Genomic DNA, 81,330 nt, shown 5'->3' with positions numbered 1-81,330 from the left:
GAAGCTCGCCAAGCAGATCGGGCTCAAGACCCGCGCGGGTCACCCCTACGCCCGAAGTTCCATCTCCAGAATGCTGGAGAACCCCGTCTATATGGGTATCGTCAGGTGGGCAGGCGAAGACTATCCGGGCGTCCATGAGCCGATTGTCTCGTCCGAGCTTTTCTTTGAGGTTCAGCGCGTGATGCATGGCAGAACGACCCGATCAGGGTTCACCGAAGCACACGAGTTTGCCTACCGCGGCTTGATGACCTGTGCTTGCTGCGGATGCTCCATCACTGCTGAAATCAAGAAGGGCAAGTACATCTATTACCGATGCACGGGCATGCGAGACAGGAAATGCCCTGGCATGCAGACGGTACGGGAAGAGGTGCTGACCAGCCAGTTCGCCTCGCTCTTGGAAGGGTTGGTTCTGTCGCCCGAGAACTTGGAGGCTCTCAAGATTGCGCTCAAAGAGAGTTTGGCGGATGAAGCCGAAATGCGCCGGGCGAACATGGAGCGGATCGCCTCGGAGTCGGCAGTGATCCGTGCGAAGCTGGAGCGTATGTACCTTGACCGCATGGACGACCGGGTGAGCGAGGAGGTCTACCAGTCACTCCGGTCAAAGCTCCAGTCAAAGTTGGCTGGCTACACCGTGCAAATGGAAGCCCTCGACAAGACTGAGGGGTCGTACTACGATCTCGGCTTGCGGCTATTAGAACTAGCCCAAACCGCCCCGCTCAGGTTCATTCATGCTGATGGCCCCACCCGTCACTCGATCCTATTAGAACTCCTGGAGAAGGCAGAGCTGAAGGAGCGAAAAGTACAGGTTTGGCTTAAAGAACCGTTCGATACCTTACTTCAACGCAACGCTGAGAGGCTCGAAAATGGGGGCGAAAACGCCAAAAATGAGGATTGGTACTCCGGACGGGATTCGAACCCGCGACCTTCGCCGTGAAAGGGCGACGTCCTAACCGCTAGACGACCGGAGCACGTGCTGTGAGGCCCCTATTGTGGGCCGAAACTGGGGCGCGGGTGCTAGTCGGGCCCAGGAAGATCAGCCGATGATGTCGACTCCGATGCCGTTCTGCTGCTTGGCCTTCTCGTCTTCCGCGGCCTGGCGGCGGATCTTTTGGGCGCCGTCCTCCACCGGGGTGGACGTCAGGGCGCTGGTCGCCGCGGCCTTCCCGACCTTGCTGATCCGGCGGGCCCAGGCGTAGGCGCGGGTGTAATACGCCTCTTCCAGGCTGCTGATCTTGACCGAGCCGCTGCTGCTCGCGTGGATGAAGTTGTTGTTGCCGATGTAGATGCCGACATGGCTGACCCGGCTGCCTCCTCTGGTGTGGAAGAACACGAGGTCACCGGGCTCCAGGTCGCTCTTGCTGACGGCCTGGCCGACGCCGCTCTGCTCGATCGAGGTGCGGGGCAGGCGGACACCGTGCTGGGCATAGACCCAACCGACGAAGCCGGAGCAGTCGAAGGAACCGCGTGAGCCGGTCGCGCCCCAGACGTAGGGTGAGCCCAGCTTTGACTTCGCGGTGGCGATGAGGTCGCGGGCCTCGACCGAGGCGGACTCGGTCTTGACCGCCGGCGCGGGCGCCGGGGCCAGTTTGGCGACGAGCTCGGGCCTCTCGGCGTCCGGTTCCTCGTCCCCGTCAATCTCGATGGTGACCTTCTTGGTCTTGACTTCGTCCTTCTCGCTCGGCCCCTTCGGAGTGAGGGGGATCACGTTACGGGCGAGGACGTTGACGCCCTTCGGCGCGGAAAGCATGTCGCCGCGCACCCAGCCGGTGGTGCCGCCGTCAAAGCGGAGCTTGTACCACCCGTCTTTGCGGGCGAGGACTTCGGCAGTGCGGCCGATATCGACGGTGGCCACCTTGTCCGAGTCGGTGTCGGGCTCTTCCCGCACGATCACGTGGTCTTTGGCCACGCGGCAACGGTTGCCGCCGAACTCGGGGAACTTGGTGTCGGGGGCAGGGACAGGGGTCGGACTCGGCAGGATTCCACACCTGGTCAGGGCTTGGGCGTCGCTAGGGAGCACCAAGGCGCTGGTGCGGGCGGCGGCGTAGGTGACGCAGGCGAGGGCGAGTCCGAGTGTCGGCAAATCTATTCCTCCTCCAACTGGGGACACATGGCGAACGCGCCCTCAGCCAACGGATGATACCAGGCTGACGGGTCAAGGTATCACCCAACCCCCAAAAAAATACAGTCGGTTCAACCCACGGTGAACCAAGAGGGCGAACGATATCGTTAGGGCAGATAGACCTACCAGGTAGCATCGGCCAGCCGTGCTCAGTGTCCTTGTCGTCAATTGGAACACCCGCGACAAGCTCCAAGAGTGCTTGGCCTCCCTGTCCCGTCACGGGCCCTCGTTCCCCTACGAGGTCATCGTCGTCGACAACGCCAGCACCGACGGCAGCGCGGCGATGGTGCGCAATTTCTTCCCCGACGTGCGCCTGGTCGAGCCGGGCGGTAACACCGGCTATGCCCGGGGCAACAACATCGCCTTCGGCCTCGCCCGGTACGACTGGCTGCTGACCCTGAACCCTGACACCGTCTTTCGCGGCGGCGAACTCGAAGCGGCGGTGCGGACCTTGGCGGCAGAGCCCACCTACGGCGCGCTGGCCCTCCAGTTACGGTTCCCCTCCGGCGAGGTGCAGCGGTCGGTACGCGGCTTTCCCACCCCTCTCGGCGTGCTCGGGGCCGCCTTAGGAATCGACCGGCTCGCCCCCGCGTCGCCCCTGGCCGCGTACACGCTGCCCCTCTTCGACTACGCGGTCGAGCAGCCCGGGCCCCAGCCCATGGGCACTTTCCTCCTCTTCCGCAAGGCCGCCTTGGCCGCGGTGGGTGACCCCGCCCGCCCCTTTGACGAGGACTTCCCGATCTTCTTCAACGAGGTCGATTTGCTCAAGCGGATGGCCGACGCGGGCTGGCCCTGCCTCTACTCGCCCCGGGCCTGGGTCGGCCACCACCACGGGTCGAGCACGTCCCAGGCGAGGAAAAGTATGATTTGGGAATCGCACACCAGCCTGACGCGTTACTTTCATAAGCATCTGGCCGGGGCGGACCGCCTGTGGTTGCCGGCCGTGGTCGTCGCCAACTGGGTGGGGGCGTTTGTGCGGGCCAAAGGCTTCTACCGTGGATTTCGACCTGAGCGTGACCATCTGCAGTTGGAACACGATCGATGACCTTCGCGCCTGTCTGGCCAGCCTCCGGGCGGTCCGGGACGAGGCCGACTTCGAGGTCGTCGTGGTCGACAACGCCAGCGAAGACGGCTCCCCCGACATGGTGGCGGCCGAGTTCCCCGAGTTCCGCTTGCTCCGACAGACCAAGAACCTGGGGTTCACCGGCGGACACAACCTGGCCATCGCCGAAAGGCGGGGGCGCGACGTCGCCCTGCTGAACTCCGACACGGTCGTCCATCCGGGGGCGTTGCGGACCCTTACCGCCTATTTCCGCGAACACCCCGAGGCCGGGATCATCGGGCCCAAGCTGCTCAATCCCGACGGATCGCTCCAATTCAGTTGCCGACGGTTCCCTAACCCGGTCGCGGCCGCGTTCCGCAACACCCTTTTGGGCCGTGTATTCCCCGACAACAAGTACGTGCGCGAGTACCTGATGCAGGACTGGCAGCACGACCAGCCCCGCGAGGTCGACTGGTTGAGCGGGGCCGCCCTCTTCGCACGCGGTGAGGTCGTCGACAAGGTCGGCGTCCTTGACGACACCCTGTTCATGTTCTGCGAGGACGTGGACTGGTGCAAGCGCACGTGGCAAGCAGGCTGGAAAGTCGTCTACGTCCCCCAGGCCGTGGTGACCCACGCCATCGGCCGGAGCACCGACCGGGTCGCGAACAAGATGATCGTCCGCTTCCACCGGTCCATGTTCCGCTACTACCTGAAGCACGACGTCCGCGAAGCGTTTGTGTTGTGGCGGCCCTTCATGGTGGCGGCCGCGTCGGCCGCCCTCAGCCTTCGCGCCTTCGTGTTTCTCAGCAAGAACTGGCGTGACGAACTGGTGCGGAGGTGGCGTCGGTGAAGGGGCTGCGTCCCGAAGCGGTGGCCCTCGCCTTGGCCGCCTTTCTCGCTCCGGTCATCGGCGGCCAGGTCAGCCAAGAGCCCACGCCCCTCTCCCAGAACTTGCTGGCAGAGGTGCTTGGTGGCCCCGCCCTGCCTCTGATGGCGCGGGCGCTCCTCGGCGTGTTGGTCTTGGGGGCCCTCGCCTACACCTTGGTCAAGCGTCAGGTGCTCCCTGTCCCGCCCGTGTCGATGGTGCTCGCCCTGTTCGCCCTTGTCGGCCTGCTCGGCTTGTCCTCCGCGATGTCCAGCTTCGCCGCCGTCGGGCTCTCGACGTGGTGGTCGTGGATGCTTTATGCCGGGGCGTTCGGCCTCACCGTCACGTGTGTGGGCCGGGAGCGAGGGACCACCCTCGTCCTCGGCGCGGTCGTGGCCGGTTGCGCCGTGGTCGGATACAAGGGTGTCGTCGAATACCTGGCCGAAGCGGCGACAAACCCGACTTGGCGCGTCTTTGCCGGTTGGAACAACCCGAACGGAGTCGCCAGCCTGGTGGTCGGCGGCGCCCTCCTGGCGATCGGGCTCGGTTCGTCCTTGAAAGGCCCGCTTCGCTGGGCGTCATGGATCGGCGGCGCGTTGGCCGTCGCCACGCTCTGGTTCACCCAGTCCAAGGGAGGACTCGGCGCCCTGGCCGTCGGTCTCCTCGGCCTGGTCGCGATGGCGTTCGTGGTCAAGCGACCCAAGCCCTTGGCCCTGGGGACCGCGGTCACCTTGGCGTTGGCCGCCGTCATCGCCGTCGGGGGCCCGGCGCTGGCCCGGTCGGCCCGCCCTAACCTTGCCGTCGGCGCCCAAGCGGCGCCCCGGGTATTCCAGGCGTCGGCGACCCAAGTCCAGAGCGAGGACTTCCGCAAGAACCTCTGGAAGTCGGCGGTCCAGATCGCGGTGACTCACCCGACCGGTGTCGGGGCGGGCAACTTCCGCTTCTATTCGGCCCAACCGGGCCTGAGCGACCAGACCGTCTTTGCCCACCAGACATTCCTCCAAATCGCCGCCGAGGGCACGTGGCTTGCCCTCGCCGCCTTCGTCCTTTTCCTCGTCCAATGGTTCGCCAAGGCGTTGCCCACCCACGGCACCGAGCCGGACTCAAGGCGGGTGCTAAAAGCCGCCGTCGTCGCCGCGGTCCTGGCCTGGTGCGCGCACGGGTTCTTCGAGAGCAACGTCTACTACCTGGGCTTGGGCTTGACCTTCTTCATCGTCTTGGGAGTCGGCGTCCAGCTCGCCGACGACCTTTCGTCGCCCGAGTGGTCACCGTCATGGGTGCGGGTGGCGGTCGCGGTGGCCTGTTGCCTGGTGCCGATGGTCGCGATGGTTTTGGCCGGTCAGCAGGAAGTGGCCAAGGCATCGTTTGTGTCGGCCCTGGGGACTCCAGAACTGGCCGACGCGGCCGAACGGCTGAAGTCGGTCAACGACCCCGAAGCGACCTACCTCCTCGGTATCTATGGCAGCCGCACCGCCGAGGAACGCCTGGAACGTCTGACCGAGGCGGCCAAGAAATACCCCCGTACCAAGGTGCTCAGGGCCCTCGCCAGGACCCAGGCGCAGGCCGGTAAGCCGGCCGCGGCCGTCTCCTCCCTACGGCTCGCCTTGACCTACGACCCGAACGGCCTGCCCACCCTAGCCGAACTCATGCGCACCTATGACCAAATGGGAGACAAGGAGTCTGCGGCGGCCACGGCACGACAACTCATCGAAGTCGAGCAGAAACCGAGCTACTTGGTCCGCGCGATCCCCGAGATCGTCCCCACGGAGACGTTCGAGGCCCGGGTCTACCTGGCGGGACACACCCAAGACAAAGCGGAGAAGGCCCGGCTCTTGGGTGAGGCGACCGAGGGGTACAAGCGCTTTGTCGCGACCACGGTGCCGGGTGTCATTGCCACCGGAAACCTGGGCGGCATCGACATCGACCGGGCCGTCGAAATCGTCCAGAGCGGCCAAGCGGCCAACGCGCAGTACGCCCAGGCGCTCAAGGACGCCGGCCAAACAGAGAAGGCCGCTCAAGCGGACCAAGACGGTCAGGGCTTTGTCGAGGCGCTCGCGTCCTTGTCCAAACCCAGGTAGCGGGCGACGACCTGGCGGGCGATGGGGGCCGAGACGTCACCGCCATGCCCACCGTTTTCAATCAGGACACAGACCGCGATCTTGGGGTTGTCAAGGGGAGCAAACCCGATGAACCAGGCGTGGGTGGCCTTGCGAGGGTCGTTCTCGGCCGATCCGGTCTTGCCCGCCCAGGAGAGGCCGGGTATCTGGGCTGACCGGGCCGTGCCCCCCTCGATGACGTTGTTCATCGCCCCCGTCAGAGCAGACCAGAACCATCCCGGGGCGTCGACCTTGCCCAAGACTTGTTTGGCCACGTCGGTGCTCTCCTTGGTCTGGGGGTCGACGATCGCCTTGACAACATGCGGGCGGTAAGAAACGCCGCGGTTGGCGACCAGGCTGGCGACCTCCGCCATTTGGAGCGGGGTCACGGCCAGTTCACCCTGGCCGATGCCCATGTTCACCGTGTCACCTTCGTACCAACCGTGTTTGGCCCCCTTGGCGACCATGCGTTCCAGCCACTCCGGCGAGGAGACAAAGCCGCTGCCTTCACCAGGCACGTCCAGGCCGGTCCGCTCGCCCAGGCCCAAATCTGCGCACGCCTTCCGCATCTGCTCGATGCCGGCCTTGCGGGCCAAATCGCCAAAGTAGGTGTTGCACGACTTGGTCAGGGCGAGCCGGTAGTCGAGCACCGCGCCAGGGCCGTGGTTCTCGCACTTCATACGGCGACGACCGACCGCGAGGTAACCGGGGCACACGATGGCGTGGCTGGGGTCCAGCACCCCGGCCCGGAGCGCGGCAATGGAGGTGACGACCTTGAACGTCGACCCCGGTGCATAGCTCGCCTGGAACCCGCGGTCATAGAGGGGCTTGCCAGGGTCGTCGAGCAGACGCTGGTAGTCGTCGTGGCTGATGCCGCCCTGCCACACCTTTGCGTCGTAGTTCGGCGAGCTCGCCAGGGCCAGCACCCCCCCAGTCTGGGGGTCAAGGGCGACGACCGCACCACGGTGCCCGTCCAGCAACCGGTTGGCCAGGCGCTGGAGTTCCAGGTCGATGCTCAGCACCAGCTTCTTTCCCGGCACCGGCTCGTCACTGCCTAGGTAGCGGATCGGGCGTCTCTTCGCGTCTATACCGAACTTTTCGCTCCCCGGCTTACCCATAAGGGCCAGTTCGTACTGTTGCTCCAGTCCGGCCCGTCCGACGTATTCGGCCGGGGTCACCCCCTGGGCGCGGAGGGACTCGTCCACCTTGTCGTTCGGCGTCCAGACGTAGCCCAGGATGTGGGCCAGGCTCGTCGTGTCCCAATAGCTCCGCATGGGCGTCGACCGGATGTCAAAGCCGGGGAAGCGGTCGGGGTTCTCGACGAATTTGCTCGCGACCTCGGTCGAGACCCCCACGCTCACCGGAGTCCACAGGTCACGGCGGGTCTGGTCGCGTTCCAGCTTCTTGAGGATGGCCTCTTTGGTGAGCCCGAGCAACGAGGCCGCCTCGTCGATAGCCGCCGGGTCATCCTTGAGCAACTTGCTGATAACACTCAGCTTGGCGACGACGACCAGTTCCTGCCTCACGTCGGCCACAGGCCGGTCGGCCCGATCCACGATCCGGCCCCGCGGGGCCAGGCTCGTGTCCGACATCACGGCGGTCTTCCCCGCCCGGTCGATCACGTCCGCTGACTGGACCACTTGGAGGTTCCACAGCTTGACGATGAAACCGGCAAAGGCGACGACCAAGACGGCGGGCACGGCGAGCAGCCGGGCGTCGAGGGGGGTCTGCTCGGGCGCGTGGATCACCGACACGTCAGGCCGCCCCCAGCTTCTTCCAAACTTTGCCGATGAAGCGTCGTGCCCGCTGTGGAAGCGGCGGCTCCTTGGTCGGCGCGACATGACCCTCCTGTCGCTGGATGGCGGAGCGGTGTCCGGAGGGCGACTTCTCGTGGGCCAGGGTCAGGGGCCTCGTGTCGCCTAACAACTGGATCCTGCCCAACTGGACGACAAACAGGGCGAAGAACGCCGCGACGACGACGAGGACCAGCTTCTGACGCTGCTCAACCGCCATGGACCGTGCACCTCGATTTGGGCTCGGTCCCCTTCACAAAGGCACGCTTGACCCTTTCTGGACAGTACAGCGTGGCCCTGAGCCCGGTGTCGGCGCAAACCTCGACGTACACGACGCCGCGTGACTTGGTGTCGGGGGGCTCGGCCCGGGGACCGGCCGGGCGGGTCGCCTCAGGGACAGTGCCGCCGTCGTCGGTCGGCGTCGGAGGCTCGGTTGTCTTGCCCTTGGGTTCCTCAGTCTCCTCGACGGGCGCACCGGCTTCGGGAGTGTCCATCTCGGGGGTGTCGCCGGCCGGCGCCTCGGGCACGTCTTCCTGGGGCGGCTCTTCGGACGGCTCGGGCTGCGAGCGGCGTGGGTGCCGCGGGCCGGACTCGCCAAGTTCGTCTTGGACGACGGTCATCAGCTTGGCCCAGAGCGGGCAACTGTACTGGCCGCCATACACCCCGTCCATAGCGAGCCGCTTCTTGCTGCCGTCGGCCCGGGTGACCTGGCTGGCGAGCCACACGATGCCCACAAAGCGGTTGGTGTAGCCGCAGAACCACGCGTCCTTGTAGTCGCTTGTCGTCCCCGTCTTGCCGTGGGCGTTGGGGACGCCGCTGGCGTCGCGGCCGCTCCCGCTTGTCACGACGGCCCGCATCAGGTAATCGATGCCCGCAGCCGTGTCGGCGCTGACGACACGCCCGATCTTGGTGCCCGAGAACTCATGGATCACGGTGCCGTCGGGCCCGATGATCCGCTTGATCGCGAAGGGGCGGACCCGATAGCCGTCCTGCTGGAAGACGCTGTACGCCGACGCCATTTCCATGATCGTCACCGTGTTGGCGCCGATCGCCGTCGTCTTGACCCCGTCCTTCAGGTACTTGAAACCGAAGGCTTCACGGGACTTTTGCATGACGTTGCTGAGCCCCGCAGCTTCCTGGGCCCACATCGCCGCGCTGTTGTACGACTGGGAGAAGGCGCTACGGACGCTGACCATCCCCTTGGGGCCGCCCGACTTGATCGGACGGGAATGGCGCCCGTCCCGGATCATGAACGTGTTGTTGTTGACGTCGCCGTAGGGGCTCAACACCCCGTTCTCGAACGCGGTGGAATAGACGAACGGCTTGAACGCGGAACCGGGCTGAAGCTTGGCCCGGGTGACCAAATTGTACTGGTCCTTCTTGTAATCCTGGCCGCTGATCATGGCGAGGATCTTGCCGTCCGTGTCGATGCACAGGAACGCCCCCATGTTGACCTTTGCGCCACGGTAAGAGCGCAAGGTTTTGTTGAAGACTTCCTGGACTTTGGCTTGAAGCCCGGTGTTGACGGTCGTCTCGATCCGGTATCCGCCCGACGCGAAATCGACTTCGGGAGCGACCTCTTTCAGCTCTTGAAGGAGCACATAGTCGACAAAGTAGGGCATCCGCTTGCGGGAGCGGGACTCCCCCTTCTCACGCTTGTATACGTTGAGCTTCTCTTCCCTAGCCTTCTCATAGACGTCCGAAGAGATGAAGCCCTCTTCCTCCATGATCTTGAGGACCACGTTCCGGTTTTCAAGGGCGGCCTCAGGGTCGTCGATCGGGTTCTCGCGGCTCGGCGCCCGGACGCAACGGGCCAGCGTCGCCGCCTCGGCGACGGTCAGTTCGTCCAGCGACTTGTTGAAGTAGACCCGGGCCGCGGCCGCGATGCCGTAGGCACCGTGCCCAAAGAACATCTCATTGAGATACAGCTCGAGGATCTGGTCCTTCGTCCGCATCCGCTCGATCATCGTGGCGAGGGCCATGTTGTTGATCTTGCGGTCCAGGGAGTACTCGTCACCGGTGAAGACCTTCTTGGCGATCTGCATCGTCAGGGTCGAGGCGCCACCGGGGGTCTTCGCTCCCTTGGCGGCGTTGCCGAGGATCCGCCCGATCGCGTAGACGTCGACGCCGGTGTGCTGGTAGAAGCGTTTGTCCTCGGCGGCCAAGATCGCGTAGATGACGGAGTTGGGGATCTTGTCCCTCGTGACGTACTCCCGGTTCTGGGGCGACTCCTGAAAGAGGACTTGGCCGTCTTCGCTGAGCAAGACACTGGGTTTGGTGTCGATCTCGTGGATGTAGTCCGAGAGGTGCGGGACCATCAACGCCGCTTTCTCCAACCGGTTCTGCCACAAGGCCGAACCGACGACGAAGAGCACCGACCCAAGGATCACGACGACGACGCCGGCGATCTTGAGCCCTCGCACCCAGCGCTTCCCCGGCTTCGGAGTCGCCGCACGGTCTATCGAGGACACCGCCACTTCACTGGATTATGACGAGCAGGTGACTACTCACGTTGCTCCGTGACCTGGCCCTGGAGCCTGGCTAACTCCGAGTCCTTGGCGTCACCAACAAGGACAAGGGTCAGTTCACCGATATGCCAAACCCTTGAACGCAGGCGGTCGCCGCCGTAGCGGGTCAGCTTCTCCGGGTTCACCGAACCCTTGCACAGGAACAAGGAGACCTTCAGGCGCCGCCCTGCGTAGGTCTGCCGCATGACCTGACGCCCGTCGGCTTCGAACAGCCTTGCGTTCTCCAACCGAAGGCCACAGTCCCGGTCCAGGACATAGGGCTTGATGCCCATCTTTGCCGCCAGTTTGACGATCTCGTCACGGACAGTGACCGTCTTCGCCCCGGGGAACTTGAGCTGAAACGCACGCTCGGGAATGTCCACGTCGTACTTGACCTGGCTGTACTCGAACGACATGATGAGGCGGCCGCCGGGCCCGAAGACCTCGGACTTGAGAATGGCGCCCTTCCAGGTGTCGATATGGCTCTTGAAGAAGACTTCGCCGTGCCGGCCGCTGACGACGACGAGCCTGGTCGGGCGGCCCGCCACCTCGCCTCCGTCGGACTCTTTGAACCTGGCCCCCGCCATCGGGCCGCCGGACATGGGCAAGAACCCGTAGTTCATCAGTCCGTAGGGGTCGTGCGTCTTGTAAATCTCGTTCTTGGTCGGGTCATACACCGACCTCTCCGACCCAGTGATCAGGGTGACCGTGCCGTTTGAAGACTCGATCCTCAGCCGGCTTCCGGACTGCAGGATGCGCTCGGTCAGCCTTTCTTTGCTTCGCCCGAAGACCACCGTGCGCTTTCCGGCCAGGCGCAGACGGGGGCCGGCGGAAAACGCCTTGCGCATCGCGGGGGTCGCCCCCTCGGGAGGGCCGGGCGGGCCGCCTTGGGCCAGGGCCGCCGAGGCGATCAAGACCCAACCGAAAGTCAGGACTTGTCGAGCTTGGACCAATCGAACACCTGGTCGTATGCAGACTGGACGGGCACCGTGCTGACGCTAGACTGGTTCGCGCCTTGCAGGTGCGATGACACCAGGGTCTCTTCGAATGAACTGGGCGTCACGCTCTTGGCCAAGGGGCCGTGGTCGGGGGCTGGCGTCGGCTTGGCGGAGTTTTGGGTCATGACCATCGCCAAGGCAGAGGCGGCGACGGCGGTCAGGCCACCGGCCCAACCGATGAAAAGCTTCAGACGCGGGGCGTGATGCCGCTTGGTCGAGACAAGCCGCTGGTTCAGGCTGCTGCGCCATGCGTAGCTCGGCGCGGCGTCGTCCAGACCGTCCAAGAGTTGATGGGCCCGGGACGCGCCGGCCTCCAGCGACTCGTCCAGGCGCAACGTCTCGGCGGCAGTCAAAGGCTGCTCTTCCCTGAGTTTGCGCAAAATTTCCTTGTCCAGCATCACGTTATCTCTTCGCTAAATATTGGCCCACATGCTCTTGCAAGTGAGCCCTTGCCAAGAAGAGTCGACTCTTGACCGTGCCGACCGGCACGTCCACCGTCTTCGATATCTCTTCATATCCCATGTCTTCCTTGTCGTGCAAGAGGAGGACGGTCCGCAACTTCTCGCTCATCGTGGCGAGCGCAGCGTCCACCACGTCCCGAAGTTCGTCTTGCAAGACCGCGTGTTCGGGGTTCCACCGCTCGTCGGCGACTTCACGCGGCCCGTCGTCGCTTTCGGTCGGTTCTAGGCTGACGAACGACGGGGCCCGCTCGTTGCGGCGGGCGCGGTCGACACAGAGGTTGTGGGCGATGCGGAACAGCCAGGTGCGGAGCCCGGAGCGCCCGTCAAACCGGTCGACGGCCTGAAACGCACGGATGAAGACCTCCTGGGAGATGTCGAGGGCCTCCTCGTCGGAGCGCACCATGCGCTTGACGAACCCATAAATGCGGGCTTGGTAGGCATCGACGATTTTCGAGAAGGCGTCCAGGTCTTGCCCGCGCACCTGCTCTAAAAGGGCCTGTTCGCTCGCTGCGTCGATTTTCTTACCAGGCGCCAAACTTGCCACTCCAAGGGAACGACTCATCCGTATGAGACCGGACGAACGCCGTCTGGAATTGTTCAGTTGACAGTGGGACCTCGCCGTGCCGCCGGGCCGGTCCGGCCCCGGCGGCACGCGAAACGAATGTCAGAACCGGACGCCGGCGACGATCGCGAAGCCGGAGAGCTCGCGTCGGCTGCCGCCGAAGTACTTGGCCTCGATGAAGGCCGGCGTCTTGCCATAGTTGAGGTCACGGCCGATCTTCAACCCAAAGCCAAAGTCGGTGTTCGAACCAGCGGTGACGCCGTCATTGTAGTGGTTGAACGCAGGGCCGACACCGGCGCCGACGTACACCTCGGGGAAGTGCACCGTGTAGGTCAGGAACAGAGGCACGCTCGAGAAGCTGCCCTTGCCGATGTAGTCGAAGCCAATGCCGTAGGTGGCTTGGCTGCCGCCGTAGGTCATGTCACCCAACTTGTAGTCGCCGCCGATGATGAACCACGTCCGGCCCTCGACGCTGTTGGCCGTGTCCGAACTGGTGAAGAACAACCCGGCATGGACGGAAAGACCAACCGGTTTGTTGTATTGGGCCATAGCGGCGGCCGAGAGGCCGGCACCCAGGGCCAGGCCGACGAAGACTTTTGCGATCGCTTTCATCCGTGATCCTCTGTCGACCCCGCGCAAGCAAGAGCGACGTGACCAAAGATAGCACGGCTTGCCTCCCGGCGTCTACGCGTCCGACCTAGCCTTTCGCCGCTTCGACGACCAACTCGTAGGCAAGACGCGCCGTGTCGACAAGGTCCTGGACTCGAATGTACTCTTCATGGGTGTGGATCTTGTCCATGCCGGTGCCCAAGACGATGCATGGCACCCCTTTGGCGTTGTAGGCGTTGGCGTCACTGCCGCCCAGGGTGGTGCGTAAGGCCGGGTCGAAGCCCAAATTGCGGCTTGCCCTTTGGGCCACCTGGACGACCGTGCTGTCCTCGGGGACGAGGTAGGCGTCGTAGTGCCGGTCGTGGACCACCTTGAGTTCGGCCCCCCATTTCCGCGCCGCGGCCTCCAGGCATTGGAGCATGTGGTCGATTTGTCGGTCCAGTTCGGCGACGTCGGTGCTGCGGGCCTCGCCGCGCAGCCGGACGGAGGGGCAGACCACGTTGACCGCCGTGCCGCCCTCGACAATGCCGAAGTTCGCCGTGGTCTCGGGCCCGATACGGCCCAAGCGCATCGGCGCGACCGCGTCGGCGAGGACCTGGATGGCGTTGATTCCTTTTTCGGGGTCCTTGCCGCTGTGGGCAGGCTTGCCCAAGATCGTGACGTCCAGCTTGTCATGGGTGGCCGTGCGGGTGACGAACGTGCCGACCGGCGGGCCGGTGTCAAGGACATAGCCGAAGTCGAGGCCGAGGTCTTGGATTTTCAGGTGGGCCGCCCCACGGAGCCCGACCTCTTCTGCCACGCTAAAGAGCAGGACGACGTCACCGTGCTCGACTCCAGACTCTTGGAGCATTCGCACCGCCTCGATGGCCGGGGCCATACCGCCTTTGTCGTCGGCGCCAAGGATCGTCGTGCCGTCACTGCTGATCACCCCGTCCTTCTCGACCAGCACCAGACCTTTCGTCGGCTCGACGGTGTCGAAGTGGGCGCTGAGGAACACCCGTGGCGCCCCCGGCTTGTTCCCCTTCAGCACCGCGACCACATTGCCCGCGTCTCCGCCGATGGCCGCTCCCGCGTCGTCTTCCACGGGGTCCAATCCCATCTCGGCGAGGATCTCTTTGACCCGGTCGACGCTGGCCCGTTCGTGGAGCGACGGGGCGTCGAGCAGCACGAGCTCACGGAACAGGGCGAGGAGCCGTTCTTGGTTGACCACGCCAGGATTCTAGACCACCGGCCTGGTACGCTCCCAGGTTGTATGGCGACCCACCCCGTCACGGTTGAAGGCTTTGGGACATTTGATATTGAAGAGGGCACGAAGCTCGTTTTGGCAATCGAACAGAGCGGGGTGGACATCAGCCACCGGTGCGGGGGCAACGCCCGGTGCACGACTTGCCGCGTCCAGTTTTTGAGCGAAGAGCCGCCGATGCGCGAGAAGGAGCACGACTGCCTGGAGGAGGACGGCGTCCTTGGTGAGTTCCGGCTGAGCTGCCAGAGCCGCGTCGACCGGCCGATGCACGTCAAAGTCCTGATGCGGGCCAGCGAGCAAGGTTGGGACCCAGGGGTCGACGTCGAACCCTGACGCGGGTATCGTCCCCCCGTGCCCAGCATCCTTGCCGAGTCGCTGATCCGTGACGTCCCTGACTTCCCCAAGCCCGGGATCCTGTTCAAGGACGTGACACCGGTCCTTCAGAGCCCCGCGGCGTTCCAGGAGGCGGTGAGTCTGCTGGCCGCTGACGCCAAGGCCCACGGGGCCGAATGCATCGTCGGCATCGAGTCGCGCGGGTTCATCTTTGGGACGCCGATCGCCCTGGAGCTGGGTCTGCCGTTCTCGATGGCGCGGAAGTTCGGCAAGTTGCCTTATGAGCGGATCAGCGAGGAGTACGCGCTGGAGTACGGCACCAACATTGTCGAGATGCACATGGACGCGGTGAACCCCGGCCAAAGGGTGTATGTGGTCGACGACCTGCTCGCCACCGGAGGCACGGCAGCGGCCTGCGCGCGGTTGGTCGAACGCCTCGGCGGCAACGTCTGCGGCATGGGGTTCTTGGTGGAGTTGTCGTTCCTCGAAGGCCACAAGAACCTCCTCGGCTACCCCGTCACTTCTCTGATCCGCTACTGACGTCCGTTCAAAACAGGGTCGTCTGGGACGGCGGGTCGGGGACGAGCAGTTCCGGCCCGTCCAGCCGGGGGTTGCCGACTCCCTTGTTCACGGGAGTCAGGTCAAGCTCGCCCGCGAACGGCTTGACCAGGCCCTGTACGGCCGGGCCGGGAACATGGCCGGAGGCGAGCCATGCCTCCCAGTCTTCCTCTTCAAGGATCACCGGCATGCGGTCGTGGAAAAACGTCATCTGTCCGTTGGCCTCTGTGGTGACGATCGTGAACGTGGGCACCTCGCCGTCGGGGCCTGTCCACACCTCGTAAAGGCCGGCCATGGCGAGCCGCCGCCCGTCCTTCCGGCGGACCAGGTAGGGCGTCTTGGCCCTGCCTTCGGTATGCCACTCATAGAAGCCGTCCGCCGGCACGATGCACCGTCGGTGGGCGAAAGCGCCGCGGAAGGCGGGCTTTTCCGCCAAGGTCTCCCCTCGAGCGTTGATCGCGCTCGTGGCAAACGACAAGTCCTTGGCCCATGGGGGCACCAGCCCCCAGCGGTGGAGCCGGGCGACCCGTCTGTCCCCGTCGGCGAGGACGACCGGCATCCACTGGGTCGGCGCGGCGTTGTAGGTCGGAGCAAACTCGGGGAGTTCCACGACCCCGAAGTCGTCTCGGATCAGGCGTCCGTTGATGTAGAGGTATCGGGCACACATGGGCTAGGGCGGCGGCGCCTCGCCTTGCTGTCCCATCCTGCTGAACCCCAGGCTCAGGAGCTTCATCATCGGGCTCTTCCTGATCATGTCCTTCTTGCTCTCCATCGTCGCCTTCAAGTCGGGCGGCATGTTCGCCGCGGTGAATTCAGTGTCCGAGGGCTTTTCGGGGTCCATGAGCATGCCCTGGAACCCCCGGTTGGGGACGACCTCGGCACGGAGCCTCATCGTCGTCCGCCTGCCCGACCTCAACTTGGCCGACGCCAGGGACTCCGCTTCCTGGGGCACGCCCGGCATGTGGGTCAGGAGGTCGAAGAAGGCGTATTCCTCAAGCCCGAGGGCCGCCGTCTCCATGAACCCCAGTTCCGCGCCAGAAAGCATCAGATAGTCCTCCTGGTACGACTGTGAGGCGAGGCTGCCCCTCATGTCCAGACCATTGGGCAGGGCTTCGGTCGGCTCGTCGGCCAGGCTGCCGCCGTTTTCCATTCCCATCGCCATCCCCAACATCATGGAGTTCATGATCTGGAGGTCGCTGGAGCCCTTGGGCTTGGGGAACGGCGCCAGGAAGGCCCGCGGGCCAAAGACACGCTTGGCGATCTCTTTGCGCGCCGCCTCGGGCACGGCGGCGAACGACACCGAGCCGCCCCGGCGCAGCGACAGCCGTGTCCCCGGGTCCAGCAGACCCCAAAGGCGCATCCAGTCGTTTTCCATCCCCGCTCCGCCAAAGACGCTGCCGAAGCTCTTCATGTCGACGAGCGGCCAGGTCCAATCGGTGACGGTGCCGGCAGCCTCCTCGGGCACGCTCGCGACGAACTCGGCCATGGTGTCGAGGTTTGTCCATGCGGAGGCCCGGATCTTCTTGACCGCGGCAGAGACGGCGACACGGTCCACGCGGTCGCGGCGGGTCCGCCCCTGGTCCGCGGGGGTGGCGGTCAGCCAGGAGTCTGACTTGGCCATCACCATAGGGCTGTCCTGAAACGATGCCTTGGGATCGCCAAAGATCCGACGGCCGACGTACTCCAAGGTCAATCGGTCGCCCGGCAACATGAACGAGCCCCGCTGGATGATGTCGTCGGGAAGGACGGCGACCACGTTCACGTGGTCGTGGTCGGCCAGGGCAAAGAAGAAGTCGGTCGGCGCACCCGCCAGCGGCTCGTTGGCGACGAAGTCGCCGACGCGGGCCAACTCTTCTGCGGTCGGCTTCTCGGTCGCCTCCTTCGCCAACGGGTTAAAGTTGCGGCGGTGGACCTTCGCCCACAGCTTCCCCGCATCTCCAAGGACCAGGGGAGTCGCCTTCTCGGGTTTCTTCTCGGGGGGATTGGCACCGCCTTCCGGCACGGGGATTCCCGTCTCGGCCTCGATCGCGTCACCCATGGCCGAATAGTCGATCTCACTGAGGGAATGCTGCTCTTGCAGGACAGACTTGCCCGTCCGGTCGAAGGCACGCAAGTCGACCGAGCACATCGACATACCGGCGTACATCTTCTGGCTGGTCACGACCAAGAGGAGCTTGGCCGGCATGGCTTCGATGGCCTTCGGCTTTTCGGCGAAGTCGCGTTGCAGGCCAAGCTCTTCCATGATCTTTTGCATCTCGTCCATGTACGAGTCGTCGACCTCACCATCTTCTGAGGCGCCTTGGGCCATGACCTTGACCATGTCGTTGTGCTCCTGCACCCACTTTGCCAGGTATGGGACAGAGTTGACATTGGGCAAGCCCCGCTGCATCCGGGTCGGGGATGACGAGAAGACCACGCGGGATTCGGGTTCAAGGCGGGCAAAGAACGCCGGGCCGATCGCCGTGATGTAGGCGGCAAGAAGACGGCGGCCCGTCCCCGCGGGCCCAAACGGAGTCTCAATGTCGTCTTCACCACCACCGGGCCGGGCGGGCTGGTCACTGCCTTCGCCGGACGGACTCTTGGGCGGCTTGGGATCCAGCGACGCGACCAGGTTCTTGATCGACTTGGCGTATGCGGCCGTGCGCCTCGTCACAGCGGCAGACACGGCGCGCTCGCGGAGGTTGTAGTCCGGCAAAAGGGTCTTGACGCCTTCGACTATGACCCAGCGGGCCTGGCACGCCTCCGCGACCTTGTCTAGGAGAGTCTGAGAATCGACGTCCTTGACCGAGAGGCAGAGGTAGTCCCGCCACATGTTGCGGTCGGCCCCTAGCTTCAGGCCCGTCTGCTTGGCGATCTGCTCGACCACAAGGGGAGCGGCGGCCCCGCGCACTTGGACAGAGACTTTTGTCTGGGACGCTGGAGCGGCTTGGCTGGCCAGCAACACTGACGCAAGGACAAAGGCAGACATACGCCATTATCCTACGGGGTACTGGCCGCCGTGGTTACTCTGGCGGCACCGATGTCCCTTAGCGCGGAGCGTGGCGCAAGTGATGGGCAAGGCTGAAGACCTCGGCGAGTTCTTTCTCGTCCAAGACCGCACTCACCTCCGGGTCGGTGGTGACGCTTGTCTTGAAGTCGGCCCCGTCCCACGTGGCGGCGGCGTGCCGCTGGGCGATCTTATAGGCCTCGCGTCGACCTAGGCCCTTGAGGATCAACGCCGACATCAGGTGCTCGCTGAAGACGAGGTCGCCCATCAAACGCAGGTTCTTGCCCATGTTGTCCTTGAACACGACCAAGCCCTGAAGAATGCGGGTCAGGCGGACGAGCATGAAGTCGGCCAAGTGGCACGAATCGGGAAAGACGACACGCTCGAGGCTTGAGTTGGTCAGGTCGCGCTCGTGCCAAGTCGCGACGCTCTCGAGCATCGCATGGGCGTTGCCGCGGAGGAGGCGGGAGAGCCCGACGACGGTCTCGCTGTTCCAGGGGTTGCGCTTGTGGGGCATCGCGCTGCTGCCGGTCTGGCCGGCGGCAAAGGCCTCCTGGACCTCCAAAATCTCGGTGCGCTGCAGGTTGCGGAGTTCGGTGGCGACCCGTTCGAGCCCAGCCCCAAGGAGAGCGAGGTTGTTCATGAAGAACGCATGCCGGTCGCGGTTGATGATCTGGGTGCTCACCGGTTCGGGCGACAGCCCGAGTATCTCGCACACCCTGGCCTCCATGGCGGGGGACACGTGGGCGTGGATGCCGACCGCGCCACTCACTTTGCCGAAGGCGACCTCGGCCCTCGTGCGCTCGACACGGGCCCGGTTGCGAAGGAGCTCCTCTTCCCAACTGGCGCACTTGAACGCGAAGGTGATCGGTTCGGCATGGATACCATGGGTGCGGCCGATCATCGGCGTCTCGACGTGGTCGGCCTTCAGGCGGGTCACTTCGACAAGCAAGCCGTCGATGTCCTTGAGCAAGACGTCGCACGAGTCCCGGAGCATCATGCCCAAGGCCGTGTCGATGACGTCGTAACTGGTGACGCCGAAGTGCACCCACCTCCCGGCGGGGCCGATGTTTTCCTCCAGGTTCCGGACGAAGGCGGCGAGGTCGTGGCGCGTCTCCTTCTCGATCTCGTCACATCGTTCCAGGCTGAACGCGGCCTTGGCCTTGATCTGCTCGAAATCGGCGGCAGGCACCGTGCCCGCCTCCATGTGAGCCTGGCAGATGGCCACCTCGACCTCCATCCACCGCCGGTACTTGGCCTCTCGGCTCCAAATGGCGGTCATGGCGGGGGTGGTGTAGCGGTCGATCATCCAGGGAGGCAGGGTACCTGGCGCGACCGCCCCCTACCGGGGCGGCGACTCACGACGACGCGATGTCCGAGCGGTGTTGCATTCCGTCAAAGCTGACTTGGGCCACCCCACGGTAGGCGAGCTCCCTGGCCTCCCCGACGGTAGACCCGGTCGCGGTGACGGCGAGGACACGCCCTCCCGCCGTGACGACCTCGTCGCCCAGGTACGCCGTGCCGGCATGGAAGACGACGACGCCGTCGGGCATCCGGCCCACCGTGACGGGCTTGCCCTTCTCGTAGGCACCGGGATAGCCCCCGCTTGCCACCATGACGGTCACGGCCGCCTCGGGCGACACGTCGACAGCAGGGAGCGGCCACCCATTGGCCACCGAAGCCAAGGCGTCGGCGAACCCGGCGCCCAGGCGGCGCACAAGCGTCTCAATCTCGGGGTCGCCGAACCTGACGTTGTATTCCAGGCATTTGACCCCTTGCGCCGTCGCCATCAGGCCGGCGAACAGGACCCCACGGAACAGCCCGCCGCGCCGCTTGACTTCGGCAAGGAGCGGGGCGACCACCTCGTCTTCGGTCTGACGGACGGCATCCTCGGACACCCACGTCACCGGCGAGTATGCCCCCATGCCCCCCGTGTTCGGGCCCTCGTCTCCATCAAAGGCGCGTTTGTAGTCTTGGGCGACGGGCAGGCTCTGGAAGCCGGTCTCGTTGCACAGACAGATGAGGCTGAACTCGCGCCCCACCAGCCGTTCTTCCAGGACGAGGGTCCGGCCCGAGTCGCCGATCTCGCCGTGGACCATGAAGCGTTCGACGGCGTCTTCGGCCTGCTCTAACGTGTCGCAGACGACGACACCCTTGCCCAAGGCCGTCCCGTCGGCCTTGACCGCGACTTGGCGGCCCTCGGCGTATTCCCGTCGCACGTGGGCCAGCGCCGCGCCAGGGTCAGCCGTGGTCAGGGCCCGCGCGGTCGGGACACCGGCCGAGGCCATCAGGTCCTTAGAAAAAGCCTTTGACCCTTCGATGCGGGCCCAGGCTTGGCCGGGCCCGACGACAGGGAACCCGGCCGACCGAAAGGCGTCGGCCAAACCTTCGACCAAGGGGTCTTCGGCACCGACGACGACGAAGTCCGGGTCTGTCCGACGGGCCAGCCCGACCAACCCCGGATGGTCGCGGACCGAGACGTCGAAGGTCGGGAACTCGTCCTGGACACCCGCATTGCCCGGGGCGCACAAGACCTCGCCCTCATGGGCGAGCTTCCAGCACAGGGCGTGTTCCCGCGCGCCGGACCCGACGACCAGTGCCCTCACATTTCCCTCCGGTACTCAAGGGCGCTCAGGAGGGTGGCGTTGTCGGCGTAGTCGAGCTCGCCGCCGACGGGCATTCCGTGGGCCAGGCGGGTGACCTTGATCCCGAGGGGTTTGATGAGCTTGGCCAAGTAGAGCGCGGTGGTGTCACCCTCGACCGTCGGGTTCGTGGCCAGGATGACTTCTTGGACGGTGTCCCCTTCGAGTCGGGTCAGAAGTTCGCGCATTTTGAGTTGGTCGGGGCCGACTCCGTCAAGGGGGTTCAAAAGCCCGTGCAGGACGTGGTACAGCCCTTTGTATTCGTTCAGCCGCTCGATGCTGGCAATGTCGCGGGCCTCGCCGACGACGCAGATCTCACGCTGGTGGCGGGTCGGGTCCGCACAGATCGGGCAGACCTCGCTCTCGCTGACGTTCTGACACTTGAGGCACAGGCGCAACGCCTCGCGGGCGTGGCGCAACGCCTCAGCCAACCGCCGGACGTCGTCCTCCGGGGTGCGGAGGATGTGGAAGGCCAGCCGTTGGGCCGACTTAGGGCCGACACCGGGGAGGCGCTCCAACTGGGCGATCAGGTCGGCAAGCGGCCGGGCGAACTGCATCGGCGGCTCAGAAGCCCATCTTGTCGAGACCAGGCACGTTCGGCATGATCTCCTTGACTTTTGCCTCGCGGAGGGTGGTGGCCTGGGCGAAACCGTCGCGGACGGCGCCGACGATCAGGTCTTCGAGGGCCTCGATGTCCTCGGGGTCGACCACGCTCTTGTCGAGTTTCAGGGTCTGGAGTTCCCCGAGCCCGTTGAAGACCAGCTTGACCGGTCCTCGGTCGACGTAGATCGGTTCGGCGGCCAACTCCTGGTCCAAGCTCTGGGCACGGGCCATAGCCTGCTGGGCGTTGGCCATCAGGTCTTGGATACCGCCACCGGGCATCCCAAACTTCTTAGGCAGTTTCATCGTTGTCTTCTCGCTTGAGACCAGGCTCTGGTTTCGCGCCACGCTCGTCGTTTCCCAGCAGGATGTCGCGGGCAGCCTCGTACAGGCGGTCACCTTCGAGGGGTGATTCTACCGTGGTCGTCGTGGCCGAGCGCGGCGGCTTCGGGGCCGGGCGACCCTGGGCGACGACAAACTGGAAAGCGGCGTCCTTACCCGTCTTGTCACGCCACGCCGCGGCGATCGCCTTGACCAGCGGGCCCTTCTCGCGCACCCAGTCGGCGTCGCTGATGCGCTCGAACTCGATCGTGACCTGGCCGTCGGCCACCGACCCGACACTGGACTTGGGAAGCCTTGCCGCCGCCGTCTTCGACTGGGCGGAGATCTCGGCGACGATTGTCTGCCACACCGCGTCGTCGGGACTGTTGGGCTCCCTGGTCTTGACGACCGCCGGCTCCACGTTGGGGGTCGGCACTGGTTCGTTCCGTGGTGACTCCCGCGGTTCGGGGGAGGACGGGACCGCCACGGGGCTGACAGCGGCGCGGGCCGCCGGCGCGGCGGCGACGGTGTTCCGCGTCGGCCCGGCCTTCACGACCTGGCCGATCCGCACCAGTTCGGCCTCAAGCCAGAGGCGGGGCAGGGAAATGTCCCGGATGTCTTTGTGGGCTTCGGCCACGGCCGACCGGAGTTCAAGGAGACGGTCCGCGCCAAACCGACCTGCCGTGGCGGCGAGCCCCGCCTCTTGGGGGCCGTCGTTGCTCGCCCCGACATTGACATGGTAGGCCGCCCGGGTGAGGTCACTGAGCCGGTACAGCAGGGACTCCAAGATCGCCCGGGGGTCGCGGCCCTGGAGGTACATGGCTTCCAGGCCGGTCACCGTGCCGGCGACGTCTCCCTGGGCCATCGCCTCCAGGAGCGCGTCGGCCTGGTCGTCGGCGACAAGCCCAAGCTGCGTGTACACGTGGTCGCGGGTGACCTGACCGTCGGCGGTCAACATCGCCTGCTCCAACAGGGTGAGGGCGTCCCGGTACCCGCCGTCGGCCATGCGGGCGATCGCGTGCAGGGCGGCGGGTTCGGCCTCGATGCCTTCGCTCTTGACGACGTGGGTCAGGCGTGAGACAAGGTCATGGACGGTCCCCCGATAGAACTCGAACCGCTGGCACCGGGATCGGACCGTGGGGGGCACCTTGTGCGCCTCGGTGGTGGCGAGGACGAAGATCACATGCCCGGGCGGCTCCTCGATGGTCTTCAGCAGCGCGTCGAACCCCTTGGCGGAGAGGTCGTGCACCTCGTCGATGATGAAGACTTTGTAGCGGCATTCGGCGGGCCGGTACTCGCTCGCCTCGACGATGCTCTCGCGCACCTTGTCCACGCCCGACTCGCTGGCGGCGTCGATCTCGATGACGTCCATGCAACTGCCGTTCGTGATGCTGATGCAAATCGGGTCGTCCTCCCGCGGTTCGGGCGACGGGCCGTCGGTGCAGTTGACCGCCTTGGCCAGGAGGCGGGCGGTCGAGGTCTTGCCCGTGCCCCGGGGGCCGGTGAACAGGTAGGCGTGGCCGATCTTGCCCTGGGCGATCGCGTTGCGCAATGTCCGGACGACATGGTCTTGGCCGACCAGGTCGTCGAACGTCTGGCTTCGGTATTTGCGGTAGAGGGCGACGTGGGCCAAGTCCTGCGTTCCTTAATGTCCACGGAGAGGGCAAGAGGCGCCGGGAATGGTGCGTCGCCCAGAGCGGCGGCTTACCGTTGCTGCCTTCCGGCCCTGGCGGGGTTCACCGTGCTACTGCCGCGCAGTTCCCGGCGGGACGCTTCATGATAGCATCCCGCCGAGGGCGCCTCTTGTCTTTCTCTATTGCAGCCCGGCTGGCCCTGGCATCGGGGTCCGGACGCCGGAGCCCGGGCTACCCGGCGCGCCAGGGAGTCCACGCGGGACCGGCATCGTCTTGGGCCGCTGGCCAGGGATCGGGCTGTTCTGGGTCTGAGGCTTCTCCGTGCGGAGGCCAGGGACTTGGATGGCGTCGCCGAACGAGGCCGCACCGAGCGGTTTGAAGTTCGCGGTCTGCTTGACCGGCGTCTCTTTGCCCACCGCGTACTTGCCCCGGCGAAGGAGCTCGTCCTTGGAGAACTCAAGCGTGGTGTAGATGACACGTTGACCAGGCCTGGCGTCCAGGTTCAGGAAGTTCTGGTCGGTCATGCCTTCTCCGCTGAACCCGAACTTGTCCTGGATGTGGGCCGGTGCGGAGCGCGGGTTGTAGTAGAACTCGATGACGTAGTCGTTCGCCAAGAACGGGTACATCGTCGCGTCCCGGCTCATGTCGATCCGGCGACGGAACTGCTGGTTCTTGACGAAGAGCTGGTCCTGCATGAACGTGATCTCCTTGTCCGGGTCAAGGTTGACCGCGTCGGAGGCGTCCCAATCCATCTCTGCGTACTTCGCCCCTTTGAGGTTCTTGTCGCGGAGCACGATGCGGACACGGGTGCCGACTGGCAACACGTTCCAGGTGCCTTCCACTTTAATGACCTTGGGGTCTTCGACCGTCACGCGGGCGCTGAATCCCACGTCGAACGGCGGCTTGGTGTCGTAGTCGCCCTGGTCGTAGTACCCACCCTTCTGGGCAAAGTAACCGCGTTGGCCCATGCGGACGAGGAGGTTGTCCAGGTTGCTCTCGATGGTGTCGCGGTTCTGGCGGTTCTGAAACTCGTCGCTCTTGCCGAACTGCTTCTCGGCGCGGGCCAGCAAGTCTTCGTAGAGGCCAAGGGCCTTCTCCACCTTGCCGTCGCGGATGTAGGCGCTGGCCAAGATATTGCGACGCGCGGGCTGGATGTCGTCCCGCTGCGCGGCCTGCTCCCACCAGTAGACGGCTTTGTCGTAGTCGTCGTCCACTTTGTGGTACCAAATCCACCCTGTCTCAAAGAAGAGCTCGTAAGTGTTGGGGTTGGCCCGTGCCCCCTCCTTGCCCAAGGCCAAGGCCGAGGGGATGTAGCGGCGGTCGGAGCGAGACTCTTCGTCGGTGAAGTTGTAGCCGATGTGCCACATGCCCGTCGCATAGACGTCGATCTCGTGGGGGTCAAGCCACGTGACCAGGCGGATGATCGGCAGGATGGCGTCGTAGTTTCCTTCGTCGAAGAACGAGTCGGCCCGCACCCAGAGGATGCCGGCGACCAACTCGCGGAAGCCGGCGAGGGCGAAGAGCAGTTGGTCGGCAGAAAGCCCCTTGGCCTGCTCGCCCGCAATGGACTTCACCGCGTAGTGCTTCCGCCAGAACGGGAAGATCATCGTGCCGTGGATCACCGCGGCCGCCGCGAGGCAGCCGACCAAGGCGCCGATCATCTTGGGTCGGTTGACCTGCATCCCGATTAGACCTCCTTGCGGTCAAAGACCAAGATGCCGCCGATCAGGAAGACGAGGACGTAGAACACCGCGTAGGCGACCAACTGGATGTTGTACATCGTCTCGTTCGTGATCACCGAGCCCGGGTTGATGACCCCGTTAGCCTCGTTGAAGCTGGCGAAGTTGGGGACGATCGTGTGGATGATCGTCGCGGCGCCCTTCACGAAGGGATGCAGGTTCTCGTTCTTGCTGAACGTGTCGAACAGCGGGTTGAAGAACGTCCCGACCATGTAAACGCCGCCGGACAAGAAGAAGTTGACGATCGGCGAGACAAACGTCGAGAAGAAGACCGCGACCGCGGCGAGGAGGCTCATCTGCACGAAGAACATGAGCGAGACCCGGAAGAGCCCGCCGATCTTGTCCATGCCGATGCCCGACTGCATGATCAGGAAGACCACGCCCATCGTGACGGTCATGAGGGTCATCATCAACGCCAAGGCGCCGACGGCGCCGAGGAACTTGCCGACCAAGAACTGCCAACGTTGCACCGGCTTCGAGAGGATCGTGTAGATCGTCCGACGCTCGATTTCGTTGGGGATCAGATACACCGTCAAGACGATGGCGATGACCGCGCTGGTGAGCTGGATGACGCCGAGCGTGAAGCTGGTGAGGACGGTGTAGCTCTGGCGGGCCGTCAGCACGCTCAGACCCGGTGCGACGACGAGGAAGAGCACGCCGATCAGCAGGATGACAAGGAGGACGCGGCGGCGGATGGCCTCGCCGACGGTGGTTTTGGCGATGGAAAGGATGGCGTTCAAGCTTTCACCTCGTCGGTGGGGTCGACCTTGTCGGTCATCTTGAAGAGACGGCGGCCCTTGGCCACGTTGTCGCTGGCCACAGACTCCAAGAAGAGGTCTTCCAGGCGCTTGCGGCGGGGCACGACGCTGACGACGGTGCCCTTCTTGCTGAGCACGCCCTGGAGGACGCTGTTGATGTCGCCCGTGTCCGGCATGTCGAGGATCAACCGGTCGCCGCTGTGGGAGACGATGTAGTCCTCTTGCTTGAGCGAGTCGGCGAAGGCCTGGTCGACACCGGAAGCGGTGATCTCCAGCCGTCCACCGGCGAGAAGCGAGTCGAGGCTGCCCTGCTGGACGACCTCGCCCTTGTTGATGATCGCGACGCGGTCGCAGATGCGCTCGACGTCGCTCAACTCGTGGCTGGAGATGAAGACGGTCTTGCCCTCCTCACGGAACTGCAGGATGAGATCGCGGACCTCGATGTGCGCGATGGGGTCGAGGCCACCGGTCGGCTCGTCGAGGAAGATAAGGTCGGGCTCGTTGAGGAGGCTCTGGGCCAATCCGACACGTTGCTGCATACCCTTCGAGTACTGGCTGATCGCCCGGTTCTTGTCGTTAGACAGGTTCACGCGCTCCAGGAGCCGTTCGCACAGGGCCCGGTCGCGGATGCCGAACAGCGACGCGTAGAACTCCATGATCTCAAGGCCGGTCATGTGCTCGTAGTAGTACGGCTTCTCCGGGAGGTAGCTCAGCTTGCGGTGGGCTTCGATGTCGCCCGCCTCCTTGTCGAGGACAAACGCCTCGCCAGAGGACTGGTAGATGATGCCGAGCAGAATCTTGATCGTCGTCGTCTTGCCGGCGCCGTTGGGGCCAAGAAAGCCGAAGATCTCGCCGCGCTCGACCTGAAGGTTCAGGTCATGGACGACGTTGATTGACTGCCCGCCCCGGGACTTGTACGTCTTGAATAGGTTTCGCGTCTCGATAGCCAGGCTCAAAGCTTAGATGGCCTCCCAAAAAGTGCTCGCGCATTCTACCATCGCGAGCCTGCCCCTGGGGGCCGTGGTTCGCGGCGGCGGTCTGCCCTGAGCACATAACGCAGACCGCTCAAGAATCGTGCCCGATCTCGCGCGCCGCCGCCTTGGCGTTCTCGACAAAGGCCCTGAGCTTGGCGTGGTCCTTCACCCCCGGGCTGGACTCCAGCCCGCTGCTGGCGTCGACGGCATACGGCCGGACACGCTCGACCGCCTCGGCGACGTTGTCGGGGCCCAGCCCACCCGCCAAAACGACCTTCAGGTGTCGGGACACCGCGACAAAGTCTCCGGCCAGCCCCCAGTCCAACCGCTTGCCCGTGCCGCCGTATCCAGGGCCGACCGCGTCGAGAAGGACGACACTCTCCTTCTTTGTCCTAGCCATCAACGATTCCAATGTGTCTTCGGTCGAAACCTGGATGGTGCGGACCCAGCGGTGGTTCTCCCCTGCCGGCGGGGCGTCCATGCATTGGACGTGGCTGTAGGCGACCAACGGGACGCCGGCCCGGTAGGGGCCGAACACCGCGACGAGCGGGACAAACGGGGCCACCTTGTGGAAGTTGGCGACGGGGTAGACGTCGCTGAGGAACCTTGGGCTGGAGGGCTCCTTCACAAAGCCAAGGGCGTCGGCACCCGCTTCGGTCGCGGCGACCACGTCCTCCATCCGGGTCAATCCACACACCTTGACCTTCACCACCCCATCATCTCCTTCACTGCCGACTCAATGTCGGCTGACAGGCTGAAAGCTGAACCGATCAGGACGGCGCGGGCACCGGCCTGGGCCACTTGCCGGACGTCACCCGGAGAGTGGAGGGCGCTCTCGCTGACCACGGTGGCCCGCGGCGCAAGGAGGGGGACGACCCTCGCGCTGTGGGCGATGTTCGTCTCAAAGGTCTGGAGGTCGCGGTTGTTCACCCCGACCAGGGTCGCTCCACTGGAAAGGGCGACTTCGGCCTCGTCGAGGGTATGGGCCTCCACCAGGGCGTCCATGCCGAGCGAACCGGCCAGTTCGCGGTACTCGCGCAGTTGGGCCGGCGAGAGGCCGTTCACGATGAGCAGGACGGCGTCCGCCCCCATCGCCCGCGCTTCGTACACGTGGTAGGCGTCGGTGGTGAAGTCCTTGCGCAGCACCGGCAACGACGTGGCCGCCCGGCACTGGACAAGGTAGTCGGGTGATCCCTGAAAGTATTCGACGTCGGTGAGGACGCTGAGGCAGTCGGCCCCGGCCCTTGCGTAAGCGGTGGCGATCGCCACCGGGTCGAAGTCGGCCCGCAACGTCCCCTTGACCGGGCTTGCCTTCTTGACCTCGGCGATCAGGCTGGTCGGGTGCGGGCTCTCGACCAAGGCACGGTGGAACCCGCGGGTCGGGGCCGCGTCCGCGGCCATGGCGCGCACTTCGGCCAACGGGCGGGACGCTTTCAGAGTCTCCAAGTCGGCCCGCTTGGATTCAAAAATCTTCTGGAGGACCGTCACGTCAGCGCCCCTTTGCTCTGGGACAACCGGGCGAGTTTGTCCAGGGTTGCGAGTGCGAGACCTTGCCGGACCGCCTCCCGGGCCCGGTGCGCTCCGTCGGCGAAGTCGGACGCGACCCCCGCGATGACGAGGGCGACCGCCACGTTGGGGACAAGGGCGTTGAACCGGGGGGAGTCGGGGTCGCCGATCGCCTCACGCAGGATGTCGGCGTTCGAGGCCAGGTCGGGCCCGGGCTCCAGGGCCGAGGCGGGCAGCGGCTCCAGACCGAAGTCGGCGGGCTTCAGGCGCGTGATCCGGATTCCGCCGTCTTTGACCGCGGCCACCCGGGTCGCCCCGCAGGCCGACACCTCGTCCATGCCTTCCTCGGCGTAGACGACCATCGCCTCCTCCGCCCCGAGCTGGACCAGGGCCTCGGCGACCGGGACGACAAACCGTTGGTCGTAGACGCCGATGAGTTGGCGGGTCGCCCCGGCAGGGTTGGACAATGGGCCGAGCAGGTTGAAGACGGTGCGCACCCCCAGCGACCGGCGCACAGGCCCGACATGGCGCATCGCCGGGTGGTGGGCCTGGGCGAAGAGGAACGCGACCCCGGCCTCGCGGAGGCACGCGACCTGGTGGTCGCCGTCGGAGGCGAGGTCGACCCCCAGGTGCTCCAGCACGTCGGCACTGCCCCACGGACTCGTGACCCCCCGGTTGCCGTGTTTGGCGACCTTGGCCCCGGCCGCGGCGGCGACGAGGGCCGCGGCGGTGCTGAGGTTGAACGTCGTCTTGCCTCCACCGGTGCCGCAGGTGTCGAGCAGGCCCGACATGCCATGGTCCAGCGGCCGGGCATGCCGCCTCATGACCCTGGCGAAAGCGGCCAGCTCGGCCCCGGTCGCGCCCTTGGCCTGGACAGCCACAAGGAGACCGCCGACAAGGCCGTCGGGAAGGCCGCCCTCGACGAACTGCTCCATCAGGGCCTCCGCCTGGGCCGGCGCCAAGTCGCGGCGGGCCAGGAGAAGGGCGAGGGCGTCCGTGGCGAGCATCGGTCGGATTGTACTGGACGCCGTGGGTAACATCCGTGATATGCAGAACGACTTCGTCCCGTTGCTGATCCTCATGGTGGTCGCAGCGGTGATCTGCACGGCGATGGTGACGTTGAGCTGGGTGCTCGGGCCCAAGAAGAACACTCCCTACAAGTCGTCGCCCTATGAGTGCGGCGTCGAACCCTCGGGCAACGCCAACGAACGGTTCCCGATCAAGTTCTATCTGGTCGCGATCCTCTTCGTCATGTTCGACATCGAGGTCGTCTTCCTGTGGAGTTGGCTGACCGTCTTCAACAACCCGGCGACGGACATTTCGTTCAAGGTTTTCAGCTTCGTCGAGGTCGTGGTGTACTTGTCGACTTGGATCGTCGGCTACGCCTATGTCCTGCGTGTCGGGGCGATCGACTGGGACGAGACGACCTCGTTGCAGCCGGAAAAGCTGGGTTCCACTCCCGCACCGGAGGTGAACTGACGTGCCGGCCCCGATGCTGGACGACCAGCGGCTTGAGGCCGTGCGGCTGGCCGCCTCGTTCGGCGAAGGTGTGGCCTGCGTCGACAAACTGGGTGAGCTTTACGTGTGCGTGGCTCCCGCCGACCTTGTCGCCGTCGCGAAGTTCCTGAAGGAAGACCCCGAACTGGAGTACACCTACTTTGTCGAGTGCGTCGGCGTCGACTACAGCGCATGGAAACACGACCGCGACCTGAAAGGCCGCTTTGAAGTCGTCTACAACCTCTTCTCGACCAAGAACAACTCACGGGTCTTTGTGAAGACGTCCGTCGACGACGGCGAGACGGTCCCGACCTTGAAAGACGTCTGGCTGGGCGCCGAGTACCCCGAGCGTGAGATCCAAGACCTCTACGGCGTCATCTTCGAGGGCAACGGCCCCCGGGAAGGCGAGCGGTTCCTCCTGCCTGACGACTGGGCGGGGTACCCGTTGCGGAAGGAATATCCCCTCGGCGGCGAAGACGTCGTCTTCCATGAAGGGATGACGGGCCCGGCCGTCGAAGACCTCCAAAGGCCCCACGCGGGCGAGAGCTTCGAGGGCAAGACGGGCAGCGAAGACTTCGGCGGACGCTGACGACCTATCCGATCTGGCGGGCAGGGAACTCTTTCGGTTCCCTGCCCGCTTTTTTTTGACTTTCCCCCAGTGAGAGTCGTCATTCCACGAAATTGCTGATTATCTGGGAACTATCTAGCCCAGTCCGTCCGTACCCATCTTAACTATCGCTTTCGTGCGGTGATTTTGCGTCGTTTTTGGCGTCAGTGTGGAGTTTTTGCTTTTTGAGGAACAGAGACCCTCGCCGGTTGCGGTGGCACCGTCGCATGCGACGGATGGACGCTTGCAATGATCAAAAAAGCATTCACTCTTATCGAGCTCCTGGTCGTGATCGCGATCATCGCGATTCTCGCCGCCATCCTGTTCCCGGTGTTCGCCCAGGCTAAAGTCGCCGCCAAGAAAGCGGCGACGATCAGCAACCAGAAGCAACTGGGGACCGCCTTCAACATCTACACCGCCGACTACGACGACGTGTTGCCTCTGGCGCACTCGATCCGGGCCGACGGGACCCACCGCTACAGCACGATCCACCCGACCCCGAACGGTGCGATCGCCTCGGGCTGGGACGACCCCCTCATCATGAGCCAGGTCGCCAGCCAGTGGGCCAACGCGATGCAGCCCTACATGAAGAACTGGGACATCCTCAACTCGCCGTCTCAAAACGCGGTGACGATCCCCGGCGAAGTCTTCACCAACACGGTCAAGCCGGCCACCGTCGGTTCGACCTACAACGGCCTGCTCCACACCTTCAGCATGACCGGGGTCAACAACCCAAGCGTCGTGCCGTTGATCTGGACGGGAACGGGCAACACCTCGCTGAACGGCCGTTCGACCTCGAACCCAGCGTTGCGCTGCACGACCTCGGGCCCGTGCCACTTCAATCCGGGCGGGCCGGTCCAGGCCGGCTTGGCGGAAGGCAACCAGACCGCCTTCTTTGGCTACGGAAACTACTCCGGCAGCTACCACGTGTGGACGTTCGGCAACAACCACACCAACGGCGGCGTGGTCTTCTCGCGGGTGGACAGCTCGGCGAAGTACCAGCGGGTCGGCGTCGCGCTTGACCCCAACGTCAACCTTGCGGCCGACAAAGACCCCTACGCGCTGGTCCGCGCCACTCCGATCGAGGGGCAGAGCTGGGCTTACTGGGGCACCAACGACAACCAGTGCGGCAACCTGACGGACGAAAACACGTCGGGCGGCTACCGGTACGTCTGCTTCTTCCGGCCCGACCGGGACCAGTAAGGACAGCATGGACTCCAGGGGAGGGCGAGCCCTCCCCTCCGTTTATTGAACCCAAACCCAATGCGAACCATCATTCGAACTCTGCTCGTCGTCGCCAGCCTCAGCACGGTGGTGCTGGTCGGTTGCTCGTCCGAACCCGCCGCCGACACCTCCAGTGTCGTCCCGAAGGAGAAGGCTCCCGCCGGACTCCAGGACAGCGAGGGTGCCGGTAAGCCAGCCAAAACGGCTCCCGACCAGACGGCCACGGCTCCCTGAAGCCTGCCGGTGCCCCTTCACCAGACCCCTTCGACGATGATTCGTCGGAGGGGTTTTCCACATTGACCCCAGAATGTTTTCGGGGGACTGTGTTTCCAACCCGGTCATTTCTGACAAATCTTGACTAAGTTCAGCAAAACCAGGGCAAAATAGAGATGCCGCGTGGGCCTAGGTCCATCGGCCACTACTCCCAAATGGGGGCAGTGATTTGTCTCATCCGGAAGTGCTGAACTCATGAAACGAGCATTCACCCTTATCGAGCTTCTTGTCGTCATCGCGATCATCGCCATCCTGGCGGCGATCCTCTTCCCCGTTTTTGCCCAAGCCAAGGTCGCCGCCAAGAAGACCCAGCACATCAGCAACTACAAGCAGATCGGCTTGTCGATGCTGATTTATGCGGGTGACAACGACGACCAGTTCGCCCAGGCCTTTGTCCGCCGCCCGGTCGGCACGTGGTTCTACGGCGGCGTCCACCCGGTGCCCGCCAACGTGGTGACCACCGCCCCGTGGACCGACCCGGCCCGCATCCACCAGGCCAGCTGCTTCTGGGGCAACTCCCTGCAGCCGTACATGAAGAACTACGACCTGTTCCAGATGCCCACCGGCGTCGACGCCCAGGTCGCCGGCGAAACCTACAACCCCGCCGTCAAGCCGGCCCGCATGGGTCTGACGATGAACGGCTACCTGCACACCTACAGCACGACCCAGGTCAACAACCCGTCGGTCGTCCCGATGTTCTGGAACGTGCAGGCCGTCAACTTCGTGGGCCGCGGTCTCTCGACCCCGACCCTCGTCTGCGCAGGCACCTTCACGAGCTGCTTGTTCAACCCCGGCGGCAACCCGAACGGCGAGTCCGGCTCCTCGAACGGCGGTTACTACGTGTATGACTTCACGCACACCACCTGGCAGTACGGCTCCAAGGGCGTCTATGTCCGCTGCGACTCCTCGGCCAAGGTCCAGCCGATCGGCACGACCAAGGATCCGAACTATGTCTCATGGGACGGCAAGCTCATGGACCCGTGGGCCGGTGTCGACGCCCAAGGCATTCCTCTGAGCCTGTGGCCGTGCGACTCGACGTTCGCCGGTCAGGGCGCCGGTTCGGCCTGGTGCTACTTCCGCCCCGACCGCAGCCAGTAAGCCAAACGGTCACCAAGAGTCCGGGCCAGCTGGCCCGGACTCTTCTTTGTCCAATCTCGACAGCTTTACCCATCAACAATCCAGAAACATGAAGCGACTCCTCATCCTCGCCATGGCCCTGACCACCGTGGTCGGCCTCACCGCATGCTCTTCCCCGCCGGAAGACAACCCGAAGATCCCCGTCGGCCATCCGGGCGACGGCGGCCCGTCGCCCAGCAAGGTCATGCCCGCTGGTGGCGGCGGTGGCGGGGGCGCCGCGGCAGAAGCCGGCGGCACCCAAGCGGCCCAGACCCAGTAAGCGGCGTCGCTGCGGAGACGCCTCCGAACAGAACTCGGCCCAAGCAGACTGCTCTGCTTGGGCCGGTCCATTTGTTGACCCGGCAATTGGCACGTCTTTGTTCCCTGGCCATTGACTGGTGACAATTGTTGACACTACGGTCAAAACTCGCATACAATCGGTTTGGACGTGCAGACGAAGCTGTGTGCAAGTCAACCGGGCGTTCTTGCACGTCCGGTCAGATCTCGTTCGGAAGTGTTGACATCATGAAGAAACGAGCATTCACTCTCATCGAGCTACTTGTCGTGATCGCGATCATCGCGATCTTGGCGGCGATCCTGTTCCCTGTGTTCGCACAGGCCAAAGAAGCCGCCAAGAAGACTCAAACCATCAGTAACCAGAAGCAGATGGGCACGGCGTGCGCCATCTACTTGGGGGACAACGACGACACATTCCCGTTGATGCTGTGGAACAGCTCCGCCGCCGGCAACGTGTGGCGCTACGGCTACTACTACGTGGTGCCCAACGGTTGGGCGACCAACGGCGGTCGCAACGTCGAACCTCGGAGGTCCGAGGAGGGCGCGATCTTCCACAACAGCATCCAGCCCTATATGAAGAGCTATGGGCTCTTTGAAGCGGCCGGCAAGGGAGTCCAAGACCCTGGGTTCGTCGCCGCCACGGCGGGATACCAACCCCCGTCGGTCAGCGCCTTCCCCAACGGCTTGCTCCACGCCTACAACGCGACGGCGGTCAACAAACCGGCCGACGTGCCTCTGGCATGGGGTGGGGCCTACAACAAGAACCTCCGGGGGGCGGCGATCAGCAACCCGAGCCTTTGTTGCTCCGGCGCTTCTTGTCACTTCAATCCGGGGGCCAGGCCGTCGGAGAGCGACCAGTTCGGTTACTGCGGTGGTGCCGCCTACGGGTATGTGTGGTGGGGCCTCGGATATCCGACCAACGTCCAAATGTACGGGAACGGGATGCCGTTCACCTATGCGGACACCCACACGAAGTTCATTCCCTTGACCTTCCCCAAGTGGCCGAACTACTCCGAGAACGTCAACAGCAACCCGTGGTCGGCCGGAGACCCGAGCGACCCCGCCCCGGGCGTCGCCTACTGGATGACCGACTGCGTCGCCCCGGGCTCGGGCAAAAACCCCGGCGTGAACACGTTCTATCCGGGCTACTTCCGCCCGGACAAGGACACCTACACCGCAGCCGACTGCGACTTTGGAGGTGGCTAGACCCACCATGCTGAAGCGCATCTTCGCCGTCCTGCTCGTGCTCGGGGTCATGGTCATGACCGGGTGCCAGAAGGAAGAGACGACCTACACCGGCGAGACAAAAACCGCTACCGACCAGGGGGCGGGCAAAGAAGGTCGGCAGGGCAAGGGCCTGCCCCAGCCTAGTCTCGACTGACGGCGTCCCTGGACAGACCACTGTCTCCCCGCCGGACCAGGCGGGGAGACTTTCTATATGTCCGTCGTCCAATCCTTCGCCCGAGCTAAGTCAGGACTGTCACACCGGGGCCCGGCCACCTTTCGAAGACGCCCTGGCCCGGGTATCTTGGAACCAGGCCAAGCCCCTATGAGCCAGCACACGTTCATCCCCTCCACAGAGACCGTCTTCCAACGCACCGGCGAGAACACGATGGTCGTCAACATGGGGCCGCAGCACCCCAGCACCCACGGCGTGCTGCGCGTCATCTGCGAACTGGAGGGCGAGGTCATCGTCCAGTGCAAGTCGGTCATCGGCTACCTCCACACCGGTATGGAGAAGGAGGCTGAGTACCAGACCTATCACAAGTGCGTCGTCATGACCGACCGCATGGACTATCTGAACGCCAACGGGAACAACCTCGCCCACGCCTTGGCCGTAGAAAAGCTCCTGCAGGTCGAAGTGCCACGGCGCGGGCAGTACCTGCGCGTCATCCTCGCCGAACTCAGCCGGCTGGCGAGCCACTGCGTCTGGCTAGGCACCCACGCCCTGGACCTGGGCGCAATGACGCCCTTCTTCTATATCATGCAGCAGCGCGAACTGGTCCTCGACCTGTTCGAAATGTTCTCCGGCGTGCGCATGATGCCCTCGTGGATCGTGCCCGGCGGGCTTCGCGGCGACATGCCCGAAGGGTTCGAGATCAAACTCCGCCGGTTCCTCGACGGTTTCCTCAGCGAACTCGACGCGGTCGAAGGATTGCTGGTGGAGAACCCGATCTGGAAGGAACGGACCCAGGGCGTCGGCGTCCTGACCGGTGCCCAGGCGCTCGACCTCGGGTGCAGCGGCCCCATCGCCCGCGGGAGCGGCGTGGCCTTCGACCTGCGCAAGGCGACCCCGTATTGTTGCTACGACGAATTCGACTTCCAGATCCCGGTCGGCGAAGTCGGCGACGTGTACGACCGGTTCCTCGTCCGCATCGCCGAGATGAAAGAGAGCCACAAGATCATCACCCAGGCGATCGACGGCCTGCCCGAAGGAGCGTGGAGGACGGAGGACCGCAAGGTCGCACCGCCGCCCCGGGAAGAGTTGGACAACTCGATGGAATCGGTGATCCACCACTTCAAGCTGTACACCGAGGGCTTCCGCGTCCCGGTCGGCGAGGCGTACGCCGGCATCGAGGGCCCGAAGGGCGAGCTGGGGTTCTACGTCGTCGGTGACGGGACGTCGCGCCCGTACCGGTGGCACGAGCGTCCGCCCAGCTTCATGAACCTCAAGGCTCTCGAAGTCTTGGCGGTGGGGCGGCTCATCGCCGACGTCATCGCGATCATCGGGTCGATCGACATCGTCCTCGGCGAAATCGACCGTTAAGCCTATGGACGTCCGCCGTGCGGTGGTCGAAGACGCCCCGGGGATAGCACGGGCCCACGTACGGAGCCTGACCAAGGCCTATGCGGGCATCCTCCACCCCGACGACCTCGCCCTCTTCACCGACGAGTCGGCGACCGAGATCTTCCGCAAGCGGCTCCTGGACGGTGAGCCGGTGTTCGCCTCGTTTGTCGAGGGACAGATCGTCGGCCAAGCACGCTGGGGCGTGGACCATGAAGCGGACTGGCCGTTTCCCGCGATGCTCTACACCGTGTTCGTGCATCCCGACCACCAGGGCCAGGGCCACGGCACCGCGCTGATCCGTGCTTGCGTCACCGACGCGACGGCCCAAGGCCACCAAGGCATGTGCATCGGGGCGCTCCGGGACAACCCCCGGGCGTGGCGACTCTATGAACGCCTCGGAGCGGTGCGGTTCCATGCCGGGCCCCTGCGCATCGGCGCCCACGACTACGAGGAAGTGCTGATGTCCTGGGACGACCTGCCCGAATTGGCCGCCCGGCTCGGCTGACGGGTCAAACGACGGACCGCTTGCCCTGGCGGAGGCCGCGGAGGCGCCGCTTCAGCTTCTTGACCGTGCTGTTCTGGCGGATGCGGCGGGTCGGGTTCGACTTCTTCATGGGTGCGGAGGATACCGGGTCGGGCCCCGGCCCTGCCGCAGGCTAGGCCGCGGGCACTTCCCCCGCCCGCCGACCGTCAATGTAGGTACGACCCTATGAAACGGATCCTCCTCCTCATCGGCACCAACCTGCTGGTCATGACGACGATCACCGCGGTGGTCTACTTGACCGGCCTGCACCGGTACACGAGCGCCTACGGAATCAACCTGCCGACCCTAGCGGTGTTCTCGCTTGTCGTCGGCTTCGGCGGGTCGTTTGTCTCCTTGCTCATCAGCAAGTGGATGGCCAAGACGGTGATGGGGGTCCAAGTGATCGACCCCGCCAGGCCCGGCGGCCCCGAGGGCGCGTGGCTGGTCCAGACCGTCCACGACGCGGCCCGGCGTGCCGGCCTCGAGAAGATGCCCGAGGTCGGCGTCTTCGACTCGCCAGAAATGAACGCCTTTGCGACGGGACCGGGCCGGAACAACTCGCTCGTGGCCGTCTCGACCGGCATCCTCCAGCACATGGACCGGGGCGCGGCCGCCGCGGTCATCGGCCACGAAGTGGCCCACGTCGCCAACGGCGACATGGTGACGATGACCCTGCTCCAGGGGATCGTGAACACGTTCGTCGTGTTTCTCGCCCGTGTCTTGGCGACGGTCGTCGGCGCGGGCGACCGCGACCGCAGCGGCATGGTCTACTTCTTGACCGTCATGGTCTTCCAGACTGTCCTGACCCTCCTCGGCTCGATGGTGGTGATGGCGTTCAGCCGCTGGCGCGAGTTCCGCGCGGACGCCGGTGGCGCCCAGCTTGAAGGCCGGGAGAACATGATCCGTGCCCTGCAGACGCTCAAGCAGAACCAGGGCCTGCCCTACCGCCGGGCCGAGTCTATGGCGACCATGCAGATCTACGGCCGGGGTGGGCTGACGAAGCTGTTCATGTCGCACCCGCCGCTTGACGATCGGATCGCCGCCCTTCAAGCGGCGAAGTGACCTCCGGTCCGCCCCGGACGCGCAACCAGGCCGCCGGGGCGGACGTTAGTCTGGACATGTATAGGGTCCACCGCGCTTTGCTGGCGGTCGTCGAGTTCTTTGTCGACCTCCTCGTCTCTCCTTGGTCCGGCCCTTCTGGCTCTCAGTCTGACCAGGACAACGCGTCAGGACGCCGGCGACGCTAGGTAAGATCACGGCAGTCCCATGAGCGACTTGATCCAGCTTGGCGCCCGCAACCAGCGGCCCCGCGCGCCGCGTGCCGACGAGCTTGAGCTGAAGTTCAGCCCGACCGCGGTCGAACAGCTGGACGCCCTACGCACCCACTACGCCGAGGACAAGGCGTGCATCCTGCCCGGCCTCTGGATCGCGCAACGCGAATACGGCGGCTACTTGTCCCCGGGCGCAATCGCCGAAGTCGCCCACCGCTTGGGCCGTAGCTATGCCGAAGTCGAGGGCGTCGCGACGTTCTATTCGATGTACAACACCGCCCACACGGTGGGCAAGCACATGATCGAGGTGTGCACCTGCCTGTCGTGCCATGTCTGCGGGGCGTACCGGATCGGCGACTACCTGAAACAGAAACTCGGCGTCGACTATGGCGAGACGACTGAGGACGGCATGTTCACCCTGCACGAAGTCGAGTGTTTGAACGCCTGTGACCGGGCTCCGGTGCTCCAAGTGGGCGACCAATACCATGGCCCCGTTGACACAGCTTATGTCGACAAGCTGATCGAGGAACTGCGCGGTTCCGGCGAAAGCACGGTCGTCAAATTGGCCGACGAGATTGTCAAGAGCCACCTCAAAGACGGACGTTACTAAGCAGATTCGTCAACACTTTGTGACGAAGTCGGCCCTGCTCATTCTGTAACTTATTGCAGAAGTCGGGCACGCCTTCTCATTCGATATTGGTGGAGTCTCTCTTTGCGCGTTCTTGCGCGTGGCCCTCTTTGGCCGGCAAGGAGCCGGACGCCATCATGAAACATCGCCAACACGCGTTCACGCTGATCGAACTCTTGGTCGTCATCGCGATCATCGCCATTCTGGCGGCGATCCTCTTCCCCGTCTTCGCCCAAGCTAAGGTCGCGGCAAAGAAAGCCTCGTCCATCAGCAATGTCAAGCAGTTCGGACTGTCGATCAACATCTACATCTCTGACAACGACGACGTCTTTCCCACCACGATCGCCGACTACGGCGGGGTCGCCGGTGGGGATCCTTCTCTTGTCCTGCCCGTACCGGTGGACGGCGGACTGAGTTGCTACGGGCCGGCCGACCGAGACGCGAGCCGGAGCGTGTACCCCGCCAACATTTATCCCTACATCAAGAACTGGGCGATCTTCGACCAGCCCGGCCAGGTCGCCTTCGACTTCGCGTCGTTGGGATGCCCGGTCGACCCCGGCACCCCGACCGCCTACGTCGGCTTGGCGATGAACGGCCTGCTCCACGCCTATAACGTGACGTCGGTCGCCGCTCCGTCCACCGCCATCTTGGGGTGGCCGGGAGCTGGCAACGAGTCGACGAAGAACGCCTCGGCAGGGGCTAACCCACAGCTCAACTGCGCGAACCCCGCCGCTTGCCGGTTTTCACCCGGTGGGATGCCCGGTACGGAGAAGTACGCCGGCGCAGGCGCATCGTTGACGTTCATCCCCTGGAACGAGAGCACGTCCATGTGGATGTACACCAAAGGCGAGCCGTTTGTCCGGACCGACAGCTCGGCGAAGGTTTTCCGGGTCGGCACGGCCGTCGACCCGGCGGTGAACCAAGACGCCTACAACGAACCTTTCCGCTCCGTCGGGCCAAACGGTGAGTTCAACTCGACCATGGGTTCGTACTGGCTGTGCGGCGACACCCAGGAGAGTTCCTACCACTGCTTCTTCCGGCCCGACCGGGAGGATTGAACGATGAGGGCCGTGTTGCTCGCGACCATGGTCGTCGTGCTTGGTCTCTGCGCGGGATGCTCGGAACCCGACGCGGAGACCATGAAGACCCCACCTCCCGGCGAAAGCAAGAACGCCCCGGTCTTCGGGGTCGGGCAGAAGCAGGGTGGCCAAGGCCAATCGATGAAGCGTAGCTTGGGACGTGGCCCGGCCGGGGGCTGACCTCCCCATGCCTGACCGGCGTCCTTCGCCGACCGGGAGACGACCGATGGACCGGGGTGCCGCTTGAGGCGGCACCCCGGTCTTTTCGCCAAGCAAGGAAAGGCGGCATGTAACGCCCTCCGGCCAGATCCGTCAATTCACCGGGCCGGGCGCATTTCCCCGCGCGGGTAGATTGGCCCAGGTCGTTTGACCAACGTTCACCAGCGAGAATTCGGCACATTGTCGTTTCTGGTTGTCGCTTGTCTCGCCCGACCTTTTTGGAACCGCATAGATCAAAACTTGTAAGTACTTTGGCCTATTTTTGTTTGTTCCCTCACTCAAGGCAACTTTTTTGCGGCGAACAAGGACCCAGACTAGAGCGTCTTAGCTCTGTCAGGCACTGGGCACCACCCCGACCGGGGAGATGCCGGGTGCCGGGTGCTACAGGAACAAACTGCCATGAATAAAAACCGTGCCTTCACGTTGATCGAATTGCTCGTCGTGATCGCCATCATCGCCATCCTCGCCGCTATTCTCTTCCCGGTCTTCGCCTAGGCCAAGCAGGCCGCGAAGGGCACGGCTGACATCAGCAACGCCAAGCAGAACGCTCTCGGCATCCTGATGTACGCCGGTGACTACGACGACACCGTGCCCAAGGCCACCACCTGGAACACGGGCAGCGACCCGCTCTGCTTCGGCACCGGCCTCTGCTTCAGCACCTGGGCGTACTCGATCCAGCCGTACCTCAAGAACGGCGAAATCCTGGCCGACCCGACGGGCCCGTCGACCCCGACCTTCTGGAACAGCCGCGTCCTGAGCCTCACCAGCTATCCCGGCTTTGGCTACAACTACGTGTACCTGAGCCCCTATGGCCCGGAGAGCCCGAGCCGCCAGAAGCCGATCACCACGACCACGCCCGCCAGCCCGGCTGACACGGTCATGTTCTCCAACCGCGGTTCCTACGGCGACGGCGACGGCTACTTCTGGGGCTTCGACTTCACCGCGTGGACCACGGACAGCCCGCTGCTCAACACGTCGGTCGAAGTGCCCGACTGCTACACCATCCCGCAGTACTGCGCGGACAACTGGGGTGTCGGCGGCTTCGCTGACGGCGTCAACGCCGGCAACGTGACGGGTGGCGCCAACACCGGTGGTGTCGCGCTCCACGCCCAAGACGCTTCGGCGGTCGCCTTCATGGACGGCCACGTCAAGAAGATGAAGGCCGGTGCCCTGGCGGCCGGTACGACCTGGACCACCACGTCGGTTCCCGGCGACCTGCAAGTCACCGACCTCTCCAAGTACATCTGGGACATCCAGTAATGAAGAAAAGCCTGACTATCTTGGCCGTTCTCGCCGTCACCCTCGTGATCGCCGCCTGCGACGCTCCTCCTGCGGAGGGCACGCCGAAGGCTAATGGCGAGCAGACCAAGGCCGCCCCGATCAAGGGTGGTGAGGGCAAGTCGCAAGGCATCTCGCCGGACATGGTCAAACCGACCGGCGTCCAGCCCCAGACCGGCTCCAAGGTCGGCGGACAGTAAGGTCCAGTCATGCCGGTGACGGCAGACTGACCCAAAGCGGACACCCCTGCACTCGTGCAGGGGTGTCCGTCTTCTATGGGCCGGGACACATGGGATGAGCCCCCGCTGTTTCTCTGCCTGCTTTAAGTAGAATCACAGACACACGAGATGGCCGAGCGCAAACTCCTCTTTGAACACGCCCACGACCCCGCCTACGCGACACTGGACGGATACCTGGCCAAGGGCGGCTACACCGGGTTGAAGAAGGCGCTGGCCGGCGAGCGGCAGGCTGTCGTCGATGAAATCAAGGCGAGCGGCCTCCGGGGTCGCGGCGGGGCCGGCTTCCCCACCTGGATCAAGTGGAACGGCATCACCAAGGACAAGAAGGGGCCGCACTACCTGATCTGTAACGCCGACGAAGGCGAGCCGGGCACCTTCAAAGACAAGCAACTGATGGAGCAGACGCCCTTCCTGCTTGTCGAGGGCATGACCATCGCGGCGTGGGCCACCCAGGCCGACCGTGGGTACATCTACATCCGGGGCGAGTTCGTGGACGCGGCCCGTGCGGTGCGCCGGGCGATCGACCAAGCCTACGCGGCCGGCTACTTGGGCAAAAACATCCAGGGCAGCGGCATGGACTTCGACCTGTACGTCCACCTTGGGGCCGGCAGTTACGAGTGCGGTGAGGAGAGCGCCCTCATGAGCAGCCTGATGGGCGAACGCGGCATGCCCCGCCTCAAGTTCCCTCACGTCCCCCTGCCTACCGTCGCCGGACTTTGGGAGCACCCGACGGTCATCAACAACGTCGAGACCTACGCCTGTGCGCCCTACATCCTGACCCACGGCGGCGAGGAGTACGCCAAGCTCGGTGCGTCCACCAAGAACTCCCGGGGGACCAAGCTGTTCTCCGTCAGCGGCCACGTCAACAAGCCGGGCAATTACGAGATCGAGTTCGGAACGACCCTGATGGAACTGCTCGACATGGCCGGCGGCATGAAGGGCGGAGCGCTCAAGGCTTGCGTGCCAGGCGGGTCCTCGGTGCCGATCATCAATGCGGAGGACTGCCAAAAGGCGGTCATCGGCTATGAGGAGATGGGCGAAGTGAAGTCCATGGTGGGGTCGGGAGGGTGCATGTTCTTGAACGAACACACGTGCATCGTGAGCTTCATCTGGCGTACATCCCAGTTCTATGCCAACGAGAGTTGCGGCAAGTGCACCCCTTGCCGCGAAGGCACCAGCTGGATGGAGCAGATCCTGCGACGGATCATCACCGGCAACGGCCAGCCCGAGGACATCCAAACCCTCAAGGACGTCTGCTCACAGATTGACGGCAGGTCGTTCTGCGGCCTCGGCGACGCGGCGGCCTGGCCGGTCGCGGCGGCGTTGCGCGTCTTCCCTGAGGAGTTCGAGTACTACATCCGGCACGGTCGTTCCATGGTGACGTCCAGCGAGTCGGTCGCGATGGCGCCAGACTGGCAGCAAGCCGTCTTGGCCTGAGGCCGCAGCATTGGGACGGTTGACAAGGCAACTGTCCCAGGACTTACTGACCGATCGGTCAAACTTCTGACCATGCGGTCAACTCCACCTGCCAAGCAACTTGACCCGGCGGCGACACGGGCGTCGATCTTGTCGGCCGCGGCACGGCTCTTTGCCGACCGGGGCTTCACCGGGACAAGCACGGCCGACATCGCCGAGGCAGCCGGGGTGACCAAGAGTCTGGTGCTCTACCACTACGCCACCAAGGAAGCCCTGTGGCGCGAGGTCATCTTTGAAAGGTCTCGACCCATCCACGAGTCCGCGGGGCGGTTTCTTGAGGGAGACGGGGACATGGAGGCGAGCACCTTTCTCCGCGCCAAGTTCGAGGCGAACCGGAACGACCCTGACCTTGCCAAGTTCTTGGCATGGATGTCGCTGGAGCCCGGACTGGCCACCCCAGAAATCCGTGAGAAGGCGGCCAAGGTACGCGAGAAGATGGCGGCCGACCCGGCGCGTTACGGAATCCCCGAAGGGCTCGACCCGATGGCCTTCATGGTCGCGGTCATGTCGGCGGTCGACGGGTACTTCCGGTTCAGGAGTTTCTACAGCGTCATGGTCGGCTGTGACCTGATGACCCCAGAGGCCGAAGCGGCCTTCTTCGACGTCTTGATGAAGATGGCCTTCGGCCCCGGTCCGAGCCCGGTCCAAGTATCATAGCGGGACACCCGGCCGTAGCTCAGTGGATAGAGCGCTTCCCTCCGGAGGAAGAAGTCGGAGGTTCGAATCCTCTCGGCCGGGCCATGCACCCACCAGACCTTAGCTGAGCGGAGGCCTAGCCGTCGGAGCAAAGAGCGTCGCCACCGCCCGGGCGATGTGCAAGGCGAACACCTTGTGCCCTGCATTCGTGGGATGCACACCGTCGCTGGCCAGGAGAAGGTCGGCGTTGCCGTCGCCGGTCGTGCCACCCACCTTGCCCGTGCCGTACGTCCACGCCCGGCCCTCGTCGTAGAGCTTGGCGCCGCCCGCGTCGTAGAGCTCCCCCGCGAGCGGTGACAGGAAAGGCACCCCGGCGGCCAGGGCCGCGGTCTTGACGTCGCTGTCGGCGTCGGTGGCGTCGCTGGACGAGTTGAACGAGTCGTTCTTGGGCAGGACGCCGACCTGGAGGAACTTCGCGTTCGGGAACGCCGCTTTGACCAGGCCGTAGTACGAGGCCACCGCCGCCTGCAACGCCGCGCCCGTGTACGATCCGTTCACGCTCAGCCGGTCGTTGTAGCCGCCGAACGTGACCACCACGTCCGGCTCTAGTGAACCAAGGTCGGTGGAGGCCCGCTGGACGAACGTCTTGGTGCTCCCCGGGTTCAGGAACCCGGTCGTCGGAAGGCCGTTGATGTAGGCGTCCGCGTCGAAGAGCCGGGCCAAGTGCCCCGCATAGCCAAGCAGCGTGGAGCCGTTCGTCGCCCCGGTGCCCGCCGTCACCGAGTCACCCATGAAGAACACCCGGGGCCGCGACGACGGCGGCAAGAAGACGCTCGCCGTGGGGTCTACCCGAGTATGGGCGTATGTGACCCCGTAGAACCGCATCTTGATGCGACGGAGGGCCGTGGAGGCGAACACCCACTTGCGGTACTCGTTCCCCGATGCGATGGCCCCGTAGTTGCTGTCCACAAGGAGCCCGTCCACATACAGCTCGTGGCACGAGACATTCAGTTGTTGGCCGAGGAACATCTCGAACCGGTCCCCGTAGAGCATGAACTCCACCGAGAACGGGGCGACGTAAGACGACGCGCCGAGGACGGAGCCGCGCCAATAGGTGCCTCCGTCCTGGAGCCGTGACGTCGGCCAGTCGAAGGCGATGTTGGGCGTGTCGTACGCGAGTGCCGACGTGAGCGACGACGTCGCGCTGGTGCTGACCGTCGGGGCCGTCCCCGCCACGTTCTCTGGGGCCCTGGCCAAGCGGGTCAGGGAGAGGGCGACCCCGTCAATGGCGACGCCAGCGACTTCGGGCCGCGTGTCGCCGACGGTGTGGAGCCGGCCAAGCACCCTTAGTCGACCTCCACGACATCGGTCGCCCTCACCGTCGCCGACCCCGCCGAAACGACCGCCAGCGTCTCTCCCGCCGCCAACTTGACGGTGAGGCTCTGACCTGCCTGGAGTGCGAAAAGGTAGTCCGACGGCGAAACCGTCCCGGCCAGGGAGTCGTCCGGCGCGGCCTTTTGGAAGTAGCACGTCGCCCCGGTGGCGACGCACAGGGTGACGTGGCGCTGTTGGGTCGAGCCGGCGTCGGCGCCGGCCCACCCCGTGTCCCCGAGGACTCGTAAGACGGTGGTCGTGACGGTTTGAGAAGCGTTCCGCCCCGATTTGAGCAAGGTGATCATCGTTGTCCACCAGATCGGCCCCCGGGGCACCGGCAGTCAACCTTTGTCTAGGTCATGGGGCTAGAATCAGGGCATGGAGACGCGGTGGCCCGCACCTTTGGCCGACGGGGTCGAGCTGAGCCCCGACCAGCGGGCCGCCCTGGAGGCCGTCCCCGACATGCCCACCTACGGCCGGATGATCTTCGTCACCGGGAAGGCCGGGACGGGCAAGTCGACCGTCCTGCGCCGTCTTGTCGCAGAGACGCCGCTGAGGGCGGTCGTCCTCGCCCCGACCGGCCTTGCCGCGATCAACGCCGGTGGGCAGACGATCCACTCGTTCTTTAATTTCAAGCTCGGCCCTCTGGACGACGACCCCGAACGGGTCCCGACGTTCAAGCGTGGGGCCCCCAAACAACGGCTGATCGCTTCACTCGACCTCGTCGTCATAGACGAGATCTCCATGGTCCGGGCCGACGTGATGGACGCGATTGACCTGAGCTTGCGGCGGAACACCGGCCGGCCCGAGCCCTTCGGGGGCAAGACGATCGTGGCATTTGGCGACATGTGGCAACTTGAGCCGGTGGTGCCCGCCGGCGCGGAGGGCGAGATGATCGGCCACCGGTATGCCAGCCCGTTCTTCTTTGACGCGGACGCCGTCCGCAACGGGAGCATCGACGTCATCGAGCTCCAGACCGTCCACCGACAGAAGGAAGACCAGGAGTTCCTCTGGGCGCTGAACCGGCTCCGTCGCGGCGACACGTCCGAAACCGACTACTTCAACTCCCGGGTCGGAGCGCCGTTGGAAGGAGGGCACATCATCACCCTGACCGCGACCAACGCCCGCGCCCAGGCGATCAACATGGCCCGGTTGGCGGCGCTGAAGGCTCCGGTTTCGGTACACGAGGGGACGTTGGTCGGCGAATTTGGCAAAGACCTCCCCACCGAGCACGTCTTGCGCCTAGCCCCCGGTGCCCAGGTGATGTTTGTCAAGAACGCCAAGCAGTGGGTGAACGGCACGCTCGGCACCGTGCGGTGGGCGGAACCCGACGCGGTCGGTGTGCGCACCGAAGACGGACTGGACGTGACGGTTGAACGCGAGTCCTGGGACAAGACGCGCTACACCTGGGACCGCACCAGCCACCGGATCGTCGCCGAACCGGTCGGGACCTTCACCCAGTTCCCCCTGAAACTCGCATGGGCGGTGACCATCCACAAGGCGCAGGGACTGACCTTCGACAAGATGGTCGTCGACCTCGACACCCGGGCCTTCGCCCACGGCCAACTTTATGTGGCCCTGAGCCGCTGCCGGACGCTGGAAGGCCTATCGCTCCGACGCCCCGTCCGGGCCAGCGACTGCGTCGTCAACCCTCGGATTTGGGATTTCGACAGGATGGCCGGCCTAGCCTGACTGTTTCCAGCGCTTACCGGAAACATTTACTGAAAAGTGCCGCAACATTGGGGAACCACCTTGTTTTGGGACTTTTTGCATGGTACAGTTATTCGATCTTCAGGAGTCCTGAGATATGAAACGTGCATTCACTCTTATTGAACTGCTGGTCGTGATCGCCATTATCGCAATCCTCGCGGCCATTCTCTTCCCCGTCTTTGCCCAGGCTAAGCTTGCTGCCAAGAAGACCTCCTCGCTTTCCAACGTGAAGCAGGAGACCATGGCGGCCAAGATCTACCAGGGCGATTACGACGACATGTTCCCGCTCTCGATGAGCGGGCGCTACGGGAACCTCGGTTGTCCGACCTCCACCGGCTGCGCCGACGGTCTGCCGACCCCGTCCATGACCTGGGTCGGTATCACCGCCCCCTACATCAAGAGCATCCAGATGCTTGTCGACCCCGTCATCGGTGACGTCGCCGGCAACATCACCGGCCCGAACGCTTGGTACTACACCCAGAACCGGCGCCCGCTGTACGGCTACAACTACTTGTTCTTGGGACCCTGGTATGACTGCGACTACGGCCTGGCCCGCGGCGAGTCCGCCGCTGTGAACCCGGCCGACACGGTCATGTTCACCAACACCCAGGGCTTCACCACGAACCCGAACAGCGGTTGGTACGCGGCCAACCCTCCGGGAGCCTGGCCGATCATCGCCCCTGCGCCGCACGCCTGTATCTGGTGGGACGGCACGCAAGGATCGGGTAACTGGTCCGCCAACAACGGCGCCAAGGGCAAGATCACGGCTGACGTCCGCGCGGTCAACCCGCTCGGTGGCGCAGTCGTGGGCTTCGTCGACGGCCACGCCAAGTTCATGAAGGACGCCGCCCTCGCCGCCGGTACGGACTACGGCAGTGCGGTCTACACGAACGCCAACCACGGCGCGGTCATCACCGACATGTCCAAGTACCTGTGGGACCTCGACGAGACGACCAACGACCTCTCGCTCTAAGGGACATGGCCAAACTCTGGACAGTGGGACTCGCTATTGTCCTCGTCGCATCCGCCTTCATGGCGGGATGCGACGGGGCCGGTGCGTCGGCATCGGTGAAACAAACCACCGAACAGCCGGCCGCTCCAGGCGCGAACAACAACGGCAGCAAAGCTGACAACGCGTTGTTCCCGGTCAGCGACCCTCCGCCACCTGCCGAGGCCAAAGGCGCCGGCATCAAGGTCGGCGGAAAGGCCGGAGGCTAGCAACTGTCGTGTCGCCGGGGCCCGCGCCCGGCGACACGACCACAACAACGGTCGTCGTCGAGAGACACTTCGACAACAAAAGTAGCTTTTCCTCTCATGGCGATCGGGGGTGTCGGGGCCTTAGTGCCCCGCGCCCCTAGAAAAGTTTTGGGGGTTAGACAAAACCATGAAGGCATCGCCATTCATCTATGCCGGCGCGACGCTCGCCCTACTCATGACAGCGGGCTGCGACGCGGGCGAAAAGGTCGCCGAAAACAAGGTCGATCCGGCCGAGATTCAAAAACGGGCGGACCTCGCCAACAAGAAGTCGGGCAAGGACCTGGACAAGGGTCTCTTCCCCATGTACGACCCGCTCCCGCCTGCCGATTTGGACAAGTCCAAGAAAGACCTGACCTTCGGCAGCAAAGTCTCGGGCAAGTAGCCACATGGCCCGCAAGGGCCTATGATGCACCTCCCCTGCGTTCCACATTGACAGGGTGCGGAACCTGCGCGTCGCGCTACAAAGCCTGGTCGAGCATTGGCAACGCGCCGTGCTCAGCGCCGTGGGAGTGACTGTCGCCAGCGTCGCGATCATCCTCTTGGTCAGCATCGGGATCGGAGTTGAAAAGGACATCGGCGGGCAAGTCGAGTCCTTGGGCGTCAACCTGCTGATCGTCGTCCCGGGCCACGTCGAGTTCGGTACGTTCAACCCCAACCTGGCAGGCAAGAGCTACTTGGACGAGCGGACCGCCCGGGCGGTCTCCACGGTCGCAGGGGTCGAGCGGGTCGCCCCGCTCAGCTTTGCCGGTGGCTCGGTCGCCCACAACGGCCGCGAGGCCTATCCCTTTGTTTTGGCCACGACACCGGACTGGAAAGATGTCCATCACGCCCAGATGGTCGCGGGGCGGTTCTTCGACGGCACTGAGCAGTTAAGGCCGGTCTGTGTCCTTGGTGACAGCGCCAAGGACGAACTGTTCGGCAAAGCCGACGCGGTCGGTCAAACGGTCAAGATCGGCTCGCGGGACTACACCGTCATCGGCGTCACCCGGGAGAACAGTTCGGGTTCCGACATGTTCGCCAGTCTCAGCCTCGCCAATGTCGCCTACATCCCCCTCGCCTACTTACGGCAGCAGGAGGACGACGTCCAAATCGACCGCCTGTTCGTGCAGGTGAGCAACCACCGTGAGCCGAAGTCCCTTGTGCGGGCCGTCAGCGACCGGATCGCGACCACCCTCGACCGCAGCCAGTTCAGTGTCCTCACCCAGGAGGACCTGCTTGGCCTCGTGTTCCAGATCCTGAGCGTTCTGCGCACCCTGGTGGTGGGTCTGACCAGTATCGCCCTGTTCGTCGGCGGAGTCGGCGTCATGGCGATCATGCTGATGTCGGTCAACGAGAGGCAAAAGGAGATCGGCGTCCGCAAGACGGTCGGCGCCCGGCGCGGGGACATCTTCGCCCAATTCCTCTTGGAAAGCGCCATCATCGGGACGGCGGGCGTCTTGGTCGGGCTCGCCGCGAGCGGTGTCGCCATCGTGCTCATCGCCCAGACAACGAGCATCAAGCCTCTCCTGACTCCGGGGACGGTGGCGACCGCGTTCGCGGTCGGGGTCGGGGTCGGCACCCTCTTCGGGCTTGTCCCCGCGGTCAAGGCGGCGCGTCAAGACCCAGTGGTCAGTCTCCGCAACGAATAGGCGTCACGGATAGTGGATCGAGCAATGGACTTCGGCATTGCCGTTGCCGATCGTGTAGATGCCGTTTTCGGGGCACTTGGGGAAGGACTTCATGTAGGGCGCGAGATCGGCGGCCGTCGCGGTGTCGGTCGCGACCTTGCCTTGGTCTTGGATCCACATCTGCTTGGCCTGGTTGATGACGCGGCGGTTGTCGTCGCAGGCAGTCTGGTTGCTCGTCTCCCTTACTTTGAGCCAAGAAGGCACAGCGATGGCCAACATGATGCTGATGACCAGCACCACGATCATGATCTCAACGAGCGTAAAGCCGCCTTTCTTTGACATGATGAGACAGTCCCTTCCCTCTTATCGGTTTATGTTCCATGTCTCTTGACCGCTCAACAAAAAACAGAGAAGACCGCCAGTCCAGCGGTCTTCTCACGCTTCACAGCGATCGTGACGGGTGCCTTAGCCTTTGCCGCTCCTGCCGCCCGACTTGGCGGACGTGGTCTTGGCCGACCGCGACTTGGGGCTGCTGGCCGAAGTCGCCGGCTTGGTCCCCGGCACATAGTTGACGATCACCGCGTTGGCCTTGATCGCGTTCTTGGTCGCCTTGCCAAAAACGGTGACGCTCGAACCAGGTTTCAGGCTAGACAGCGTGAATGACTTGCCGGCTTTGTCCGTGATCTTGGCACCCGTGGTGTCGACGACGAAGCTCCCCTTCTGGTGCTTGTTCGCCGAGCCGAATGTGAACTTGCCGTCCTTGATCGCGTCCTTGGTGACCGTGCCCCAGAACTTGTCGCCGGCCGGAAGTTTCATGTGCTCGGATGACTTCGCGGTGGACGACTTTGCTGGCTTGTGGGTCGTCGCAGGTTTGGAGTGGGTCTGGGCAAAGGCTCCGGTCACCATCATGGTGGCGGCAGCGGCAGCCAGGATCATACGCAAGGTCGGTTTCATTGGGTTGGTCTCCGTGTGGACGGCGTTTTCGTCCGTCCACACCTGACAATTGAGACATGGCTCCTGGCTGATTGGTGCCCGACTAGGACTCGGTTGACAGTTTCTTGATCAACTCTGGGACGGTCGTCGCCCCTAAGTCCTCGCCCTCGCGAGACCGCACACCGACCGTCCCCGCCTCCGCGTCCTTGTCGCCGACGACGAGCATGTACGGCACCTTGAGGTGGGTGTTGTCCCTGATCTTTTTGCCGAGGGACTGCCGACGGTCGTCTACCGTGACGCGGAAGCCGGCACTGCCCTCCACCGCGGCAAAGGCGACGCTCTCCGACGACTCGTCGTGGGCGGCGTTGAAGGGGAACCCCTGCAGGGCTGAGGCGACCGCATAGGCGTACTTGTTGTGCCGGTCCGCGATCGGGAGCACCGCAACTTGCACCGGCGCAAGCCAGAACGGGAACGCCCCGGCATAGTGCTCGGTCAGGAGCCCGATCATCCGCTCCATGGAGCCGAACGGGGCCCGGTGGATCATGATCGGCCGGTGGGGCTTGCTGTCCTCGCCGATGTACTCCAGGTCGAACCGCTCGGGCAGGTTGTAGTCCACCTGCACCGTGCCCATCTGCCAGTCCCGGCCTAGGGCGTCCTTGATGATCAGGTCGAGCTTCGGCCCGTAGAACGCGGCGTCCCCGGGAGAGACGAAGTATTCCATGCCCATCTTCTGGCACGCCGTCTCGATGGCTTGTTGCGCGGCCGTCCAATTCTCCTCATGCCCGATGTACTTGGCGCTGGCCGGGTCTTTGGTGCCCAATCGTGCCTTGAAGTTGGTCAGGCCAAGTTTCTTGAGGACAACCTGCATGAGGTCGACCACCCCGATGAACTCGTCGACCAGTTGGTCGGGTCGGACGAACAAGTGGGCGTCGTCCTGGGTGAACCCGCGGGCGCGAAGGATTCCGGTGACCTCACCGCTTTGCTCGTACCGGTGCACCGTGCCGAACTCGGCGTAGCGCACGGGCAGGTCGCGGTAGCTCCGCATCGCAGACTGGTAGATCTCAATGTGGAACGGGCAGTTCATGGGTTTGAGGATGTAGGTCTCCTTCTCCTCGTCCTCCATGAAGGGGAACAGCTTGTCCTTAAACGTGATGATGTGGCCGCTTTTCTCGTAGAGCTTGATGCTGGCGAGCTGAGGCGTGATGACGGGCTCGTAACCCCGTTTCAGTTGTTCTTCGCGGAGGAAGGCCACCATCGTCTCGCGCAACACCGCCCCTTTGGGCAGCCACAGCGCCAGGCCCGTGCCGACGCGTGGGGAGAACATGAAGAGGCCCAACTCCCGGCCCAGCAGGCGGTGGTCGCGCTTCTTGGCCTCCTCCAGTTGGTGAAGGTAGGCGTCCAGGTCTTCCTTCGTCTCGAAGGCCGTGCCGTAGATGCGGGTCAGCTGCTTGTTTTTGACGTCGCCGCGCCAATAGGCCCCCGCAATGGACATCAGCTTAAAGTTCTTGATTTGGGCGGTGTTGTCGACGTGCGGGCCTCGACACAGGTCGACAAAGACATGTTCGACTCCTTGCTTGTCCGTCCCACGTTGTTCGTAGAAAGAGATCGGCTCGCCGTCGGGGATCGCGTCCAGCAATTGGAGCTTGTAGAGGGCCTGGCTCTCGCCGTCCGTCAGCACGATGCCCCGGGCTTCGGCGCGGTCTTTGGCCTCACGCCGGACGATGGGTTGCTTGAGATTGCTCAGCTCCCTCATGCGCTTCTCGATTTTCTCGAGGTCCTTTTCCTGGAGCGGCTCTTCGAAGTCGATGTCGTAGTAGAAGCCGTTTTCGACCGGCGGGCCGATGGAGAGTTTGGCGGAGGGCCAGAGTTCCTGGACGGCTTGGGCCATCAGGTGGGCGGCAGAGTGTCGCAACCGGTAAAGGTCGGACTGTTCGTAAGGTACTTGGTTCATGTGTGTTCCCTCCCAGACAATGGGATTGAGCTGTCGGAGGCATTATACTTGTCAATGTCCATGCAGTCCCGGAACAGAGGCAGGGGCATGGCCAGTCAAAGATGAACGTGAAAGCCGTCCTGGTGACCGTCCTGACCTTGGCCGTCTCGACCGTGTGGGCCGACGACCTGCTGACCGCGCGCCAGATGGTCGCCGAAGCCTATGGCCGGCTTGCCCTCCAAGACGTCGTCCATATCAACCTGAGCGGCACGACCACGACCGGCGACGACGAGTCGCCTTTTGCCGTCCAAATGGTCGTCAAGCGGGTGGTGACGAACGCCAAGGAGACGGTCTACCTGGAGGGCCTAGTGTCGGCAAGGGAAAAGATCACCCACCGCTATGTGGCCGACGGAGAACACCTCTGGGTCTATGACGCGGCCAAAAACACTTACAGCGTCGTCAAGTACGGCGACGCCCCCACCCCGGCCCTGCAGGGTTCAAGGCTCTTTTCGACGCTAAAGCGGGTCACCACAGGCCCGGCCCAGTTCGCGTCGGGGTTCCTGGCCGACATCGACCGCTGCCGGACAGCCGGTTCGGCGGCCGTGGCCGACACATGGACGCCCTACCTCTCGACCGCGGTGGTCACGACGAGTGGCCTCGGCATCGCCTGCAACGCCAGGGCACCGCAGCAGGTCACGTTGACCTATGGGTTCCAACGAGACCCCGACCAGTTGCTCTGGTTCTCGTCGGCGACCTACGAGGCGTCAAAGGTCGTGGGCAACGCACTCCAGCAGACGGCCTGGACGATGATGGAGTTCGCTACGCCTCCCAGCACCACGGACTTCACGTTCAACCCGGGTGACGCGACTCCCGTCAGCATCACCTTGGCCCAGGGCGGCGGCTAGGCGTTAAAGATGGCTTCGAACCGGTCGGTGATGGCCCCGACGTCGAAGGTCTTCGCCGCGTAGGCCCTTCCGTTCGCGCCCATCTGCCGGCGCCGTTCCGGGTCTGACCCGAGTTCTCGCGCCGCCTCGATAAATGCGGCCTCGTCCAACGGCGACACAGCGAGACCGGCGTTATGACCGGTCACGATCCGAGCGATAAGGTTCTCTGGCGGGACGGCAAGCAGGATCGCCCGACCCGACGAGAGGTAACTCAGCACCTTCGATGGCACGGAAAAGACGCCCGCCGAGGGCTCAAGGATCGCCACGAGGACGTCGGCCGAGCCCAAGACTTGGGGGAAATCGTCCACCGACTGGAACGGGAGGAGGACAACATTCTCAAGTCCCCGTGCGGCGGCGTTTTCGCGCAACCAATCGACGCTTGAACCTTCACTGACAACGACGAGCCGGAACGACGGGTCGCTGCGGTGCTCTTCGGCCAGCTTGAGCAAGAGACCCGGGTTATGCTTCATGCCCAAAGTGCCGGTGTAGACCCAGTTTGTGGTCTGGTCCAGGCCCTTGGACCGCGACCACTCGTTCTGCTTCTCGCTCAGAGGGATCTGATCGATCGGCGACCAATTCTCCACGACATGGACGTTGGTCTGCTCCTCCGGAACAAACGGCCGGAAGTCCTCGGTGATCACGACAACGGCGTCGGCGTCGGCCAACAGCCTCCGTTCGTACCCGACAAACAGCTTGCCGATCACCCCACCCACAATCGGCACCTTGTGCCGCATGATCTTGTCGGCAGCGATACCAATAAGGTCTTGAAGCCAAAAGAGGTGGCGTCCACCTTGGCGGTGGGTCGAGGCCTGGATCGCCTTCACCGCGTCCAACGGCGAGCTGCACGTCAGGACCCAGTCAGCCGTGAACCTTTCGACTTCCTGTCGGGCAAGTTCGCCATGTTCGATGTCGGCCTGACGCCGACGGAACAGGTTCGTTTTGTCGAAGACGCCTCCGGCCAGGGTGATACCCTTGATGTCGAAGTGGGGCGAGTCGTCGGCCCGGCGCACTAGCTCACCGTGAGGGCTGACGAACGACGCGGAATACAAATGCAACACCTCGTGCCCGCGCCGGGCAAGTTCACGGCTGAGGCTCAGCGGGAACATGTGTCCCGGGTAGTCGTGGACGACGACACGCATCAGGCCGACACCCGGTGGTTGGCCCTGAAGTCCTCGACCGCTCCGGCGATCCCTTCGCGCAAGCTGATTTTGGGTGTCCAACCCAGGCTCCTCATGGCCGAGTTGTCCATTAGTTTGCGTGGGGTGCCGTCGGGTTTGGTCGGGTCATAGTTCGTTCTCCCTTGGTATCCGACGACCCCTGCGACCATCTGGGCCAGGTCCGCGATCGAAATCTCGTCACCACTACCCAGGTTCATGATGTCTGGGGCGTCAGGGTGCTCGAGGGCAAACAAGATGCCGTCCGCACAGTCGTCCGAGTGCAAGAACTCGCGGAGGGGGGTTCCCGTGCCCCAGATCGTCACCTCGTCCACGCCTTGCTCGTGGGCCTCGACAAAGCGCCGGATGAAGGCGGGCAGAACGTGCGAGTTGGTGGGGTGGTAGTTGTCCCCCGGCCCGTAGAGGTTGCATGGGAGCACGCTGCGGTAGTCCAATCCGTACTGCTTGCGGTAGTAAGCTGCCATCTTGATCCCGGCGATCTTGGCCACCGCGTACGCCTCGTTGGTCGGCTCCAGGGCACCGGTCAACAAGCTCGACTCTTTGATCGGTTGGTCGGCAAACTTAGGATAGATGCATGAACTGCCCAAGAACATCATCCGTTCCACACCGGCCCGCTTGCTTCCCTCGATCATGTTGGCCGCGATAGCGATGTTGTCATAGGCGAACTCGGCCGGATAGGTGTCGTTAGCGACGATGCCGCCGACCTTAGCTGCCGCCACGACCACCACGTCCGGCCGCTTGTCGGCAAGATAAGCGAAGGTCTCCGCTTGGTTTGTCAAGTCGACGCTTGACCGCCCTGCCTCGATGACGTCGCTGAATCCGCGGGCCCGGAGCGCACGGACGACGGCGGAACCGACCATGCCGCGATGGCCGGCGACAAGGACGCGGTCGCGCGGATCAAGGGCCTTCATTGGGCGTTCACACCGTACTTTTGCGCCGCCTCAAAATCCGCTTTCACCATGAGGCTGCACAGGGCGCGGGCCTTGGTCTTGGCCTCCCAACCCAGGATCTGCTTGGCCTTGGCCGCGTTGCCGACGAGAAGATCGACCTCCGCCGGGCGATAGAACTGTGGACTGACACGGACGACGGTCTTTCCCGTCTTCCGGTTGATGCCAACCTCCTGGTCGCCTTCACCGCAAAACTCCAGCGGCATGTCAAGCTCTTCAAACGACCACTGCACAAACTCGCGGATCGTTTGGGTCTCGTTGGTGGCAAGGACAAAATCGTCCGGCTTGTCCTGCTGCAACATCCGCCACATCCCTTCGGTGTACTCCGGAGCGTAGCCCCAGTCTCGCTTGGAGTCCATATTGCCCAGGGTCAGCACGTCCTGCAGGCCCAGCTTGATGCATGCGGCAGCTTGGGTGACCTTGCGGGTGACAAACGTACGTCCACGGCGCGGCGACTCATGGTTGAAGAGGATGCCGTTGACCGCGAACAAGTCGTACGATTCCCGGTAGTTGACCACGATCCAATAGCCGTAAAGCTTCGCGACCCCATAAGGCGAACGGGGATAAAAAGGTGTGTTCTCGTCCTGCGGGACGGCCTGGACTTTGCCGTAGAGTTCGCTGGTCGACGCCTGGTAGAAGCGCGTCTTTTCCTTAAGCCCGACTTCCTTGATCGCGTCCAGGAAGCGGAGGGTCCCGACTCCGTCGACTTCAGCGGTGTACTCGGGAACCTCGAACGAGACTTTGACGTGGCTCTGGGCCGCAAGGTTGTAGATTTCGTCCGGCCCGATCTTTTCGAGCAGGCGGTTAAGATTGCTGCTGTCGGTGAGGTCGCCGTAGTGAAGGAAGAACCGCTTGCCGTGGATCTCCGGGTCGTCGTACAGATGGTCGATGCGGAAAGTGTTGAGGCTCGACGACCTCCGGACCATACCGTGGACGGTGTAGCCCTTCTCCAATAGCTGTTCAGCCAAATACGAGCCGTCCTGGCCCGTGATCCCCGTGATCAACGCGACTTTCATGGTGGTCAAATGCGTCCTTGCGACCTTGCTCTCCTGGTTTTACCAGACCAGGCGGACGCCTCAAGGATTGTCGGCAGACTGCGTCGCGGTGACAAGGGCTGAGGCCCTCTTCGCCGCCTCGACATCGTGGACACGTAAGGCCCGGGCGCCCTTGTACTGGGCCAAAGTGTGGACGGCGATGGTCGCGGCCAGGCGGTCGGCGGCGGACTCGCCCCCGCCCAGCTTGCCGAGGAAGCTCTTGCGGCTGGCCCCGACCAAGACGGGAAACCCGGTAGCCACCAACTCCTCTAAGTGTTCGACTAAGAGCAGGTTATGCCGCACATTCTTGCCAAAACCGATCCCCGGATCAATCCATATCTGGTCGCGGGCCACGCCTGCGTCCGTGGCCATCTCCGCCCGCTCGACCAAGAACTCCTTCACCTCGCGGACGACGTCCCCGTAGGCGGGGTCCACCTGCATGGTCCTCGGGTCGCCTTGCATATGCATCAGGCAGAGATGGGCGCCATGGTCGGCGGTCGCGGCCAACAGGGCGGGGTCTGATCCGGCGGTGACGTCATTGACCATCCATGCCCCAGCCTTCAGGCAGGCCTCGGCGACCGAACCCTTGCTCGTGTCCACCGACACGCGGACCCCTTGGGCGACGAGGGCCTCGACGACGGGCAGGACCCGCCGGGTTTCTTCCTCAGGGCCGACCGGAGCGGCACCAGGACGGGTCGACTCTCCGCCGACGTCGACAATGTCCGCTCCCTGACCCCACATCTCGACGCCGTGTTCGACGGCCCGGTCCTTGGCCACGTATCGCCCCCCGTCGCTGAAGCTGTCCGGAGTGACGTTGAGCACCCCCATGATCCACACGGGCCGGTCACTCATCTTCGGTCAGTCGTTCGTGCAAGAGCGCGACGCACCGGCGCAACTCCGATTCCGGGACCAAGACGCTCAACGAGAAGTCGCTGTCGCATGTCTGCAGGACGGGAATCTGGGCTTCGTGAAGGGCCCTCAGCACGGCCAGATAGACGCCGGGACGCTGGATGTACTCCTTGCCGACGACCGAGACCATCGTGCAACCTTCGGTGACATGGAGCTTGACGACCCGGACGTCGCCGAGCCCGGCGAGGAGTTGGCTCTGGGTCGCGAACGCCTTGCTTTCCTTGTCGCTGGACTGCACCAGGTAGACCGTCGTCGTTCCGCTCACGACCGGCATCACGAGCGAGTCGAACATGTCCTGCACCTCGGCGAACTGGTCACGCGAGACGGCGAACCCGATGCCTCCCGACGTCAGTGTCGTCATGTAGAGGTTGACGTGGTAGCGGGCCAGGGTCTCGTATATCCGGGCCTCAAAGGTCGTCCGATGGGCGGGCTCCACGCCAGCCAGGTCGATCTGGATGTAGACCAGCTTTCCGGTGTGGGTCACGCCGGTGACCCGCCGCCCGGGGAGTTGGACGCCGTCGACGATTTCGGTGCCTGAGTCGTCGGTGAACGTGCTTTTCACCCACAGGGGGATGGAAAACTTCATCGCGATCTCCGCCGCGCGGGGGTGGAGGACTTTGGCGCCAAGGTGGGCGATCTCGGCGACCTCGTCGTAGGTGACGCGCCGGAGGGTCGGGGCGTCCTTCACGAAGTCCGGGTCGGCGGTCTTGACGCCGTCCACGTCGGTATAGATCTCGACTGCGTCGGCGCTCAGGGCGGCTCCCACCGCGGCGGCGGTGGTGTCCGACCCGCCTCGGCCGAGGGTGTTGAGCTCGCCTCCCGGCAGCTTGCCGTGGGTCCACACGCCCTGGAACCCACAGACGACGGGGATGACCCCGCGCATCAGGGCTTCCATGAGACCCTGCGGGTTCACGCCAAGGATGCGGGCGTTCCCGTAGACCGCGTCCGTGCGGATGCCTGCCTGGCCACCCCGGAACGACATCGCGCGATGGCCCAATGACTTGAGCGTCTGGACAAAGACCACGCTCGACAAGATCTCGCCGACGGCCATGATCATGTCCAGTTCGCGGGCGTCGGCCTTCACCGAGGGGTCGACCGCCTGGACCAATTGCAACAGGGTGTCGGTGGCGTAGGGCTCGCCGCGCCGGCCGATCGCGCTGACGACGACGACCGGGGCAAACCCTTGCTCCTTCGCCGAGATGACCCGTAATGCCGCGGCCATCCGCGCCTCGGCCGTCCGGACGCTCGTCCCGCCAAACTTCATGACGCGGACTTTCACGCCTGCTCCTCCTGAGAGCCGGTGCGGAGCGCCTCTTCTAGCTTTCCGACGTCGGTCTTGCTCACCACGAAAAGCACCCGGTCGTGCATGTCGCCCATGTGGTCGATCTCCGTGCCCGAGGCGATGGCCGCCGACACCAGACGGGCGATCAGGCCTTCCTCGTCCCGCATGTTCACCGCATGGGCGGTGACCACGCAGCGGTCTCCCTTGGCTTCTTGCATCGCTCCCTTGGACTGGAGCGCGGCCGATGCCGCGGGTTGGTCTGAATCAGGCACGACAAACGACAGTCCGTCCGGGGTGAACTTTAAGAAATCGATACTCACCCCATGTTCGGCGACGGCCGCCAAGACGTCGATCCGGGCCTGGGGAAGCGGTTCCGACAGACCGTAGACGCGGACGTTGGTGAACCCCTCGCGCACCTGGATGCTGTGCACGCCCCGTGGACGTTCAAACTCGGTCTCACCGGTCGAGGGGAGGTCGGCCCCCTCGCTCAACGCCCTTTGAAACGGCCCCTTCTCCCACGCTGCTTGGTCCATCGTCGCAGCCCCGATTGTGGGGCCGCCAGCAGACTGGCACCGGGACTCAATTCAGCTTGAAGATGAGCCGCCGGCCGAACGCCTTCTCCGGGACGAGGCGACCGGACCGGACCGCCTCGGCGACCAGCATGTGCCACTTGAGGTTCAAGTCCCGCGACATCTCCTCGCGCTCCTTGTCCGAATACGGCTCGCCAGGCTGCATGCCGCTGGCGGCCAAGAACCTGTCCCAAGCGTCAGGGGCGAGGTACATCGTGTTCCAATAGACATGGGAGAAACCCAGCCGGCGCAAAGCGTCCGCCAGACCGGTACCGTCGCTGATCGTCTCGTAGGGAATCAGCTTGCTGTGGCCCGGGTTCGCCCAGAAGTACGGTTTGTCAAGGAGAAACCCAAAGACCTCGTCATAAAGGGCGACTTTGGTGACTTCCGGGTCGGCGTTCAGGTATTGGGCCGGATCGGTGAAGCCGACCCGGGCCCGCTGGTAGGCGGCAGGAGGCACGACGCCAAACAGGACTTGCATCTGGTCCTTGGTCTGCAGGGTGTAAAGCACAAAGAGGGTCGCGGCGGCCTGCCCGGCGACAAGGACGCGCCCAAGCCACTGCCACCCTCCTCGGCCATAGACCACCGGCACAAACGGGGCCGCGACGACCGCGAGAGTCGCCAGGTACCGGCTCTGCTGGCTCAAGACGAACCATGCCGCCAAGGACAGCCCCACCGTCGTCAGGGTGAACTTCGCCACCGTGTCGCGGGGCCCCCTGACGGCAAGCAGGAACAGCGTCACTATGGCGAGGGCGCCGACCGCACCGGTCGGCGACCCACCGCCCTCGGTCTGGCGCGGGTTTGTGTAGCGGCCCGGCTGGTAAGCGAGCCCGAGGACGGCGTGGCCGACCAGCGCAGGGGACCGGCCCGTCGCCGTGCGCTCGACCCCGAACGACTGCTGTTCGTCGCGGTAGATCGAGGCCCGCCACCCGTCCCAATCCTTGCCGCCGAGTTTCTCATAGAAGAAGGGATAGACCGGGTTGCCCGTGTAGACAAACGACTTGACCAACCACGGCGACGCGATGGCGAAGGCAAGGGCACCCGCCACCAAGAGAGGGCCCACCTTCCGGTCTCGCGACCGCAAGACGAAAACCAGGGCCGCCACGCCGGCGACGGCCAAGGTCTGCAAGCCGGTGAGTTTCGAGGCGCAGGCCAGGCCAAGCAAGATCCCCGCGGGCCAGACGCTGGCATCAGGACGGCGTTTCACCCATTCGCCCAGGTAGAGGACTCCGAGGCCGGCGAACAGTCCGTGGACGTGGTCGATGTAGGCGGTCCCGCCTTCCCAGGCGACCACGGGAGAGGCCATCACCGCCAGGGCCGCCCAATGTCCGGCGGCGGGCCCCGACCATCGCTTGGCCATTCCATAAACGGTCAGTGCCCCGGCCACCATCAAGGACCAGCTGACCAGCTTCGCCCCGGCGTACCCGGCGGCGGCCAAGCCCCACATCTCCGCACATTCGACGACAAATGGAAAGTTTGAATGGTGGATGCCCTGCACATATCCGATCTGTCCGGCGTGCAGCCACAGCTTAGGCACGGCGAGGTGGTAAGCCAGGCTGTCCCATTCTAGGGAGTCCGGAAACGACAGGGCGCCGACGAGCGAAAACAAGGCGAGCAGGACGATACCGACAAGGAGGAACCGGCCGGCCTGGTCAGGTTTTGGCCGGCCGAACTCAAGGGAGCGAAGCTCGCCATAGCCCTTCCACGCCGGCCATGCGAAGAGGGCGGGGACCACCCAGACGGCCAGCTTGAGACCGCCGGGCAACAATCCGACCAGCAGCGTAGCGGTGCCCAGCGCCCCACACCCGACCAGGACACCCGCACCCAGGCGCTCCTCTACCGACCATCCCCACCGGCGAGAGAGCGGCAGCCCGGCCAAGCCGGTGACGACCACGACAAGGAGGGCGACGACGAAGCTCATCTAGTAACCGATCCCACTAGACCCGAAGACGTTCTGGCCGCGCTGGCCGACGCCAAAACTGTTCGTGAACGGCAGGGCCTTGATCCGGATGAACAGGCCGATTGTCCGACCCGAGCGGAAACCGGCCCGGTTGTCGCTGATCTCGAGCACGGCCTCACCACAATGCAGATCGTACTTGAGTTGGTACTGTTGCGCCTCAAGCTGCTGGGTGTATCCGTTATAACCTGCCAGGAACCCCAGCTCAAACTTCCCTCTCTTGATTCCCAACATCTGCACGTTGAACGCCGCCCATTGTGAGCGCAACCCGTCGTAGCGGACCCCAAGGTTGACCCGTGCGCCGCCCAGGGGGAACACGCCGTCCAGTCGGAATGTGCTCCAAGCGCGACTGTAGGTGTCGTAATTGCTGAAGAATTGCACCCGTGTCGCCGGGTTTGGGTTGTACACACTTGAGAATCCGACGGTCTGCCAAGGCACCTGGCCTTGAGCACCCTGGTAGACATCATAACCAGTTTGGAGGCTGAAGGTCCAGTTTCGTCCCGGCCGGTAAGTCTGGTCAAAGGACACCGCGTCATATCGGCTTGTCTGGTCGATGGGTAACGGGGTGAACCCGACCCCCTTCAGATTACGATAGCTGAAGTTGAAACTCGACCGGGCCGCGTATTCGTAGCTCCATCGTGCGTCATAACCCAAGACGTACTGGGCGGTGTCGTCGCTATAGAGGCCCTGCTCAAACCTCCCGTTCAAGTCGAGACTGCTTCGCCCTCGCGAGGTCATCAGGTGGGACTGGGTGTCCCAGTTCATGCGGGTCAGGGGCCGTTGCGTGCTGGTGTCGATGTACTCGCCGATCTCAGCAGTGAACCGGGCAAGGTCACGGGGCCACTTCGAGCCAAAGAGCCTTCCTGTGTCCGACCTCAGACTCAATTGAGGTGTCCGGTCGGACTGGCGGCCCAAGTCAGACGTCCCCGCGACCGACACGGACCGTTGGTACTGGAACTCGGCGGTCAGGGGCTTCCATTCTTGCGTGGCCAAAAACCGGATGTCCACCCGCTCGTTGTCCGACTGGGTCGTCCCTCCAGTCGCGTACTTGTTCTCACTGAAATTGAGGTCTAGCCTGGTGCTCAGGCCCGCGTTCCAACGGTAAGAATGACCAAAGTTGATGGATTGGTTTGTCGAATCGAACCCGCTGGATGACGAACTGTTACGAAAGAACCCGATGTTTGTCGAACCCTGACGGCCGTTAAACGACATCTGCGCCCGAGAGCTCCACAGAGTCGAGTCAGGGGCGGTGAGATAGTTGTTTCGTTGGTAAGTGTTTTCAAATGACAGGACATTGGAACCGAACATCTGTCGGTGCGCCCAAGTCCCGGTCAATGTGTTGTCATTGCCAAGAATGGAATAGAGAGTCGCCCCACCGGTTGTGCGGCTGTCCTGATAGCGATAGTCAAGGCCCGTACCCAGCCCGAGTTTTGTCATGTAGTCGAGCCGCGCGATCAGGTAGTTGAGCCCCGCGGTCGGAATGAAGTACTTGGCCTTGACAAACAGCCCTTCGTCCTGGCTCTGGCCGATCTCCGGGACAAGACGCCGGGCACTTTCTTCCAGGGGGATCACCAACTCGGGGAGCGTGAGGATAGTGCGCCCCAACAACTTGACCCGGACATGGCGGAGCTTCACAAACCGGTCGGCGACAACCTCTGTCCGCTCGGCTTCAATGGAAAAGTGCGGCGACAGGTATTCACAGGTCGTCACATGCCCGTCGGTACCGACAAAGAACCCGCCCTTGCCCCGCCCTTCCTTCGCGGTCACGAAGACCGGCCCCGTCACTCTGCCCTTTGAATGCTCCGGGCTGACTTCCGATGTGCCCTCAAAGATCCGGTACGAACCGTCCCGAAAATCCACGACAAGCCGCTCCGCCGCCAGCCGGTCTGCCTTGCCGACGACATGGGCGTCGCCATCCAGCACAAAGACGTTTGAGACCCGGTCACCCTCGACCTTCTCTGCCCAAAACTCATATCCCCGGAGGCGGGCGCGGAAACCGCCGCTGGCGACGACCTTGTCGCCCTCAAACCGCAGGCCATGGCTCTCGATGATGCGCAGGGTGTCGTCGCCGTCGGGCTGCGCGGGCGGCAACCGCTTCACCTGACGTGACATGAAGGCCTTGACCGCTTTGGGCAATGCCAGCCCCACCTGGCCGCACACCGCCACCGGTGCAAGGGCCAAAAGCACAAAGAGGCCGCCCCTCATTCCATCCGTGCCGCCAGGGCAAGGCCGATCACCCCAAAGGCCACGTTGGCGAGCCAAGCGGCGGGGAGAGGTGGGAGCCAGCCATGCTGGCCGATGATGTCGGTGGCGACGACGTACATGTTGAAGTACATGACGGCCATCACCAGGCTGACGAAGACGCCGGCAAAGGCGCCGAATCGGGCCACCCTCACCGAGGCGACGGCACTGACGAGGGCGATGAAGAAGCACGACGCCGCGTTGGCAAACTTGGCATAGAACTGGACTTCATACTTGCGGGTGCTCCGACCGAGCCGCTTGTCCTCCTGGATCTGCTTCCACAGTTGCTCGATCGTCTCGTCGGTGGGCAGACTGGCCGAGAACAGGTCGGGAACCTCGATCTTCTGGTTGACCTTGAAGTCGCTCAATGTCTTGAACGAGACCAAGGCCGTGTCTTCCACGGCGAAGAACCGTGCCCCCCGTAACGTCCAGACCCCGTCACGGTAGGTGCCCGAGTCCGCCATCGTGATCCAGAGCCTACGGGGCGCCGGTTCTTCGACAAGCAGGATGTCCTTGAGGTCCAGGGCGCGGTCACTCGTCCGGGCGACACTGCCGAACCGCGCGGTATAGGGCGGCAACTTGATCATCACGTTGCTCTCAAACCGTGGGTTTGCCGCGACCAGGGCGAACTCCTGGCTCAGCTTCATGAATTTCTTGCTCGCCGCGGGCACGACGCGCTCGATGAGGAGCATGCTGGCCCCCGAGAACAAGACGCCCACGACCAAGACCGCCACCAACACCCGCCGGATCGGGATGCCCGCGGCCCGCATCGCGGTCAGTTCGCTGTCCCGCACCAGGCGCGAGACCACCAGCGCCACGGCAAAGGCGAGCCCACCGGGAAGGGACAGCGTCAGCCAGCCCGGGAGCTTCACCACCGCGAGTTGGACGATCGCCAGGGGCGGCATCTGACTGATTTGGTACTTGTACAGCGCGATGAACTCGTTGGCCTCGAAGAGCAACGCCATGACGAGAGTTCCCGCGAGTAAAGGCAGGAATAAGTCGCGGAACACATATGTATCGAGGCGTTTGAGGATTCTCAAACTCCACGCTCCCCAAAGGCTTTGACCAAGACATAGAGCCCCGACACCATCATGGACACCACGACGACGAACACCACGGCGGGCGGCCAGCCGCTCTGCGCGACAAGAGGAACACCGACGACGACCAAGGTGCCGACCAACCAAGACGACAACAAGCGGCGGCTGACACCAGACCCAAGCCACGCCACCCTGGCCCGGTCGAGGACGAACGGGCCGCGACACCGCCTGCAATACAACTCACCCGGCGGATTGCGCATCCCACATGCTGGACAGGGTAACGGGGCGTAGGCGTTCGCGTCCCAGGCGGCAGCACGCCAACTCGCGTATGCCTTGAGTTCATTGGGAAAGACCGTGGCCGCCATCGACGGGACGCAGGGCTCCAAGATCTGGACGGCGGTCGCATACATCCCCCGGGACGCGACGATCTCGGCCATACGGATACGGGGACCGACGTTGTCAGGCTTGACCGCCAGGGTCTCGTAGGCCCCCGCGATCAGGTCGAGGTCGATCCGCCGGTTGGCTCGCCCCTCGAACGACCTGCGGAAGACCGGGTACATCACCACCGTCCCCAAGACCCCGACGAAGAGGAACGGTGAGAAGACCGGGTCTGGTGGGCGTGTGGTCAAATAGGCCATGGCGTAAATCGCGGCCAGAGCCAAGACACCGTACAAGGCTTCGATTTCCCCGTGGACCATCCAACCGACCATCGACACAGTCCACACCGCGACGGGCACCCAGACCAGGCAACCCAAGGCGAACACCCAAGGCGTCGCCATCACGCGTTCGGTGAACATCATTTCTTGAACTTGAACTTCGGTTCCTCGCCCTTGGTGAGTCGGACGATGTTGGCTCTATGCTTGAAGACGACGTAAGCGGCCAACAGGGAGTAGACCACCACGCACAGATGCGACTGGCGGAGCACGACGGCCCCGGCGACCATGCCGATGACGGACGCGATGCTGGCGACACTGACGGTCTGGGTCAGGGCAAAGAGCAGGATGAACGAGCCGAGGGCCGTCCCCGCGACCCCCGGGGTCGCGGCGGTGAGGACCCCCAACCCCGTCGCGATGCCTTTGCCTCCCTTGAACCGCAAGAACGGGCTGGCGGTGTGACCGAGAATGGCGCAGAGGCCGACCAGAACGGCATGGTCGGCAGTGGATATTCCCCACACTCCGTCGGCGACCAAGGACTTGGCCACGAGCGGCGGGACAAGCCCTTTGGCGACGTCGAGGACAAAAACAAGGGCCGCAGGCCCCTTCCCCAGCACCCGACCGATATTGGTCGTTCCGATGTTGCCGCTACCGGTCGAGAGGATGTCGACGCCATGGGCACGGGCGACGAGGAGTCCGAACGGCACCGAGCCCAAGAGGTAGGCGACCAGATAGACGGCGACTGCGACCATGCGTCACGTTCCTGACTTGGCCATTGTGGCACCCGTCAACCTTGCCGGGCGCAGCAACCCCGGACCACGTCGTCCAGGATTTGCCTGACCGCCGTGGTCAGGTCGGCATGCCGACGGATGACCTCGTTGCCGTCGGCGACCCCCAAGAGGCCCGCGATCCTTTGGAGTCGGTCGGGGTTCTCGGGAAGGATGTCGGCCGGGTACCCCAGCAACGAGACCCGCGCACGCAGGTCGTTGAGAAACGCATGGGCCGCCGCCAGGGTTCGCCGGTCTGACTCGGCCAATGCTCCGGCGTCGGCCAAGGCCTCAAGCCGACGGTCGAGCCGGGCCGACCCGCAAGCCAGCGCCACCTCGGGGTTCGCCATCAAGAGGAGTTGGACGGCCCAATGGACGTCGTCCAGGGCCCCCGAACCCAGTTTCAGGTGCCGGGTCCGCTCGCGGGGGCTCACCCGCTCGTTCTCGATCCGGCGCTTCATGTGGGCGAGGGCCGCAAAGTCCTCGCTCCCGATGTAGCGGCCATATGCGGCCTGGCGCACCGACTCGATGGCGGCGGCGTCGCCAATGACGAGGCGCGACCGCCCGAGGGCGAACCGCTCCCAAAGTTCCATCGCGCCGGCTTCGTAGCGGCGGAACGCCTCGTGGCTGGCGACAAGGTGGCCTTTCCGACCTTCGGGACGGAGGCGGACGTCGACCTCCAGCGTGTCTCCGGCGGCATGCATCGCCTGTACGGCGGCGAGCAAAGTCTGGGCAGACCGCTCGGCGACGGCCCAGTCCACATCGTCCCGGCACAGCAGGACCAAGTCGACGTCGGACTGCACCGACGTGTCCTGCGACGCCGCGCTTCCCAAGGCGACGACGTCGAGTCCGGTGCCCTCGGCAAGTTCGCGGATCACGGCGTCGTCACGCGTGGCGAGCGCTTCGCCGAGAACGGGGCCGGCGCCAAGGCACCACCGCACGACCGCGGCAAGCCAAGCGTCGATGGCGGCCCGGACCGCCCGGGAAGCTGGTGGCTCGGCCTGCAAACCGGACAGGTCGAGCCCGACCGGCTGTTCGAGGACTTCCCCGCTGATCACGGCCTCGGTCACAACTGCCGACGTCGCCAACTTTGTGGTGAGCTCAGGGGCGTCCTCGGCAAGACGGACGACCCGGTCCAAGCTGTCACGGTTCTCGGCAAGGCTGGCCCATAGCGCCGCCTTGGCCGGCAGGCGGTCGATCCAGTTGCGGACGGCGGGAATCTGTTTGGCACCCAGCACACGCGGCCCGCCCCCTGGCATCAGTGTCTCGTAGAGTCCGCGCACCGCCACGAAATGGCCGTCCAGTGTCCGCGAGAACCCCTCGACGCTGTCGAACGACATGGCGTGGGCGAGGGCGGCCAGTTCGGCCGGTTCAGCAGGGATCTCGTGGGTCTGGAGGTTGCCGACGATTTGGCAACGGTGCTCGGTCTGACGGAAGAAGACGTACGCCTCCGCCAAGGCCGCCGCGTCTTCGGCCCGTAGATATCCGGCACGGGCCAAGGCGGCGATTGCGGGGACGGTGGCGCGGAGTTGGCATTCGGGACTTTGCCCGCCAAAAACCATTTGCATCGTCTGGACCAGGAACTCGACGTCACGGATGCCGCCGGCCCGCCTCTTGAGGTCGCGTTCACTGCCGATCTCTTCGATGCGGCCCCGCATCGCGACGAGCCCTTCGAGGGCCATGTCGCTCCGCACCCGGTTGAAGACGATCGCCGTGCGCATTTCCTCCCATGCCGCCGCCACCTCGGGTGGGCCGGCCACGGCCCGGGACCGGAAAAGGGCCAGATGCTCCCATGTCTCGGCGTACTTGTCGTAGTACGACTCATAAACCCCCATCGGGCTGGCGATCGGCCCCTGCGACCCAAACGGCCGGAGTCGCAGATCGACTCTGTATAAGTCTCCTCGCCCCATCTTATCGGCAAGCGCCGACCGATAGAGTTCACATGCCCGGTAGGCGTGCTTAGTCTGATCTTCGTCGAGACCAGGCTCAAGGACGAAGACAAGGTCGATGTCCGAACTGTAGTTGAGTTCCTGCCCCCCCAGCTTGCCAAACGCGACGATGGAAAATGGTGGGGTTGGCGACACCTCCCGCCCGGTGGCATATTGCGCCCAGACCTCGGTGCGCAAAGCGGCGACGACCACGTCCGCGAGGTCACTGATACCGCGCCACACCGTCTGCTCGTCCACAAGCCGGCCCAAGTCGAGGGCGGCGAGACGCAGCGTCTCGCGTTGCTTCAGAAACCGCAAGCGGTCCAGCTTGTGGGCGTAGCTGACCGTGCTTGCCAAAAGGCGGGCCGACTCGGCGGTCAAGGCCTCGGCTGACAGCGGGGCCCGGAGTTCGGACGGGTCCGTCAGGATCGCACCTGCCTCTGGGTTCTGCGCGACGACGTCGGCGATGTGGTGGCTCGCACCCAGGACAGCGGTCGCCAGTCTGGCCAAGACGGGCACAGCCACCCAGTGGTCCAGCATCAGGCCTGGTGAAGACAGGTGCCCCAGCCAACGCTCGAGGCGATGAAGCGCCTCGACCGGCCTCGCGCAGTCACGGGACCAGTCAGCCCAGTGGGGGCCCACGTCGCGCCCTGACACTGCCTCGACCCGGGCGACGGCCGCCGCCTCCGCCTCGGTCAAGACCCCTTCCTCGCCGGAGGGCGGTAGCTGCACAAATCTCGGACGACGCAAGACCCACAGAGCGGCGCCTTGGCAAAGCACGTTTGCCGGCCGTGGTCGAGCAGGGTGACATGGAATCGGAAGGCCTTGCCCACGGGGACGGCCTGGTCGAGCAGGCTGTGGGCCCGCTCTGCTGTCGTCCCGTCGGGGACCAGCCCAAGCCGCAGGGAGACGCGGTGGACGTGCGTGTCCACGGGCACGGCGTGTTTGCCGAAGGCCAGGCACATGACGATCGCGGCCGTCTTGGGCCCGACCCCTGGCAACCCACGCAAGAAGCCAAGTCCGTCCTCGACGGGACGACTCCGCAGGGGTTCGAGGGTGTAGTCGCCAAAGGCTTCCTTGACGGCCTGCAGGGTGGCGAGGATGCCCTTGCCCTTTTGGTTGGCCAAACCCGCGTTCTTGATCGTCGCCACCACATCGGTGACGTCGGCCTGGGCCAAGGCGGGCCATTCGGGCCACCGCTCCTTGAGTTGGGTGAAGGCCGGGAAACTGTTCACGTCGGCGGAGTGTTGACTGAGCATGCAGCAAACAAGCTCGTCCATGGGGGCAAAGCGGGGCACATGGCGCTGACGGCCGTAGACGCTTTCCAGACGGTCAAGAACCTCGACAGTCCGCCGGGAGGCAGACCGGGCAGGCCGCTTCGTCGGCATCGGCCCAAGGATACACTGAACCCATGAAACGCTTGGCCCTTGCCGGTGCCTTGCTTGCCACCGGGTTCCTGGTCGCCTGTACTGAACCGAGCCTGGTCGGCACGTGGGTGTCCGAAGGCGTGGGCCGTCGCACTGTCGAACTGGCGCCGGACGGCACGGCCGTCTTTACCCTTGATGTCGCCGGTGGAGTGAGTTTTCGAGGTAAGTACACCGTCTCGGGCAACCGGATCGTCGTGACCGACATCCAACCACCCGACGGACTCCCTCTGGCTGCCATCGCCCAATCCTTCGTTCCGGAAAAGGTCGAAGGGACGTTCTCCTGGAAAAACCCCCGGGAGGTCGTCTTCAGTGGAGACCGATTCCTCAAAGGGGGGTATCGACGGAAAGAATGAAGCGCGTCGCGGTGATCATGGCGGGTGGCTCTGGAGAGCGGTTCTGGCCGGTCTCGACCAAGGAGAGACCCAAGCAGTTCTTGCACTTGGCCTCCCCCGAGAAGCCATTGATTGCGGAAGCGGTCGAGCGGGGGGCGGCCGTTGCCGGCCTGGACGCCACCTATATTGCGACGGGTCGCCACTTGGTGGAAGGGTCATTGTCAGCCGTCCCCGGACTTCCAGCGGAGAACATCCTGGCCGAGCCGTGCAAACGAAACACCTTGGGATGCCTTGTTTGGGTCGCCGCCAGTCTCATGGCGGCCGAACCAGGAGGTTGGTCCGAGACGACGGTCGCGGTCTTGACGGCTGACCAAAGGATCCACCCGATGTCCGGGTTCCAGTCCACCGTCACCAAAGCGATGGAGGCAGCCGAGGCCCATGGCGGCATCGCCGTCATCGGAGTGCGCCCGACCAGACCCGAAACGGGGTTTGGGTACGTCGAGTCCGGCGAGCCGTCGGGAAGCGCCCTCCGGGTGGTCCGGTTCCGCGAAAAACCCGACTTGGCCACGGCAGAGGAGTTCCTCGCGGCCGGGACGTTCCTGTGGAACTCGGGGATGTTTTTCTACACCCTGGCCACATTCATGCGCGAGCTAGACCGCCAGGCGCCGGACGTCGCCACGACGACCCGCACCCTGGCCGAACTGATCAGGACGGGGGAGCAGGAGCGGGCCGACGAAGTGTTCGCCAGCCTGCCCAACCTCTCGATCGACTACGCCGTGATGGAGCGGGCGGACCCAGTCTTCGTGGTGCCGGCCGAGTTTGAATGGGACGACTTGGGGGCTTGGGACGCCCTGGCCCGGTCCTACGAGGCCGATGACGCGGGGAACGTCGTCCAAGGCCAGGCGCACATGATCGAGGCCAACGGCAACACGGTCTACGTCCACGGCACAGACCAGACCGTGTCATTGCTGGGGGTCGAAGACTTGGTCGTCGTCGTGACCGAGGGCCGTGTCTTAGTGTTGCCGAAGCACCGGGCGCAAGAAGTCAAGAGGTTCCTGCAGAGCTGAGGAGCGGGGCGATAAAGGTGTCCAGCGGTGAGTCGTCGACCAAGTAGCCCGGGACACCGAAGGCCCGCCCCGCCGCCACGTCGCGGTCCATGTCGCCGACAAGGAACGAACCTGACTTGACCACACCAAGGAGCTGGTCGGCATGTTCGAGCATGAACGGCTTGGGCTTTCGGCAGGGGCATCCGTCGTCGGGCCCGTGCGGGCAGGCCAGGACCAGGTCCAGCGGCACGACCTCCATGATCCAACGGAGCAGTTCGACCACTTGCCCGGAGGAAAAGTAACCCCGACCGATCCCGGACTGGTTGGTCACCACGACAGTCCAAAAGCCCAGCCCGTGGGCCAACTCCACCGCCTCGACGGCACCCCGCCTCCACTCGAAGTCCTCACGGGACCCCACGTAACCCCGGTCGACGTTGAGCACGCCGTCGCGGTCGAAGAAGACGGTCCGTCGGGGGCCTGGGGTGACAGAAAGACGCCTCAGGACGATCAGTCCTGAGGCGGTCGTTTCGTATCCGACGTCGCCGGTCACGAGAGGCGGTCGGCGGCGCCTTTGTCCTTGTTCATGACTAGGCCAAGGAGTTTGCCACCCGCATGGCGGAGCATGGCGATGCTCTCGGCCAACTGCGAGCGCGAAGGCTTGCCCGACTCGACCACATAGAGCACTCCGTCGACCTTGCGGCCGACCTCGTGGGCGTCGGCAGTGGTGAACGCGGCCGGCGCGTCGACGACGATGTAGTCGAACGAGCCCTTGAGGCTGGTGAGCACCGCGTCCATCGCTGGGCTGGCCAAGGCTTCGGTCGCGTTGGCGGACTTGCCACCGGCGACGAGAACCTTCAGGTTCGGCACCGACGTGTCGATGGTCAAGCTGGCCGCGTCGGTGCCTTGGGACAGGGCCTGGTTCAGACCGCCGTTCGGCGCGACGTCAAACAATCGGTCTTGCACCGGGTTACGCATGTTGGCGTCGAGCAGGACCGTCTTCTTGCCTTCCTGGGCCAAGGCGACCGCGAGGTTGCCGGCGACCGTCGACGCGCCTTCGCCCGCGCTGGTCGAAGTGACGACGACCGATTTGAGGCCCTTGCCACCTTCTCCAGAAACCAGGTTTGTCCGCAAAATCCGGTACGACTCAAAGCTGAGAGCTTCACCGGCGGTGGTCATGATCGGCTTGGCGCTGGCCAAGCGTCGCGGGACCCTGGCGAGGACGTAACTGTCCGCGATGGTCGACGCCATCGAGCCGCCCATGACCTTGTCTTGGTTGAAGTCACGGACCATGGCACCCAGGACGCCGAGGAACAGGCCGACCACCGCACCGGCGCCGAGATAGACGGGCCAGTTGGGCTGGGTCTGCTCGGCCAGGGTCGACCGGTTGAGCTGTTGGGGTGCTTGAAGGTTGTTCTTCTTGAGCATCAGGGCGTCCAGCGTCGACTTCAACTGCTGGATGGAAGTCTCGTGGTTGGCGACCGTCCGCTCTTTATCGGTCAGGCCCTTGACCGTGTCGGCCTCGGTGCCTTTCCTCGCCTCGATCTCCCGCTGCTTGGCCTGGAGCGTGCTGAGCCTGGACCTTGCCGCGGCAAGGTCGGTTTCGGCTTGGGCGACTCGAAGATCGTAAGCGTCGATCTGCGGGTTGCGCACGACCTGCTGTTCCTTGACCTCGAGTGGAATGGAGGCAAGATACGCCTTCTGGCCGTCGACTTGCGCCTTGGCCGCCCTGACCAGCGGGTGTTCGGGCAGGTACTGGGCGAGCAAGCCGTCCAACTGAGTCTGCAAGGTCTGAAGGTTCCGCTTCTCCTGGTCGATCAGGGCGACGTTCGACCGGGTCACGGGCAGGGTCACGGTCGCAGGAATTGCGGCCCGCTCCTCGCGTGTCTTTGCCAGGGCCGACTCAGCCCCCTGGACTCCAGCTTCGGCAGCTCGTACTTCGGCCTGGCCGTTTTGGATCAGAGTAGAGGTGGACTGGACTTCAACTGCGGAAACAGAGACGTTGTTTTGACGCTGGTATTCGGCCAAGTCGGTCCGGGCGGCCTCGAGAAGTTTCTTCTCTTCTTCCATTCGGGTGTTCAAAAAGCTGATGGACCCATTGACAACTTCTTCGGCCTTCGTCTGGATGTACTGCTGATAGACGATAGGCAGGGCCTGGGCCATCTTCGTCGCGATCGACTCCGTCGGGGCCGAAACCCGGCCGATGAGCACCTGGGTGTCACCCTGTTGGAAGACGTCGATCTTCGGGGCGTCCTCCGCTTCGCGGAACGTCCGAGGAATCTGGACGCCGGCTTCGTTGTAGACCCGGAAAATGACTTCTTGAGACTGCAACAACTGGATCTGGGTGAGGACGTCGTAGTTGTTGATCGGGTTCTCGGCGAGTTGGTCGATCAGGCCGGTGCCTACGCCCCCACCTGCGATCGTTCGTCCGGGAACGAGCAATTGTGCCGATGCCACCCAAACGGGCTTAATGAGAAACTGGCAAACTGCAGCAGCGACCGCGACGCCGGCGACGATGCTGCCTAGGACAATCCACTTCCGCCGACCGATGACGCCAATGACTTCCTTGTAGCTCAGGTCGGCCATGCTGGGAGTAAGAATCCGTTCTTTTGACTCGCTCACGTTTGAACCTCTCGCGCGGACGTACCGGCAGGCGTCCACCAATATACCATAATCGGGATTCGCTCGACCCTAGCACAGGTGCATAAACCGAACCTACATACCGACACAATTGACAGGAATGACCCCCGACCCGATCCAGACGCCCCAGGACGACGAGCTCGTCAGGAAGCGCCTGAACCGGAGTTTTGCCGCGACGCTGGTCAATCAAGCCGTGGCATTTGTGTCGGCTTTCCTGCTCCAATTTGTCGCTAGCCGGAAGTGGGGCGCGGACGTCTACTTCGACTGGTCGATCATAATCAGCGTCCCCGCCTACCTCACCCTGGGCGACATGGGCTTCGGGACAGCGACCGTCAGCGAGATCACCCAGCTCATGGGTCGAGGCGACAAGGCCAGGGCCAAGGCGATCTACCAGTCCACGTGGCTCACCGTCACCGTCATCACGGTGGCGATAGCCCTACTCATGCTGGTCGTCTTGCCGTTTTTTGACGCCGAAAGAATCCTCAAGCTGACTGCAACGCCCCGGTGGGAGGCGCAAATCGTGATCGCGGTCTTCGGCCTCAACGCCCTGCTGAGTCAGCAAGGGACTTTCATTCTCGCCGGGTATCAGACCGAGCACCACTTTTCCCGGTATCAGTACACCCAAAGTATCCAGCGGGCCCTGGAAACCATCGTGTTGCTGATCGGCGTCAGCTTGCCTCCGCACATGGTTTGGCTGGCCATCGCGGTCCTCGCCTCACGACTCCTCGTGTACAGCGTCAGCACTTGGGACATGTGGCGCATCAACACGTGGTTGCGGCCAGGCTACAAGCACTTCGACCGTGATATCGCGGTCAAAATGATGCGGCCCGCATTCTTTATCACCGTGTACTCCGGTGCCTCGATCCTCAGTGTCGAAGGATTTGCGCAGGCACTGGCCCTGGCGACCGGGGCGGCGACCGGCGGCGTGTTGGCCAGTTCGCGCAAGTTGGCCCGGGTGTCCAACCAGGTCGTTGGCGGACTGGGATTCTCCACCGCGGTTGAGTTTTCACGGATGTACGGGGCCGGTGAGATAACCAGGGCCCGTGCCTTGATCCTGAGCACCACGCAAAGGGCCTTTTGGATCGCAGTCTGTTTCTTGCCCCTGATGATGGTGGTCGGACCGCCCTTCTATCACTTCTGGACAAAGACGAAGACGATCGACCTCTGGAGCTTGACCGCGATGCTTCTTGCCGCCGTGTTCAACTCGATTTGGTCACCGCTTGCCGCCGGACTGCTGTCGATCAACCGTACGGCCAAAGCCAGCACAGCCTACGTCCTCACGATGTTTGGGTGTTGCGTGGCCACGTTCTTTGTGGCCCAGAGGTTTGGAATAGAGGGCGCCGCAACGCTTATGGCGGCGGCCGAGGTCGCGATGATCACAGTCATTGTGCCCACCGGCTGTCACTTGCTCGAGATGAAGCCCTCAGCATTTCTGCTGCAGGTGACGCGGCCCCCCGACAGGTTGAAAGCCTGGCTCACCCGCGATCCCAAGGGATGACCAGCCCGTTCTCAGCCATAATGAACCACAAGAGCATGGCAGCAGCGACACAGTTGACCGACCTCACGCCAGCCCGCCGACGGCTTCCAGTCAGGCATGTGTTGGCGGCAACGTTTTTCGTTGTCTTCTTCCTCGCGCAACTTGCCATCGGCACCGATGTGACCTTTGCGTTCTTGGTGATGCTCTATGGTGCCTTTGCTTGGACCACGATTCACCTGTTGGGCGGGCCGTTTAGCATCGGCGGCTTCATCATTTCAGTCTGCGCCACCATTCATGTTGGCCTTGGCCAGGTCATCAAGACGGTGATCATGGAAGCACCGGACAAGGATCTGCTCGCCCCGGTCCCCACAATGCTGGCCTGCGTGATCGGTATGGCAGGCTTTATGGCCGCCGCGGTTCTACTCAGATTCTTCAAGTATGAGTCATGGCGGTCAATCTTGCCACCACGCCTAGACTCCAAGCGCTTGAGGATGATCGGCCTACTGACGCTCAGCGCTTCAACCGTAGCAATCGTTTTTCTTCTCGCCATGCCCGTTACCCGCTACTTCCAATCTGGTGGCACCTACGGGTTCGCGCGCACAGTGTCAAATGCCGCCCTAATCGGCATGAGCCTCCTCGCCGCGGCATCTATCTTAGACAAGAAGCGCATCTTTAGCCCGCTCCTCGTCGCCGCCCTCGTTCTTGAGTTTCTCTTTGCCACGGTCAATGCTTCACGCCAGAACTTTATTGGCCCCGTCCTCATCATTGGTCTCACCGCGCTCTTGTTCCGGCATAAATTCCGACTAGGCGAGGTCTTGGTGTTCGCTGTACTGTTAGTTTTCTACCAAACGACGTTCTCTCCATTTGCCCTGTACGGACGGTCTGAATTCCGTGAAGGCCGACTAGAAGAACGGCTTCCCAAGGCCATGTCCTTACTGGGTAGGTTCATGACAGACAAGTCGCTGTACGTCTCGAAGAAGGATCGTGAAGCGGCCAAGAGACTTTACAGCACTCGTAGGCTTTATTATTATCGTGGCCTTCCAGACAACCGGACGCTTGACCGGTTGACTCTACTCCCAGTTATCGACTCACTCATCGCTTCGAATCTTGATAAGGAGCCTCTCGGTGCCGAGACTACGATCTGGGGATTCCGGCTGGCCACACCCAGCATCTTTAACCGAGACAAGCCGCTCGTCAGCACCACCAACTTTCTTGCCCATAAGGGAACGGGTTTGGTCAATTACGGCGACTATGGGACGCAGATCTCGATGGGATTCACTGCTGACGCACTGATCTCCTATGGATGGTCAGGCATCTTCTTTGTGTCAATGATTCTTGCACTTGTCATGATTTCGGTCTATCGGACCATCTTTGGCCATACTCTTATGTTCAATGCTGCTGCCCTAGGCATCATGTTCCAGGCCACGATGACCTTTACTGAGGGATCTATTGCAACAATCACGAGCCAAATCCTTGGCTTCGCCCCATTGGTTTGCATTGCGTTTGTCACCCTCCTTTGGATGTCCAATGCCTTGGTGAAACGGAGGAACCCAGAATTGACTATGGTCAAGCCGATAACTTCGGCCTGACCATAGTCAATTCTGGTGCCGACTTCGGCTAGAACTCCGAGCCTGTTCCGTCCGGGATCGTCCTAGAACCCATTGTGTCGGTGTTCAGTGGCGTCCAACCAGGAACCAAACCGACTTTGTCGGATCTCAGGGTGAAGTTGCCACCGGGAGCGTCAACGAATGGTGAGACTGATTGGTCTACATTGTAGTGGTTTACGCCTCCAACAGCAAACACCTTGCCCCAGCTCACCTTGTCCGCAAGGCCGACTCCGCAATTGACGTAGATGTTGTTCGAGATATTGTAGTGACGTGGCGCAGGAGTCAGGGTCGACAACCAGTCGGCCAGGTTCGGATACTTCTTTGACCACAGGCTGCCGCGCCACGGCATCTGGTTCGCTCGGGTCACATAGTTTCCATTTGGGGCAAAGGGGGAACTGCTCGCACGGACGGCGTAGCCACTCACGTTCATGAACACATTATTGCGAACGTTGATATCACAGGTGGCGAGGATGTTCACCGCCTTGTCGGCCCCGACGACAACGTTGTTGTCAAATGTTGTACCGCCGCCGGCGCCATCGACAAAGAGTGCGGTCACCGGCCAGGTGCTATAGGGCAGGGATCGGATCTCCTCGAAGTAGTTGTTGCTGATCACGTTGCCGTGATCCGACACATCATGTCCGTTCACAATGACGCCAGAGTCACCAGCATCATAGGTGGTATGTGAGAAGTGGTTACCACTGATGATCTGCTCGTTACCATGGAGAACGACCGCCTCGCCCATGCCGTCGGCCACCGTATTGTTGAGCATGGAGTTACCACATCCGTCTAGGCGGACAGCGCCAGTGTAGAATCGCATCGTGCGGCCCCAGCGCTTGATCACATTGTCTGCAAGCACGTTGCCACTTGGGGTCAATGTCGCGCGGTCCCCGGACTGGACGTCGATGCCACCCTGACCGGTGTCGGTGATGACGTTGCTCTGAACGTTGGTCCGATAGCTATTATCAATCGTGACGCCGTTGTGACCGACATTTTGGACGGTACCGTTCTTGAAGGTCACGTTGTAGCAGTCCTTGAAGTACGCACCCATAAAGCGTCCGTTTTGCAAGACGAGACCGTCAAATGTGACTCCACGCAGGCCATTAGCCTGGATAATGGGCTGCTGGTTCATTGTCAGCTTGACTGACGAGACACCCGGAACAAAGGTTGCGGGCGGAATGACGAGGAGCCGTTTGTTCAGACGGTCGATGTAGTACTCACCAGGAGCGTCGAGTTCATAGAGGGAGTTGACAATGGTATATCGTCCAGGTTCACCGTTCCCTGAGACCTGCCGTCCGGCATTTGTCTGATAGAATGTGGCAACAGGATCGAACCGCAACAGCCCGGCGGACTGGCCGCCGGAGAAGTCTAGTTTGGTCACATGCTCCCAGTACTCCTTAAACTTGGAGGCGTTCATACACCCACGGACCCAAATGTCGGAATTGGCGTCAATCGTCTCAGGTGTCTTGAGCCCCCGAAAGTCGGCCTCGAACTCATAGATCCAATTGGAGGAGTTGGAGTCCGAGTAGTTGTTCGACGGCCCGGGTCGCGTGATGAAGGCGTGGCCATTGTGGAACCGTGGCTCACCGTTCATCCCGTTCATATCGACGACACCCTCATTGGGCCATTGGGCCAGATGCATGGCTTCGTTGTCAATGACCAGCTCCGCAGACTGGTTGTAGTTGGGGATCAACCGGAAGGACACGTCCGACCACATCGCGTTCCAACCCGGCATACGGAAGGTCAGCCGTCCCATGTCCCCCGCCCCGGAAATATCGGCGACATAGACCTGCGACCGAAAACTTGGGTCGACTCGGGTTTCGGTAGTCCAAAATGCAGCACTCGGTCGGGCCAGGTTGGTCACCGAATAGCCTGCGTCAAGGACCGCGGCCCGGTTGGTCGTCGCCTTGTACGTGATCGTCACGCGCCGCGAGGGGACACTGTCCCGGGAGTCGAACACGATGGGGTTCTTGGCGTCATAGACGCCGCTCGCCACGTTCACGGTTGCTCCACGACCAAGAAAGGTCCGCTTGGCGGCGGAGACTTCTGCCGCACTGACCACGCCACCGGGTGTCTGGCCCGCTCGGATCTTCCGCAGAGCGTCACGCCCACCGGCGAGAGTCCTTTTGGGGCCGTCCGTCCCTGCTGAGTTCGGTGCACTGAGCATCCCCGACCATGTGTCTTTACCTTGGGTCGAAACATACAGGTTCAGCTGGGCAGAGGCAAAGCAGCACACGCTCATGCTGAGGGCAGTCAGTCCGACACGGAACACAGATGCATTCAAACCTTTCATAGGGCTCCTAGGGCTTCTTGTTCCACCAGCTCAGAAGCTGACGGTAATTAAGAATGCTAGGCCAACATATCAGATTTGCGTAAACAGTAAAATCAACGGAGCAAATTTGCCGACGCCACTCGCTACTTTACGAGAGTCTTGTGAAGTCCGCCTACCTCCGTCAGCGCAGAGATCAGTCCGTCTGCGTAGGTGTTCCATCCGCCAAGCCGCGATACCCTCGCGATGGCCGCCTCACTCATACGTCGCGTCATAGCCGGATCGTCCACCAATGACTGTATTCTCTCTGCCAGAGCAACCGCATCTCCGACGGGTACCGAAAACCCTTCAACACCATCGTCGACTATGTCGTGGATGCCCGTGTTGTGCGAGGCGACCACCGTGCAACCACATGCCATTGCCTCCGCCATCACGAGACCAAAGCCGTCCTGGACACTTGGCAAAACCAGGACGTGCGACTGCTGCATCCACGTCCGAACTTCGGACCGAGGCTGTTTGCCCAGCCAACGAACCTTGGCAGTGTCAAATTGGCCGAGGACACCCGCCGGCATCAGGCTGTCGTCCCCAACAATGACCAGCTCGACGTCGCCATGAAGGCGGCCAACTGCCTGAAGCAGGTAAGGGATTCCCTTTTGGAGCGTCACGCCACCGACGAAGAGGATCCTAAACACACCGTCAGGACGCCCTCCGCCGGGGTAGAAGTCTCGCAGATCTACCCCGTACGGAATCTTGATGACTTTGTTCGCATGGACCCCCTGCTGGATAAACGACCTTCGGGCAAATTCTGAGGGCACCAATACTGCGTCGGCCTCTTCATACTCGGCCAACTCCCGTTCAATCACCCGAGGATCGATGTGCTCATAGGGCACCGACCACTTCGCATGCTCTTCTCTCAGCAACTGGTCCTGATATTGAATGTGGGCCGAGCCTCGGTCACAAAACCAGGTTCCCCCGAGCCGCTTCATTTCACGACCTGCCTCCAGGCCGCTCGCCGACATAGCTACCAGGGCAGTCGTATTCCCGAGACGGGTTGCCGCGAATCTCGACAATGATTTCCTAGCATATAGAGCAAGGTCTTTGGTGATGCGATCCTCTTTGCCAAGCCTCAAATGGTAGAGGCCCCATATCCAGGGGAACGTACGGACCTTGTCCATCGGGAGATTGTCTGGCCTGACCTTCCATTGGGGGTAGGCGACAAAGAACGTTTCTAGCAACCCCCGTTCGTGCAGGAGACGACACAACGAGAAATGATGGAACCGCCCCAGAGATATGTGACTGATCCTCATGTCTCGCCGACCAAAAGACGGATCAAAGGACGTTCTTGCTAGTCTGCTTCGAAGTCACGAAGTAGGCCTTGACGAAGTCGTAGAAGTCCTTCTCCGACATACTCGTGTCCATTTCGATGAAACGGAATGAGAAGCCCACGTTGGGGTGTCCTGTCTTGAACTCACTGACCAAGTAGTCGATCTGTCCCTTTTGATACTCAGTACGGAATCCGACCGGGGTCTTGAAGGTGAACGCCGCCAAACGGGGTTCTTCGTTGCCTCGACGGAGTTTCATGGTCCACATCGGCACCTTGCCATAGCCTGGGACATCAAGTGTTTGTTTCTTCTCATCCGTGACCTCCCAACCTTGACCAGCAAAGCACCATCGCTGATCATGGAAGCTTTCCATCCGGTCCCCAGCAATGACAACGGCGTCCATAGTCCCCCTAGGCCCACGGTACGTCTGCCCGGCGATACCGATCGGTTTCAATGCGGTGTACGTCTTTGCGTCCATCCGGTAGCTGGCCTTGGGACTGAACTCACTCGGAACCACGTTGTAGTCCTCGACCTGCGACGGAACAATGGACAATAGCCATGCTTCGTCCTTCATCTTGAAGTTCTGGATCTGGAGCCCGAAGATACGATACAGGCCACAAGCCAAGAACATGACGACCAAAGACCAGTAGATTGTTTTCACGCGTCCCACCCCAGTTTCTGGGCGACTTTGTAGAGAATGTAGAAGCTCAAGGCCAAGACACCGTAGCTACCGTAGTCATGCATCCACATTCCGGCGTCATGACCCATTTCATTACCGAAAACGCCGATCAGTCCGATGCGCAAGGAGTTCATCGCGAGGGACAGGGGAATGGCGATGACGGCGAGCAAGATCTTGCCCCACCACTTGATGTTGGAGACGAGGGCGATAAATGTGACACACGCGATCATCGCGAGCGTCATCTTCATGCCCGAACACTCAGCCGCAATATTGAGGGAAAACTTTGGCAGTTGGATGACCGTCGGCCCCTGCCGGAAAGGCTGCATGCCCAACAACTTCAGCATATAGTAGGAGCCTGAGGTTGAAAAAATCTGAAGGTTCAGGGTGTATTTGTCGATCAACCCATTCCAGAAAGGAAATGCAAACGCCAGGAAGAGCGGCCCGGGAGCCATCTTCAAAGCCCACCGAAAGCCGAACAGGCACCAACTAGTCAGCAAGAGGACGAGGATTAACGTCCCCGACGCGACGCCGATCATGTTCGTCCGCGCCGCGACGACCACAAGCAGAAGCAGCGGGATCATCAGCAGCAACGGAAACCAAGTTGGTTTGGCGTCGGTCTGGATGATCTTGGGCCACTTCTTGTAAATGATGTAGCCCGCCGCAAACGGGACGAGGGGTCCGTGCTGATAGTAGCTCTCGGCGTCGAACCAGAGCTCGGGCATCTTGGCGAACAAGTTCCAATACAGCGGCGACAGCGCCGCGGCCATCAGGATGCCGGCTTGGACG

81 protein-coding genes, 2 tRNA genes and 1 other RNA gene are annotated in these 81,330 nt (G+C 63.5%); 36 read left to right on the top strand and 48 right to left on the bottom strand.

From position 1 onward, the window contains the following. Positions 1-70: 70 nt before the first annotated feature. Positions 71-934, top strand: a complete 864-nt coding sequence (locus tag KF857_11885) for a recombinase zinc beta ribbon domain-containing protein (GenBank protein ID MBX3112696.1) — start codon at positions 71-73, stop codon at positions 932-934. Here the strand turns inward: KF857_11885 and KF857_11880 are convergent. Both KF857_11880 and KF857_11875 read right to left on the bottom strand, forming a co-directional pair. Then, positions 893-968, bottom strand: a tRNA-Glu gene (locus KF857_11880). The two genes, KF857_11885 and KF857_11880, sit on opposite strands and share 42 nt — an antisense overlap. Before the next feature lie 65 nt (positions 969-1,033). After that, a complete protein-coding gene (locus tag KF857_11875) occupies positions 1,034-2,080 on the bottom strand; it encodes a C40 family peptidase (GenBank protein MBX3112695.1) in 1,047 nt (348 codons plus the stop codon). 184 nt (positions 2,081-2,264) lie between these two features. Between KF857_11875 and KF857_11870 the strand changes: the two genes are divergently transcribed. Genes KF857_11870 through KF857_11860 form a run of 3 tightly spaced genes read left to right on the top strand, consistent with a single transcriptional unit; the run spans position 2,265 to position 6,104 of the window. Next, on the top strand, positions 2,265-3,164 hold the full coding sequence (locus tag KF857_11870; GenBank protein MBX3112694.1) for a glycosyltransferase family 2 protein: 900 nt from the start codon (positions 2,265-2,267) through the stop codon (positions 3,162-3,164). Further along, positions 3,115-4,011, top strand: coding sequence for a glycosyltransferase family 2 protein (locus KF857_11865; protein ID MBX3112693.1), 897 nt, complete (start codon positions 3,115-3,117; stop codon positions 4,009-4,011). Before KF857_11870 ends, KF857_11865 begins: the two co-directional genes overlap by 50 nt. Further along, the gene (locus KF857_11860; GenBank protein ID MBX3112692.1) at positions 4,008-6,104 is read left to right on the top strand and encodes an O-antigen ligase family protein; all 2,097 of its coding nucleotides are present in this window, start codon (positions 4,008-4,010) and stop codon (positions 6,102-6,104) included. The genes KF857_11865 and KF857_11860 overlap by 4 nt, the downstream gene beginning before the upstream one ends. Here KF857_11860 and mrdA read toward each other — a convergent pair. The 8 genes from mrdA to KF857_11820 all read right to left on the bottom strand — a co-directional run bounded on the left by mrdA (position 6,059) and on the right by KF857_11820 (position 14,262). Continuing rightward, positions 6,059-7,876 (bottom strand): penicillin-binding protein 2, encoded by a 1,818-nt coding sequence (mrdA, locus tag KF857_11855; protein ID MBX3112691.1) that lies wholly within the window; start codon positions 7,874-7,876, stop codon positions 6,059-6,061. The genes KF857_11860 and mrdA overlap by 46 nt on opposite strands. Before the next feature lies 1 nt (position 7,877). Beyond that, positions 7,878-8,135: a hypothetical protein gene (locus KF857_11850; protein MBX3112690.1), complete on the bottom strand. Its 258-nt coding sequence runs from the start codon at positions 8,133-8,135 to the stop codon at positions 7,878-7,880. Beyond that, a complete protein-coding gene (locus KF857_11845; protein ID MBX3112689.1) occupies positions 8,125-10,386 on the bottom strand; it encodes a transglycosylase domain-containing protein in 2,262 nt (753 codons plus the stop codon). Before KF857_11845 ends, KF857_11850 begins: the two co-directional genes overlap by 11 nt. 32 nt (positions 10,387-10,418) lie before the next feature. Continuing rightward, entirely contained in the window at positions 10,419-11,375 is a 957-nt protein-coding gene (locus KF857_11840; GenBank protein MBX3112688.1) for a hypothetical protein, read from the bottom strand. Further along, the gene (locus KF857_11835; protein ID MBX3112687.1) at positions 11,351-11,818 is read right to left on the bottom strand and encodes a hypothetical protein; all 468 of its coding nucleotides are present in this window, start codon (positions 11,816-11,818) and stop codon (positions 11,351-11,353) included. Before KF857_11835 ends, KF857_11840 begins: the two co-directional genes overlap by 25 nt. 4 nt (positions 11,819-11,822) lie before the next feature. Continuing rightward, a complete protein-coding gene (locus KF857_11830) occupies positions 11,823-12,416 on the bottom strand; it encodes a sigma-70 family RNA polymerase sigma factor (GenBank protein MBX3112686.1) in 594 nt (197 codons plus the stop codon). A 129-nt stretch (positions 12,417-12,545) separates the two neighbouring features. Continuing rightward, positions 12,546-13,055: a hypothetical protein gene (locus KF857_11825; protein MBX3112685.1), complete on the bottom strand. Its 510-nt coding sequence runs from the start codon at positions 13,053-13,055 to the stop codon at positions 12,546-12,548. Between the two features lie 85 nt (positions 13,056-13,140). After that, on the bottom strand, positions 13,141-14,262 hold the full coding sequence (locus KF857_11820) for a M20/M25/M40 family metallo-hydrolase (protein MBX3112684.1): 1,122 nt from the start codon (positions 14,260-14,262) through the stop codon (positions 13,141-13,143). 42 nt (positions 14,263-14,304) lie between these two features. On the opposite strand from KF857_11820, the gene KF857_11815 reads away from it, so the two are divergent. Further along, positions 14,305-14,628 carry a (2Fe-2S)-binding protein gene (locus KF857_11815; GenBank protein ID MBX3112683.1) on the top strand — a complete coding sequence of 108 codons (324 nt, stop codon included), beginning with the start codon at positions 14,305-14,307 and terminating at the stop codon, positions 14,626-14,628. Positions 14,629-14,655: 27 nt separating this feature from the next. Further along, positions 14,656-15,168 (top strand): adenine phosphoribosyltransferase, encoded by a 513-nt coding sequence (locus KF857_11810; protein MBX3112682.1) that lies wholly within the window; start codon positions 14,656-14,658, stop codon positions 15,166-15,168. 7 nt (positions 15,169-15,175) lie between these two features. Here KF857_11810 and KF857_11805 read toward each other — a convergent pair whose 3' ends face one another. The 14 genes from KF857_11805 to trpD all read right to left on the bottom strand — a co-directional run bounded on the left by KF857_11805 (position 15,176) and on the right by trpD (position 29,353). Continuing rightward, positions 15,176-15,853, bottom strand: coding sequence for an SOS response-associated peptidase (locus tag KF857_11805; GenBank protein MBX3112681.1), 678 nt, complete (start codon positions 15,851-15,853; stop codon positions 15,176-15,178). A 3-nt stretch (positions 15,854-15,856) separates the two neighbouring features. Further along, entirely contained in the window at positions 15,857-18,154 is a 2,298-nt protein-coding gene (locus KF857_11800; protein ID MBX3112680.1) for a hypothetical protein, read from the bottom strand. A gap of 58 nt (positions 18,155-18,212) precedes the next feature. Then, positions 18,213-19,481, bottom strand: coding sequence for an adenylosuccinate lyase (locus KF857_11795; GenBank protein ID MBX3112679.1), 1,269 nt, complete (start codon positions 19,479-19,481; stop codon positions 18,213-18,215). A 49-nt stretch (positions 19,482-19,530) separates the two neighbouring features. Next, a complete protein-coding gene (gene purD, locus KF857_11790) occupies positions 19,531-20,778 on the bottom strand; it encodes a phosphoribosylamine--glycine ligase (GenBank protein ID MBX3112678.1) in 1,248 nt (415 codons plus the stop codon). Further along, positions 20,775-21,371 (bottom strand): recombination mediator RecR, encoded by a 597-nt coding sequence (gene recR, locus KF857_11785; protein MBX3112677.1) that lies wholly within the window; start codon positions 21,369-21,371, stop codon positions 20,775-20,777. The genes purD and recR overlap by 4 nt, the downstream gene beginning before the upstream one ends. 7 nt (positions 21,372-21,378) lie before the next feature. Continuing rightward, entirely contained in the window at positions 21,379-21,720 is a 342-nt protein-coding gene (locus tag KF857_11780; GenBank protein ID MBX3112676.1) for a YbaB/EbfC family nucleoid-associated protein, read from the bottom strand. After that, complete coding sequence (dnaX, locus tag KF857_11775) at positions 21,707-23,368, bottom strand: DNA polymerase III subunit gamma/tau (protein MBX3112675.1); 1,662 nt, start codon at positions 23,366-23,368, stop codon at positions 21,707-21,709. The genes KF857_11780 and dnaX overlap by 14 nt, the downstream gene beginning before the upstream one ends. Positions 23,369-23,403: 35 nt before the next feature. Continuing rightward, an RNA gene (ffs, locus tag KF857_11770) (signal recognition particle sRNA small type) lies at positions 23,404-23,502 on the bottom strand. Between the two features lie 46 nt (positions 23,503-23,548). Beyond that, positions 23,549-25,051, bottom strand: coding sequence for a tetratricopeptide repeat protein (locus KF857_11765; protein MBX3112674.1), 1,503 nt, complete (start codon positions 25,049-25,051; stop codon positions 23,549-23,551). A gap of 5 nt (positions 25,052-25,056) precedes the next feature. Beyond that, positions 25,057-25,848: an ABC transporter permease gene (locus KF857_11760; protein ID MBX3112673.1), complete on the bottom strand. Its 792-nt coding sequence runs from the start codon at positions 25,846-25,848 to the stop codon at positions 25,057-25,059. Further along, on the bottom strand, positions 25,845-26,822 hold the full coding sequence (locus KF857_11755; GenBank protein MBX3112672.1) for an ABC transporter ATP-binding protein: 978 nt from the start codon (positions 26,820-26,822) through the stop codon (positions 25,845-25,847). The genes KF857_11760 and KF857_11755 overlap by 4 nt, the downstream gene beginning before the upstream one ends. 109 nt (positions 26,823-26,931) lie before the next feature. Further along, positions 26,932-27,549: a phosphoribosylanthranilate isomerase gene (locus KF857_11750; protein MBX3112671.1), complete on the bottom strand. Its 618-nt coding sequence runs from the start codon at positions 27,547-27,549 to the stop codon at positions 26,932-26,934. Continuing rightward, positions 27,546-28,328, bottom strand: a complete 783-nt coding sequence (gene trpC, locus KF857_11745) for an indole-3-glycerol phosphate synthase TrpC (GenBank protein MBX3112670.1) — start codon at positions 28,326-28,328, stop codon at positions 27,546-27,548. Before trpC ends, KF857_11750 begins: the two co-directional genes overlap by 4 nt. Continuing rightward, on the bottom strand, positions 28,325-29,353 hold the full coding sequence (gene trpD / locus KF857_11740; protein ID MBX3112669.1) for an anthranilate phosphoribosyltransferase: 1,029 nt from the start codon (positions 29,351-29,353) through the stop codon (positions 28,325-28,327). Before trpD ends, trpC begins: the two co-directional genes overlap by 4 nt. A 40-nt stretch (positions 29,354-29,393) precedes the next feature. On the opposite strand from trpD, the gene KF857_11735 reads away from it, so the two are divergent. From KF857_11735 to KF857_11640, 20 genes are all read left to right on the top strand, one after another. Beyond that, complete coding sequence (locus KF857_11735) at positions 29,394-29,825, top strand: NADH-quinone oxidoreductase subunit A (protein MBX3112668.1); 432 nt, start codon at positions 29,394-29,396, stop codon at positions 29,823-29,825. A gap of 1 nt (position 29,826) precedes the next feature. Next, positions 29,827-30,432, top strand: a complete 606-nt coding sequence (locus KF857_11730; GenBank protein ID MBX3112667.1) for an NADH-quinone oxidoreductase subunit C — start codon at positions 29,827-29,829, stop codon at positions 30,430-30,432. Between the two features lie 267 nt (positions 30,433-30,699). Next, positions 30,700-31,653 carry a prepilin-type N-terminal cleavage/methylation domain-containing protein gene (locus KF857_11725; GenBank protein MBX3112666.1) on the top strand — a complete coding sequence of 318 codons (954 nt, stop codon included), beginning with the start codon at positions 30,700-30,702 and terminating at the stop codon, positions 31,651-31,653. Between the two features lie 60 nt (positions 31,654-31,713). Beyond that, positions 31,714-31,908, top strand: a complete 195-nt coding sequence (locus KF857_11720; protein MBX3112665.1) for a hypothetical protein — start codon at positions 31,714-31,716, stop codon at positions 31,906-31,908. 234 nt (positions 31,909-32,142) lie between these two features. Continuing rightward, a complete protein-coding gene (locus KF857_11715) occupies positions 32,143-33,045 on the top strand; it encodes a prepilin-type N-terminal cleavage/methylation domain-containing protein (protein ID MBX3112664.1) in 903 nt (300 codons plus the stop codon). Between the two features lie 88 nt (positions 33,046-33,133). Then, complete coding sequence (locus KF857_11710; protein ID MBX3112663.1) at positions 33,134-33,343, top strand: hypothetical protein; 210 nt, start codon at positions 33,134-33,136, stop codon at positions 33,341-33,343. Positions 33,344-33,588: 245 nt separating this feature from the next. Continuing rightward, on the top strand, positions 33,589-34,566 hold the full coding sequence (locus tag KF857_11705; GenBank protein MBX3112662.1) for a prepilin-type N-terminal cleavage/methylation domain-containing protein: 978 nt from the start codon (positions 33,589-33,591) through the stop codon (positions 34,564-34,566). A 7-nt stretch (positions 34,567-34,573) separates the two neighbouring features. After that, positions 34,574-34,741, top strand: coding sequence for a hypothetical protein (locus KF857_11700; GenBank protein ID MBX3112661.1), 168 nt, complete (start codon positions 34,574-34,576; stop codon positions 34,739-34,741). Positions 34,742-34,909: 168 nt separating this feature from the next. Beyond that, a complete protein-coding gene (gene nuoD, locus KF857_11695; GenBank protein ID MBX3112660.1) occupies positions 34,910-36,127 on the top strand; it encodes an NADH dehydrogenase (quinone) subunit D in 1,218 nt (405 codons plus the stop codon). Positions 36,128-36,131: 4 nt separating this feature from the next. Continuing rightward, positions 36,132-36,653 carry a GNAT family N-acetyltransferase gene (locus KF857_11690; protein MBX3112659.1) on the top strand — a complete coding sequence of 174 codons (522 nt, stop codon included), beginning with the start codon at positions 36,132-36,134 and terminating at the stop codon, positions 36,651-36,653. A 204-nt stretch (positions 36,654-36,857) separates the two neighbouring features. Beyond that, on the top strand, positions 36,858-37,733 hold the full coding sequence (gene htpX / locus KF857_11685) for a protease HtpX (protein MBX3112658.1): 876 nt from the start codon (positions 36,858-36,860) through the stop codon (positions 37,731-37,733). 204 nt (positions 37,734-37,937) lie between these two features. Continuing rightward, positions 37,938-38,552 (top strand): NAD(P)H-dependent oxidoreductase subunit E, encoded by a 615-nt coding sequence (locus tag KF857_11680; GenBank protein ID MBX3112657.1) that lies wholly within the window; start codon positions 37,938-37,940, stop codon positions 38,550-38,552. 155 nt (positions 38,553-38,707) lie between these two features. Beyond that, positions 38,708-39,628 carry a prepilin-type N-terminal cleavage/methylation domain-containing protein gene (locus KF857_11675; protein MBX3112656.1) on the top strand — a complete coding sequence of 307 codons (921 nt, stop codon included), beginning with the start codon at positions 38,708-38,710 and terminating at the stop codon, positions 39,626-39,628. A 3-nt stretch (positions 39,629-39,631) separates the two neighbouring features. After that, positions 39,632-39,829, top strand: a complete 198-nt coding sequence (locus KF857_11670) for a hypothetical protein (GenBank protein ID MBX3112655.1) — start codon at positions 39,632-39,634, stop codon at positions 39,827-39,829. Positions 39,830-40,267: 438 nt separating this feature from the next. Beyond that, positions 40,268-40,363: a prepilin-type N-terminal cleavage/methylation domain-containing protein gene (locus KF857_11665; GenBank protein MBX3112654.1), complete on the top strand. Its 96-nt coding sequence runs from the start codon at positions 40,268-40,270 to the stop codon at positions 40,361-40,363. A 66-nt stretch (positions 40,364-40,429) separates the two neighbouring features. Next, positions 40,430-41,128, top strand: a complete 699-nt coding sequence (locus tag KF857_11660) for a hypothetical protein (GenBank protein MBX3112653.1) — start codon at positions 40,430-40,432, stop codon at positions 41,126-41,128. Beyond that, positions 41,128-41,346, top strand: coding sequence for a hypothetical protein (locus tag KF857_11655; protein MBX3112652.1), 219 nt, complete (start codon positions 41,128-41,130; stop codon positions 41,344-41,346). Before KF857_11660 ends, KF857_11655 begins: the two co-directional genes overlap by 1 nt. A 147-nt stretch (positions 41,347-41,493) precedes the next feature. Then, positions 41,494-42,822 carry an NADH-quinone oxidoreductase subunit NuoF gene (nuoF, locus tag KF857_11650; protein MBX3112651.1) on the top strand — a complete coding sequence of 443 codons (1,329 nt, stop codon included), beginning with the start codon at positions 41,494-41,496 and terminating at the stop codon, positions 42,820-42,822. A gap of 72 nt (positions 42,823-42,894) precedes the next feature. Beyond that, positions 42,895-43,518 (top strand): TetR/AcrR family transcriptional regulator, encoded by a 624-nt coding sequence (locus tag KF857_11645; protein ID MBX3112650.1) that lies wholly within the window; start codon positions 42,895-42,897, stop codon positions 43,516-43,518. Positions 43,519-43,526: 8 nt separating this feature from the next. Next, positions 43,527-43,602: transfer RNA gene (locus KF857_11640), tRNA-Arg, on the top strand. Between the two features lie 15 nt (positions 43,603-43,617). On the opposite strand, the gene KF857_11635 is transcribed toward KF857_11640, so the two are convergent. Both KF857_11635 and KF857_11630 read right to left on the bottom strand, forming a co-directional pair. After that, a complete protein-coding gene (locus KF857_11635; protein ID MBX3112649.1) occupies positions 43,618-44,841 on the bottom strand; it encodes an SGNH/GDSL hydrolase family protein in 1,224 nt (407 codons plus the stop codon). Positions 44,842-44,843: 2 nt separating this feature from the next. Continuing rightward, on the bottom strand, positions 44,844-45,176 hold the full coding sequence (locus KF857_11630) for a hypothetical protein (protein ID MBX3112648.1): 333 nt from the start codon (positions 45,174-45,176) through the stop codon (positions 44,844-44,846). 73 nt (positions 45,177-45,249) lie between these two features. On the opposite strand from KF857_11630, the gene KF857_11625 reads away from it, so the two are divergent. The 5 genes from KF857_11625 (at position 45,250) to KF857_11605 (ending at position 49,466) form a co-directional block, all read left to right on the top strand. After that, the gene (locus KF857_11625) at positions 45,250-46,563 is read left to right on the top strand and encodes an AAA family ATPase (protein MBX3112647.1); all 1,314 of its coding nucleotides are present in this window, start codon (positions 45,250-45,252) and stop codon (positions 46,561-46,563) included. A gap of 115 nt (positions 46,564-46,678) precedes the next feature. Then, positions 46,679-47,554 (top strand): prepilin-type N-terminal cleavage/methylation domain-containing protein, encoded by an 876-nt coding sequence (locus KF857_11620; GenBank protein MBX3112646.1) that lies wholly within the window; start codon positions 46,679-46,681, stop codon positions 47,552-47,554. 23 nt (positions 47,555-47,577) lie between these two features. Continuing rightward, complete coding sequence (locus KF857_11615) at positions 47,578-47,799, top strand: hypothetical protein (GenBank protein MBX3112645.1); 222 nt, start codon at positions 47,578-47,580, stop codon at positions 47,797-47,799. A gap of 166 nt (positions 47,800-47,965) precedes the next feature. Further along, positions 47,966-48,220, top strand: a complete 255-nt coding sequence (locus KF857_11610) for a hypothetical protein (protein MBX3112644.1) — start codon at positions 47,966-47,968, stop codon at positions 48,218-48,220. 55 nt (positions 48,221-48,275) lie between these two features. Then, on the top strand, positions 48,276-49,466 hold the full coding sequence (locus KF857_11605; GenBank protein ID MBX3112643.1) for an ABC transporter permease: 1,191 nt from the start codon (positions 48,276-48,278) through the stop codon (positions 49,464-49,466). A gap of 3 nt (positions 49,467-49,469) precedes the next feature. Here the strand turns inward: KF857_11605 and KF857_11600 are convergent, their stop codons facing one another. From KF857_11600 to thrS, 3 genes are all read right to left on the bottom strand, one after another. After that, positions 49,470-49,787: a prepilin-type N-terminal cleavage/methylation domain-containing protein gene (locus KF857_11600; protein MBX3112642.1), complete on the bottom strand. Its 318-nt coding sequence runs from the start codon at positions 49,785-49,787 to the stop codon at positions 49,470-49,472. A gap of 123 nt (positions 49,788-49,910) precedes the next feature. After that, positions 49,911-50,381, bottom strand: coding sequence for a hypothetical protein (locus KF857_11595; protein ID MBX3112641.1), 471 nt, complete (start codon positions 50,379-50,381; stop codon positions 49,911-49,913). Between the two features lie 100 nt (positions 50,382-50,481). Next, positions 50,482-52,329: a threonine--tRNA ligase gene (gene thrS / locus KF857_11590; protein ID MBX3112640.1), complete on the bottom strand. Its 1,848-nt coding sequence runs from the start codon at positions 52,327-52,329 to the stop codon at positions 50,482-50,484. A gap of 107 nt (positions 52,330-52,436) precedes the next feature. On the opposite strand from thrS, the gene KF857_11585 reads away from it, so the two are divergent. After that, entirely contained in the window at positions 52,437-53,213 is a 777-nt protein-coding gene (locus KF857_11585; protein MBX3112639.1) for a hypothetical protein, read from the top strand. Here the strand turns inward: KF857_11585 and KF857_11580 are convergent. Genes KF857_11580 through KF857_11520 form a run of 13 tightly spaced genes read right to left on the bottom strand, consistent with a single transcriptional unit; the run spans position 53,210 to position 69,139 of the window. Then, a complete protein-coding gene (locus KF857_11580) occupies positions 53,210-54,391 on the bottom strand; it encodes a glycosyltransferase family 4 protein (protein MBX3112638.1) in 1,182 nt (393 codons plus the stop codon). The genes KF857_11585 and KF857_11580 overlap by 4 nt on opposite strands. Beyond that, positions 54,391-55,338 carry a GDP-L-fucose synthase gene (locus KF857_11575; GenBank protein MBX3112637.1) on the bottom strand — a complete coding sequence of 316 codons (948 nt, stop codon included), beginning with the start codon at positions 55,336-55,338 and terminating at the stop codon, positions 54,391-54,393. The genes KF857_11580 and KF857_11575 overlap by 1 nt, the downstream gene beginning before the upstream one ends. Further along, the gene (gmd, locus tag KF857_11570; protein ID MBX3112636.1) at positions 55,335-56,390 is read right to left on the bottom strand and encodes a GDP-mannose 4,6-dehydratase; all 1,056 of its coding nucleotides are present in this window, start codon (positions 56,388-56,390) and stop codon (positions 55,335-55,337) included. Before gmd ends, KF857_11575 begins: the two co-directional genes overlap by 4 nt. 60 nt (positions 56,391-56,450) lie before the next feature. Next, positions 56,451-57,260: a dihydropteroate synthase gene (gene folP, locus KF857_11565; protein MBX3112635.1), complete on the bottom strand. Its 810-nt coding sequence runs from the start codon at positions 57,258-57,260 to the stop codon at positions 56,451-56,453. Beyond that, positions 57,253-58,596, bottom strand: a complete 1,344-nt coding sequence (locus KF857_11560) for an aspartate kinase (protein ID MBX3112634.1) — start codon at positions 58,594-58,596, stop codon at positions 57,253-57,255. Before KF857_11560 ends, folP begins: the two co-directional genes overlap by 8 nt. Further along, positions 58,593-59,132, bottom strand: coding sequence for a hypothetical protein (locus tag KF857_11555; GenBank protein MBX3112633.1), 540 nt, complete (start codon positions 59,130-59,132; stop codon positions 58,593-58,595). The genes KF857_11560 and KF857_11555 overlap by 4 nt, the downstream gene beginning before the upstream one ends. A gap of 46 nt (positions 59,133-59,178) precedes the next feature. Beyond that, the gene (locus KF857_11550; protein ID MBX3112632.1) at positions 59,179-61,089 is read right to left on the bottom strand and encodes a glycosyltransferase family 39 protein; all 1,911 of its coding nucleotides are present in this window, start codon (positions 61,087-61,089) and stop codon (positions 59,179-59,181) included. Then, on the bottom strand, positions 61,090-63,312 hold the full coding sequence (locus KF857_11545) for a hypothetical protein (GenBank protein ID MBX3112631.1): 2,223 nt from the start codon (positions 63,310-63,312) through the stop codon (positions 61,090-61,092). A gap of 14 nt (positions 63,313-63,326) precedes the next feature. Beyond that, positions 63,327-64,376, bottom strand: coding sequence for an LptF/LptG family permease (locus KF857_11540; protein MBX3112630.1), 1,050 nt, complete (start codon positions 64,374-64,376; stop codon positions 63,327-63,329). 26 nt (positions 64,377-64,402) lie between these two features. After that, positions 64,403-65,200, bottom strand: a complete 798-nt coding sequence (locus KF857_11535) for a hypothetical protein (protein MBX3112629.1) — start codon at positions 65,198-65,200, stop codon at positions 64,403-64,405. After that, positions 65,200-65,808 (bottom strand): glycerol-3-phosphate 1-O-acyltransferase PlsY, encoded by a 609-nt coding sequence (gene plsY / locus KF857_11530; protein ID MBX3112628.1) that lies wholly within the window; start codon positions 65,806-65,808, stop codon positions 65,200-65,202. Before plsY ends, KF857_11535 begins: the two co-directional genes overlap by 1 nt. 35 nt (positions 65,809-65,843) lie before the next feature. Then, entirely contained in the window at positions 65,844-68,483 is a 2,640-nt protein-coding gene (locus KF857_11525; GenBank protein ID MBX3112627.1) for a hypothetical protein, read from the bottom strand. Next, on the bottom strand, positions 68,447-69,139 hold the full coding sequence (locus tag KF857_11520; GenBank protein MBX3112626.1) for an endonuclease III: 693 nt from the start codon (positions 69,137-69,139) through the stop codon (positions 68,447-68,449). Before KF857_11520 ends, KF857_11525 begins: the two co-directional genes overlap by 37 nt. A 23-nt stretch (positions 69,140-69,162) precedes the next feature. Here KF857_11520 and KF857_11515 point away from each other — a divergent pair, with 23 nt between their 5' ends. Together KF857_11515 and KF857_11510 are read left to right on the top strand one after the other, a co-directional pair. Beyond that, the gene (locus KF857_11515) at positions 69,163-69,531 is read left to right on the top strand and encodes a hypothetical protein (GenBank protein ID MBX3112625.1); all 369 of its coding nucleotides are present in this window, start codon (positions 69,163-69,165) and stop codon (positions 69,529-69,531) included. After that, complete coding sequence (locus KF857_11510; protein MBX3112624.1) at positions 69,528-70,577, top strand: mannose-1-phosphate guanylyltransferase; 1,050 nt, start codon at positions 69,528-69,530, stop codon at positions 70,575-70,577. Before KF857_11515 ends, KF857_11510 begins: the two co-directional genes overlap by 4 nt. Here KF857_11510 and KF857_11505 read toward each other — a convergent pair. Beyond that, on the bottom strand, positions 70,555-71,106 hold the full coding sequence (locus tag KF857_11505; GenBank protein ID MBX3112623.1) for an HAD family hydrolase: 552 nt from the start codon (positions 71,104-71,106) through the stop codon (positions 70,555-70,557). The two genes, KF857_11510 and KF857_11505, sit on opposite strands and share 23 nt — an antisense overlap. Then, on the bottom strand, positions 71,103-73,175 hold the full coding sequence (locus tag KF857_11500) for a polysaccharide biosynthesis tyrosine autokinase (GenBank protein ID MBX3112622.1): 2,073 nt from the start codon (positions 73,173-73,175) through the stop codon (positions 71,103-71,105). The genes KF857_11505 and KF857_11500 overlap by 4 nt, the downstream gene beginning before the upstream one ends. Positions 73,176-73,293: 118 nt before the next feature. Here KF857_11500 and KF857_11495 point away from each other — a divergent pair, with 118 nt between their 5' ends. Then, positions 73,294-74,691, top strand: coding sequence for a lipopolysaccharide biosynthesis protein (locus tag KF857_11495; protein ID MBX3112621.1), 1,398 nt, complete (start codon positions 73,294-73,296; stop codon positions 74,689-74,691). Between the two features lie 35 nt (positions 74,692-74,726). Continuing rightward, a complete protein-coding gene (locus tag KF857_11490) occupies positions 74,727-76,259 on the top strand; it encodes a hypothetical protein (protein ID MBX3112620.1) in 1,533 nt (510 codons plus the stop codon). A 28-nt stretch (positions 76,260-76,287) separates the two neighbouring features. On the opposite strand, the gene KF857_11485 is transcribed toward KF857_11490, so the two are convergent. The 4 genes from KF857_11485 to KF857_11470 form a co-directional block, all read right to left on the bottom strand. Beyond that, positions 76,288-78,567, bottom strand: coding sequence for a right-handed parallel beta-helix repeat-containing protein (locus KF857_11485; GenBank protein ID MBX3112619.1), 2,280 nt, complete (start codon positions 78,565-78,567; stop codon positions 76,288-76,290). Between the two features lie 122 nt (positions 78,568-78,689). Further along, entirely contained in the window at positions 78,690-79,718 is a 1,029-nt protein-coding gene (locus KF857_11480; protein ID MBX3112618.1) for a glycosyltransferase family 4 protein, read from the bottom strand. Between the two features lie 154 nt (positions 79,719-79,872). After that, positions 79,873-80,526, bottom strand: a complete 654-nt coding sequence (locus KF857_11475) for a hypothetical protein (GenBank protein MBX3112617.1) — start codon at positions 80,524-80,526, stop codon at positions 79,873-79,875. Beyond that, the coding region (locus tag KF857_11470; GenBank protein MBX3112616.1) for an exosortase/archaeosortase family protein at positions 80,523-81,330 on the bottom strand (808 nt) is incomplete at its 5' end. The genes KF857_11470 and KF857_11475, both read right to left, overlap by 4 nt.

Source organism: Fimbriimonadaceae bacterium (genome assembly GCA_019638795.1).
GTDB lineage: Bacteria > Armatimonadota > Fimbriimonadia > Fimbriimonadales > Fimbriimonadaceae > JAHBTB01.
Note: the sequence above shows the minus strand (reverse complement) of the source record. Positions and strands in the feature narration are given on the sequence as shown.

Bases quoted from the DNA above. Each gene is read 5' to 3' on its own strand.
- KF857_11885 (MBX3112696.1), top strand. From the start codon at position 71: ATGCTGGAGAACCCCGTCTATATGGGTATCGTCAGGTGGGCAGGCGAA.
- KF857_11850 (MBX3112690.1), bottom strand. From the start codon at position 8,135: ATGGCGGTTGAGCAGCGTCAGAAGCTGGTCCTCGTCGTCGTCGCGGCG.
- KF857_11835 (MBX3112687.1), bottom strand. From the start codon at position 11,818: ATGCTGGACAAGGAAATTTTGCGCAAACTCAGGGAAGAGCAGCCTTTG.
- KF857_11825 (MBX3112685.1), bottom strand. From the start codon at position 13,055: ATGAAAGCGATCGCAAAAGTCTTCGTCGGCCTGGCCCTGGGTGCCGGC.
- KF857_11815 (MBX3112683.1), top strand. From the start codon at position 14,305: ATGGCGACCCACCCCGTCACGGTTGAAGGCTTTGGGACATTTGATATT.
- KF857_11805 (MBX3112681.1), bottom strand. From the start codon at position 15,853: ATGTGTGCCCGATACCTCTACATCAACGGACGCCTGATCCGAGACGAC.
- KF857_11800 (MBX3112680.1), bottom strand. From the start codon at position 18,154: ATGTCTGCCTTTGTCCTTGCGTCAGTGTTGCTGGCCAGCCAAGCCGCT.
- KF857_11795 (MBX3112679.1), bottom strand. From the start codon at position 19,481: ATGATCGACCGCTACACCACCCCCGCCATGACCGCCATTTGGAGCCGA.
- recR (MBX3112677.1), bottom strand. From the start codon at position 21,371: ATGCAGTTCGCCCGGCCGCTTGCCGACCTGATCGCCCAGTTGGAGCGC.
- KF857_11780 (MBX3112676.1), bottom strand. From the start codon at position 21,720: ATGAAACTGCCTAAGAAGTTTGGGATGCCCGGTGGCGGTATCCAAGAC.
- KF857_11765 (MBX3112674.1), bottom strand. From the start codon at position 25,051: ATGCAGGTCAACCGACCCAAGATGATCGGCGCCTTGGTCGGCTGCCTC.
- trpD (MBX3112669.1), bottom strand. From the start codon at position 29,353: ATGCTCGCCACGGACGCCCTCGCCCTTCTCCTGGCCCGCCGCGACTTG.
- KF857_11735 (MBX3112668.1), top strand. From the start codon at position 29,394: ATGCAGAACGACTTCGTCCCGTTGCTGATCCTCATGGTGGTCGCAGCG.
- KF857_11725 (MBX3112666.1), top strand. From the start codon at position 30,700: ATGATCAAAAAAGCATTCACTCTTATCGAGCTCCTGGTCGTGATCGCG.
- KF857_11720 (MBX3112665.1), top strand. From the start codon at position 31,714: ATGCGAACCATCATTCGAACTCTGCTCGTCGTCGCCAGCCTCAGCACG.
- KF857_11715 (MBX3112664.1), top strand. From the start codon at position 32,143: ATGAAACGAGCATTCACCCTTATCGAGCTTCTTGTCGTCATCGCGATC.
- KF857_11710 (MBX3112663.1), top strand. From the start codon at position 33,134: ATGAAGCGACTCCTCATCCTCGCCATGGCCCTGACCACCGTGGTCGGC.
- KF857_11705 (MBX3112662.1), top strand. From the start codon at position 33,589: ATGAAGAAACGAGCATTCACTCTCATCGAGCTACTTGTCGTGATCGCG.
- KF857_11700 (MBX3112661.1), top strand. From the start codon at position 34,574: ATGCTGAAGCGCATCTTCGCCGTCCTGCTCGTGCTCGGGGTCATGGTC.
- nuoD (MBX3112660.1), top strand. From the start codon at position 34,910: ATGAGCCAGCACACGTTCATCCCCTCCACAGAGACCGTCTTCCAACGC.
- KF857_11690 (MBX3112659.1), top strand. From the start codon at position 36,132: ATGGACGTCCGCCGTGCGGTGGTCGAAGACGCCCCGGGGATAGCACGG.
- htpX (MBX3112658.1), top strand. From the start codon at position 36,858: ATGAAACGGATCCTCCTCCTCATCGGCACCAACCTGCTGGTCATGACG.
- KF857_11680 (MBX3112657.1), top strand. From the start codon at position 37,938: ATGAGCGACTTGATCCAGCTTGGCGCCCGCAACCAGCGGCCCCGCGCG.
- KF857_11675 (MBX3112656.1), top strand. From the start codon at position 38,708: ATGAAACATCGCCAACACGCGTTCACGCTGATCGAACTCTTGGTCGTC.
- KF857_11670 (MBX3112655.1), top strand. From the start codon at position 39,632: ATGAGGGCCGTGTTGCTCGCGACCATGGTCGTCGTGCTTGGTCTCTGC.
- KF857_11665 (MBX3112654.1), top strand. From the start codon at position 40,268: ATGAATAAAAACCGTGCCTTCACGTTGATCGAATTGCTCGTCGTGATC.
- KF857_11660 (MBX3112653.1), top strand. From the start codon at position 40,430: ATGTACGCCGGTGACTACGACGACACCGTGCCCAAGGCCACCACCTGG.
- KF857_11655 (MBX3112652.1), top strand. From the start codon at position 41,128: ATGAAGAAAAGCCTGACTATCTTGGCCGTTCTCGCCGTCACCCTCGTG.
- nuoF (MBX3112651.1), top strand. From the start codon at position 41,494: ATGGCCGAGCGCAAACTCCTCTTTGAACACGCCCACGACCCCGCCTAC.
- KF857_11645 (MBX3112650.1), top strand. From the start codon at position 42,895: ATGCGGTCAACTCCACCTGCCAAGCAACTTGACCCGGCGGCGACACGG.
- KF857_11630 (MBX3112648.1), bottom strand. From the start codon at position 45,176: ATGATCACCTTGCTCAAATCGGGGCGGAACGCTTCTCAAACCGTCACG.
- KF857_11625 (MBX3112647.1), top strand. From the start codon at position 45,250: ATGGAGACGCGGTGGCCCGCACCTTTGGCCGACGGGGTCGAGCTGAGC.
- KF857_11620 (MBX3112646.1), top strand. From the start codon at position 46,679: ATGAAACGTGCATTCACTCTTATTGAACTGCTGGTCGTGATCGCCATT.
- KF857_11610 (MBX3112644.1), top strand. From the start codon at position 47,966: ATGAAGGCATCGCCATTCATCTATGCCGGCGCGACGCTCGCCCTACTC.
- KF857_11600 (MBX3112642.1), bottom strand. From the start codon at position 49,787: ATGTCAAAGAAAGGCGGCTTTACGCTCGTTGAGATCATGATCGTGGTG.
- KF857_11595 (MBX3112641.1), bottom strand. From the start codon at position 50,381: ATGATCCTGGCTGCCGCTGCCGCCACCATGATGGTGACCGGAGCCTTT.
- thrS (MBX3112640.1), bottom strand. From the start codon at position 52,329: ATGAACCAAGTACCTTACGAACAGTCCGACCTTTACCGGTTGCGACAC.
- KF857_11580 (MBX3112638.1), bottom strand. From the start codon at position 54,391: ATGCGTGTCGTCGTCCACGACTACCCGGGACACATGTTCCCGCTGAGC.
- KF857_11575 (MBX3112637.1), bottom strand. From the start codon at position 55,338: ATGAAGGCCCTTGATCCGCGCGACCGCGTCCTTGTCGCCGGCCATCGC.
- gmd (MBX3112636.1), bottom strand. From the start codon at position 56,390: ATGAAAGTCGCGTTGATCACGGGGATCACGGGCCAGGACGGCTCGTAT.
- folP (MBX3112635.1), bottom strand. From the start codon at position 57,260: ATGAGTGACCGGCCCGTGTGGATCATGGGGGTGCTCAACGTCACTCCG.
- KF857_11555 (MBX3112633.1), bottom strand. From the start codon at position 59,132: ATGGACCAAGCAGCGTGGGAGAAGGGGCCGTTTCAAAGGGCGTTGAGC.
- KF857_11550 (MBX3112632.1), bottom strand. From the start codon at position 61,089: ATGAGCTTCGTCGTCGCCCTCCTTGTCGTGGTCGTCACCGGCTTGGCC.
- KF857_11535 (MBX3112629.1), bottom strand. From the start codon at position 65,200: ATGTTCACCGAACGCGTGATGGCGACGCCTTGGGTGTTCGCCTTGGGT.
- plsY (MBX3112628.1), bottom strand. From the start codon at position 65,808: ATGGTCGCAGTCGCCGTCTATCTGGTCGCCTACCTCTTGGGCTCGGTG.
- KF857_11520 (MBX3112626.1), bottom strand. From the start codon at position 69,139: ATGCCGACGAAGCGGCCTGCCCGGTCTGCCTCCCGGCGGACTGTCGAG.
- KF857_11515 (MBX3112625.1), top strand. From the start codon at position 69,163: ATGAAACGCTTGGCCCTTGCCGGTGCCTTGCTTGCCACCGGGTTCCTG.
- KF857_11510 (MBX3112624.1), top strand. From the start codon at position 69,528: ATGAAGCGCGTCGCGGTGATCATGGCGGGTGGCTCTGGAGAGCGGTTC.
- KF857_11495 (MBX3112621.1), top strand. From the start codon at position 73,294: ATGACCCCCGACCCGATCCAGACGCCCCAGGACGACGAGCTCGTCAGG.
- KF857_11490 (MBX3112620.1), top strand. From the start codon at position 74,727: ATGGCAGCAGCGACACAGTTGACCGACCTCACGCCAGCCCGCCGACGG.
- KF857_11485 (MBX3112619.1), bottom strand. From the start codon at position 78,567: ATGAAAGGTTTGAATGCATCTGTGTTCCGTGTCGGACTGACTGCCCTC.
- KF857_11480 (MBX3112618.1), bottom strand. From the start codon at position 79,718: ATGGACAAGGTCCGTACGTTCCCCTGGATATGGGGCCTCTACCATTTG.